This window comes from Pseudomonas sp. KUIN-1 (genome assembly GCF_009176725.1).
Lineage (GTDB): Bacteria > Pseudomonadota > Gammaproteobacteria > Pseudomonadales > Pseudomonadaceae > Aquipseudomonas > Aquipseudomonas fragariae.
Genome location: NZ_AP020337.1, coordinates 2,461,015 through 2,575,834 on the forward strand (window position 1 = coordinate 2,461,015; position 114,820 = coordinate 2,575,834).

Annotated in this window: 99 protein-coding genes and 8 pseudogenes (1 of these 107 cut by a window edge); 55 read left to right on the top strand and 52 right to left on the bottom strand. The window is 60.2% G+C overall.

Annotated elements, in window-relative coordinates; translation table 11 throughout:
* The 4 genes and pseudogenes from KUIN1_RS11415 to KUIN1_RS11430 form a co-directional block, all read right to left on the bottom strand.
* On the bottom strand, nt 1-348 hold the 5' portion of the coding sequence (locus tag KUIN1_RS11415) for a thiamine pyrophosphate-dependent enzyme (protein WP_011267478.1). It extends 249 nt beyond the left edge of the window; only the first 348 of its 597 coding nucleotides appear in the window; the start codon lies at nt 346-348; its stop codon lies beyond the left edge, outside the window.
* On the bottom strand, nt 336-875 hold the full coding sequence (locus KUIN1_RS11420) for a thiamine pyrophosphate-binding protein (RefSeq protein ID WP_011267479.1): 540 nt from the start codon (nt 873-875) through the stop codon (nt 336-338). The genes KUIN1_RS11415 and KUIN1_RS11420 overlap by 13 nt, the downstream gene beginning before the upstream one ends.
* A 171-nt stretch (nt 876-1,046) precedes the next feature.
* Nucleotides 1,047-1,228: pseudogene (locus KUIN1_RS27975) on the bottom strand (aminotransferase class I/II-fold pyridoxal phosphate-dependent enzyme); the annotation flags it as partial.
* Between the two features lie 201 nt (nt 1,229-1,429).
* A complete protein-coding gene (locus KUIN1_RS11430; protein WP_152091988.1) occupies nt 1,430-2,806 on the bottom strand; it encodes an MFS family transporter in 1,377 nt (458 codons plus the stop codon).
* A gap of 505 nt (nt 2,807-3,311) precedes the next feature.
* On the opposite strand from KUIN1_RS11430, the gene KUIN1_RS11435 reads away from it, so the two are divergent.
* From KUIN1_RS11435 to KUIN1_RS11475, 9 genes are all read left to right on the top strand, one after another.
* A complete protein-coding gene (locus KUIN1_RS11435; RefSeq protein WP_011267481.1) occupies nt 3,312-4,235 on the top strand; it encodes a LysR family transcriptional regulator in 924 nt (307 codons plus the stop codon).
* Between the two features lie 145 nt (nt 4,236-4,380).
* The gene (locus tag KUIN1_RS11440; RefSeq protein WP_011267482.1) at nt 4,381-5,490 is read left to right on the top strand and encodes an MFS transporter; all 1,110 of its coding nucleotides are present in this window, start codon (nt 4,381-4,383) and stop codon (nt 5,488-5,490) included.
* A gap of 688 nt (nt 5,491-6,178) precedes the next feature.
* On the top strand, nt 6,179-6,463 hold the full coding sequence (locus tag KUIN1_RS11445) for a hypothetical protein (protein ID WP_024652273.1): 285 nt from the start codon (nt 6,179-6,181) through the stop codon (nt 6,461-6,463).
* 177 nt (nt 6,464-6,640) lie between these two features.
* On the top strand, nt 6,641-7,363 hold the full coding sequence (locus KUIN1_RS11450; protein ID WP_024652274.1) for a GntR family transcriptional regulator: 723 nt from the start codon (nt 6,641-6,643) through the stop codon (nt 7,361-7,363).
* Nucleotides 7,360-8,148 (top strand): SDR family oxidoreductase, encoded by a 789-nt coding sequence (locus KUIN1_RS11455; protein ID WP_011267485.1) that lies wholly within the window; start codon nt 7,360-7,362, stop codon nt 8,146-8,148. Before KUIN1_RS11450 ends, KUIN1_RS11455 begins: the two co-directional genes overlap by 4 nt.
* A gap of 89 nt (nt 8,149-8,237) precedes the next feature.
* Nucleotides 8,238-9,170: a 3-keto-5-aminohexanoate cleavage protein gene (locus KUIN1_RS11460; RefSeq protein ID WP_003407360.1), complete on the top strand. Its 933-nt coding sequence runs from the start codon at nt 8,238-8,240 to the stop codon at nt 9,168-9,170.
* 48 nt (nt 9,171-9,218) lie between these two features.
* Nucleotides 9,219-10,097, top strand: a complete 879-nt coding sequence (locus KUIN1_RS11465; RefSeq protein WP_024652275.1) for an SMP-30/gluconolactonase/LRE family protein — start codon at nt 9,219-9,221, stop codon at nt 10,095-10,097.
* Between the two features lie 83 nt (nt 10,098-10,180).
* Nucleotides 10,181-11,503, top strand: a complete 1,323-nt coding sequence (locus tag KUIN1_RS11470) for an MFS transporter (protein WP_011267487.1) — start codon at nt 10,181-10,183, stop codon at nt 11,501-11,503.
* 591 nt (nt 11,504-12,094) lie between these two features.
* Nucleotides 12,095-13,717 (top strand): methyl-accepting chemotaxis protein, encoded by a 1,623-nt coding sequence (locus tag KUIN1_RS11475; protein ID WP_024638479.1) that lies wholly within the window; start codon nt 12,095-12,097, stop codon nt 13,715-13,717.
* Between the two features lie 199 nt (nt 13,718-13,916).
* On the opposite strand, the gene KUIN1_RS11480 is transcribed toward KUIN1_RS11475, so the two are convergent.
* Nucleotides 13,917-14,252 (bottom strand): ArsR/SmtB family transcription factor, encoded by a 336-nt coding sequence (locus KUIN1_RS11480; RefSeq protein WP_057457145.1) that lies wholly within the window; start codon nt 14,250-14,252, stop codon nt 13,917-13,919.
* A gap of 59 nt (nt 14,253-14,311) precedes the next feature.
* On the opposite strand from KUIN1_RS11480, the gene KUIN1_RS11485 reads away from it, so the two are divergent.
* Nucleotides 14,312-15,403, top strand: a complete 1,092-nt coding sequence (locus tag KUIN1_RS11485; RefSeq protein ID WP_003407349.1) for an NADH:flavin oxidoreductase/NADH oxidase — start codon at nt 14,312-14,314, stop codon at nt 15,401-15,403.
* A gap of 38 nt (nt 15,404-15,441) precedes the next feature.
* On the opposite strand, the gene KUIN1_RS11490 is transcribed toward KUIN1_RS11485, so the two are convergent.
* Nucleotides 15,442-16,914, bottom strand: coding sequence for an efflux transporter outer membrane subunit (locus tag KUIN1_RS11490; protein WP_024652278.1), 1,473 nt, complete (start codon nt 16,912-16,914; stop codon nt 15,442-15,444).
* An 87-nt stretch (nt 16,915-17,001) separates the two neighbouring features.
* On the opposite strand from KUIN1_RS11490, the gene KUIN1_RS11495 reads away from it, so the two are divergent.
* From KUIN1_RS11495 to KUIN1_RS11505, 3 genes are all read left to right on the top strand, one after another.
* Nucleotides 17,002-17,616, top strand: a complete 615-nt coding sequence (locus KUIN1_RS11495; RefSeq protein ID WP_003396139.1) for a TetR/AcrR family transcriptional regulator — start codon at nt 17,002-17,004, stop codon at nt 17,614-17,616.
* 77 nt (nt 17,617-17,693) lie between these two features.
* Complete coding sequence (locus tag KUIN1_RS11500) at nt 17,694-18,797, top strand: efflux RND transporter periplasmic adaptor subunit (RefSeq protein WP_011267493.1); 1,104 nt, start codon at nt 17,694-17,696, stop codon at nt 18,795-18,797.
* Nucleotides 18,794-21,913, top strand: a complete 3,120-nt coding sequence (locus tag KUIN1_RS11505; RefSeq protein ID WP_024652279.1) for an efflux RND transporter permease subunit — start codon at nt 18,794-18,796, stop codon at nt 21,911-21,913. The genes KUIN1_RS11500 and KUIN1_RS11505 overlap by 4 nt, the downstream gene beginning before the upstream one ends.
* A gap of 225 nt (nt 21,914-22,138) precedes the next feature.
* Here KUIN1_RS11505 and KUIN1_RS11510 read toward each other — a convergent pair whose 3' ends face one another.
* The 11 genes from KUIN1_RS11510 to urtA form a co-directional block, all read right to left on the bottom strand.
* Nucleotides 22,139-22,996, bottom strand: a complete 858-nt coding sequence (locus tag KUIN1_RS11510) for an urease accessory protein UreD (RefSeq protein WP_024652280.1) — start codon at nt 22,994-22,996, stop codon at nt 22,139-22,141.
* On the bottom strand, nt 22,993-23,655 hold the full coding sequence (gene ureG / locus KUIN1_RS11515; RefSeq protein ID WP_003407338.1) for an urease accessory protein UreG: 663 nt from the start codon (nt 23,653-23,655) through the stop codon (nt 22,993-22,995). Before ureG ends, KUIN1_RS11510 begins: the two co-directional genes overlap by 4 nt.
* Nucleotides 23,656-23,682: 27 nt before the next feature.
* The gene (gene ureC, locus KUIN1_RS11520) at nt 23,683-25,395 is read right to left on the bottom strand and encodes an urease subunit alpha (RefSeq protein ID WP_011267497.1); all 1,713 of its coding nucleotides are present in this window, start codon (nt 25,393-25,395) and stop codon (nt 23,683-23,685) included.
* 3 nt (nt 25,396-25,398) lie between these two features.
* Nucleotides 25,399-26,094 carry an urease subunit beta gene (locus KUIN1_RS11525; RefSeq protein WP_011267498.1) on the bottom strand — a complete coding sequence of 232 codons (696 nt, stop codon included), beginning with the start codon at nt 26,092-26,094 and terminating at the stop codon, nt 25,399-25,401.
* Nucleotides 26,095-26,127: 33 nt separating this feature from the next.
* Complete coding sequence (locus KUIN1_RS11530; RefSeq protein ID WP_024652281.1) at nt 26,128-26,859, bottom strand: urease accessory protein UreF; 732 nt, start codon at nt 26,857-26,859, stop codon at nt 26,128-26,130.
* Entirely contained in the window at nt 26,856-27,296 is a 441-nt protein-coding gene (gene ureE / locus KUIN1_RS11535; protein WP_024652282.1) for an urease accessory protein UreE, read from the bottom strand. The genes KUIN1_RS11530 and ureE overlap by 4 nt, the downstream gene beginning before the upstream one ends.
* Nucleotides 27,297-27,318: 22 nt before the next feature.
* Nucleotides 27,319-28,008: an urea ABC transporter ATP-binding subunit UrtE gene (gene urtE / locus KUIN1_RS11540; protein ID WP_011267501.1), complete on the bottom strand. Its 690-nt coding sequence runs from the start codon at nt 28,006-28,008 to the stop codon at nt 27,319-27,321.
* Between the two features lie 2 nt (nt 28,009-28,010).
* Nucleotides 28,011-28,748 (bottom strand): urea ABC transporter ATP-binding protein UrtD, encoded by a 738-nt coding sequence (gene urtD, locus KUIN1_RS11545; protein ID WP_024652283.1) that lies wholly within the window; start codon nt 28,746-28,748, stop codon nt 28,011-28,013.
* Nucleotides 28,745-29,887, bottom strand: coding sequence for an urea ABC transporter permease subunit UrtC (gene urtC / locus KUIN1_RS11550; RefSeq protein WP_024652284.1), 1,143 nt, complete (start codon nt 29,885-29,887; stop codon nt 28,745-28,747). The genes urtD and urtC overlap by 4 nt, the downstream gene beginning before the upstream one ends.
* A gap of 1 nt (nt 29,888) precedes the next feature.
* Entirely contained in the window at nt 29,889-30,791 is a 903-nt protein-coding gene (urtB, locus tag KUIN1_RS11555; protein ID WP_058399467.1) for an urea ABC transporter permease subunit UrtB, read from the bottom strand.
* Between the two features lie 66 nt (nt 30,792-30,857).
* Nucleotides 30,858-32,039: an urea ABC transporter substrate-binding protein gene (gene urtA / locus KUIN1_RS11560; RefSeq protein WP_011267505.1), complete on the bottom strand. Its 1,182-nt coding sequence runs from the start codon at nt 32,037-32,039 to the stop codon at nt 30,858-30,860.
* A 728-nt stretch (nt 32,040-32,767) separates the two neighbouring features.
* On the opposite strand from urtA, the gene KUIN1_RS11570 reads away from it, so the two are divergent.
* The 3 genes from KUIN1_RS11570 (at nt 32,768) to KUIN1_RS11580 (ending at nt 36,304) form a co-directional block, all read left to right on the top strand.
* Entirely contained in the window at nt 32,768-33,916 is a 1,149-nt protein-coding gene (locus KUIN1_RS11570; protein ID WP_011267506.1) for a transporter substrate-binding domain-containing protein, read from the top strand.
* Nucleotides 33,913-34,545: an ANTAR domain-containing response regulator gene (locus KUIN1_RS11575; protein WP_003407311.1), complete on the top strand. Its 633-nt coding sequence runs from the start codon at nt 33,913-33,915 to the stop codon at nt 34,543-34,545. The genes KUIN1_RS11570 and KUIN1_RS11575 overlap by 4 nt, the downstream gene beginning before the upstream one ends.
* 223 nt (nt 34,546-34,768) lie before the next feature.
* Entirely contained in the window at nt 34,769-36,304 is a 1,536-nt protein-coding gene (locus KUIN1_RS11580; RefSeq protein ID WP_032620828.1) for an amidase, read from the top strand.
* A 60-nt stretch (nt 36,305-36,364) separates the two neighbouring features.
* On the opposite strand, the gene KUIN1_RS11585 is transcribed toward KUIN1_RS11580, so the two are convergent.
* The 5 genes from KUIN1_RS11585 to KUIN1_RS11605 form a co-directional block, all read right to left on the bottom strand.
* Nucleotides 36,365-37,339, bottom strand: coding sequence for an aliphatic sulfonate ABC transporter substrate-binding protein (locus KUIN1_RS11585; protein WP_032653873.1), 975 nt, complete (start codon nt 37,337-37,339; stop codon nt 36,365-36,367).
* A 76-nt stretch (nt 37,340-37,415) separates the two neighbouring features.
* Nucleotides 37,416-38,375, bottom strand: coding sequence for a D-isomer specific 2-hydroxyacid dehydrogenase family protein (locus tag KUIN1_RS11590; protein WP_060405983.1), 960 nt, complete (start codon nt 38,373-38,375; stop codon nt 37,416-37,418).
* A complete protein-coding gene (locus KUIN1_RS11595) occupies nt 38,372-39,718 on the bottom strand; it encodes an LLM class flavin-dependent oxidoreductase (RefSeq protein WP_024642892.1) in 1,347 nt (448 codons plus the stop codon). The genes KUIN1_RS11590 and KUIN1_RS11595 overlap by 4 nt, the downstream gene beginning before the upstream one ends.
* A 196-nt stretch (nt 39,719-39,914) precedes the next feature.
* Nucleotides 39,915-40,805, bottom strand: a complete 891-nt coding sequence (locus KUIN1_RS11600; protein ID WP_116886831.1) for an arginase family protein — start codon at nt 40,803-40,805, stop codon at nt 39,915-39,917.
* A gap of 134 nt (nt 40,806-40,939) precedes the next feature.
* Nucleotides 40,940-41,869, bottom strand: coding sequence for a helix-turn-helix domain-containing protein (locus KUIN1_RS11605; protein ID WP_058399470.1), 930 nt, complete (start codon nt 41,867-41,869; stop codon nt 40,940-40,942).
* A gap of 716 nt (nt 41,870-42,585) precedes the next feature.
* Here KUIN1_RS11605 and KUIN1_RS28625 point away from each other — a divergent pair.
* The 4 genes and pseudogenes from KUIN1_RS28625 to KUIN1_RS28255 form a co-directional block, all read left to right on the top strand.
* Nucleotides 42,586-43,950, top strand: a pseudogene (locus KUIN1_RS28625) (PAS domain-containing protein); the annotation flags it as partial.
* A gap of 207 nt (nt 43,951-44,157) precedes the next feature.
* A pseudogene (locus KUIN1_RS28630) lies at nt 44,158-44,625 on the top strand (methyl-accepting chemotaxis protein); the annotation flags it as partial.
* On the top strand, nt 44,622-46,109 hold the full coding sequence (locus KUIN1_RS11615) for a chemotaxis protein CheW (RefSeq protein WP_116886830.1): 1,488 nt from the start codon (nt 44,622-44,624) through the stop codon (nt 46,107-46,109). The pseudogene KUIN1_RS28630 and the gene KUIN1_RS11615, both read left to right, overlap by 4 nt.
* Nucleotides 46,110-46,164: 55 nt before the next feature.
* On the top strand, nt 46,165-46,290 hold the full coding sequence (locus KUIN1_RS28255; protein ID WP_003315538.1) for a hypothetical protein: 126 nt from the start codon (nt 46,165-46,167) through the stop codon (nt 46,288-46,290).
* A gap of 87 nt (nt 46,291-46,377) precedes the next feature.
* On the opposite strand, the gene KUIN1_RS11625 is transcribed toward KUIN1_RS28255, so the two are convergent.
* Both KUIN1_RS11625 and KUIN1_RS11630 read right to left on the bottom strand, forming a co-directional pair.
* Nucleotides 46,378-46,776, bottom strand: coding sequence for a hypothetical protein (locus tag KUIN1_RS11625; RefSeq protein WP_024642887.1), 399 nt, complete (start codon nt 46,774-46,776; stop codon nt 46,378-46,380).
* Between the two features lie 123 nt (nt 46,777-46,899).
* Complete coding sequence (locus KUIN1_RS11630; protein ID WP_116886829.1) at nt 46,900-47,775, bottom strand: MBL fold metallo-hydrolase; 876 nt, start codon at nt 47,773-47,775, stop codon at nt 46,900-46,902.
* A 107-nt stretch (nt 47,776-47,882) separates the two neighbouring features.
* Between KUIN1_RS11630 and KUIN1_RS11635 the strand changes: the two genes are divergently transcribed.
* The gene (locus tag KUIN1_RS11635) at nt 47,883-48,773 is read left to right on the top strand and encodes a LysR family transcriptional regulator (RefSeq protein WP_232060023.1); all 891 of its coding nucleotides are present in this window, start codon (nt 47,883-47,885) and stop codon (nt 48,771-48,773) included.
* A gap of 90 nt (nt 48,774-48,863) precedes the next feature.
* On the opposite strand, the gene KUIN1_RS28635 is transcribed toward KUIN1_RS11635, so the two are convergent.
* The 12 genes and pseudogenes from KUIN1_RS28635 to KUIN1_RS11695 all read right to left on the bottom strand — a co-directional run bounded on the left by KUIN1_RS28635 (nt 48,864) and on the right by KUIN1_RS11695 (nt 63,338).
* Complete coding sequence (locus tag KUIN1_RS28635) at nt 48,864-49,631, bottom strand: methyl-accepting chemotaxis protein (protein ID WP_370661140.1); 768 nt, start codon at nt 49,629-49,631, stop codon at nt 48,864-48,866.
* A gap of 90 nt (nt 49,632-49,721) precedes the next feature.
* Nucleotides 49,722-50,804, bottom strand: a pseudogene (locus KUIN1_RS28640) (HAMP domain-containing protein); the annotation flags it as partial.
* A gap of 214 nt (nt 50,805-51,018) precedes the next feature.
* Nucleotides 51,019-51,591 carry a sarcosine oxidase subunit gamma gene (locus KUIN1_RS11645; RefSeq protein WP_003407283.1) on the bottom strand — a complete coding sequence of 191 codons (573 nt, stop codon included), beginning with the start codon at nt 51,589-51,591 and terminating at the stop codon, nt 51,019-51,021.
* Nucleotides 51,592-51,594: 3 nt separating this feature from the next.
* Nucleotides 51,595-54,501, bottom strand: coding sequence for a 2Fe-2S iron-sulfur cluster-binding protein (locus KUIN1_RS11650; RefSeq protein ID WP_116865887.1), 2,907 nt, complete (start codon nt 54,499-54,501; stop codon nt 51,595-51,597).
* Entirely contained in the window at nt 54,498-54,803 is a 306-nt protein-coding gene (locus KUIN1_RS11655) for a sarcosine oxidase subunit delta (RefSeq protein WP_024638459.1), read from the bottom strand. Before KUIN1_RS11655 ends, KUIN1_RS11650 begins: the two co-directional genes overlap by 4 nt.
* A gap of 13 nt (nt 54,804-54,816) precedes the next feature.
* On the bottom strand, nt 54,817-56,058 hold the full coding sequence (locus KUIN1_RS11660) for an FAD-dependent oxidoreductase (protein WP_057457805.1): 1,242 nt from the start codon (nt 56,056-56,058) through the stop codon (nt 54,817-54,819).
* Nucleotides 56,040-56,942: a bifunctional methylenetetrahydrofolate dehydrogenase/methenyltetrahydrofolate cyclohydrolase FolD gene (folD, locus tag KUIN1_RS11665; RefSeq protein ID WP_116886827.1), complete on the bottom strand. Its 903-nt coding sequence runs from the start codon at nt 56,940-56,942 to the stop codon at nt 56,040-56,042. The genes KUIN1_RS11660 and folD overlap by 19 nt, the downstream gene beginning before the upstream one ends.
* Nucleotides 56,939-57,805 carry a formyltetrahydrofolate deformylase gene (gene purU, locus KUIN1_RS11670; RefSeq protein WP_003407853.1) on the bottom strand — a complete coding sequence of 289 codons (867 nt, stop codon included), beginning with the start codon at nt 57,803-57,805 and terminating at the stop codon, nt 56,939-56,941. Before purU ends, folD begins: the two co-directional genes overlap by 4 nt.
* Nucleotides 57,806-58,100: 295 nt before the next feature.
* Nucleotides 58,101-58,556 (bottom strand): hypothetical protein, encoded by a 456-nt coding sequence (locus tag KUIN1_RS11675; protein ID WP_024640944.1) that lies wholly within the window; start codon nt 58,554-58,556, stop codon nt 58,101-58,103.
* Nucleotides 58,557-58,955: 399 nt separating this feature from the next.
* Nucleotides 58,956-59,684 (bottom strand): DUF4198 domain-containing protein, encoded by a 729-nt coding sequence (locus tag KUIN1_RS11685; RefSeq protein WP_116886826.1) that lies wholly within the window; start codon nt 59,682-59,684, stop codon nt 58,956-58,958.
* Between the two features lie 53 nt (nt 59,685-59,737).
* The gene (locus KUIN1_RS11690) at nt 59,738-61,849 is read right to left on the bottom strand and encodes a TonB-dependent siderophore receptor (protein ID WP_116886825.1); all 2,112 of its coding nucleotides are present in this window, start codon (nt 61,847-61,849) and stop codon (nt 59,738-59,740) included.
* A 187-nt stretch (nt 61,850-62,036) separates the two neighbouring features.
* Nucleotides 62,037-63,338: an Nramp family divalent metal transporter gene (locus tag KUIN1_RS11695; protein ID WP_003407872.1), complete on the bottom strand. Its 1,302-nt coding sequence runs from the start codon at nt 63,336-63,338 to the stop codon at nt 62,037-62,039.
* A gap of 160 nt (nt 63,339-63,498) precedes the next feature.
* Here KUIN1_RS11695 and KUIN1_RS11700 point away from each other — a divergent pair, with 160 nt between their 5' ends.
* Nucleotides 63,499-64,248 (top strand): carbon-nitrogen hydrolase family protein, encoded by a 750-nt coding sequence (locus KUIN1_RS11700; RefSeq protein WP_116886824.1) that lies wholly within the window; start codon nt 63,499-63,501, stop codon nt 64,246-64,248.
* Between the two features lie 6 nt (nt 64,249-64,254).
* Here the strand turns inward: KUIN1_RS11700 and KUIN1_RS11705 are convergent, their stop codons facing one another.
* The 3 genes and pseudogenes from KUIN1_RS11705 to KUIN1_RS11715 all read right to left on the bottom strand — a co-directional run bounded on the left by KUIN1_RS11705 (nt 64,255) and on the right by KUIN1_RS11715 (nt 66,170).
* Nucleotides 64,255-65,508 (bottom strand): MFS transporter, encoded by a 1,254-nt coding sequence (locus tag KUIN1_RS11705; RefSeq protein ID WP_024638453.1) that lies wholly within the window; start codon nt 65,506-65,508, stop codon nt 64,255-64,257.
* Nucleotides 65,509-65,613: 105 nt separating this feature from the next.
* The gene (locus tag KUIN1_RS11710; protein ID WP_116892752.1) at nt 65,614-65,796 is read right to left on the bottom strand and encodes a DUF1289 domain-containing protein; all 183 of its coding nucleotides are present in this window, start codon (nt 65,794-65,796) and stop codon (nt 65,614-65,616) included.
* Between the two features lie 2 nt (nt 65,797-65,798).
* Nucleotides 65,799-66,170 (bottom strand): annotated as a pseudogene (locus KUIN1_RS11715) (hypothetical protein).
* A gap of 427 nt (nt 66,171-66,597) precedes the next feature.
* Between KUIN1_RS11715 and KUIN1_RS11720 the strand changes: the two are divergent.
* The 5 genes from KUIN1_RS11720 to KUIN1_RS11740 all read left to right on the top strand — a co-directional run bounded on the left by KUIN1_RS11720 (nt 66,598) and on the right by KUIN1_RS11740 (nt 72,185).
* Nucleotides 66,598-66,897: a hypothetical protein gene (locus KUIN1_RS11720; RefSeq protein WP_024638451.1), complete on the top strand. Its 300-nt coding sequence runs from the start codon at nt 66,598-66,600 to the stop codon at nt 66,895-66,897.
* 110 nt (nt 66,898-67,007) lie between these two features.
* The gene (locus KUIN1_RS11725; protein ID WP_011267530.1) at nt 67,008-68,108 is read left to right on the top strand and encodes an SMP-30/gluconolactonase/LRE family protein; all 1,101 of its coding nucleotides are present in this window, start codon (nt 67,008-67,010) and stop codon (nt 68,106-68,108) included.
* Between the two features lie 108 nt (nt 68,109-68,216).
* A complete protein-coding gene (locus KUIN1_RS11730; RefSeq protein ID WP_152091989.1) occupies nt 68,217-69,053 on the top strand; it encodes a DUF1206 domain-containing protein in 837 nt (278 codons plus the stop codon).
* A 207-nt stretch (nt 69,054-69,260) separates the two neighbouring features.
* Nucleotides 69,261-71,246 carry a methyl-accepting chemotaxis protein gene (locus tag KUIN1_RS11735; RefSeq protein ID WP_152091990.1) on the top strand — a complete coding sequence of 662 codons (1,986 nt, stop codon included), beginning with the start codon at nt 69,261-69,263 and terminating at the stop codon, nt 71,244-71,246.
* An 18-nt stretch (nt 71,247-71,264) separates the two neighbouring features.
* Nucleotides 71,265-72,185, top strand: coding sequence for a substrate-binding domain-containing protein (locus KUIN1_RS11740; RefSeq protein ID WP_152091991.1), 921 nt, complete (start codon nt 71,265-71,267; stop codon nt 72,183-72,185).
* 97 nt (nt 72,186-72,282) lie between these two features.
* Here the strand turns inward: KUIN1_RS11740 and KUIN1_RS11745 are convergent, their stop codons facing one another.
* Complete coding sequence (locus tag KUIN1_RS11745) at nt 72,283-73,227, bottom strand: DNA/RNA non-specific endonuclease (protein ID WP_003407890.1); 945 nt, start codon at nt 73,225-73,227, stop codon at nt 72,283-72,285.
* Between the two features lie 205 nt (nt 73,228-73,432).
* On the opposite strand from KUIN1_RS11745, the pseudogene KUIN1_RS28645 reads away from it, so the two are divergent.
* The 4 genes and pseudogenes from KUIN1_RS28645 to KUIN1_RS11760 all read left to right on the top strand — a co-directional run.
* Nucleotides 73,433-74,188 (top strand): annotated as a pseudogene (locus KUIN1_RS28645) (MCP four helix bundle domain-containing protein); the annotation flags it as partial.
* A 132-nt stretch (nt 74,189-74,320) separates the two neighbouring features.
* Complete coding sequence (locus KUIN1_RS28650) at nt 74,321-75,046, top strand: methyl-accepting chemotaxis protein (protein WP_371834301.1); 726 nt, start codon at nt 74,321-74,323, stop codon at nt 75,044-75,046.
* Nucleotides 75,047-75,208: 162 nt separating this feature from the next.
* Nucleotides 75,209-77,005: a methyl-accepting chemotaxis protein gene (locus tag KUIN1_RS11755; protein ID WP_011267534.1), complete on the top strand. Its 1,797-nt coding sequence runs from the start codon at nt 75,209-75,211 to the stop codon at nt 77,003-77,005.
* A 179-nt stretch (nt 77,006-77,184) separates the two neighbouring features.
* The gene (locus KUIN1_RS11760; RefSeq protein WP_024638445.1) at nt 77,185-77,496 is read left to right on the top strand and encodes a DUF6482 family protein; all 312 of its coding nucleotides are present in this window, start codon (nt 77,185-77,187) and stop codon (nt 77,494-77,496) included.
* A gap of 7 nt (nt 77,497-77,503) precedes the next feature.
* On the opposite strand, the gene KUIN1_RS11765 is transcribed toward KUIN1_RS11760, so the two are convergent.
* The 3 genes from KUIN1_RS11765 to KUIN1_RS11775 form a co-directional block, all read right to left on the bottom strand.
* Nucleotides 77,504-77,905, bottom strand: a complete 402-nt coding sequence (locus KUIN1_RS11765; RefSeq protein WP_011267535.1) for a RidA family protein — start codon at nt 77,903-77,905, stop codon at nt 77,504-77,506.
* A 63-nt stretch (nt 77,906-77,968) separates the two neighbouring features.
* Nucleotides 77,969-79,939 (bottom strand): DNA topoisomerase III, encoded by a 1,971-nt coding sequence (locus tag KUIN1_RS11770; RefSeq protein WP_024642909.1) that lies wholly within the window; start codon nt 79,937-79,939, stop codon nt 77,969-77,971.
* A 170-nt stretch (nt 79,940-80,109) separates the two neighbouring features.
* Complete coding sequence (locus tag KUIN1_RS11775) at nt 80,110-80,937, bottom strand: HDOD domain-containing protein (protein ID WP_024638442.1); 828 nt, start codon at nt 80,935-80,937, stop codon at nt 80,110-80,112.
* Nucleotides 80,938-81,270: 333 nt separating this feature from the next.
* Between KUIN1_RS11775 and KUIN1_RS28655 the strand changes: the two are divergent.
* The 15 genes and pseudogenes from KUIN1_RS28655 to phnP form a co-directional block, all read left to right on the top strand.
* Nucleotides 81,271-82,302 (top strand): annotated as a pseudogene (locus KUIN1_RS28655) (HAMP domain-containing protein); the annotation flags it as partial.
* A gap of 93 nt (nt 82,303-82,395) precedes the next feature.
* Nucleotides 82,396-83,160: a methyl-accepting chemotaxis protein gene (locus tag KUIN1_RS28660; protein WP_370661143.1), complete on the top strand. Its 765-nt coding sequence runs from the start codon at nt 82,396-82,398 to the stop codon at nt 83,158-83,160.
* Nucleotides 83,161-83,387: 227 nt separating this feature from the next.
* Nucleotides 83,388-84,221, top strand: coding sequence for a phosphonate ABC transporter ATP-binding protein (gene phnC / locus KUIN1_RS11785; protein WP_011267538.1), 834 nt, complete (start codon nt 83,388-83,390; stop codon nt 84,219-84,221).
* Between the two features lie 44 nt (nt 84,222-84,265).
* Nucleotides 84,266-85,276 carry a phosphonate ABC transporter substrate-binding protein gene (gene phnD, locus KUIN1_RS11790; RefSeq protein ID WP_024652303.1) on the top strand — a complete coding sequence of 337 codons (1,011 nt, stop codon included), beginning with the start codon at nt 84,266-84,268 and terminating at the stop codon, nt 85,274-85,276.
* Between the two features lie 28 nt (nt 85,277-85,304).
* Nucleotides 85,305-86,093, top strand: coding sequence for a phosphonate ABC transporter, permease protein PhnE (gene phnE, locus KUIN1_RS11795; RefSeq protein WP_011267540.1), 789 nt, complete (start codon nt 85,305-85,307; stop codon nt 86,091-86,093).
* Between the two features lie 36 nt (nt 86,094-86,129).
* Complete coding sequence (gene phnF / locus KUIN1_RS11800; protein ID WP_011267541.1) at nt 86,130-86,849, top strand: phosphonate metabolism transcriptional regulator PhnF; 720 nt, start codon at nt 86,130-86,132, stop codon at nt 86,847-86,849.
* A gap of 14 nt (nt 86,850-86,863) precedes the next feature.
* Nucleotides 86,864-87,328: a phosphonate C-P lyase system protein PhnG gene (gene phnG, locus KUIN1_RS11805; RefSeq protein ID WP_011267542.1), complete on the top strand. Its 465-nt coding sequence runs from the start codon at nt 86,864-86,866 to the stop codon at nt 87,326-87,328.
* The gene (phnH, locus tag KUIN1_RS11810; RefSeq protein WP_011267543.1) at nt 87,328-87,924 is read left to right on the top strand and encodes a phosphonate C-P lyase system protein PhnH; all 597 of its coding nucleotides are present in this window, start codon (nt 87,328-87,330) and stop codon (nt 87,922-87,924) included. The genes phnG and phnH overlap by 1 nt, the downstream gene beginning before the upstream one ends.
* A complete protein-coding gene (locus tag KUIN1_RS11815; protein WP_103378197.1) occupies nt 87,924-89,003 on the top strand; it encodes a carbon-phosphorus lyase complex subunit PhnI in 1,080 nt (359 codons plus the stop codon). Before phnH ends, KUIN1_RS11815 begins: the two co-directional genes overlap by 1 nt.
* 11 nt (nt 89,004-89,014) lie before the next feature.
* Nucleotides 89,015-89,887, top strand: coding sequence for an alpha-D-ribose 1-methylphosphonate 5-phosphate C-P-lyase PhnJ (locus KUIN1_RS11820; RefSeq protein ID WP_170855885.1), 873 nt, complete (start codon nt 89,015-89,017; stop codon nt 89,885-89,887).
* Nucleotides 89,884-90,705: a phosphonate C-P lyase system protein PhnK gene (gene phnK, locus KUIN1_RS11825; RefSeq protein WP_003403603.1), complete on the top strand. Its 822-nt coding sequence runs from the start codon at nt 89,884-89,886 to the stop codon at nt 90,703-90,705. Before KUIN1_RS11820 ends, phnK begins: the two co-directional genes overlap by 4 nt.
* Before the next feature lie 41 nt (nt 90,706-90,746).
* A complete protein-coding gene (gene phnL, locus KUIN1_RS11830; RefSeq protein WP_024960089.1) occupies nt 90,747-91,463 on the top strand; it encodes a phosphonate C-P lyase system protein PhnL in 717 nt (238 codons plus the stop codon).
* Entirely contained in the window at nt 91,457-92,602 is a 1,146-nt protein-coding gene (locus KUIN1_RS11835) for an alpha-D-ribose 1-methylphosphonate 5-triphosphate diphosphatase (RefSeq protein WP_003403601.1), read from the top strand. Before phnL ends, KUIN1_RS11835 begins: the two co-directional genes overlap by 7 nt.
* The gene (gene phnN, locus KUIN1_RS11840) at nt 92,602-93,168 is read left to right on the top strand and encodes a phosphonate metabolism protein/1,5-bisphosphokinase (PRPP-forming) PhnN (RefSeq protein ID WP_003403600.1); all 567 of its coding nucleotides are present in this window, start codon (nt 92,602-92,604) and stop codon (nt 93,166-93,168) included. Before KUIN1_RS11835 ends, phnN begins: the two co-directional genes overlap by 1 nt.
* A complete protein-coding gene (gene phnP / locus KUIN1_RS11845; protein ID WP_024642918.1) occupies nt 93,159-93,911 on the top strand; it encodes a phosphonate metabolism protein PhnP in 753 nt (250 codons plus the stop codon). The genes phnN and phnP overlap by 10 nt, the downstream gene beginning before the upstream one ends.
* A 9-nt stretch (nt 93,912-93,920) precedes the next feature.
* Here the strand turns inward: phnP and KUIN1_RS11850 are convergent, their stop codons facing one another.
* From KUIN1_RS11850 to KUIN1_RS11885, 8 genes are all read right to left on the bottom strand, one after another.
* Entirely contained in the window at nt 93,921-95,444 is a 1,524-nt protein-coding gene (locus KUIN1_RS11850) for an amidase (RefSeq protein WP_032653818.1), read from the bottom strand.
* 118 nt (nt 95,445-95,562) lie between these two features.
* Nucleotides 95,563-96,714: a M20 family metallopeptidase gene (locus tag KUIN1_RS11855; RefSeq protein ID WP_096134881.1), complete on the bottom strand. Its 1,152-nt coding sequence runs from the start codon at nt 96,712-96,714 to the stop codon at nt 95,563-95,565.
* Nucleotides 96,711-98,138, bottom strand: coding sequence for a M20 family metallopeptidase (locus KUIN1_RS11860; protein ID WP_024638430.1), 1,428 nt, complete (start codon nt 98,136-98,138; stop codon nt 96,711-96,713). Before KUIN1_RS11860 ends, KUIN1_RS11855 begins: the two co-directional genes overlap by 4 nt.
* On the bottom strand, nt 98,135-99,157 hold the full coding sequence (locus KUIN1_RS11865) for an ABC transporter ATP-binding protein (protein WP_054092302.1): 1,023 nt from the start codon (nt 99,155-99,157) through the stop codon (nt 98,135-98,137). The genes KUIN1_RS11860 and KUIN1_RS11865 overlap by 4 nt, the downstream gene beginning before the upstream one ends.
* The gene (locus KUIN1_RS11870) at nt 99,154-100,155 is read right to left on the bottom strand and encodes an ABC transporter ATP-binding protein (protein ID WP_024652364.1); all 1,002 of its coding nucleotides are present in this window, start codon (nt 100,153-100,155) and stop codon (nt 99,154-99,156) included. The genes KUIN1_RS11865 and KUIN1_RS11870 overlap by 4 nt, the downstream gene beginning before the upstream one ends.
* A gap of 16 nt (nt 100,156-100,171) precedes the next feature.
* A complete protein-coding gene (locus KUIN1_RS11875) occupies nt 100,172-101,080 on the bottom strand; it encodes an ABC transporter permease (protein ID WP_003408073.1) in 909 nt (302 codons plus the stop codon).
* A gap of 8 nt (nt 101,081-101,088) precedes the next feature.
* Complete coding sequence (locus tag KUIN1_RS11880; protein ID WP_003348343.1) at nt 101,089-102,006, bottom strand: ABC transporter permease; 918 nt, start codon at nt 102,004-102,006, stop codon at nt 101,089-101,091.
* A gap of 102 nt (nt 102,007-102,108) precedes the next feature.
* A complete protein-coding gene (locus KUIN1_RS11885) occupies nt 102,109-103,629 on the bottom strand; it encodes an ABC transporter substrate-binding protein (protein WP_011267554.1) in 1,521 nt (506 codons plus the stop codon).
* Between the two features lie 206 nt (nt 103,630-103,835).
* Here KUIN1_RS11885 and KUIN1_RS11890 point away from each other — a divergent pair, with 206 nt between their 5' ends.
* The 4 genes and pseudogenes from KUIN1_RS11890 (at nt 103,836) to KUIN1_RS11905 (ending at nt 107,703) form a co-directional block, all read left to right on the top strand.
* Complete coding sequence (locus tag KUIN1_RS11890) at nt 103,836-104,744, top strand: LysR substrate-binding domain-containing protein (protein ID WP_003408081.1); 909 nt, start codon at nt 103,836-103,838, stop codon at nt 104,742-104,744.
* Nucleotides 104,745-104,918: 174 nt separating this feature from the next.
* Entirely contained in the window at nt 104,919-105,824 is a 906-nt protein-coding gene (folE2, locus tag KUIN1_RS11895) for a GTP cyclohydrolase FolE2 (RefSeq protein ID WP_152091992.1), read from the top strand.
* A gap of 11 nt (nt 105,825-105,835) precedes the next feature.
* Nucleotides 105,836-106,396 (top strand): gamma carbonic anhydrase family protein, encoded by a 561-nt coding sequence (locus tag KUIN1_RS11900; RefSeq protein ID WP_003408086.1) that lies wholly within the window; start codon nt 105,836-105,838, stop codon nt 106,394-106,396.
* Between the two features lie 141 nt (nt 106,397-106,537).
* Nucleotides 106,538-107,703, top strand: a pseudogene (locus KUIN1_RS11905) (DUF1624 domain-containing protein).
* 48 nt (nt 107,704-107,751) lie between these two features.
* Here the strand turns inward: KUIN1_RS11905 and KUIN1_RS11910 are convergent.
* Complete coding sequence (locus KUIN1_RS11910) at nt 107,752-108,357, bottom strand: helix-turn-helix domain-containing protein (RefSeq protein ID WP_003423969.1); 606 nt, start codon at nt 108,355-108,357, stop codon at nt 107,752-107,754.
* Between the two features lie 288 nt (nt 108,358-108,645).
* Here KUIN1_RS11910 and glnT point away from each other — a divergent pair, with 288 nt between their 5' ends.
* The 5 genes from glnT to KUIN1_RS11935 all read left to right on the top strand — a co-directional run bounded on the left by glnT (nt 108,646) and on the right by KUIN1_RS11935 (nt 114,820).
* Nucleotides 108,646-109,980, top strand: coding sequence for a type III glutamate--ammonia ligase (gene glnT, locus KUIN1_RS11915; RefSeq protein ID WP_011267555.1), 1,335 nt, complete (start codon nt 108,646-108,648; stop codon nt 109,978-109,980).
* A gap of 144 nt (nt 109,981-110,124) precedes the next feature.
* Nucleotides 110,125-111,045, top strand: a complete 921-nt coding sequence (locus KUIN1_RS11920; protein ID WP_116800111.1) for a class II glutamine amidotransferase — start codon at nt 110,125-110,127, stop codon at nt 111,043-111,045.
* Nucleotides 111,042-111,725, top strand: a complete 684-nt coding sequence (locus KUIN1_RS11925) for a protein glxC (protein ID WP_003367221.1) — start codon at nt 111,042-111,044, stop codon at nt 111,723-111,725. The genes KUIN1_RS11920 and KUIN1_RS11925 overlap by 4 nt, the downstream gene beginning before the upstream one ends.
* Nucleotides 111,726-111,740: 15 nt before the next feature.
* A complete protein-coding gene (locus tag KUIN1_RS11930) occupies nt 111,741-113,081 on the top strand; it encodes an FMN-binding glutamate synthase family protein (protein WP_104653200.1) in 1,341 nt (446 codons plus the stop codon).
* 413 nt (nt 113,082-113,494) lie between these two features.
* A complete protein-coding gene (locus KUIN1_RS11935; protein ID WP_116886819.1) occupies nt 113,495-114,820 on the top strand; it encodes an ammonium transporter in 1,326 nt (441 codons plus the stop codon).

Here is a 114,820-nt window from a genome sequence, read left to right on the forward strand (position 1 = left end):
CATGCCGGTTTCACCAAAGTGACCGTTATCCAGCACAGCGATGGTCAGGTTGGCAGGCTTCTGCAGTGCCACCGTGGCCAGTGCGCCGAATCCCATGAGCAACTCGCCGTCACCGGTGACCACCACCACCGACTTGTCTGGCTGCGCATTCGCCAGGCCCAGGCCCACAGTGATTGCGCTGCCCATGGCGGCCCAGAGGTAATAATTCAGATCGTTGTCACCGGCGGCCATCACGTCATAGGACGCGGAGCCCAGCCCCGTCACGACCAGCACGTCTTTGCGGTCGGCCAGTAAGGCCTTGACCACTTCGCGGCGGCACAGAGTGTGGTTTGCGCTTACTTGACCCATTTCTTTTCTCCAATCAGGCGCTGGCCGAGCAGCAGGGCAGTGGACGAATCACCGTTGAAGGCCATGGTCGCGGCACCGTGCAGCAACGGGGCGACGTCTTCCGGGACGTCCGCGCGCCAGGTCATCACTTTCATCAGATTCAGGGAGGCTTCTGTGGCCTGGCCCATCGGGTTCTGCCACGCGTTGAATTCGGCCCAGTCGCCGCGCATTGTGACCACCATCAACAGCGGAAAGCCTGCGCAGACTTGCAGAGCGAGAGTGTTGATGCAGTTACCGACTCCGCTGGATTGCATCAGGAGGGCACCACGCTCTCCACCAAGCCATGCGCCGGCGAGATAGCCGATGCCTTCTTCCTCGGTGGTGAGGACAACGGCCTTGATGTCCGGGTCCGCATACGACATGCGGATCGCCGCCGAGTGGCCTGCATCCGGTACGAAGACCACGTGTTTGACGTCGTGGGCCTTGAGCACGCGGAACACGTCCTCTTGCCAATTCTGTCCCACGGTGTGTTCAGCTTCTGTTGACATGCCAATCTCCCAAGCAGTGCTGCTTTTGTGTTTTCACCCATTCTGGGAGGGATGGAGGAGAAGGACGACTACCGTTTTTGTCTTTGAGATATGCCCATTTTGTATAGCTAGGGGGGAATGCGTGGCCTGTTGGGCAACGGCGATAGCCACGCATTATGGGAAGGGAAATGATTAACGCAGAGAGGGGCAGGACGTACGGAATCGCCTCGCGCTCCCTACGCAATGAAGCGTCATCCATAGCGTAGGCAATGCGAATGTAAGGGAAGGCCAAAAGCGCTTCCATGCACCACTGCCACATCCGCGTCGTCGAGCAGCGCCTGCGCGACATCTTTGTCGGTGTGCAGTACTCGGCCGGTATCAAGAGGCCCGTCTTTGACTCAAGTCAGTTCAAGGATCTTGATCTGGATTGCAGGCATGGCCAAACCGGGAAAGGTAACCAAGGTTCATCAAGAGCATTCATCACAAGTAGCATCGGTATCCGCTATCCAGTGATTTTAAAAGGGCCCATGGATCATCATGGGCCCTTTCAAAAAACCACGGTAATCGTCAGTGCCTCAGATCCTGGCAGCCTGCGATTTGATGCAGCCCCTCAGTCCGGTGCGTTCTTCGATCTCACCCGAGCCGCTGATGTAACCATAGCGGGACAGGTTGGGCATTAGCGTCGCTGCGATGAACGTGATGGTTACTACGGCCGCGACGTAGAAGAAGAAATACTCCTCAATACCCTGCGACCGAAGCGACAAGGCGACGTATTCGGCGGTGCCACCGAATGCCGCGTTGCCGACGGCATAAGGAAAGCCCACACCCAATGCACGTACCGCTGGCGGGAACAGTTCAGCTTTGACGATACCGGCAATCGGGGTGTAGAGCGACGCGATTGCCAGGCCGCCAAATACCAGCAGGAACGCTGTAAATGGACTGCTGACTGATTGCAGTGAATAGAGCAGGGGGATCACCAGTAGCATGGCCAACCCGGAAAACAACAACATATGGACCTTGATTCCGATTCGGTCGGCGAGCAGACCAAAGAGTGGCTGACAAAACATGAAACCGACCAGGGCGGCCGTCATGATGAAGCTCACCGTTTCCGGACTAAACCCCGCAGAGATCACCAGAAATTTCTGCATGTAGGTGGTGAAGGTGTAGAAGTAAAGTGAACCGCCAATGGTAAACGCGACCACCAGTGCCACTGCGCGTTTGTGTTTGAACATGCCACGTAGCGAGCCGGCATCTTTGCGGTTCATTTCTTTTTTTGTGGCGGTTTCATGCATCGCGCGACGCAAATGCACGACTACGATAGAACTAAAGGCGCCGATGAAAAAAGGAATTCTCCAGCCCCATTCCCGCAATTCCTCGCCGGTAAGGGTTTGTTGAAGTATGACCACGGTCATCAGGGCGAGGAGTTGGCCTGCGATGATGGTGAAGTACTGGAATGATCCATAGAAACAACGACGCCCAGGTGTCGCGATTTCACTGATGTAGGTGGCGCCGGTGCCGTACTCCGCGCCGACTGACAGACCCTGAATCAGCCTGGCAACGACAAGCAAAACTGGCGCCGCCACACCGATGGTTTCATAGGTCGGCATGACGGCAATCAACAAGGAACCGGCGCACATCATGAACACCGAGATAATCATCGATACCTTGCGGCCGCGGGTATCAGCAATCCAGCCAAAAATCCAACCGCCGAGCGGCCGCATGAAAAAGCCGACGGCGAAGACGCCGGCGGTTGCGAGCAACTGACTGGTGGTGTCGCCTTTGGGGAAAAACGAGCTCGCAAAATAGATGGCGGTATAGGCGTAAATGAAAAAGTCGTACCACTCCACCAGATTGCCCGAGCAGGCACCCATGATGGCTCTGACACGATTCGGACTTTTCATCTGATCGGACTTTTCAGTGTGGCGTGTTGAGTCGCTGGTTGATGCAGACATTTTGTTCACCCTTGTTTCAAGGCGAGACGATACGAGGCCCACGCTGATGCGTGTCCGACGTTGCTAGCTCGATGGGTTGATGTGCTTAACGCAAGTGCTGTGACCCTTCGACGACCAAGGCACATGAAGCGGGGGGGCGTATATGAGAGGTCAGCTGTTCGCTGACTGTATAAGGCGGGTCGGTCAGGTAACGGGAAAGGTAGTAAATCATGGCGGCAAGCCCTCGAATCTTATTCTTGTAGTCAGTCGATCGCTCTTGGCGTCGACGTTGATTGCACGCTACCGCAGAGTGACGAGGGTAATAAGCCGTCAGCCAGGTCTAACTGATATACCGAAATTCTATAGCTTGTCTTGCAGCCCCTGCGGGCTGGGGGATACAGCCGGCTATAAAGCCATTAGGTCCCATGCGACGCGGGCCCTTTGGCATTTCAGGAAACGCTAATGCGTTTACACTCATACTACTTCGACGCATTTCGCGCCGAGCCCGACTTTGACTGGCCTGGTAATGGATGTCGTTCAACTCAAAACCTTGATTCATGTGGCCGAGCTAGGCAGTCTCAGCAAGGCCTCAGACCGGCTTCACATCGCACAACCGGCACTCAGCCGACAAATTCGAATGCTAGAAAAAGAACTCGGCACCTACCTGTTTGATCGGCATGGACGAGGCATGGAGATTACCGATGCTGGTCGCGAGGTGCTGGCGCATGCCACTCGAATCATGGAAGAAATGGAATCCATTCGAAGTTCAGTGGTGGGCGGAAAGACCTCTTTTCGGGGAACGGTCGTCATCGGTACGACGCCGACGGTAGCGGAAATTGTCACCGTTCCTTTAGTGCGCAAAATCAAAGAGGCGCATCCGAATCTTGCCGTCAGGTTTTCCTCGGCCTTCAGCGGTTATCTGCTGGATTGGGTTCAGCGTGGCGAATTGGAACTGGCGATTTCTTACGATCCCCAACCCCTGCATACGCTGCGTATCGTGCCGGTGATGATGGAAAACTTGCTGCTGGTCGGACCTGCCAGTGCCAAGCTGCGCCTGGATGTGCCGGTGTCATTCGAGTCTTTGGCCGAGCAGCAGTTGGTGTTGCCAAGCGCCCGCCACAGTCTTCGCGTGATTCTGGATAATTGTGCGCGAGAAGTCGGCATCAAGCTCAAAACCAGCGTTGAAGCTGACTCCTTCGGCGCGATGATTGACCTGGTTCGTAATGGCTTCGGTTTGACAGCTTTGCCACTGGCATCAATTTACGCCCAAATCGAAGCTGGTGTGCTCAGTGCCGCCCCCTTGGTTGACCCTATTCCCATGCGCAAACTTGTTCAGGTTTTTCCTGCCGACAGGCGTGTCAGTCCGGCTGCCAAATTCGTCGGGGATGCCTTCATCGAAATTGCTGCCGACCTGGTCAATCGTAAGATTTGGGCTGGGCACATGCTTTGAGCCAACGGATTCGTTGGCCAGGTGAATCGTTCGTTTAAACGTAATTGCTCAGCTACTCACTCTATCCGCCTTTCTCACCACTGATGACATTGTCTTGAATCAACAAACACGACTGCCTGGCGTATTCGGCATTTTCATTTTGGGGATGCTGCAGGTTCTGGTCTGGGGAGGCTCGTTCTTCCTGATGGCCGTCATGGCCGACTCGATCATGAAAGAAACCGGCTGGGCCAGCCAATGGGTGTATGGCGCACTGTCTCTGAGCATTCTGGTTTCCGCGATGCTGGCGCCGTTGACCAGCCGGCTTATTGCCCAGTATGGCGGTCGCCCTATTCTGGCCAGTAGCGGTCTGGGCGTCGCCATCGGGTTGTTTCTGATGGCCAGTTCGACCTCGTTGCCGATGTTTTTTTTGTCTTGGGCTGTAATAGGTGTCGGTATGGCGCTGGGGTTGTATGAAGCGCTATTCGCCGCTTTAGGCTCTCTCTATGGGGAGCGAGCGGGCAGTGCGATTACGGGCATCACGCTTGTGTCCGGTTTTGCTACAACACTGTCATGGCCCGCGGTTGCGCTGGTCATCGAACACGTTGGTTGGCGCACGACGTGCGTGGCTTATGGAGTGTTATTGGTCATTGTCGTGGCGCCACTTTATCTCTGGGTTCTGGCGAGGGGCACGGGACCACTCATAAAAAGTCAGGTAGCGGGTGGCGAAAGTTTCTCAATCGACCGGCGGATCTACTTGTTGCTTACGCTGATTTTTGCTTTGGGTGCAGTGATCATGACGGCGATGTCGGTCCAGCTGATTTCATTGTTGCAGGGGCAGGGTTACTCGCTTGCAGCCGCCGTCGGACTGAGCGCATTGCTGGGGCCGAGCCAGGTAGGATCACGTGTTTTACAGGTGTTTTCGCGTACGCGACACCCGATCTGGACGACGTTGATCTCCGTGATATTCGTGGCAATTGGTCTGCTGATTGTGACCATCGCACCGGCAATGACTGCCCTGGGGCTGGTGATCTATGGCGCGGGTAATGGTTTGCGGGCGATCGTTCGAGGACTGCTGCCATTGGCCCTCATGTCGCCTACCCATTATGTTTTGCTGATGGGGCGCATGGCTCGGCCTTCGCTCATAGGACAAGCCTTGACCCCCCTTGCAGGCGGTTACCTGTTGCAGGCCTGGGGCGCTGGCGGTGTGCTTGCGGGACTGAGTGTGCTTGCCGTATTGAACGTGCTCTTGGTCTTGCTGCTCATTCGACTGGTATGAAAAAGAACGGCTCTGATTGCCATCCTTCCTGAGGATCCCGGCCGGCATCATTGGCGGTCAGCGACTCGAGTTCTTTATGATGATTTTGGCGATGAAACGGACTCCCCCTACTTTTCCCCCCACAAAAACGCCGGCTCTTGATGGACGTTACTGGACTCACTTAGAGCAGAACACCGCTGGAGCTCAAGTAAATACTCGCTTGGAAAAATCCAGAGTAAAATTTTGGAAGCTTTCAAGAAGTATGAAAAGGGAGATGGGGTGCTAGGGGTCGAGTGTTCGAATCACTCCGTCCCGACCATATTTTTCAATGAGTCAGCCCAATCTGAGAAGATTGGGCTTTTTCATGTGCGTGAGTTTTGAGTGACTCGCTGTCTCTCGATGGTTTTCAACTTTTCCAAAATGTCACAAACGGCCCGTGTGATCATTTTCTGACACCCTCTTTGCTGCCTACATCAGATATCCAGGTCCGAGCACTAGTCCCGTCCTAAACCATCTCATGGATCAATAGGTGATGCCGTCAGGCCCCAGTCAATCCTGTTTCCTTGCTGATCTGACGCTCCCACTTTTCACGCATTGGCGTGAGGTGGCCCCGCCGCTGAGGCTGAGTTAGAGAGGGCTATTGGAGCTTTGCGATTCGGTTCAGCTACTATCGCGTATCGCGCGAATCAATTTACGTATGGATGCACTGATGCTCAACGATTCCGATACCGTGGGAAGTGCTTTCAAGCGTGCCTTTTACCGGGTTGACGGTATAACGATGTATGCGTGTTGGGTGGTATGGGCGGGGATACTGATCTGGGACCTGCTTGGTTCGGGAAGCTCAGGTATCCACACGGTTGTCCTGATTCTGATAAGCCTTTTAAATCCTTTCCTGTTTCTACTGCTTGGTCTTTGGCGCTTACCCGGTTTGCTGACGGCGTTGATTATCATCGGTATCAATATCAGGTTTTTATTCGCTTGGCTTTGGGCCTGACGATCTATGTAAGACGCAGTATTGACGTCTGAAACCTTCTCCCGCACCAACGCTTTACCCGTAGGCCCGCGACACGAGCTCCCACTGGGCACCCACGGTCTCCAAAAAAACAATTTGACATATGTTATTTGTGATCACATATTTGCTTCATAAGAAAGCCAATATGAGTCACTCCCCATGACAGACCGTCCCATCCTCCTGCCGCCCATGCGCCAGGTCTCTCGCGATACCCTCCAGGACCAGGTCTACCGACAGATTCGTGAAGCACTGATGAGCGGGCGCTTTCAGCCGGGTCAGAAGCTGACGATCCGTGGTCTGGCCGAGGCGCTGGGTTCCAGTCCGATGCCGGTGCGCGAGGCGTTGAATCGTCTTAGCGCCGAGAACGCCTTCGAAGTCACCGAAACCGCCCGGCTGCGTGTGCCCATGATAACCCCGGAGCGGTTGCGCGAGATTCGCGACGCGCGGGTGGCGCTGGAAGGTCTGTTGGCCGAGAAAGCGGTGGTTCTGATCAACGACGCCGATCTTGCCGACATCAGCCAGCTTTGCGGGCAGATGCAGAAGGCTGCCGACAGCGTTGATGTCGCCCTCTATCTGTGGACCAACTTTGCCTTTCACCGACGCATTTATGCGGTGGCCAAGGCTGAGCTGATCGTTGCGGCGGTGGAGAATTTCTGGCTGCACATCGGCCCGTGTTTCGCGCTGGTTGCGCCTGACCGGGCGCACCTTCAACGCTCGATGGAAGCACACAACCGTATCGTCGAGGCTCTGGCGGCGCGTGACGGGGCGGCGGCTCGTGCAGCTGTCACCGACGACATCATGCAGGCTGCCGACTCTCTGACGCGCCTGATCGCAAAGAGCGACCGCTCCAGGTCGCGTGTCTCGGGAGTGAAAAAAGCATGAGTGTTCTCAATCGGCTGGTTCCCTATGCAGGGCTGCGCGTCCTGATTTCCGGCGGTGCAGCCGGGATTGGTGAGGTGTTGGCGGCGGCTTACCTGGAAGCGGGGGCAAAGGTACACGTGTGCGATGTCAGCGAGGCGGCCATTGCGGCATTCCTCGATCGCCATCCAGGCAGCGTCGCCACCCACGCAGACGTCGCTGATCCGGCGCAGATCGAAGCGGTATTCAGGGTGCAGCGGGCACGCTTCGATGGTCTTGATGTGCTGATCAACAACGCCGGGATCGCCGGTCCGACGGCAGGGATCGATGCCATTAGCGAAGAAGAGTGGCAGCGCACCATCGACATCAATCTCACCGGGCAGTACCGCTTCGCTCATCACGCTGTGCCGTTGCTCAAGGCCTCACCCAACGCTCACCTGATCCATATCGCCTCCGTCGCCGGTCGCCTGGGCTATGCCTGGCGCACCCCGTATGCCGCGACCAAGTGGGCGATTGTCGGGCTGATGAAGTCGCTGGCGTCCGAGTTGGGTGAAAGTGATATCCGCGTCAATGCCTTGCTGCCCGGTATCGTCGAAGGCCCGCGCATGGATGGAGTGATCCGGGCCCGTGCGCAACAAATGAACGTGCCGGAGGAGGAGATGCGCGAGGAGTACCTGAAAAAGATCTCGCTCAAGCGCATGGTCACCGCCGAAGACGTCGCCGCGATGGCGCTCTTTTTATGCTCGCCGGCCGCCCGCAACGTAACGGGGCAGGCCATCAGTGTGGATGGCAACGTCGAGTACCTCTGAGGATTCGCCCGATAGCAACGATGACCGGACCTCGTCCGAGTCATGTTCCACATCAGATTTCTCGCCAACAACAAGAATGGAGAATGCTCATGCCCAAAAAACGTCCGGTCATCATTACCTGCGCCGTAACGGGTGCAATTCACACGCCGTCGATGTCGCCTCATTTGCCGATCACGCCGCAGGAAATCGCCGATGCAGCCATCGGTGCCGCCGAGGCCGGGGCCTCGATCGTTCATTTGCACGCCCGCGACCCGCAGGACGGAAGGCCCAGTCAGGATGTCGACCTGTTTCGGCAGTTCCTGCCGCAGATCAAGGCCAAGAGCGACGTGGTGATCAATATCACCACGGGCGGCGCGCCGACCATGGGCGTGGAAGAGCGCTTGCAACCGGTGGCGCAGCTCAAGCCGGAACTGGCCTCGTTGAACATGGGGTCAATGAACTTCGGTCTGTATGAAATGCTGGATCGCTACAGCGAATTCAAGCACGACTGGGAGCGGCCCTATCTGGCCGAGAGCGACGACCGGATTTTCCGCAACACCTTCCGCGACATCGCGCACATTCTCAATACCTGTGCCGAGAACCGTACACGCTTTGAAATTGAATGCTATGACATCGGCCATCTGTATACCGCAGCACACTTCCTGCAGCGTGGGTTGCTCAAGGCGCCGATTTTCATCCAGTCTGTATTCGGTTTGCGCGGCGGGATCGGCGGGCACCCTGAAGACCTGGCGCACATGCGCCGTACGGCTGACCGCCTGTTTGGCGATGCCTATCAATGGTCGATCCTGGGGGCCGGTCGCAATCAGATTCCGCTGGGCACCATGGGCCTGTCGATGGGCAGCCATGTACGGGTCGGTCTGGAGGATTCGCTGTGGGACGGGCCGGGCAAACTGGCGGCGTCCAATGCCGATCAGGTCAAGCGTATCCGCACGGTGATCGAAGCGCTGGGCGGGCAGGTGGCAACGCCGGACGAAGCCCGTGAAATGCTCGATCTGAAGGGGCAGGACAAGGTTGATTTCTAGTCGCCGCAAAAATGTGTCATCTCAATAACAACAAGACAGAGGTGAAAAATGCGTATCGAAATCGTTGTCGACGTGAAGACTACGCTGGGCGAAGGCCCGGTCTGGGATGTCGAGCAACAGCGCCTGTACTGGATCGATAGCTTCGACGGCCGTGTCCTGCGCTGCACGGACGACGGGCGCGAACTGCGCGCTTGGGAGGTCGGCCAGAAAATCGGTTCCATGGCCTTGCGCAAGCACGGTGACGCGGCGCTTGTGGCGCTGCAGACGGGCATCTATAACCTCGACCTGCCGAGCGGCGATCTGGAGCTGATCGTCGACCCTGAGCCCGGTTTGCCGAACAATCGGCTCAATGATGGCAAGGTCGATCGGCAGGGCCGGTTCATTGTGGGGTCGATGGACACGCAGGAAGATCAGGCCAGCGCGAAGCTGTATCGCCTCGATCCTGACCTGAGCCTGCACACACTGGATGAAGGCATTATCGTGTCCAACGGTCCTTGCTGGAGTCCGGGCGGGGACACCTTTTATTTCGCCGACACCTGGTCCGGGGAGATCTGGACCTACGATTACGACAACGCCAGCGGCGCAGTCGCCAACAGACGCACCTTTGCCAAGGTCGATACCTCAACGGGAGGCGCGGCGGATGGCTGCACCGTGGACGCCGAAGGCTGTCTGTGGCAAGCGCTGGTGTATGCCGGAAAACTGGTGCGTTACACCCCCGACGGCCAGATGGATCGCATCATCGACATGCCCGTGAAAAAAGTGACCAGTCTGACCTTTGGCGGCCCGAATCTGGACACACTGTTTGTCACCTCCATGGCCAAGCCGCCGTTGCCGCGCTTTCCTGACGATGGCCAGCAGCGCGGTGCCTTGTTCGCCATCACCGGGCTGGGCGTGAAAGGCATCGCCGAGCGGCGCTTTGCCAGTTGACCCTTCTACAGACCGAACCTGAACGTTAAGGACGACTGGACCCTTTCTCGCTGGGGCGTGTGTGGCACGCCTGGAGATTTCCCATGCCAAATAACAAGAATGCATCGCTGGGCAAGATTCATCGTTTTTCGTGGGTGTCGTTGCTGGTCTGCTGGATGATCTGGATTTTGAACGCCTATGACCGCGAGATCGTCTTGCGCCTGGGGCCGACGATTTCCAAGCATTTCGACCTGTCTGCAGACCAGTGGGGCACGGTGGCCACGGTTGTCATGCTGGCGCTGGCCGTTCTCGATATTCCCGGCTCCATCTGGAGTGATCGCTACGGCGGAGGGTGGAAGAGGGCGCGCTTTCAGGTGCCGTTGGTACTGGGTTATACCGCGCTGTCCTTTCTGTCGGGCTTCAAGGCATTGAGTGGCAGCCTCGCCAGTTTCATCGCCCTGCGGGTCGGGGTGAATCTGGGCGCTGGCTGGGGCGAGCCGGTCGGCGTCAGCAACACGGCCGAGTGGTGGCCAGTAGAACGTCGTGGTTTTGCCTTGGGCGCGCACCATACCGGTTACCCCATCGGCGCGATGCTCAGCGGCATTGTCGCCAGTTTCGTAATCAGCACCTACGGAGAGGAGAACTGGCGTTATGTGTTCTTCTTCGCCTTCGTGGTAGCACTGCCACTGATGATCTTCTGGGCACGCTACTCGACGGCCGAGCGCATCACCCAACTGTACGTGGACATCGCTGCCAAAGGCATGACCCCACCGGACAGCACGCCGTCGACCAATGTAAAAGGCCAGGTCTGGAAGTCGGTGAAGGCGACGCTGAGTAACCGCAATATCGCCCTGACTGCCGGTAACACCCTGCTTACGCAAGTGGTGTACATGGGCGTCAACATTGTCCTGCCGGCCTACCTGTACAACATCCTCAACCTGTCGCTGGCCGAGTCTGCGGGAATGAGCGTGGTGTTCACACTGACCGGCATCCTCGGGCAACTGATCTGGCCTTCACTGTCGGACATCATCGGTCGGCGCATCACCCTGATCATCTGTGGCATATGGATGGCGGTCAGTGTCGGGGCCTTTTACTTCGCCAACACCATCCTGATCGTTATCGCCGTACAGTTGCTTTTCGGCCTGGTCGCCAATGCCGTCTGGCCCATCTACTACGCGGTCGCCTCCGACTCGGCACAACCTTCTGCGACCTCCACAGCCAACGGGATCATCACCACGGCGATGTTCATCGGCGGCGGCGTTGCCCCGGTGTTGATGGGGACGCTGATTTCCATGGGCGGCGGCTGGACCAGCCTCAGCGGTTATACCGTGTGCTTTTTCGTCATGGCCGGTTGCGCGTTGGGCGGGGCGTTCCTGCAGCTGTTTTCTCACCGTCCGGAGTTGCTGACGGTGCAGCGGAGCGTGTGAGGGTGGACAGGGGATGCCGCCCGGTTCTGACCTTCAACAGCGGGAAGCCACGATACAATAATGCTCGATGTCCGCACGGATGCATCAGCCTGCGGGGGCCGGGAAGGAAGCGTCAGCACTTCAATTCTGCCCCCGTTTGAACCAGAAATGTACCCGTCAAGAATGTCGGAGTGCATTGCAGAACACTTTGGAAAAGCCGTCCAGTCGGCTGGAAAAGGAAAGATAAAGTAATACTTTTTCAGCCTTACTTACTCTACCGCGACATCTGCCCCGTCGTAATCAGCACATCACCTGACTGGCAGGGTCGTAAAGTTGACGTCAAAAAATGCAGATTATCGACTTTTTCGGATGCTCGGTCTGGTTAAATGCTACGTGTAATAAAAATTTTTATCCTTTAGTTTCATTGGGTTAAGGATGGTTAGAGCTTTTATTCAGGTTCGGAGTAGTTGCAACCACTAAAGTTACCGAGCTGGCGGGCGACATGAGTAGTATCTCAATGACATCAATCATAAAAGTTGGTTCATCCCCATTTTTACGAGTGATAGCGCCCATCATGCAAGCCATGGAACGGCTATGTTCAGGATCGACATCATGTTCAGCAAACTCAGTATCTCGCAAAAGCTTTACTTCAGCTTTGCCGCGATCATCCTATTTATCGCCGTTCTGGTCGCGAGTGCTTACAGAGGCTTTGAGCAGGTCGAAGAGGCAACTAACAGCAATGTTCATACCTATCAGGTGCTGAGTGAAGCGCAACTTGCTCTTGAACAGCTGATCAATATCGAAACCGGGATGCGCGGCTTTGTCATTGCTTCAAAGGATGCGTTTCTGGAGCCATTGGTGGCGGGGGAGAAGCGCTTCATCGAAGAACTCGATTCGCTCAAGCGTCTGACAGCTGACAATGCGGAACAGCAGCGCCGCCTGGCTGCTCTGGGTGACACCCAGAAACGCTGGCTTGATGAAGATGTCAATCCGATCATCGCCCTGCGCCGCGATCTGACTGCACGCAATATGCCTGATGATGAACTGGATGCACGCATCACCTCGGGTGCCGACAAGGCCAAGATGGACAGCATGCGCGCTTTACTTGCCGAGATCAGCGGTGCCGAGCAGAAGTTGCTGGTTCAGCGTAGCCAGGACATGACGGACGCCAAGCATTTGGCGATCCTGATCCTGATGTGCGGCGGCCTGGCCGCGGCTGTTCTCGCGATGATCCTTGCCGCTGTATTGGGGCGCAGTACCACGGCGCGTTTGCAACTGGCTATTGATGCCGCAACGGCAATTGCCAATGGCAAGCTGGACACCGTGATCGATACCAGCAGCCACGACGAACTGCCGAAAGCCTTTGATCGTATGCAGAATCGCCTGCGCGAGATGATTCAACAGATCAGCCAGGCTGCCAATCAGCTGGTCGTTGCCGTACAACAGATTTCCGGTGCGTCCGAGCAACTGTCCGGTGCTATCCAGGAACAGTCGACGTCCGCCTCGGCGATGGCGGCCACGATCGAAGAGCTGACCGTCAGCATCCATCACGTTTCCGAAAACGCCGACGAGGCGCATGAACTCGCCAGTCGTTCAGGGCAACAGTCGAAGGACGGTGCGCAGGTCATCGAAAATACCCTGTCCAGCATGAATGGCATCGCCCGGACCGTGCAGCTTTCCTCTACTCAGGTCGCAGGCCTGGGTCAGCACTCCGAGCACATTTCATCGATCGTCAGCGTGATTCAGGGCATTGCCGACCAGACCAACCTGCTGGCCCTCAACGCTGCCATCGAAGCTGCTCGTGCCGGTGAACAAGGCCGTGGCTTCGCAGTGGTTGCCGACGAAGTGCGCCTGCTGGCGCAGAACACCGGCAAGTCCACCAAGGAAATCGCCGGGATGATCGAGAAAATTCAGGCGGGTGTACGGGAAACCGTCGAGAGCATGCGTAGCGGCGTTCAGGAAGTGAACGAAGGCGTCGAAATGGCGGGCACCGCCGGTCAAGCGATCATCGAGATTCGCGACAGTTCGGGCAAGGTTCTGCAAGTGGTCGACCAGATATCCTTCGCGCTGCGTGAGCAAACCGCAGCGAGCCAGGATGTCGCACGTAGCGTCGAGCGCTCCGCGCAAATGGCTGAACAGAACAACATATCGGTTCAGGAATTGCTCAAGACCAGCGGCGGCCTGAAGAACCTCGCTACCAGTCTGCAGACGGAAGTGGGCAAGTTTCGGCTTTAAGGTCTGAAGACGCATCTCGTCAGCAGGATCACCCTGCTGAAACCCCCGGTATTAGTCGAAGCGCTGATACCGGTTTTTTTTGCATATTCAAAAAACGCGCCTAACCTTTGATGCGCTGGATGACGATCCCGAGCAGCGCATCGAAATTCACGCAATGAAATGGCAGCGCGGATTCTCTCAGGGCTGACGATTTTTTACGTCAATGCTGAGCCAGAATACTGTCCAGCAGACCCGGGAAACGGCTATCAAGCATCTGTTTGCGAAGCGAGTTCATGTGCGTGGTGCCAACATTGCGCGTCTGTACAAGCCCGGCGTCGCGCAGCACGCGGAAGTGATGGGACATGCTGGATTTGGGGCGCCCGCCGTCCAGTTCGCCGCAGGTGGCCTCTGCAACGCCGGCCAGGCAGCGCACGATTCCCATGCGAACGGGATCACTCAAGGCATAGAGTAAGCGTTCGAGTGTGAGGTCTTCAGGATCGGGGTGTTGGAAGGTTCGCATGGTGGGGATGATATCAAGGCTTCCGTTTATTGCCATAGTTCGATTACCATCGAACAACTGAAATCAAAAGTCATCTGGCCTACGGGAGCTTTCCAATGTCTGCATTGTTCGAACCCTTCAAACTGAAAGACGTCACGCTGCGCAACCGAATCGCCATTCCTCCGATGTGCCAGTACTCGGCAACCGAAGGTGTTATCAACGACTGGCACCACGTGCATCTGGCCAGCATGGCACGTGGTGGTGCGGGTCTGTTGGTGGTCGAAGCTACCGCCGTTGCGCCGGAAGGGCGTATTACCCCCGGTTGCACCGGTATCTGGAACGACGAGCAGGCGCAGGCATTCGTGCCTGTCGTCAAAGCCATCAAGGCCGCAGGATGCGTGCCGGGTATTCAGATTGCTCACGCCGGTCGCAAGGCCAGCGCCAATCGTCCATGGGAAGGCGATGACCATATCGCGGCGTCCGATTCGCGCGGCTGGGACACCATCGCGCCGTCCGCCATTGCCTTCGGTTCCAACCTGCCGAAAGTCCCGCGCGCCATGACCCTGGACGACATCGCGCGTGTTCGCCAGAACTTCGTCGATGCTGCGCGTCGCGCCCGCGATGCCGGCTTTGAATGGATCGAGCTGCATTTTGCCCACGGTTATCTGGGGCAGAGCTTCTTCTCCGAGCATTCCAACCAGCGCACCGATGAGTACGGCGGCAGCTTCGATAACCGTAGCCGTTTCCTGCTGGAAACCCTGGCTGCAGTGCGTGAAGTCTGGCCTGAGAACCTGCCGCTCACCGCGCGTTTTGGCGTTATCGAATACGACGGTCGCGATGAGCAGACGCTTGCAGAATCGATCGAACTGGCGCGCCGCTTCAAGGCTGGCGGGCTGGATCTGTTGAGCGTCAGCGTCGGTTTCAGCACCCCGGATGCCAACATTCCATGGGGGCCTGCGTTCATGGGGCCGGTTGCCGAGCGTGTGCGCCGTGAAGCGGATATTCCAGTAACCAGCGCCTGGGGTTTTGGCGAGCCGAAGCTGGCTGAAGAGGCGGTCAAGTCAGGCCAGCTCGATCTGGTCTCGATTGGCCGTGCACATCTGGCCGATCCCCACTGGGCCTACTTCGCGGCGAAGGAGCTGGGCGTCGAAAAATCGGCCTGGACCTTGCCTGCACCTTACGCTCACTGGCTTGAACGTTATCGCTGAGTAAGCCTGATCTGAAAGGATGCATTCGTTGGTGGCGCCTACAGCGTATGCATCTTCTCGTCAGATGAAGTGGTGGGAGGCATTTGCCAACCACCACCCAGCGCTTTGAATACGGCGACCGCCGCCTGCGCGGATTCGACCTGGGCCTGCGCCTTGGCGTCAGCGACCTGCAGCATTTTCTCGTCGGCGCGCAGCACCTCGATCAAGCTGGCGGCACCTTTGCTATAGCTTGCGAATGACGATTGCCGGGCTGAAGCAAGTGCAGTTTCGCCTTTACCCAGCATTGCAGCTTGAATTTCGCGACTGGCCAACGAAGAAAAAGCGTTTTCAACGTCCTCAGTGGCGCGCAAAACTGACTGTCGATAAGCCGCCAGAGCCTCTGCCTCTTGTCCTTTGGCTTGACTGATCCGGGCGTTCACCCGGCCGAAATCAAAAAGCCTCCAGCGAAGCCCCAAAATACCTGCTGACTGACTGGCACCACCGGTAAACAGATTGCCGCTCGACACGGCTGTGGCGCTGCCCAGCAATGCGCTGAGTGAGAGTTTGGGATAATACTCGCTGATCGCCACGCCGATACGCGCGTTCGACGCGGCGAGGCGCCGCTCGGCCACGATCAGATCAGGTCTGCGACGGAGGAGATCGGCTGGCGTTCCTGTCGACGCCAGCTCGGGTGCGTGTGGGATTCGACCCCTTTCAGCCAGGGAGCCCCGATGAGTGCCAGGCGGTACGCCCAGCATCACGTCAAGCGCATTCATTGCAGCGTCGAGACCGGTTTGCAGAATCGGCACTGTTGCCTGCACCTGTAGAAGCTCAGCTTCGATCTGACGAACTTCATAGTCAGGGGACAGACCACGCTCATGGAGGAGCTGGACTTTTTCCAGAAGGTCTTGCCGGGTTTTAAGTTGTCGGTTCGTGATCGCCAGCCTGGCTTGCAGACCACGGATGTTAATGTAGGTATCGGCGGTCCGGGCTGCCACAGCGAGCCTGGCAGCCGCGACACCTGCCTGCGAAGCTTGATATTCAGCCAGCGCAGCCTGTCGACTGCGTTTCAAACCGCCAAAAACGTCCAGCTCCCAGCTTGCGGTCAGATTGGCTTCATAGGCATTGCCATAACGATCGTAGCCAGGTGCCGAGTTCAGCACCTGGCCGAGTGGAGTCTCTACCGATTGATGAGCCCGCGCCGTCTGTGCATCGATGTTGCCCGACGGGAGCAGGGCGGCGGTTGCCGCATCTGCTCCGGCGCGTGCCTGAGCCAGTTGCGCGCTGGCTTGAGCGAGATCGAGGTTCTGCGCCAGTGCGCGTGACACGAAGCTGCTCAGTAACGGATCATCAAAACCGTCCCACCACGCGGCACTGACAAGCGGATGCGCGGTAATATTCGCAGCGCCACGTGGTTGAGTCAGATAGCGGTCAGGCAGGGGCGCATCCGGGCGCTGGTAATCCGGACCCACGGCGCAGCCCGACAGCAGGCCGGTGCTCATGACCAGTACATAAGTACAAAGCGTGCGCATGGAAATTCCTTGAGATGATCAGGTCGTGACTATATTACGATTCGGTCACTTGTTGTCAATGAGTGTTCACATAGCTAAGCTGGAAACATGACTAATCAAATCAAGACATCGCCAACACGTGGTCCCTCCGACCACAGCGTTCGCGATCAGGTTGTCGAAGCGGCAACACAGCATTTCGGCCACTACGGCTATGAGAAAACCACGGTCTCCGATCTGGCCAAGGCCATTGGTTTTTCCAAGGCCTACATCTACAAGTTCTTTGACTCCAAGCAAGCTATCGGCGAAGTGATCTGCTCGAACCGGCTGGCGATGATCATGGCGCTGGTGAACTCGGCCATCAGCGACGCGCCAACAGCCTCCGAGAGGCTGCGGCGCCTGTTCCGCTCGCTTGTGGAGGCGGGTAGCGATCTGTTTTTTCACGACCGGAAGCTGTATGACATAGCCGCTGTCGCAGGCCGTGATCAGTGGCCTTCTGCTGCCGCGCACGACGAACGTATTCGCCAGCTCATCCAGCAAATCGTTCTTGAGGGCAGGGAGTCCGGAGAGTTCGAGCGCAAGACACCTCTGGATGAGGCCGTTCAGGCCATTCATCTGGTCATGCGTCCGTACATCAACCCGGTGCAATTGCAATACAACCTCGACATCGTGTCGACGGCCCCGGTCCATCTGTCGGCGTTGATACTGCGAAGTCTGGCACCCTGAATTTGTGACCATTGACTAATTTGGTCACTTTACGGAGAATCGTTTCCCTGCTCACTTGATTTCAAGTAAGGGATCCCATGCTCCTGTCCAGACCCAACACCACCGTCTTGTTGTTATTGCCTCTGTTCCTGGCTGCGTGCAGCGAGTCATCCGGCGTGCGCGATCCACGTACCCAGCCGCCTCTGGTGAGGGCGGCCACTGTTGCAAGTGCTGATCAAGCTTCCCGTTCGTTCACCGGGGTTGTGGTCGCTCGGGTTCAGAGCGAACTGGGGTTTCGGGTTTCCGGGAAGGTGCTCGAGCGCCTGGTTGATACCGGCCAGACCGTCAAGCGCGGTGAGCCGCTGATGCGCCTGGATCCCGTTGACCTTGGTCTTCAGGCTCAGGCCCAACAGCAGGCGGTTGCCGCTGCTGTGGCGCGCGCCAGGCAGACCGCCGATGACGAAGCGCGCAACCGTGACCTGGTCGTCGCTGGTGCGATATCCGCTTCCGCTTACGACAGGATCAAATCCCTGGCCGACACCGCCAAGGCAGAACTGAATGCTGCACAAGCGCAGGCCAGCGTGGCACGTAACGCAAGCGGGTACGCCGTCTTACTGGCGGACGCCGACGGCGTGGTGGTCGACACTTTGGTCGAGCCTGGGCAGGTCGTCAGCGCAGGCCAGCCCGTGGTCAGGCTGGCAAAGGCCGGGCCACGCGAAGCCATTGTCCATCTGCCTGAAACCTTGCGGCCGGCGATGGGTGATCGGGCTGAGGCCAGACTGTATGGCGACAGTGCGCGCGTCATACCGGCAAGGTTGCGGCTGCTCTCTGACGCCGCAGACCCGCTGACGCGTACGTTTGAAGCCAGGTATGTGCTTGAAGGCTCAAACGTCAGTGCGCCTCTGGGGTCAACGGTGTCCCTCGATATCGCCGCTGGCAAGCCTGCCCGGCAGTCGCTGGCGATACCCATTGCCGCTCTGCATGACCCCGGTCGAGGCCCAGGTGTCTGGGTCATTGCAGGTACGCCTGCACAAGTCACCTGGCGCGCCGTACAGCTGCTGGGTGTGAGTGACGATTCGGCAAACGTGAGTGGTGGTCTCGAGGCCGGTGAGCAGGTCGTGGCATTGGGCACGCATTTACTTCACGACGGTGAGCAAGTGCGCGTGCAGCAGGGTGGTATCACCGCTGAGGCGCAACCATGAATCCGGGACGCTTCAACCTTTCTGCACTGGCCGTTCGCGAACGCGCCATCACGCTGTTTCTGATTATTTTGATCGGCGTGGCCGGTACGCTTTCATTTTTCAAACTGGGGCGTGCGGAAGATCCGCCTTTCACCGTCAAGCAAATGACCGTTATTTCTGCGTGGCCTGGCGCAACCGCTCAGGAGATGCAGGATCAGGTCGCCGAGCCGCTTGAAAAACGTATGCAGGAATTGAAGTGGTACGACCGTAGCGAGACCTACACCCGGCCAGGTCTGGCATTCACTATGGTTTCATTCCAAGACAAGACGCCACCTTCTCAGGTGCAGGAAGAGTTTTATCAGGCGCGCAAGAAACTCAGTGATGCCGCGAAGTCCTTGCCCGCAGGGGTCATTGGTCCGATGGTCAATGATGAATTTTCGGATGTGACCTTTGCGCTGTTTGCGTTGAAAGCCAAAGGTGAGCCGCAGCGACTGCTGGTACGCGATGCCGAGTCACTGCGCCAGCGTCTGCTGCATGTGCCGGGCGTGAAGAAGATCAATATCATCGGCGAGCAAGCCGAACGAATTTTCGTGTCGTTCTCCCATGAGCGGCTGGCAACGTTGGGTATCGCTCCTCAGGACATTTTTTCGGCGCTCAACGACCAGAACGTCCTGACGCCTGCCGGTTCGATTGAAACCAGCGGACCGCAGGTGTTTCTGCGTCTTGACGGCGCCTTCGACACGCTTGAGAACATCCGCAACACGCCGATTGTGGCGCGGGGTAAAACGCTGAAGCTTCAGGATGTGGCGACAGTGGAGCGCGGCTATGAAGACCCCGCGACCTTTCTGGTCCGCAATCAGGGTGAGCCGGCCCTGTTGCTGGGCATCGTGATGCGCGACGGTTGGAACGGTCTGGACCTGGGCAAGGCGCTGGACGCAGAAACGGTCAGAATCAACCAAGGCATGCCCTTGGGAATGACGCTTTCAAAAGTCACTGACCAGTCGGTGAACATCGGTTCGGCCGTTGACGAGTTCATGATCAAATTCTTCGTCGCCTTGCTTGTCGTGATGCTGGTGTGCTTTCTCAGCATGGGCTGGCGAGTCGGTGTGGTGGTCGCTGCAGCCGTACCGCTGACGCTGGCCATTGTCTTCGTCGTGATGGAAGCGACGGGCAAGAACTTCGATCGTATTACCCTGGGATCACTGATCCTGGCGCTGGGCCTGTTGGTGGACGACGCAATCATTGCCATCGAAATGATGGTGGTGAAGATGGAGGAGGGCTACGACCGGATCAAGGCGTCAGCCTATGCCTGGAGCCACACAGCGGCGCCCATGCTTGCCGGTACCCTGGTGACCGCTGTCGGCTTCATGCCCAATGGCTTTGCGCAGTCGACTGCCGGCGAGTACACCAGCAACATGTTCTGGATTGTCGGCATCGCCTTGATTGCCTCATGGATAGTTGCAGTGGTCTTCACACCTTATCTGGGGGTGAAGATGCTGCCGGGAATCAAGCCGGTTGAAGGCGGACACGCTGCCATCTACGACACGGCGCATTACAATCGTTTCAGACGGGCTCTGGCCCATGTCATTGCCAGGAAGTGGTGGGTGGCGGGTGCGGTGATCGCTGCATTTGTGGTGGCGATTCTCGGAATGGGGGCAGTCAAGAAACAATTCTTCCCGACCTCCGATCGCCCGGAAGTACTGATCGAAGTGCAGATGCCCTATGGCACGTCCATCGAGCAGACCAGCGCCACCACCGCCAAGGTCGAGGCGTGGCTGCACAAGCAGGATGCCGCGAAGATCGTCACGTCCTACATCGGCCAGGGCTCGCCACGCTTTTATCTGGCAATGGCGCCGGAGCTGCCCGACCCGTCGTTTGCAAAGATCGTTGTACTGACTGAAAGCCAGGAAGCACGTGAGGCGCTCAAGCTGCGGATTCGTCAGGCTGTTGCTGACGGGCTTGCACCTGAAGCCCGGGTCCGGGTCACACAGCTCGTGTTCGGTCCTTACTCACCGTTTCCCGTGGCGTATCGCGTGAGCGGGCCAGCCCCTGACACATTGCGCGAGATCGCCACGCGGGTCGAAACCGTGATGGCGGCGAGTCCGATGATGCGTACCGTCAACAGCGATTGGGGAACACGGGTGCCCACGCTGCATTTCTCTCTGGATCAGGACCGTTTGCAGGCCGTCGGGCTGACCTCGAGCGCAGTTGCCCGGCAATTGCAGTTCCTGCTCTCAGGTATCCCTGTCACGTCTGTCCGCGAAGATATCCGTTCAGTGGACGTGATGGGCAGGGCGGCAGGTGACATCCGCCTGGACCCTGCGAAGATCGAGGGTTTTACGCTGGTGGGGGCTGCCGGTCAGCGTATTCCTTTGTCGCAGGCCGGAGTGGTCGAAGTGCGCATGGAAGACCCGATTCTGCGCCGTAGAGATCGTGTGCCGACCATCACCGTGCGCGGTGATATTGCGCAAGATCTGCAACCGCCGGATGTCTCCGCCGGGATCATGAAAGCACTGCAACCCATCATCGACAGCCTTCCGCAGGGCTATCGGATCGAGCAGGCCGGATCGATAGAGGAGTCGGCAAAGGCCACTGTGGCATTGGCGCCGCTGTTTCCGATCATGATTGCCGTCACCTTGCTGATCATCATCCTTCAAGTGCGTTCGATGTCGGCGATGATGATGGTGTTTTTCACCGCGCCGCTCGGGTTGATCGGTGTTGTACCGACACTGCTTCTGTTCAATCAGCCGTTCGGTATCAACGCCCTGGTCGGGCTGATCGCGCTGTCCGGCATTCTGATGCGCAATACCTTGATCCTGATCGGGCAAATCGACCATAACGAAAAGCAAGGGCTCGACCCGTTTCATGCGGTGGTTGAAGCGACCGTACAGCGCGCACGCCCGGTGCTGCTCACGGCACTGGCGGCGATCCTGGCGTTCATTCCTCTGACCCATTCGGTGTTCTGGGGCACGCTTGCCTACACGCTGATCGGAGGCACTCTCGGCGGGACTGTCATGACGCTGGTCTTCCTGCCAGCGATGTATTCGATCTGGTTCAAAATCCGTCCGGACAGAGGATCGCTACCCCGAAATTCCAGCAGTCATGCCTCAACTGGCACAGAGATGAAGGGGATCTGATCATGAATCGTTACGCTTAAAGGCGGAGTGGCTTTGCGATCAGTTCTACAAAATCGACTGCCGCACATTCGTTCAGTGCTGGCGTTGCAAGATCCGCTCGTCCTGCTGATAGTAATCTCGCCTTACCGGATTCGGCGGAGTCAATGCCAGCGTTCTCTTTCGGCGCTGGGAAGGCAAGCCGTAAGTCGTTTGAGCCTGGAAAGTGCTCTGCAAAGGCCTGACTGCTCACTTGCGCCGCACCCGCGGCGCAAGTCCTGTCAATTGCTGCCGAACGCACGCCCAGGCCAGATGCAGCGCATTACGCAACGCCACTGCATCGGCGCTCATCACGCGTACGGACACGCCGCAATCGTTCGGCAGTGCGCTGACGCCCTGGTAGCTATCGGCAACGTCGTGTAACGCTTCGCGCAACGTCCGTTTCAAATCCTCTATCGGCAAACCCTGACCCACCAGCATGAACGTTGCCAAGGCTTGCCGTTGTCCGCTCACGCCGGGCAGTCGGCGTTGCAGGTCTGCGCCGGTTATTGCCAGCCGGTCACCGGCCAGCAATTTTCCGGCCGGGCTGTAGACCTGCAGGTCGGCGCGGTAAAAGTCGGGCAGTCCCTCGCTGCCGTGAGGTGTATGCAGGCAGAATGCGTCGCACAGCAGCACTCTTGCACCGGGGTGCAACGTTACGTTTACCTGGCTATGCAGCCGCGTCTGTGGAAACAGAATAGTGGCCATCGGCAGGTACTCCAACAGCGCATCGGCTTCGGCGACCAGTGTCACGGTCTGCCGCGCCGACTGCTCGAGCATGCTGTGCGCGACCGTCGCAGCGCCGGTGCTGACGTGCACTTGGGTGCCTGGTCCTGCGTGCAGATGCAGGTGCAGTTGTTCCCCGGCGAACAAGCCTCCCGAACACGATTGCAGGTAGACCGCCGCCATGCCGGGCGGGTCTTGCGGCAGGGTCAGGGTACGTCCCAGATGGAAGGGGTAGCCGACTTCCTGACGAGACACATAACTGTCCCCGGAAGGCGCTTTGCTGAAGGCGATATGTGCCGTGCTTTTCGTCTGTGCGGGCAGTGACGATTGATGGGCGTTCATGTGCGGTCGAACAACACGGCACGGCTTATCGCGTCCACCACCGCGTCGACGCCTTCGCCGGTGTTGCAGTTGGTAAACAGCACCGGCTGGCCGTTGCGCGCTTGCGCTGACTCGCGCCGCATGCGCGGCAGGTCGACGCCCACATAGGGTGCCAGGTCGTATTTATTGACCACCAGCAGGTCGCAGCTCAAAACGCCGGGGCCGCGTTTGCGCGGGATATCGTCGCCGCCTGCGACATCGATGACGAAAATCCAGTAGTCCACCAGATCCAGCGAAAAGGTCGAGGCCAGGTTGTCGCCGCCCGATTCGATCAGCACCAGATCAAGATTACCGAAGCGCGCTTCCAGCTCATCGGCCATTTGCAGGTTGAGGGTCGGGTCTTCACGAATGGCGGTGTGCGGGCAGGCACCGGTTTCCACCGCACGAACCCGCTGCGGGTCGATCAGCCCGCTGCGCTGCACACGCTCGGCATCCTCACGGGTCGCAAGGTCATTGGTGATGATCGCCAGCTCGGTACCACGCGCGATGAAGCGCGGAATCAATTGTTCCAGCAGGCGGGTTTTGCCCGAGCCCACCGGGCCGCCGATGCCCACGCGAGCAGCGCCGGGATGGGGGTGGGCATCGGTGTGCGGGGCAGATGCGTTCAAGGGCAGGCTCATTGTCGGGTTTCCTCTGCGGGGTGGGTTTCAACGCAGCATGTAGCGCTGCGCAAGTGGCACTTCGCTGACCGGCTCGCAGTGCAGGCGCTCGCCGTCGGCGTACACATCGAAAGTCTGCGGATCGACGCGGATGTCCGGGCAGGCATCGTTGTGCAGCATGTCGGACTTGCGCAGGGTGCGAGTGCCGAACGCGGGCAGCAGTTGCTTTTTGAGCCCCAGCCGCGTGGCGGTGTCGGCCTCGACCGCAAGACGGTTGACGAAGTTGACCGACAGGGCCTGTTTCGCCTCGCCAAACGCGCCCCATTGCGGGCGCATCACCAAGGGTTCGCAGGTGTACAGCGAGGCGGCGGAATCACCCATTACGGCGTGCACGATGAAGCCACCCTTGACCACCAGTTCCGGCTTGATGCCGAAGAAGGCCGGCCGCCAGAGCACCAGATCGGCCAGCTTGCCGGGCTCCAGAGAGCCGATGTAGCTGTCGATGCCGAATACCCGCGCGGCATTGATGGTGTATTTGGCGATGTAGCGCTTGATCCGTTCGTTGTCGCCCAGTGCCGTGGTTTCTTCCGGCAGGCGACCGCGCTGGTCTTTCATTTTTGACGCCAGTTGCCAGGTCCGGCAGATCACCTCATTGATACGGCCCATGCCCTGACTGTCGGAGCCCAGGATCGAAATGGCGCCGGTGTCGTGCAGGATGTCCTCGGCGGCAATGGTCTGCGGGCGCACCCGCGATTCGGCGAACGCCACGTCTTCCGGCACATCCGGATTGAGGTGGTGACAGACCATGATCATGTCCAGGTGCTCGTCGAATGTATTCACGGTGTAGGGGTTGGTCGGGTTGGTCGAGGAGGGGATGCAGTTGCTTTTGCCGGCGACGCTGATGATATCCGGCGCATGCCCGCCACCTGCACCTTCGGTGTGGTACATGTGGATGGTGCGGTCGCCGATGGCCGCCAGCGTGTCTTCGAGAAACCCGGATTCATTGAGCGTGTCGGTGTGCAACTGCACCTGAAAGTCGTATTCGTCGGCGACTTTCAGGCAGGTATCAATCACCGCGGGCATGGCGCCCCAGTCCTCATGGATCTTCAGCCCCAGACAACCGCCACGCAGTTGCCCGAGTAGCGATTCGGGCTTGCTGGAATTGCCGCGTCCCAGAAAACCGAAGTTGATCGGCCAGGCCTCGGCGGCTTGCAGCATCTTGCCGACGTTCCATTCCCCGCCACAATCGATGCCGACCGTGATCGGCCCCAGCGAGCCGCCGATCAGTGTGGTCAGGCCTGCCGCCAGCGCGTGATCGCAGAGTTGCGCAGAGTCGAAATGCACGTGCACGTCGATGCCGCCGGGGGTGACGATCAGGCCCTCGGCATCGCGTACGGTCGTGGCGACGCCGCAGATCAGTTGCGGGTGTACGCCGTCCATGATCTGCGGGTTGCCGGCCTTGCCAATGGCCACGATCTTGCCGTCCTTGATACCGATGTCGCCTTTGACGATGCCGATCACCGGGTCGATGATCAGCGCGTTGCAGATCAGCATATCGAGGGCGCCGTCAACGCTGTCATGCCCGGGCATCAGGCCCATGCCGTCACGCAGCGTCTTGCCACCGCCGTGCAGGCACTCATCACCGGGTACCGAGTGGTCGAACTCGACTTCGGCCAGCAGCGAGGTGTCGCCCAGGCGCACGGCATCGCCAGTCGTGGGGCCGTACATGGCGGCGTATTCCTTGCGCGTCATCGTTGCCATGCCTCAGGCTCCTTTGAAGAATTGGGCGCGGGCACGCTCCAGCGCTGCGAGCTTGCAGGCCGGATCGTGCAGGTTGCCATTGGTCAGGCCACTGAAGCCGTGGATGTCGCCAGTTCCGCCAAACTGCACCAGTTGCACTTCGCGCAGCTCGCCGGGTTCGAAGCGCACGGCCGTGCCTGCGGGAATATCCAGGTGCATGCCGAAGGCACGTTCACGCGGGAAATCCAGCGCCTTGTTGACCTCGAAAAAGTGATAGTGACTGCCGATCTGCACTGGCCGGTCGCCGGTATTGATCGCGCGCAGGGTGGCGGTCGGTCGGTCGCCGTTCAGGTGGATATCGCCGTCAGGTGCAAGAATCTCCCCCGGTGTGGGCATGACTGCCAGCGGCAGTTGGCCCGGGCGGATTGGTTGATGCACAGTGACCAGTTTGGTGCCGTCCGGAAACGTGCCCTCGACCTGCAGCACCGGCAGCAGGTCGGCGACCCCTGGCATCACGTCATCGGTGTTGAGGATCGTTGAGCCGAAACCGATCAGCTCGGCGACGCTGCGACCTTCACGCGCGCCTTCGAGGATTTCGTCGGCGATCAGTGCTGAGGCCTCCGGGAAGTTCAGGCGCAGGCCCTTGCTGCGGCGTTTGCGTGACAGTTCGGCGGCGGTGTACAGCGTGAGTCGTTCAAGTTCGGTAGGGGTCAGCAACATGAGGGGGCTCCAGAGCTGTCAGTAGAAGGCCGGTCAATTGGCAAACAGGCGCAGGTCCTGGGTTTCGTGGCGCATCACGGCGATTTCTCCCATGGGTGTGAAGCCGCACGCGTCGTCCGGCTCAGGCGGCTCCTGCGCCAGCAGCTCGGTGATCAGCGGTTGAATATCGGTCAGCACCCGTTGCGCATCGATGTGGCCCATGACCCCGAGGCGCACCGCGGCGCTGACCAGTCCGGTACACAAAGCGTGCGCGGCAGCCAGTTGGCAGTGATCGCGGTGCATGCCCAGGTGGTTCCAGAGCAGGCCCTGCACCACGGGCAGATGGCCCGGTGTGTGACCTGCCAGAATCTGCTGCTGATAAGACGCCGCGCCCGATGTGCCCAGCGCGACATGCACGCCCAGCAATGCCTGGCCGACACGTCGTGAGCCCTGGCGCAGTTCCTCGGCCAGGGTCAGCGCTTCGATCCGGGCGTCCAGAGCCATCAACGTCGGCAGGTCATCAGCCGCGTGCCAGGCGGCGAGCAGAAACACTCGATCAAAACTGTTCCAGCGATGGCGCAACTGGCCCTCGACGAAGCCATGCACTTCGGCACTGCGGCTATGGCGAACAGTCCGTTGCCGGCGTCGTGGCGCGATGATTTCGCCGTGGCCGAGGTGCCCGTCAGCGACCAGCGTTTCCAGCCCCCACGACCACGCCACCGCGCCGCCGGGAAAGAAACTGTCGGCTTGCTGCAGGGCCAGCAACAGGCTGCTCGAAGCGTTCATGCGCGCTGCACCCGGCCGTCCGCGAGCATGGGCGCCAGACGCTCGAGGTAGTCAGCTTCCGGGCCGTTGAGCGGGATCTGCAAGGTGTCTCCGGCAAAGCGCACCGCCCAGTGCATGTTGCCGGCGAAATAACCCAGTTCCAGCGCGGCGGCCGCGTCGCGCGGCTGCAGGTCGAGGTATTGCTGATCCTGCATTTGCACGACGATGGCGCGTTGACTGTCGAGCATCAGCACCGAGCCGTTGCGCAGCTGTTGGTGACGTTCCAGGCGGATTGCGCAGTCGGTGCCGCGGTCGCTGGCCAGACGCAGGCGATGGCGCTGAATGTCATTGCCCGATAGGCTCAGGGTTTCCACCTGACCGGTGTGGCTCAGGTCATGTAGGCGGTCGGCGAGGGCAGGGTCGCTGGCCTGGCCCAGAATGCGGTCGAGTATCAGCATGACGATGGCTCCTGTGCGTTGCTCAGATTGTCAGGTAGCGCAGGATGCGCTCGCGGTCGACGGTTTCGCGGACTTCGCTGTGCACGAATTCGCCTTTTTCGATGATCAGGTAGCGGTCCGCCACCGCCATGGCGAACGACAGCACCTGCTCGGAAACAATCAGCGAAAACCCGCGTTCCTTTTTCAGCAGGTTGAGGGCTTTGGCGATGTCCTTGATGATCGAAGGCTGGATGCCTTCGGTGGGCTCATCGAGGATCAACACCTTGGGGTTGGAGACCAGCGCGCGGGCGATGGCCAACTGTTGCTGCTGGCCGCCTGACAGATTGCCGCCCTTGCGTCGGCGCATGTCGAACAGCACCGGGAAGTATTCGAAGATGTAGTCGGGAATCGGTGCAGCGGGCGCGCCCTGCATGCCGGTCAGAATGTTTTCCTCGACGCTCAGGTAGGGAAAGATCATCCGCCCCTGGGGCACGAAGCCAACTCCGGCGGCGACCCGCTCGTAGCTTTTGCTGCCGGTCAGTTCCTGCCCGGCCAGGGTGATGCTGCCGCTGCGCATCGGCAGCATGCCGACCAGGCTTCTGAGCAGCGTGGTCTTGCCCATGCCGTTGCGGCCCATGACCGCGAGTGACTCGCCTGCCGCCAGCTCCAGGCTGAGGTCACGCAACACGTGGCTGTCGCCGTAATACACATTGAGGTGAGAGACATTCAGCATGTTCAGTGCCCCAGGTAGACGTCGATGACGCGAGGATCGTTCTGCACCTGATCCATCGAGCCGTAGGCCAGGGTCTTGCCCTGATGCAGGACGGTGACCTTGTCGGCCACCGATTTCACGAACTCCATGTCGTGCTCGATGATGACCATCGCGCGACCCTTGGCGATGAGCTTGAGCAGGCCAGCGGTTTTCTCCCGCTCGCCGGCGCTCATGCCGGCGACGGGCTCGTCGAGCAGCAGCAGTTCCGGGCGCTGCATCAACAGCATGCCGATCTCCAGCCACTGCTTCTGGCCGTGGGACAACAGCCCCGCCTTGCGCTCCAGCTGATCCTTGAGAAAGATCATTTCGGCGGTCTGCTCGATTTCGGCGTTAAGCGCTGCGTTCTTTCCGGCGAACAGGCAGTTGAAGATGCCGCGCTTGTCCGGCGAGGAAATGTCGAGGTTTTCGCGCACGGTGAGGTCTTCGTAGACCGACGGGTTCTGAAACTTGCGGCCCACGCCAGCGCGGGTGATCTGGTACTCGATCATGTTGGCCAGTTGCAGGTCCTTGAAACGGATGCTGCCGGCACTCGGGCGGGTCTTGCCGCAAATCATGTCGAGCAGGGTGGTCTTGCCCGCACCGTTGGGGCCGATCACCACATGCACCTGGTTCTCCTCGACATAGAAATTGAGGTTGTCGACCGCCTTGAAACCGTCGAATGACACGGTCAGGTCTTCGACACTCAGTAACATTGCACTCATGACTGCGTCTCCTTGTTGCTCAGGCGCTGCAGCAGCCCGGCCAGCCCGGTGGGCAGGAACAGCACCACGGCCATGAACAGGAAACCGATGAAGTACTGCCAGAAACTGACGAAGTTTTCTGACAGCCAGGTTTTTGCCGTACCGATCAACAGCGTGCCGTACACCGCACCCACCAGCGACAGGCGCCCACCCAGTGCGGCATAGATGACGATTTCGGTGGACGGAATGATGCCCACCAGCGAGGGCGACGCCAGACCGACCTGCAAGGTGAACATCACCCCGCCCAGCGCGGAAATCAGCGCGGCCACGGCAAAAATGAAGGCCTTGAACAGCGCAGTGTTGTAGCCCGAGAAACGCACCCGGTCCTCACGATCACGGATCGCCACGATCACCTTGCCCAGACGGCTGCGCAGGATGAAGCCGCACATCGCGACGCTGGCCAGCAGCAACAGTGTGGTGATCAGGTAGAGAATCCAGGGTGTCTGGGGCGTCTGCAGGCTCAGGCCGAAGGCCGTCTTGAAATCGGTCAGGCCATTGACGCCGCCGGTGTAGCCCTGTTGGCCGATGATCATGATCGACATGATCGAGGCCAGTGACAGGGTAATGATCGAGAAGTACACGCCGCCCACGCGCTTTTTGAAGTAGGCATAACTGAACAGAAACGCCAGCAGTGCGGGCAGGATCAGGATCGCTGCCAGGGTAAAGGTTGCCGACTCGAACGGCTTCCACCACCAGGGCAGGGCTTCGACGCTGTTCCAGATCATGAAGTCCGGCAGTGCCGAGCCGTAGAAAGCGGCGAGGGCGCTGGCCGCTTCGTCCGTGGCGGTGGCTTCGAGTTTGAGGTTCATCGCCATCATGTAACTGCCCAGGCCGAAGAAGATCCCCTGGCCGAGGCTGAGGATGCCGCCGTAGCCCCAGATCATCACCATGCCCACTGCGCAGAACGCCAGGCTCAGGTATTTGCCGGCCAGACCGAGGCGAAAATCCCCCAGTATCAGCGGCAATGCCACCAGCAACAGCAGCGACAGCCAGATCAGGCTGTAGCGCTCGATCAGCGTCAACCAGCCACCCGCTGGCTTGCCGGCGCCGGACACGGAGGCCTGCGGCCGCAGCGTCGGCTTTTCAGTCATGTCATTCATCTCAACGTCTCACTTTCGTGGCGAACAGGCCGTTGGGGCGGAAGAACAGCAGCACGATGACCACCAGCAGGGTGATCGCCTTGGCCATGGAACCGGTGGTCAGGTATTCCAGCGAAACCTGGGTCTGGCCGATGGCGAACGCCGAAAGGAAGGTGCCCAGCAGGCTTTCCACGCCGCCGAACACGACGACGATAAAAGTGTCCACCAGGTACTGCTGACCGCTGACCGGGCCGGTGGACGCAAGCATGGTGAACGAACTGCCGGCAATGCCCGCAAGGCCACAGCCCAGCGCGAAGGTCACCGAGTCGACCCGCGCAGTGTTGATCCCGGCTGCACCGGCCATGGCGCGGTTCTGGGTCACGGCGCGAATGCGCAGGCCCCAGCGGCTGCGGTAGAGAAACAGGAACACCGCAGCGGCTATCACGAAGGTCAGACCGATGATGAAAATCCGGTTGAGGGGCAGCTCCAGCCCGTCGCTGATTTTCCATGCGCCCTGCAACCACTGTACGGTGGGCACGCTGACTTCCTTGGGGCCGAAGACCTGGCGGAACAGCTGCTGCAGGACCAGAGACAGCCCCCAGGTCGCCAGCAGGGTGTCGAGCGGCCGGTTGTACATGAAGCGGATGCAGCAGCGTTCCAGCAGTAGACCGAAGGCAAAGGTCACCACAAAGGCCATCCCGATGGCGATGATGAAATACCAGCCCATGAGCTCGGGAAAGTAGCGCTGAAACACCACGGAGGTGACGTAGGTCATGTATGAGCCCATCGCCATCAGTTCGCCGTGCGCCATGTTGATCACGCCCATCAGGCCGAACACGATGGTCAGCCCGAGTGCCATCAGCACCAGCACGGAAAACAGCGAGAACCCGCTGAAGACTTGCATTACCAGCGTATCGAGAGTCATGCCGTCGCTACCTGTTGCTGCACATTGACGAAAGCGGGCGCGAAGCGGATCGCGCCCGGGCCGGAATCAGAGTTTCGGAAAGGGGTTGGGCTCGATCGGTGCCGACTCGTAGATCACGTCGACCTGGCCCTGCGCATTGAGGGTGCCGATGCGCGCACGCTTCCACAGGTGGTGGTTGTCCTTGTGCACCTTGATCTCGCCTTCAGGCGCATCGAGGGTCATTTCCGAGGATGCGGCGATCACTTTCGGCACCTCGAAACTGCCTGCTTTCTCGACGGCCTTTTTCCACAGGTATACCGCGGTATACGCCGCTGCCATCGGGTCACCGACCACGCGCTGCTGCCCATAGCGTGTTTTGAAGGCCTGGACGAATTTCTCGTTGACCGGGTTTTTCAGGCTCTGGAAATAGCTCATGCAGGTCAGGAAGCCGACGAGGTTTTCCGCACCGATGCCGGTGACTTCCTCTTCGGTGATCGCCAGCCCCATCAGCGTCTGGTTACTGCTGTCGATACCCGCAGCCTTGAGCTGTTTGTAGAACGCTACGTTGGAGCCGCCGACGATGGTCGACAGCACGATGTCCGGCTTGGCCGCCTTGATCTTGTTGATCACCGAGGAAAACTCGATGGCGCCCAGCGGCAGATAGTCTTCGCCGACGATGGAGCCGCCCTGTTTGGTCACCGACGCCCGCGCCAGCTTGTTGGTGGTGCGTGGCCAGATGTAGTCGGAACCGACCAGATAGACGCTCTTGCCCTTGTTGGCCATCAGCCAGGTAACGGCCGCCAGGGTCTGCTGCGAGGCCTCGGCGCCGGTGTAGATAATGGCCGGGGATTTCTCCAGCCCTTCATAGAAGGTCGGGTAGTAGAGCAGGCCTTTGTTGCGCTCGAAGACCGGCAGCACCGCTTTGCGCGAGGCCGAGGTGAACGCGCCAAAGGTGACCGCGACGTGGTCGTTTTCCAGCAACTTGCGCGCCTTCTCGGCGAAGGTCGGCCAGTCGCTGGCACCGTCCTCGACGATCGGCTCGATGGTCTTGCCCATCACGCCGCCACTGGCGTTGATCTCTTCGATGGCGAGTTTTTCCGCGTCGACCACCGAGGCTTCACTGATGGCCATGGTGCCGGTCAGCGAGTGGATGATGCCGACCTTCACGGCCTCGTCCGCCTGCGCCTGACCGATCAGGGCAAACGGCAGCAGGCTGATCGCGCCCAGCAACAGAGCATGCTTGATCAAACGGCGTTTGTCGTTGTGCATTCACTTATCTCCCAGGAATGAAAAAAGCCCGACGTCCCGGCCAAATCAATGGGCGGGAGGTCAGGCTTTTGTGCCGAATCTGGCGGGACAACTGCGTCCGATCCAGTCGTACGCGAGGTGTCTCCCTACTTGCCAAGAGGGGCGTAGGGCAAACAGCTGGCGCGATGTCTCAGGGTGAACTTAGCAAGGGCAATGCCAACTGGCGAAACGGCTCTTGGCGCGCGTTTCAAAACCCTCAGGCAGAGCCCCCCTGCATTAATTGCACGCACAAACCGACATGCGCCGCTTTGGCGCGAACTGGGCTCCTACGCACCAAAAGCGTGATGCAGAAGACCCTTTTTTCTCGCGATATGTACTCATGCATAGACTGAGATATTGTGCTTTTGCAGGAGCGAACTTGTTCGCGAAGGCTATGTTCGAGGCGACCTGAACCTCACGAATGCACGGCCTTCTTCGCCAACGAATTCGCTTCTCCCCGACGCGCCTCGTCACGCATGGCCCGCTCCCTGCATGAGCCTGCCCGACACCCTCGCAGGGTCTCTTGCCACACGCCCATTCTCGGCAGGTGTGGAAGGCCCCTCGCACGACTGGTCCTGACACTGCCGTCACGCCAGCCCCAGGCACAACCGCCTGAGAGCCACCGTTGAATCCACGGTTATTCGCTCAGTCTTCTTTTCAGGCTCCCGGCCACCTGCGGGCGTCTCATCTCACGTGAAAGGTTTATAGGCATGACTGACCCGTCGATCCGCATAGGAGGTCTGTTTTCCAATACCGGCGTCACCGCTGCCGGTGAGTGTTCAACAATGCGCGGCGCACAGTTTGCAATTCATCAGATCAATGCCGCCGGGGGCGTGAATGGCCGTTCTCTGGAACTGATCACCCGCAATCCGGATTCCACGCCTGCGCTGTTTGCCATGCATGTCGAATCGCTGATTCGCGAAGAGAACCTGCGGTTTTTCTTCGGTTGCTACACCTCGGCGGCACGCAAGGCCGTATTGCCTGTCGTCGAACGTTACAACGCTTTGCTGCTCTATCCGGTGTACTACGAGGGCTTCGAGTATTCGCGCAACATCATCTACACCGGCGCCACGCCGAACCACAACGCGGTGCCACTGGGCAGCTACATGTTCGATCACTTCGGCAGTCGCGTGCTGATGATCGGCTCGGAGTACGTCTATCCCTACGAAACCAATCGGTTGATGAGCGACCTGCTTTACGAGCGGGGTGGCAGCAAGCTGGGTGAATACTACTTGCCACTGAAAAACGCCAGGGCAGAGGACTTCGCCAGGCTCATGGTCAAGGCCAGAGAGCTGAAACCCTCGTTCATCTTTTCGACAGTGGTCGGCGACACCATGGCGCACCTGTATCAGGCCTACGCCGATGCCGGTTTCGACCCAGCGGTCATGCCGATCGCCAGTGTTACCACCAGCGAAACCGATATTCAGCAGATGGGCGTCCATCTGGGCACCGGGCACATTTCGGCCGCGACCTATTTCCAGTCGATCGACACGCCGCTCAATCGCCAGTGCATCGCCCGGTACCGGGAAATGTTTGGCCAGCATCAGGTGACCGACCGCTGCTGGGAGGCCGCTTACTTTCAGGTCCATCTGCTGGCCAAGGCGATCGCCCGCGCAGGCAGTACCGACGTGGAGAGTGTTTTGCAGACCATGCGCGGTCTGGAATACGACGCGCCGCAGGGACGGGTGCGTATCGATGAACACAACCACCATACCTACCTGTACTCGCGGATCGGCCGTGCCAATGCCGATGGGCAGTTCGACATCCTTTACGAGAGTCAGAAAGCGCTGAAGCCCGACCCTTATGCGGTGGCGCCTGACTTCAATGGCTGGTCCAGCCTGACCGGGAGGCGTCCATGACCCTGCGTGCCGCCAAGAAACGTTTGCGCAACGACAGCGCAGGCGGCATCAAGGACCTGCGCGATATCAGCGTGCTGGTGATGCATCCCGATGACGAAGACGGTCGCAACCTGATCGCTCAGTTGCAGCGCATCGGGTGTCAGGTGCGGGTGCAGTGGCCGATCCCCGAGCGTCTGCACAGCGAGGCTGATGTGATCGTACTGGCGGTATCGCCGGAGAGCCTGTCGACCAATACGCCCTGGCTGCTGCACCACTCGACGCCACCGATCATTCCGGTGATCGCCTATGAAAACCCGATCATTGTCGAGGCGCTGGTGCAGCTCAACGCCTGCTCGGTGATTCCGTCGCCAGTCCGCTCGTTCGGCCTGCTGACCGCTCTGGCCATCACCCTCAGTCAGGCCCGCAAGACGCGGGAGCGGGAAAAGCACGTCAAGCGCCTGGAAGGGCGCATGGCGGTGATGCGCACCGTGCAGCAGGCCAAGATCATCCTGATGGAAACCAAGGGCCTGTCTGAAACGGATGCCTATAACGCGCTGCGTGATCAGGCCATGGCCAAGCGCGAACCGGTGGAAAAAATCGCCGAGGCGCTGGTCAAGGCCCATGAATTGTTTCAACAAGCCTGTTCCTGACAGGTTGCAGACAAGCTTCGAGTGTCGGGCGCCGCGCCTGATCCTCTTCTGCGCGGACGGTTGCCATACGCCCTGAACCGGCAGGTATGGAACACCGCGTGGCGACCGGCGTGGACAACGACGTCCTCCGGATCGAGCCCAGGCCTGTGCGCGCCCTGCGCAGGCGGCTCCAGTCAATGACTGCCTGAACCCGGGCTGTCCTTACCGTTATCTGGAGAACACCATGTCCGTAAAACGCCCCAGCAAAGCCGACTTTCTGATTGCCGCCCAGGACCATGGCTACGACCTGTCAGACAGTCAGATGGAGTCGTTCCTGAGTCTCGCAGACGAAACTCTGGGTTCCTACGAAGCCATCGATGCCTTATACGCTGCCCATGTCGCCCAGCCGGCGCCGTTGCGCGAACACAGCAAACCGGCTGCGGCCGAGAACCTGTACGGGGCCTGGTACGTCAAGACCCACATTGCCGGTGCTGCCAGTGGCCCGCTGGCAGGCAGAACGGTGGTCATCAAGGACAACGTATCGGTGGCCGGTGTGCCCATGGCCAATGGCTCGCTGAGCCTTGATGGTTACGTGCCGTCCGAAGACGCCACGGTGGTCAAGCGCCTGCTGGCCGCCGGTGCGACGGTGATTGGCAAGTCGGTGTGCGAAGACCTGTGCTTCTCCGGAGCCAGTTTTACCTCGGCCACCGGCGCGGTGAAAAACCCTTGGGACCTGACCCGCAACGCAGGCGGCTCATCCAGCGGCAGCGCCGTGCTGGTCGCCCTGCAGGAAGTGGACATGGCCATCGGTGGCGATCAGGGTGGGTCGATTCGCATGCCGTCGGCCTGGAGCGGCATCGTCGGACACAAACCCACCTACAGCCTGGTGCCTTACACCGGCGCCTTCCCGATTGAACGGACCATCGACCATGTCGGCCCGATGGCCAATAACGTGCGTGACTGCGCGATTATGCTCGATGTGATCGCTGGCGCCGACGGGCTCGATTCAAGACAGAAAAACCCGCCAGCCGTCAGCTGCGTCGCGACCCTCGATCAAGGCGTTGCAGGCCTGAAAATAGGCCTGCTGCGTGAAGGCTTCGCGATTCCCGGCATGTCCGAGCCGCAGGTCGACGCACTGGTTCGTGCTGCCGTGGCGCAACTGGAAAGTCTCGGTGCGACGGTCGGTGACGCCAGTGCGCCGTGGCACCGCGGAGTGGCGCTGGACATGTGGAATGTCATCGCCACCGATGGCGCGGCCTACCAGATGTTGCAAGGCAACGGTTATGGCATGAATGTCGACGGCTATTACGACCCCGAGATCATGAGTTACTTCGGCGCCAAGCGTCGCGAACACGCCGATGCGTTATCCAGCAGCGTGCGTGCCGTGGCGCTGACCGGGCATTACAGCCTGAAAAACCTGCACGGTGCGTACTACGCCAAGGCGCGGATGCTGGTGCCGGAACTCACCCGCCAATACGATGAAGCCTTCAAGCAATTCGACGTGCTGGTAATGCCGACCATGCCGTTCGTGGCCACCACACTGACCGCCGCCGACGCGCCGATTGAAGAGTACGTGCACAGCGCGTTGAACATGCTGGCCAACACCGCACCGTTCGACCTGACCGGCCACCCGGCCACGTCGATACCGGCTGGTCTGGCCGAGGGACTGCCAGTCGCCATGATGATCGTCGCGCCGCGCTTCAAGGATGCCCTGGCGTTGCGTGTCGCGCAGGCTTATGAAACCGCCCGCGGAGCGTTTCCCACGCCACCAGGGGTTTGAGTCCGGAGACTGATCGAGGGGCATGCTCGCTCCATGCGAGCGGGTGTGCCCCTTCATCCCTCAAGGCTTCCAGACCTCCACATCCTGCGCATCCACCGCCTTGGGCAGCAGCCCGGCAGCGAAGAAGGCGTCGGCGATATGCTGTTGTTCGTCCAGTTGATCGTGCGTGACTGGCTGGATCTGATAAGCCCGGTTGCTGTTGGCGATTTCAACCGTTTCGATATCCAGATTGCCCCACAAAGGACTCAGCACCTTTGCGGCGTCGCGGGGATTGGCCTTGAGCCAGATGCCTGCCTTGTGCAACTGCTCGTAAACCACGCTGAGCACTTGTGGGTGTTCCTTGGCATAGCCGGTGCCGGTCAGGTAATAGCGCTTGTAGCTGGCCAGCCCTTTGCCGTCAGCCAGAGTGCGCGTTGGCAATTGCCGTTGGGCGCTGGTCAGGAAGGGTTCCCAGGTGACCCAGGCGTCAACCTTGTTGTTCTCGAAGGCTGCGCGGCCGTCGGCGGGCGACAGATAGGCGGGCTGAATATCGGAAAATGCCAGACCGGCCTTTTTCAATGCCGCGATCAGCAGGTAGTGAGAACCCGCCGCCTTGGTGACCGCGACCTTTTTGCCTTTCAGATCCCATAGCTGCCGCACGGGCGAGTTTTTGTGGACGATGATTGCCTGCGCGGAAGGCGAGGCCGCTTCCTGGGCAAAGTAGGTCAGCCGGGCCTGTGCCGCCTGAGCGAAGATCGGTACGGTGTCCGCCACATCCGCGCTGATGTCCACGTTGCCGACATTCAAGGCCTCCAGCAGTGGCAGGCCACTCGGAAACTCATGCCAAGTCACCGCAACGTGCTGTGCGGCGAGGGCTTTTTCCAGAGTGCCCTGTGTTTTCAGCAGCGTGATCAGCGTCGACGACTTCTGGTAACCGATTCGCAGCGTTTCCTGTGCTTCGGCGGGAAGGGTGATGCACAGGGCCAACCCCGCGAGCAGACCTGCCAGCAGCGCACGGCGATAGCCGGTTTGTGTGTGTTTTATCGGTTTGGGCATGGCACGCTCGGTATTTGAAGGTGGCACTGAGTGTCAGGAGTGGTATCCCCACGCAGCGCAATGGCGATGATTTTCGTCAGTAGCCACGCTGGTGATCAGCCTGATTCTGCAAGGCCTGCCCGCTGAGGAAACGGTCAAGGTTGGCCAGAAAGCTGTCGGCTATTTCGTGGCGGCTGTTGCTGGAGATCGCCGAGGTGTGGGGGGACAGGCGTATTCTGGGGTGTGCATACAGGGGATGACCGTCCGGCAGGGGCTCGGGTTCGGTGACGTCCAGCGACGCGAGGCCAATGTTTCCCCGGTCCAGTGCATTGAGCAGCGCCTCATGATCAAGCAGCCCACCACGGGCGATGTTGATCAGGTGCAGGCCGGGTTTGGCGCTGTCCAGTACGTCAGCGTTGACGATGTGCCGTGTGGCAGGTGTCAACGGTGCGGCCAGCACCAGATGGTCGGCGCGGGAAAAAAGCTCGTGAATGTCGCGTGCACTTTCGACGCCATCAACCTCGAACGGTGTCTGGCTCTGCCGCAATGCCACAACGTTGATGCCCAGTGCCAGCGCTTTACCGGCCAGGCTGCTACCGATGGCGCCGAAGCCGAGAATTCCGAGCGTAGTGCCCTTGAGTGGCGTCAGTGCAGTGAAATTCCATTGCGAGTCATGCACCCAGATGTCCGGCAGGTGTTTGGCAGCAGCGAAAATGGCGGCCAACGAGAACTCGGCAATGTTTTCTGCCGCGCTGCCCCGCGAGGTGCTGACCGGCGGGCCGTCGAACAGCCAGCCAGGATAGAAGTCGATGCCCGAAGACACCACCTGAATCCATTTCAGGCCATAAGGCCAGCCCGGAGGCGGCGAGGCAGGGGCTTCATAACCATGCACATTGATAGGGCGCGCCAGCAGAATGCTGACCTCGGCAGGCAGGTCGCTCGGCACGCCGGCCGGTACGCCGATGACCCTGGCTTCTGGATGGGTCACTGCAAGCCGCTCGCGGATGACCTGATTGAAGTCATTATCCAGTTGGCTGGCTATCACGAGTCGGGTCATGCCACAGCCTCGTCCGATTGATGGGCGACAGCCTTTGCATAACGATTGGCCGGCACTTCAAGACCGAGATTGTCACGCAGCGTATTGCCAGTGTATTCGGTACGGAACAGCCCGCGCTGCTGCAGCACCGGCACCACCTGTTCAGTGAAGTACTGCAAACCATCGGGCAGAACGCTGTTGATGATGAAGCCATCGGCCGCCCCTGCTTCGAACCATGTCTGTATCGCGTCGGCAACCTGTTCCGGCGTGCCGACGAAGTCGCGGCGGGGCAGGGAGAAGCGCAGGGCGACTTGACGCAGGCTCAGGCCTTCATCTCTGGCCAGTTGCTTGATCCGGTCCGAACCGCCTTTCTGGCTGTTGGAGCCCAGATCGCCCAGTTCCGGGAAGGGTTCGTCCAGGGGGTACTGGCTGAAGTCATGATCATTGAACGGTCGGCCAAGGGCGACGATGGCATCTTCGATCGTCACCAGATCCACGGCCTGGCGATAGCGGCTCTCCACTTCGGCCTCATCACGCCCGACAATCGGGCGAATGCCCGGCAGAATCGACAGCGCGTGCGGATCGCGGCCAAAGCCGCCAGCCCGTTGTTTCAGGTCCTGATAATAGGCGCGTGCCTCATCGAAGCTCTCGGCGTGAACAAAGATCGCATCCGAGTTCTGAGCGGCGAAGTTACGCCCGGCCTCGGAAGTGCCTGCCTGAAAAATCACCGGCTGACCCTGCTTCGACCGGGCGATGTTGAGCGGGCCTTTCACCGAGAAAAATTCGCCCTTGTGGTTCAGCGCGTGCAGTTTGCCTGGCGTGAAGAACTCGCCTTTCTGCTTGTCGTAGGCGAAAGCGTCGTCTTCCCAGGAATCCCAAAGGCCCTTGACCACGTCGATATGCTCCTTGGCGATGCGGTAGCGCACCGCATGTGGCGGGTGTTCGCCCTTGCTGAAGTTATCGGCGGTGCCACTGAGCCACGACGTCACCACGTTCCAGCCAGCCCGGCCGCCGCTGATGTGATCCAGCGAGGCAAACTGGCGAGCGACCTGGAACGGCTCGGTGTAACTGACCGTGACCGTTGCTACCAGGCCGATGTGCCGGGTGGTGGCTGCGAGTGCGGACAGAATGGTCAAGGGTTCGAAGCGATTCAGGTAGTGCGGGCTGGATTTCTCGTGAATGTGCAGGCTGTCGGCAATAAACACAAAGTCGAAGCGGGCCGCTTCTGCCAGATGGGTCTGTTGCTGATAAAAACCTAAATCAACACTGGCATTGGCCAGCGCTTGCGGGTGGCGCCATTCGCCCCAGCCATGGCCGACCCCGTGGACCATGGCGCCAAGTTTAAGGTGTTGTCGTCTACTCATGGAGTGTGCCCCGGACGTGATGAAGAAGGTAGATTCACCTCCGCCTGGCGAAAGGGGTCGGTAATGGGGTCACGGTATGCCTATAAAAAACCGCCGTGAAATTCTTTTTTGTTATAGGTTTATTATTAAATTAAATAATTATTTATGTGATGAGTATGCATAAATTGAATTTTATCCGCTGATTCAGGAGTAAGACTCATGGGTTGGCAGCCCGGTCGCCGAGCAGCGGCAGTTTCATCAGCATGTTCTTCAACGCCAGAGCATCCCATGGCAGGTGTTCGGCAATGCCAAGTCCGACCACGTCCACGACGCTGGCGACGTCTGTCAGCAAGCGGACGACCTGCTCGATAGTCATCTTGCCCTGAGCAACGCCTTCAAAGTCACTGGCCGGGACACCGGGTTGGGCAAACAGCAGAGAACGAAACAGTGCCGGGTCCAGCACGTCCAGGTCCAGATGGATCGCCAGGTGCCTTGCCCCGATGTCCTCAAGCCACTGCAGCACCGGCTCGCTGGAGTGGGCCAGCGCCTGGGCACCGGCACTGCGCAGCCGGAGACGTTTGATGAACGCGGTTTCTCCCTCGAGGGTCTCCTGCAGGCCTGCATACATCACATTGGCCGGCTTGACAGGGCGTTTCACCGCGTCGACGAAATCCTTGTCACCTTCGCCCAGCAGATTGCCCATGACCATCGCATGCGCATGCTGGAAGTCTCTGGGTGTCATGACGTCCGGGTGAGCGTCGACCCACAGCACCGCAAGGTCACCGTCGTAACGTTCGTTCAGGTAGGCGAATGGCGCGAGGTCGACCAGACAGTCGCCACCCAGAACCACCAGCCGGTCCGGCTGATGCCGGTCGATCAGTTGCCGTGCAAGGTCGAGCTGCGCGAGCAACGCATGGCGGGCGATAATGCCGTTTTCCAGTTCAAGAGGTTGATCATCGGGTTCGGTTACGGCCACGTGCTCGACAGGCCCTGACGTGTCCGGTGCCAGCCACGCCAGCAGTTGTGCGCCAAAATGATAAGGTGCGTTGTTGCCGCCCTGCCACTGGGGAAAGATCAGGCGCAGCGTTTTATCGGGGTGGGTAGTCATCGAGGTTTGCCTTCATCACCGTTCATTGGCACGGCGCGCAGAAAGCGCCGTCAGTAGGGCGGTGATACTGATCGACTCGGATGCGGCGTGCTTTGCCTGAACGGTCAATCGCTGTGCCGAAGACGCCAGTCGTCTTATCGTGGCTCCAGCAACTGCTGGGGAGGAATGCCATAAGCGTTTTTGAAGGCTCGACTGAAATGCGAGAGGTTGGTGAAGCCGAAATTCAGCGCAGCGTCGCTGACCCGGCGAACGTGGCGTTTGAGCAGTGCGTCATGGCACGCCGAAAGCCTTTGCTGCCAGAGCCAGCGAATGGCCGTAGTGCCTTCCTGTGCGAACAGTCGATTGAGTGTGCGTGGGGAGACATGAGTCGCCAAGGCAATGTTTTCGGCCGTCAGCCCTGTGTCGGGCAGATTATTCAGCAGGAACTGCTTGATGCGCTGCAGTTGCTGCATTTGATGAGACTGACGTCGGATATCGGTGTCGCCAAACACCGAGTCGAAGGCGGTAGACAGTACGTCCAGCAGTGATGCATTGAGTCGTTCGCTCAGCGGGTCCGATAAACCCTCTGCGTTCCAGGCTTCGGTCAACACGACGGCGGCAACACGACCCAATGCCGAATGGCCATCCAGCGTCCGGCACACCAGTCGTTCGGCACTGGGGATGTGTTGCAGCAACAGCTTGCGGGGCACCGTCAGGACAATCTGATCGTCCCCTTCGGGGTAACGGCATGCGTAAGGCTGTGCGCTATCGTAAAGGACGATATCGCCAGCGCCTTGCCGGGACTCCCTGTCGTTCTGCACGACAAGCGCGTCGGGACACAAAGAGAGCGTGAGGAGGAAGTGATCGCTTTCCCTGTCTTGCTGCAAGCGCCGGTAATGCAGGGGGGATGACTGGATCCGGGTGAAAGTAACGCTACCCTGACCCCTGACGTTCAGTCTGCCGTCAAACGGCGCTTCGTTCAGGGGCTGGCTGGCGACCAGGCCATACGTCGAACTCACAACCTCCTGCCAGGCGTCGAAACGATCCTCGGGTCGTAGTGGTTCGACTGGGAAAATCATGGCCATGTCTGCCTCTGCGAAGAGCGTCTTTCACGAAGTGATAGGCTTCAAGGTTATCAGACGTTGATCCAGAGCAAGACCCCTGCGTCTACAGTGCTCCAGTGTGACGAAAATAATTGATATGTCAGTGATCCGGCCGATATAGGCCTACGTATGCTGCGCTCTGCTTATCCAAGCCTTCCAGAACAGGAGTTCCATGGATCCGCGTCTTGCTGGACTTTCCTTCTTGCTGACCCTGGGCTGGACTGGCGCAGTCATTCTTGTCATCTGGTTCTATTACTGATGACGGCGAGTTGTTCAAAGCAGGTAAAGGAATGGTGTACCAGGCGCGCTTAGCCGACTACCGGCCAGGCCAAGGGGTGTCTGTGTGTGTGGTGGCGAACCAGTTGCCCTAAAGCTGTTCCGTTTGATGCCGATGTTAATGCTACAGCTACCTGCCAAGTGGAGTCGGTCATTCCATCCGACGCTGATGAACTGCAGTTTGCGCTATGGACGGCATTGAGAAAGACGATTAACCGGCTTGATCGGCAGCCTCCATAGTCCACACATCGGTGTGTCTGACAGGGCTCGCGGAAACCGGCGCTTTATAACAATACTTCCATAGATGCTTACTCGCAGAGTATTTCCACATGTCGACCACAATTGAAACCACCCACAGGGACAAGGCCGGGCTGGAACTTGATCTTCACTCGCTGATGACGGCCATTGACCGCTCCCAGGCGATGATCGAGTTCGATCTTGATGGCAATATCCTGCGGGCCAATACCAATTTTCTGGATTGCGTCGGTTATCGGCTGGATGAGGTCCAAGGTCGGCATCACCGCATGTTCTGCACGCCGGAACATGCATCCAGCGTCGAATATGTGACGTTTTGGGAAAAACTCGGCAAGGGCGCTTTCGACGAAGGGCAGTACAAGCGCCTGGGCAAGAACGGGCGCGAGATCTGGTTGCAGGCGACTTATAACCCGGTGTTCGACGAGCAGGGCAACCCGTTCAAGGTGGTGAAGTTCGCCACAGACGTCACTGCGCAACGCAAGTCCAATGCCGAGTACGAAGGCAAGGTCGCGGCCATCGATCGCTCGCAGGGCATCATCGAGTTCGACCTGAACGGTCGCGTGCTCAACGCCAACGAAAACTTTCTCAAGGTCCTGGGCTATCGTCTGGATGAGATTCAAGGCCAGCACCATCGCATGTTTTGCGAAGACGACTACCTTAACAGCCCGGCCTACCGTGCCTTCTGGGCCAAGCTCGAACGTGGCGAGTATGACTCCGGGGAATACAAGCGCATCGGCAAGAATGGTCGCGAGCTGTGGATCAGCGCCACTTACAACCCGATATTCGACCCGGATGGTCGTCCTTACAAGGTCGTGAAGTTCGCCAACGATGTGACCGAGAGCCGCATTCGTCAGGCTGAGTCCGCAGGCAAGGTGACGGCCATCGAACGTTCTCAGGCGGTGATCGAATTCGATCTGACGGGCAAGGTGCTGCACGCCAACCGCAATTTTCTGGCGGTATTCGGCTACGAACTCGATGAAATCGTCGGTGAACACCACCGTATGTTCTGCTCCGAGGAATTCGTCAGCAGCCTGCAGTATCGTGAGCTCTGGGAGAAGCTGGGGCGCGGCGAGTACGACGCCAACGAATACAAGCGCAAGCGCAAGGACGGTAAGGAGATCTGGATTCAGGCCACCTACAACCCGATTTTCGATGCACAGGGCAAACCCTACAAGATCGTCAAGTTCGCGCTCGACGTGACTGTGGCCAAGGAAACCAGCGTCGAGGACCAGGGCAAGGTGAATGCCATCGACCGCGCCCAGGCCGTCATCGAATTCGACATGGCCGGCAACATCATCACCGCCAATGCCAACTTCCTCAAAGCGCTGGGTTATGGCCTGCTGGAAATCAAAGGCAAGCATCACCGTATCTTCTGTGAGGAAGAGTATGTGCGCGGCACCGAGTACCGTGAGTTCTGGCACGGGCTGGGGCAGGGCGAGTTCTACTCCGGGCGCTTCATGCGTGTCAGCAAGTACGGGCAGAAAATCTGGATTCAGGCGACGTACAGCCCGATTTTCGACCACGACGGCTTGCCGTTCAAAGTGGTGAAATTCGCCACTGATATTACCCGTCAAGTCGAGATGGAACAGGCGATAGAGGCCAAGACCCGCGCCATGGGCGAGTCGGTGAAAGCACTGATGAACGCCATTTCCTACGTCGCACAAAGCACCGAGACAGCCACCGATCTGGCCAGAATGACGCGTGAGCAGGCCAGTTCCGGTTCGCAGACGCTGGTCAAGGCGTCCGACGCGATGGGCATGATTGCCAAGTCCGCCGAGGGCATTCAGGACATCATTCAGGTGATCAGCGAGATCGCCAGTCAGACCAACATGCTGGCCTTCAACGCGGCCATCGAAGCGGCCAGGGCCGGTGAGCATGGCCTGGGCTTTTCGGTAGTCGCCGACGAGGTGCGCAAGCTGGCCGAGAAGTCCTCGCGTGCGACCAAGGAAATCAACAAGCTGATTCTGGAAACGGTCAGCCGGATCGAGTCGGGCAACGAGATTTCGCGCAGTGCCGGCGAAGCCTTCGAACACATCGTGGAAGGCGTGATGCAGACCACTCAGGCGATCGACGGGATCAACACGGCGACCGAGAAGCAACGCCTGTCGGCGCAGGAAGTCGAGACCCTGATTGTCGAGCTGCATAAAGCCAACCTGACTGGCTATACCGAAACGCTGAACAAGGTATCCATCGGACAACCTGCATGAGCAGCCTGAATGCCTATGGCGTCGTGCAGATCAATGGCGTGTATCTGGCGGTGGTTGCCGATGCGTTGATGGAGGCCGTGCACTGGCCCGCTGATCTGAATCCCCATCCGTTGACCCGGGGAGCGCTGCGCGGGGTGTTTACCTTGCGTGGCAAACCGGTGCCATTGGTCGACCTGCGGGCTCAACTGGCGGAGGGCGGCGATATGTCTTCGCCGACGCCACTGGTCGCGATTCTCAAGTATGGCGGCGGTTACCTCGGGCTGGCGATCGATGCGGTGTGCGACATTCTCAAGGCCCGTGATTCTCAGTTCAGCCCACTGGGGCCCGAGGGCAGCGCTGTCGGGCTGCTGCCCTCTCTGCTGCTCGGCTCTGAAGAGTCGCGGATGATCTACAAGCTTGATCTTGCCTTCATGAGTGGTTTGCCAGGCGTACTGTTCGCTGCCGATCCCAACGCGCAAGTGCTCAAGGACGAGGCGCTGGCCGCCAAGAACCGTTTGCTGCATTACCTGGTGTTCGAGTGCGACGGCCGTAACTTCTGTATCGATGCCAGCGTTGTGACCGAGTTGGTGGACGAACCCGAGATCACGGCGTCGGATTTTGCCAGTGACTGCTGCTTTGGCGTCACCTCGGTGCGTGGCACCAAGGTCCCGGCGCTCAACCTGTCCGAAGTGCTTGGCCTGGACCACCAGCGTCAGACGTCCAAGCCGCAGTTGCTGCTGTTGACTGCGCCGGACGGGCGGGTCTGCGGGTTCGGCTACGACCGCATGGTCGCCATTCAGCGTCAGGATCCGGACAGTCTGTTGGCGGCGCCGGGCTATGGCCTGCCGCATCCAGAGCTGCTCGCCGGGGTAATGAACCTGGAGGAGGGGCAGCAAGCCTTGTTGCTTGATCATCCGATGCTGTTGCAGCGTCCGGAAGTCAAAAGCTACACCCAGGTTTACCAACACGACGTCAAACCTGCCCAGGCCTCGCACGATGTGACCAAGGCCATGCTGCGCCACGCCTGCCTGCTGTTCGATGCGCCGACCCGCTTCGTCGCACCGTTGAGCCAGATCGTGGAAATCATGAGCATGCCGCAGCAACTGATCGGCCTGTCGCAGCCGGAAACGCATTTGCTGGGACAGTTCAATCTGCGCGGCGAACAGGTGCCGCTGATCTGCCTGAGCAGCCTGTTGGGCGAAGGGGCACAGGTCCAGGGCGAAGCGTCGCGTGTATTGATCGTGCGTGGCGAGCGGCTGTGCTTCGGTTTTGCCGTGAACCGCGTCGATGCGATCGACGCCTTCAATCAGTTCGATCCGGCCATGCTGGAACAAGGCTGGCAAGCCAGTACCGGCAAGGGCATTTCGGTCAATGACCGGGTCCGTTCGCTGGTCAGCGTCGGCAGTCAGGAGCGCAGCTGGCGCGCGACCCTGCTCGATCTGCAGGGCCTGGCCCGACAACTGGAATGCAACGTCAATCAGCGCCGCACTGTGCAATCAGTCTGAACCGAATGCGCCGCGCGTGGCCTTATTTGAGTGTCCACCAGCGGAGTCAACGACCATGACTGACAAGAAAGACGAGAAAAAACCGGAACCGCAAAGCGATGTGCCCGCGCACTCGACGCCCGAAGAAAAGGAACGCCTGAAAGACTTCAACAAGGACGGCATCCCGCCTGGGGTTTGCTGATCAGCCTGCGGTAGTGTTCACGTGACGCCCGGTCTGTTCAGGCCGGGCGTTGTCGTTTCTGAAAGCCTGACTGGGCTTTGTCTAGACTCACGCGTCGCGCAGCAGGTCGTTGGCGTTGAGCAACTGATAGGCGATCTGTGGACGTGCTTCCAGGGCGCGGCGGATGGCGGCAGGTATCGATTGGCGCGTCTTGCGACACAGCCCGACCTTTTCCTCGACGACAATGCTGATGCCGCGCATGGTGCGCACTTCATTGAAGCCCGGCGCGACGTCGACACGCACGCCCAGTTGCTGGAAAATCTTGCGCTGCATGTGCTCCAGGTCTTCCAGACTGTCGATACGCTCCAGGCGATCCAGCAGGCTTTTCTCTGCGTCGCGGGACAGCAGCAGAATCCGCAGGTCTGCATCTTCCGCGTCCAGCAGCTCGCGCTTGCAGTCGCAAGCGCCGGGCGGGCAAGGGTTACGGATTTTCAAAGGCGCGTTCATGGGCGCAGCATAGCGACTGATATGGGCGTCTGACCATAGCTGAGTGCATGTGCGCCGCGCAGTTAAAAAGCCTGGCCCCTGCCGATATTCGCAGCGCTCCGCCGGGGCCTTACAGGTGCCGGATCAATTCGGCCATTTCATCTCGCCCTTGATGACTTTTGCACTCATCTCCAGCGAAGCCGGTTCGGCCAGTTGCGGCCAGGCTTTGTGCATGGCGTCGATCAGGGTGGTGGAATCCTTGGCTTTGGCGGCCTGTTCTTCGAAGGACTTCAGGTAGTCGGCGGTGAATGTCACAGCCTGGGTGCCTGACGGAATCTTGCCCAGGTAATGACCCGGAATTACGGTGGCCGGTTTCAGCGCCTCGATGCCCTTGAGTGTCGCGAGCCAGTCCTGACGCGATTTCGTGCTTTGCGTGTCAGCGATCCAGACATGGATGCCGCTGGAGACCACGACACCACCGACTACCGCCTTGAGGGAGGGAATCCATACGTAGCTGCGCTCGGGGGCCGGGCCGTTCAGGCCTTTGATCTGCAACGGTTGGCCTTCAAGCGTCAGGTGGTCGCCCTTGAGTACTTCCGGCACAACCAGGCTGGCTGGCGCATTGTCCTTGAGAATCGGGCTCCAGTAGGCAAGTTTGCCCTGCATCGACGCCTTGATCGCCTTCACGGTAGGCGCGCTGGCAACGATCTTCGCTTTGGGGAACGCAGCTTTGATGACGTCCAGACCGAAGTAGTAGTCCGGGTCACTGTGGCTGATGTAGACCGTGGTGAGTTGCTTGCCGCTGGCCTTGATCTTCTGCACCAGGGCCTCGGCGTCGTTGCGCTGGAACTGCGCATCGATGAGCACCGCGTCATGCTTGCCGGTGATCAGTTCGGATGACACCGGGAAGACGGCTTTTTCAGCCGGGTTGTACACCTCGATGGCCAAGGGGGCGGCGGCCTGGGCTGCGAGAGGGAACAGAGCAGCGAAGGACAGGGCAAGCAGGGATTTACGCAACATGGGTACGACCTTCGTTCGGGCAGGACTGAGGTGGTTATCTTAGGTTGCCTCAGCTGAAACAAAAGCCTCAGTATTGGCAACTATTGATTGCTTATATCGGACGAATCGTGGATCGGATCATAGCGGCGCGGGTATTCATCGCCATCAACGACAGGGGCAGCCTCATTGCCGCCGCCGAGGCGCTGGATATGTCTCGGGCAATGGTCACGCGGTATCTGGCGCAGATGGAGCGCTGGGCCGGAGCACGATTGCTGCACCGGACCACGCGCAAGCTCGGCCTGACCGCCCCCGGGCAGGTGACGTTGTTGCGTTGTCAGCAATTGGTCGAGCTTGCCGACGCGGTGCCGCTGGCGGCCGATACGCAAGTCGACGAGCCGCGCGGCATGCTGCGCATCGCCTGTTCGCAGTCACTGGCCCTGGCCGTTCTGGCACCCGCGGTGACGGCTTACCTGCAACGCTATCCCGGCACCTCGGCAGACCTGCTTATCGGTAACGAGGCCGTGGATCTGGTCAGCGAGCGAATCGATCTGGCGATCCGCATCACTAATCAATTGGACCCCAATGTAATTGCCCGTCCACTGGGGCAGTGCGCTTCGGTGGTGTGCGCTGCTCCAGCCTATCTCGCCGTGCACGGCACGCCGTCCAGGCCGCAGGAACTGACTGCCCATAACTGCCTGACCTATTCGTACTTCGGCAAGAGCCTCTGGGAATTTACCCGCCAGCAGATGCCGCTCAGTGTGCCGGTCGGCGGCAACCTGAGTGCCAACGATTCAGTGGTGCTGCTGGAGGCCGCAGTGGCGGGCGCCGGTATCAGCCTGCAACCGGTGCATTCGGCAGCGCCGCTGATTGCGAGCGGCAAGCTGATCGCCCTGATGCCGGAGTACCAGCCACGGGCACTGGGGATACACGCGATCTACACTTCGCGGCACCACCAGTCGGCAACGCTGCGCACTTTTCTGGATTTTCTGACTGAATGGTTTGAGAGGGACGGAGATTAGATCACCTGCTGCGTCCAGAACGGCATGCCCGCGTGGAGCATGGGCACGATAGGGGATGCCCATCGTTCCTCACGCTCCGTGTGCGCGGTATCAGGTCTTGAACTTGCGTACCAGGCCGTCCAGTTCGCTGGACAGCATCTCCAGACTTCTGGAATCCGCGCGGGCCGAGTCCGAGAGTTGAGCGATCAACTGCGCATCACCATGGATCTGGCTGATGTGCCGGTTGATGTCTTCGGCCACCTGATGCTGTTCTTCGGCGGCAGTTGCGATCTGGGTGTTCATGTCGCGAATCACATCCACTGACTCACGGATTTGCCCGAAGCTGCTGCGTGCCTGTCCGATCTTGGTCACCGACTGCTGCGACACGTCGAGGCTGGCATGCATCTGTTGCGCCACCGAGGCAGTACGTTTGGCCAGGTTGCCCAGCAGGCTGTCGATTTCGGCGGTCGAGTCCGAGGTGCGTTTGGCCAGTGCGCGGACTTCGTCGGCTACGACGGCGAAGCCGCGGCCCTGTTCGCCCGCACGTGCTGCCTCGATGGCGGCGTTGAGCGCCAGCAGGTTGGTCTGCTCGGCAATCGAGCGGATGGTGTTGAGGATCGACTGAATGCCTGCGCTGTCTTTTTCCAGTTGCGTCATGTCCTTGGCCGAGCGGGTGAGTTCTTCGCTGAGCTGGTCGACGCTGCGCACCGCATCGTCGATCTGCCGCTGACCTTCACGCGCCTGTTGCTGACCGTTGTCTGCCGAGTCGGCGGCCTGGCTGCAGGAGCGGGCGACTTCATTGGAGGTGGCGACCATTTCATGAAACGCCGTGGAGACCATATCCACCGCTTCGCGCTGCCGGCCAGCAGCTTCGGCCATGTCGTTGGAGACACGTGTCGAGCTGTGTGAGGCTTCGAGAATCTTCCCGGCGGCCTGACCGATGTGCTGGATCAGGCTGCGAATCGCGGTCAGGAACTTGTTGAACCAGCCCGCCAGTTGCGCGGTTTCATCCTTGCCGCGCACGGCGAGGTTCTGAGTCAGATCGCCTTCACCGCCCGCGATGCCTTCCAGGCCGCTGGAAACGCTGTGGATCGGACGCACGATAACGCGGGCAAAACTGGCACCGACAATCGCAAAGACCACCGCCAGCACCGCCGCGATGATGCCGATCAACCAGGTCAGGCGGGTGGCCGAGGCCATCACTTCGTCCTGTTTGATCAGGCCGATGAAGTTCCAGCCCAGTTGTTCGGACGAGTAAACGTTGGCCATGTAACGTTCGCCGTTGAGTGTCACCTCGACCAGACCACTGGCGGTTTTCGCCAGCTCGCTGAAGCCGTCGCCCAGTTCACCCAGTTTCTTGAAATTGTGCTCGGGCTGTTTGGGATCGACCAGCACCGTGCCGTTCTTTTCCATCAGCATCAGATAGCCGCTTTCGCCCAGTTTGATCTGCTTGACGATGTTGGTCAGCTGCTTGAGCGATACGTCGATATTGACCACGCCGCCAGGGTTGCCCAGTTTGTTGGGAATCGCCCGGATGGTGCTGACCAGTACAGCATCGTCGTTGGCCCAGTAATAGGCATCGCTGCGCACAGTCTTGCCGGCATTGGCCATTGCAGTCTTGTACCACGGCCGCACACGCGGGTCGTAGTTGCTCATTTTCGGGTCTTCCGGCGTCATGATGTAGCTGCCGTTGATCAGACCATAAGAGACGTAGGAGTAGGCCGGGTGAGCCTTGGCGATACTGGCGAACAGCTCGGTCGCCTGCCTGTCATTCTCGGACTGCGGAGGAGGCGTTGCGCCCATGTAGTTGCGGAAATCGTCGCTCGCCCCGGCGATCAGCGGGTGCGCCGCGATGTAATTGACGTTCTGCGTAATGCCGTCGAAAAACAGCTGCATGGCGTTGTCGACCTGGCGAATTTCACGCGCGCTGCTGTCCACGAAATCACTGGTCGCCTTGTCACGCAGGTTCACGACCACGATGGCGGCGACGACTAATATGGGCAAGCACGCAATGACTGCGAACGCCCACGTCAATTTTTGTTTGATATTCATTCGAGCTCCGGGATGTCCGTTACTGCCGCAAGTGTTGGGCGCTGCATGGGTGCAGTCTGCGCCCCGAGGCGTTGGCCTGAAGGGCGCTCTTATGGTCTACCAAGAGTTCAACGGCTTTATGCCAGCATTCTTTAGGTGGCGTGGCGGTAACAGACACTTGTTGTCGTTCATGAGCACGAAACGACCTTTACTCACTGATGCAGTAACCTGTTGTTCATAGGTAGCGCCCTCCAAACTCGGTCATGGCATCCAGCATTGCGTCCTTAAAGTAAGCCAGTGAAGCCCGGTCAAAGAGGATCTGGAAACAGGGTTCGGCCTGCGCGCCGAGGTTGATGACGATCACATTGATGCGCGCTGCCGAGGTCTGCGCCACCGAACCGGGAGCAAAAGCCCCCGGGCGCAGATCCACGCCACACAGTTTGGCCATCACCTCGGCGATGCACGGGCCACTCAGTTGCAGCCAGGCATGGCTGTCTTCGCGCGGCAGCAGGTAGTTGGCGCTGTGGTCCAGCTCCCAGCGAGCTTCTTCATCAGCGATGCGCTGCCCGTCATCCAGCGGGCTGCCCAGCAGCAGGTATTCGGTCTGCGAAAGGCGTGCGACATGGCTGCCGTCCGCCTGTGTGATGGCGCGGTTCGGTGCCTCGGGCAGGCTGAAACCGCGTGCCGTCAGGTAGTCAGCGCTTTGCGTGCCGCGAAATCCCACGCGTGGCCGATCGGTCAGGTCTTGCAGTGTGCACAAGGCCCGCGGGTTGGCGCCGACAGGACTGTTCTGGATAAGGCTGGTCATGGGTCAGAGCTCCTGGCGCTGGTTTTCAGGGTCGAAGAACGGCAGTTTGACGACGGTTGCCTGAACCACCACACCGTCTTCGACGCGGATCGGAATCTGCTGGCCGGGTGTGCTCTGGTCGAACGCGGCATAGGCCATGCCGATGATCATGCCCAGGGTCGAGGAGTACTCGCAGGACGTCACGTTGCCACTGATGTCCGGGCCTTTGAGCACCAGATGCCCCTCAAGCGGCAGCGGGCTGGCTTTGGGCAAGGTGAAGCCAACCAGCTTGCGCTTCTGCGGCTGGGCTTCGAGGATGTCCACCGAGCGGCGGCCGACGAAGAAAGGCTTGCTGCGGCTGACCGCCCAACCCATGTCGATCTCGGCCGGATGGGTCATGCCATCGGTGTCCTGACTGATGATGACGTGGCCTTTTTCCAGACGTAACAGCCGTTGCGTCTCGACGCCGAACGGACGCATGTCGAAGGCCTTGCCAGCCTCGACAAGTGCATCCCAGAGCCTCAGCGCGTGACGAGCGGGGACGTGGATCTCGTAGCCCAGTTCGCCGACGAAACCGACCCGCAACAGCCGCGCCTTGATGCCGGCGACCGTGCCCAGGCGCACGCCAAGATAAGGGAAGCCTGCGGCAGACAGATCAAGGTCGGTACAGACCTGCTCCAGCACCTTGCGCGAATCCGGGCCCGCCACGTTGACCGCAGCAATGGCCGCCGTGACGTTGGTGATGTCCACGTTCAGACGCCACTGGGCATTCCACTTGAGCATCTGCTGATAAATGCGATCCACACCGCTGGTGGTGGCGGTGACGTAGAAATGCTGGTCGGCAAAGCGCGCGCAAACGCCGTCGTCGATGACCACGCCTTGCTCGTTGGTCATCAGCGCATAACGCGAACGCCCGACCGGCTGTTTGAGAAAGGCGAAGGTATACAGGCGGTTGAGCAGCTCGGCGGCGTCGGGGCCGCGTACGTCCAGGCCGCCGAGTGTCGACACGTCGATGATGCCGACCTTGTTGCGCACGTGCAGCGCTTCCTGCTGCATGCAGGCATCGCGTTGCGAGGGTTTGCCATAGAACGCCGGACGCTGCCAGATCCCGGCAGGCATCATTTTCGCGCCTGCCTGCACATGACGCGGGTGCATGGGTGTCTGCCGATACGGATCAAAGGCACGGCCTGCAACGTGTGCCAGTTTCTCGGCCTCGAAGGGCGGCCGGGCTGTGGTCACGCCGGTTTCACTGATACTGCGCTGGGTCGAAGCGGCCACCAGTCTTGCAGTCGGCAGTGCCGAGTGACGACCTTGCGACGGGCCCATGCCCACCGTGGAATAGCGTTTTACCAACTGGATGTCGCGATAGCCGATGCGCGTGGCATTGACGATATCGCGTACCTGAAGGTCTTCGTCGAAGTCGACAAAATCCTTGCCGTCAGGGTGCGGGAAGATCGGCCAGGCGAAGTTGACCTGCGCTTCGCTGCGCAGCGCGGCTGGGGTGTCAGCCGAGGTCAGGCCCAGTGCCGAGACCACGCTGGCGGCGGCATGCGCCGCATCGGCCAGCACGTTGTCCAGCGCGTGGTAACCGTTGACCGAGCCCGCGATGCTCAGGTTCTGCGGCAGGCTGCTGATCGTGAATTCGGCCTGTTCATCGTCATAGGCCAGCTTGCCGCCGGCCTGACACAACAACTGGTAGACCGGCATATAGCCGCCGGACATGCACAGCAAGTCGCAGTCGACACGCGAACCGCTGTTCGCCACCTGCCCCTGGCCGGTGATCTTGCGCAGCTCGGCGCCGCTCACATGGCGCATGCCTTTCTCATGCAGCGCTTCATAGACCGTTGTGTTCACGTGGCAGACGATGCCGCGCTTCTCCAGCGCAAGCCGCAGCGTCCGGTCCGACGGGCTGCTGCGCATGTCGGCCACTGCAACCACGTCGACGCCCTGATCGTGCAAATCCAGTGCGGCGAGGTAACCGTCATCATTGCCGGTCAGCACCACCGCGCGTTTGCCGGGCTTGACGGCGTACAACTTGATCAGACGCTGTGCAGCACTGGTCAGCATCACGCCGGGGAGGTCGTTGTTGCGGAAAATCACTGGCTGATCGAATGAGCCGCTGCACACCAGACAGTGTGTGGCGCGCACCTTGTACAAACGCTTGCCCTGAATCACCGGCAGGTAGTTGTCGGTGAACCAGGCATTGCAGGTCGCCTGTTTGAGCACCTGGATATTGTCATGTGCTTCTACCGCAGCGACCAGTTCACGCCGCAGTTGCTCGGCGCGCAGGCCGTCGACATCGAAGCGGGCATACGCCAGTGAACCGCCGAGGATGGGCTGCTGTTCGATCAGCAACACCTTGGCGCCGGCATTGGCAGCGCTCAGTGCCGCCTGCAAGCCGGCAGGTCCTGCGCCAATCACCGCCAGATCAGTGAACAGGTAGGCCTTGTCGTAGTACTCGGGCTGGAAGGTCAGGTCCAGCACGCCAAGGCCGGCCTTCTTGCGAATGATCGGCTCCCAGACCTTCCACATGCCCTTGGGCTTGTAGAACGAGCGATAGTAGAAACCCACCGGCATGAACTTCGAGAACTTGCCCAGGTACGCGTCCCGATCGTTGTCCAGCGAGCCGTTGAAGTTCTGGCCGGAGGCCTGCAAGCCTTCCTGCAGGGCAACGGTGTCGGCCATTACGTTGGGCTCGTGAGGCAACTGGATCAGGCTGTTGGCATCCTGCCCGGCCATGGTCAGCGGGCCGCGCGGGCGGTGGTACTTGAACGATCGCGAAAGCAGGAAGCGACCGTTGGCCAGCAGGGCACTGGCAATACTGTCGCCCTGCAGGCCCTGATAGGTTTTGCCATCGAAGCTGAACGTGAGCGGCCGGGTGCGATCGATCAGCAGGCCCATGGGCGCGGGCAGGCGGGCGGGGGTGGTCATCCTGCGATCTCCTTGGAGGCGAGAGGGGCGAAGTCGATACGTACGGTAAATAGTTCGCGTGGGTCGAAGGTGCGGATGATCTCGTCGCTGCCAGTGTGGCGCTCGGCCAGGAACCAGTAGCTGGAGGGGGTGTGCATCCACCACTCGCGCACCACGCCCAGCGTGTCCTCACTGTTGAACACGTAATCGGCCCACTCGCTGTCGCTGCAGGTTTGCGGGTCGGGCATGTGTTTGAATTCCCCGCCGTAGGTGAACTCGCTGATGTTGCGCGGCCCGTTGAGCGGGCAGGTCATGATTTTCATGTGTCGCTCTCCGTCAGTGGCTGGCCGCTGTTGCGCCCATTTCGTTGACTTGCTGAAAGGTCGAGAAGCGGTCGAGCGCGAACGGCCTGATCAACTCGGGCACCTTGCCGCCGCTGGCCACCAGTTCGGCCATGGTCTTGCCGCAGATAGGCGTGGCCTTGAAGCCCCAGGTGCCCCAGCCCGCATCCAGGTAGTAATTCCTGACCGGCGAAAGGCCCATGATCGGGCTGTAATCCGGGGTCATGTCGGTGATCCCGGCCCATTGGCGCATCAGTTTGGCGTTGGCCAGAAACGGAAACATCTCGATGGCGTGGGCCAGCAGGCTTTCCTTGAGTTCCAGCGTCGAGCGGCTGTTGAACAATGGGTAGGGATCAGAGCCACCGCCAAACACCACTTCGCCACGGCTGGTCTGCTGCACATAACAATGCAGGGCGGACGAGCTCACCAGCGGGTCGAGGAACGGCTTGAAGGGTTGCGTGACCATCGCTTGCAGCGGGAAAGTCTGGATCGGCGAACGAATCCCGGCCTTCTTCATCATCTGCGAACTCATGCCCGCCACCGCCTGCACGGCGCAACCGCACTGGATGGTGCCGCGATTGGTCTTCACCGCCTTAATGGTGCCGTTCTCGATCACCAGTTCCTGCACTTCGGTCAGTTGATGAATCTCCACACCACGCTTGGCCGCCTGCTTGGCGTAACCCCAGGCGACCGCGTCATGCCGGGCGGTGCCGCCGTCGATGTGCCACAGGCCGGCGAGCACCGGCAGATGGCCGGGGTCCAGATTGAGGCTCGGCACCAGTTCGCGGATCTGCTGGCGGTCGATCATCTCGGTGCGGCCGCCGAAATGCTTGTTGACCTCGGCGCGCTGGCGGAACGAACGGACCGTGGCATCGGTATGCGCGAGGGTCAGTTGGCCGCGCTCGGAGTACATAATGTTGAAGTCGAACTCGTTGGACAGGCCCTGAAACATCTTCACCGACTCGGTATAGAACTTCACGCCTTCGCTGGTCAGGTAATTGGAGCGGATCACCGCCGTGTTGCGCGCTGTGTTGCCGCCGCCCAGGTAACCTTTTTCCAGCACGGCAATATTAGTGATGCCGTGGTATTTCGACAGGTAGTAAGCGGTGGCCAGGCCATGCCCGCCGCCGCCGATGATCACCACGTCGTAGGAGGACTTCAGTTCCTTGGGCGCAGGCAGATCCACCTCGACCGGGTACTGCGAGCTGAGCCCGTATTTCAACAGGTTGAAAGGCATACGGCCTCCGGTTGGCTGCGTTGCGCGTGGGCCTGCTGCAGGGCAGCAGTCACGGTGTTTTTCATCAGAAAGGCGATAGTCATCGGGCCGACCCCGCCGGGGACCGGGGTGATGGCAGAGGCGACTTCGGTGGCGCTGGCGAAATCGACATCGCCCACCAGGCGGCTGCGGCCATGGTCCTCGATGCGGTTGATGCCGACGTCGATCACCACCGCGCCGCGCTTGAGCCAGCTGGCATCGATCAGGCGCGGACGGCCAACCGCCGCCACGACGATGTCGGCCAACTGGCACAAGGCCCTGGCGTCGGTACTGCGCGAATGCACCACCGTCACCGAGCAATGCGCTTGCAGCAGCAGAGCCGCCATGGGTTTGCCGACGATGTTGGAGCGACCGATCACCACCGCATGCTTGCCGCTCAGATCGCCGCAGGTTTCTTCCAGCAAGTGCAGGCAACCGCTGGGGGTGCAGGGCGTCAGTACGTTGCGCCCCTGGCTCAGGCCACCGACGTTTTCACTGTGAAAACCGTCAACGTCCTTGTCCGGGTCGATAGCCTGCAGGACGCGGTTTTCATCGATGTGAGCGGGCAAGGGCAGTTGCAGGAGAATGCCGTTTACCGTGTTGTCGGCGTTCAATTCGACAATCAACGCCAGTAAGCGTGCCTGGCTGCTGTCGGCCGGCAGGCGGTGCTCCAGCGAGCGAATGCCGGCTTCCCCGGCGCGCAGGATCTTGTTGCGTACGTAGACCTCACTGGCCGCGTCATTACCGACCAGAATGACCGCCAGCGCCGGTTCGATGCCTTCGGCCTTCAGGGTTTCTACATCGTGTCTGACCTGTTGCAGAACGCGAGCGGCGGCGGCCTTGCCGTCGATGATGTGTGCGCTCATCGGAACACCACCGTTCGATCCGTGTTGAGAAACACGCGGTGCTCCAGGTGATATTTGACGGCCCGCGACAGCGCGATGGTTTCGTTATTGCGTCCCGCCGCGACCAGGTCGGCCGGCAGGTAGACGTGATCGACGCGCTGCACTTCCTGCTCGATGATCGGACCTTCGTCCAGGTCGCTGGTGACGTAATGCGCGGTGGCGCCGATCAGCTTCACGCCGCGCTCGTAAGCCTGGTGGTAGGGCTTGGCACCCTTGAAACCCGGCAGAAACGAGTGATGGATATTGATCGCCCGACCCGCCAGTTGCTGGCACAGGTCGTCGGAGAGAATCTGCATGTAGCGGGCCAGCACCACCAGCTCGGTGCCGGTTTCATCGACCACCTTCATCAGCGCGGCTTCCTGCGCAGCCTTGGTTTCCCTGGTCACGGGCAGGTAAATGAAACGAATGCCCTCGCGTTCGGCCATCGGTCGCAAATCCAGGTGATTGGAGACGATGGCGGTGATGGTCATGTCCATTTCGCCCTTGTGGTAGCGGTACAGCAGGTCGGTCAGGCAGTGATCGAACTTGCTGACCATCAGCAGCACACGCATCGGCCGGCGCGTGTCATGCAGCTCCCACTGCATGGCAAAGTCGCTGGCCACGGCATCGAAGCCAGCTTTCAACTGCTGGATGTCGCCCTCATGACCATCGTTGAAACGAAACACGGCGCGCATGAAAAAGGTGCCGCTGTACTCATCGTCGAACTGGGCCATTTCACCGATGTAGCAGCTGTTGCCAGCCAGGTAGGAAGTCACCGCCGCGACAATGCCGGAGGTCGCCGGGCAGCTGATCTTCAGGATGAAATGGTTCTTCTCGTGTTGCATGGCGTGTCCTCTGAAGGGTGGCGGCAGTTCGGCGCAGGGCGAAAAAGGTCAGATGCAGAGGTTTTTCGTCGACGAATAAAATTCTCTACAGGAATTTAATATTCTTGAAGGCTGTTTTATAGGCGAAAGGAAATCCAGCGTCCAGAGGTTTCTGGAAACTTTGTTTACTAAAGGGAATATTGCGGGTTTCTGGGGGGCGCGCGGCGTTGCCAGATTTTACTGTGCTGGCAAGCTGCTATTCCGGCGGAGCATTGCGCCCGCTGGAAATATTCAGGGCCCGGTCGATGCGTGACGCCTATTTCATCCCGATCAGGCCCTTGGCCTGGCTACGGCTGTCGGAGTCCATATTATTGGACGACATCGCGTTATTCAGCGCGCTCGTGGCTTGGGACAACGCTGATTGCATGCTTCTGATGGTGGAGGTCAAAAGCTCTCTCTGCCGTTTCCTCTCATCTTCCGACAGGGTCTTGTCGTTCAGCAGTTCCATCAATTCCTGGTTCTTTTCAGCGATCTGATCCTGAAGCTTGCGGATGTTTTTCAAGACTTCCTTGACGTCCTCAGGCAGGCCGGACTGATCGATGTCTGCGTTCTTTTCACTTTCGAGTTTTTCCTGGCCTTCATTCGAGATCTGAACCTTAACAGCTGAAGGTGTGACACTTGACACTGCGGAGCTTTCTGTCACCGAAGCTGGCGTTGAGGTCACGACCTGAATATTCATGATCGGGGTGGTGTCGAAAGGCGTGATTTTCATTGAGGTTCCGGTCCCGGAGCATTTGTGGAGTCTTGTTTAATACGCCTATCGGCCCGCAACAGCGGGGCCTTTAGCTTGATGTATCTATTTTGTACAAAATTGTATATTCGCGCACGCATCCCATGGTCAGGCTCTTGGGGAATGGTCTGTACACCTCGACTGGACGGGTTCGTTGATTGAGCCCGACTGCCTGACCAAGGCGTCGACCTTGTTTGCTATGACTTGACCGAACTCGGCCACTCATTGAAACCGCAGCTGGAAATGCTGTCCGCATGGGCAAGCAATAACAGACAGGCAATCGAGCAGGCACGCGCAAGGTTCGATCAGCAAAGTTCTCCGGCAACGTCGGCCGAAGATACTTTGCGTACCTGAATAGAAGCAATTTGCTACTGCGCGTCATCAGTCATGATGCGCCTCACCGACAAACGTCAGCGAGGTAAACAAGCCGCGTTCGGCGATGTCGGCGTTGTCCTTGACTGGCAGCGTGACTTCGGCGGCGATGATGTTCAGCCCCTCGTTACGCACGATGACGCTGGCCAGACCCTGTGCATCGGTTTCAGCGCTGACGACGTCCGGTACGCTGCGGTAATCGCCGATCAGTTTGATACCGGCGGCGGGTTTGCCGTCGATCAGTACGCGCACCGGCAGTGGTTTGCCTGCGCCGACTTTCAAGGGATCGGTCTGCGGCACGATCACGAAATTCAGTTTGTTGAACGCTGGCAGGTGCGCGCCTTCGGCGTAAATCGCCACGCTGTATTTGAAGGTGTGGATGGAGTCGGTGCCATTGGGTACTTTGCTGCGGCCCTCATTGATCCATTTCTTTTCGGCGTCGCGCGTCCACATGCCGTTATCCAGCGCAACGCTCATGACCGCAGGCGGCTTGAGCGGCACCAGACGCGCGTGGTCGTCAAGGCGTTGTACCGTCACCGGGATCATTTTGCCCTGCAGGTCGTAGGCCCACGCGCCGCTGACTTTCTGCGCCTTGAAGGCGTTGTCTTCGGCGCCATGACCGTAGACCACTTCGATATTGCCGCGACGCTGTTCGGTCCACAGACCGTGCGCATTGACGTGACTGGTGAACAGAGCGCCGAGCAGGCTCAGGGCCAGGAAAGGTTTGCTTGAAAGCATGATGCGTCCTTGTTGTTGTGAGCGGAGGTGTATTGGACCGGGTCTCATGGGCGTCAGAGGCTGAGGGTCAGGCTGACCGTAACGTTGCGCGGTTCGCCAGGCGCGACCCAGTAGTTGCTGTAGGAGCGCTCGTAGTATTTTTCATCGAAAATGTTGTTCAGGTTCAAACCCACCGTGACGTTGTCGCTGGCTTTGTAATGCGCCAGCAGGTCTACGGTCTGGTAGGCCGGCAACTCGAAGTCAGCGCCCGACTGCCCCGAGCGGTCGCCGACGTAGGTGTACGCCGCGCCCACGTCCGAGCCGCGCAACGCGCCTTCCTGGAACTCATAGACGCCCAGCAGGCTGCCGCTGTGTTTGGCGACACCGAGGATGCGACTGCCCGTGGGGATGCTCTGGTCGCCCTTGGTCACTTCGGCGTCGATGTAGGCGAAGGCACCGATGAGCCGAACGGCTTCGCTGACCTGCCCGGTAAATTGCACGTCGAAGCCCTGGCTGCGAGCCTTGCCCACCGCGCGATTGGTGTCGGTGCCGGGGTCCAGGGCCAGAACGTTTTCCTTTTCGATATGAAAGGCGGCGAGGGTCGTGCTCAGGCGATGGTCGAACAGTTCGCTTTTGATTCCGACTTCGTAGCCGACGCCTTCTTCCGGGTCGAAGGTTTTGCCGGCGGCGTCCAGGCCATTGTTGGGCTTGAACGAGGTGGAGGCATTGGCGAACAGGCCGACCTGCGGTGTGAGTTGATAAAGCAACCCGGCGCGTTGAGTGAAAGCGTCCTGGCGCTGCCCGGAAGTGGCGTTGGTGGTGAAGTCATCGACCTGCTGATCGAAGTGCTCGTAGCGTGCCCCGATCATGCCGCGCAGCTTGTCGGTAAAGACAATCTGGTCCTGCAGGTTCAGCGCGCGGCTTTCGACATGCTCGTAAAAATCAGTACCGGAGCGTGCGCCAGCGGGTTTCGGCTGGCCGTAGACCGGGTTGTAGATGTCGATGGCGTAGGGGCTGCCGGCGATGGTCGTGACGCGTTCGTTCTTGCGATAGTTCTCGTACTCGGTGCCGATCAGCACCTCGTGCTCGACGCCCAGGCCGTCGAAACGGCCGCGCAACTCCAACTGGGTGATGCTGTCATGCCAGTTGTTGTCGCGCTCACGGTAACGGCGATTGACCGTGTGCCCGTCGGCATTCAGCGGACGCGCCTCGCTGGCAAAACCCGACATCTCGCCCTGTTTGTAATGGCTGGCCAGACGCAGCGACCACACATCGTTGAGCTGGTGGTCCAGGGCGAACTGCACCATGTTGTTGTCATTATCGATGTCATCGTCCGGCTCGCCGAGGAAGGTCGAACGCGACACGCCACTCCACTTGTTGTTGGGGGCGACCACGCCTCGGTCGAACGTCGATGTGTGGCGCACGAACTCGGTTTCCAGCAGCAGACGGGTGTCAGGGTTCAATTGCCAGCTGAAGGACGGGGCGACAAACACCCGTTTGCTCTCTACATGGTCACGAAAGCTGTTGTTGTCTTCGACGGCCAGATTGACCCGCGAAAGCAGATTGCCTTCTTCATCCAGCGGCGTGTTGACGTCCAGCGCGGTGCGATAACGATCCCAGCTGCCTGCGCTGGTCTGCAAGGTGGTAAAGGCTTCGGGCTGGGGTTTTTTGCTGACGATGTTGACCGTGCCGCCCGGATCGCCACGCCCGTACAGGCTGGCGGCGGGGCCTTTGAGCACTTCGATACGTTCGATATTTGCGGCATCCGGCGTGGCTGGGTAACCGCGGTTGGCGCTGAAGCCGTCCTTGTAGAACTCGGACGTGGTGAAGCCGCGGATGCTGTACTCGTAAAGTGTCAGGCCACCGAAGTTATTCTGCTTGGATACGCCGCCGGCAAAATCCAGCGCGCGCTCGACATTGTTGCTGCCAAGGTCCTTGAGCACTGAGGCAGGTACCACGCTGATCGACTGCGGGATATCCGCGATGGCGGTGTCGGTCTTGGTGGCCGTGGCCGAGCGGGTGGCGCGATAGCCCTGGGCCGGGCTGGTCGCCGTCTCGTACTGATAGTCGGAAGTGACGTTGACGCTTTCCAGTTCAATGGTCTGCGGCTGTTCCTGCCCATAGCTGTTGCTGCCCAATACCCCGATTGCCAAGCCTGCCAGAGACGCGATTCTACGAGACGACATGTGAGACTTCCTGATAGTAATGGATACAATATAACATCTCCGTTGAGAATTATTGCTGTTTGTTGAGGGGAGATGTAACCGTCGCATCTATCAGCAGGCGTCCCGGGCTTGAGGACCAGGATTCAAGTGGTGGGAATAGGGATAACGCGTGAGGTCCATCTCCGTTGAGGAAATGGACCTTGCTCACTCACGCCAGCAACTCCGTCCCTAGCTGAAACGCCACCCACAACGCCAGTCCTGTGGCGAAGGTCAGCGCGATGTTTTCGAACCAGTTGTTGCGGTATTCCTTGCTCAACAGTGACTTCTGATTGGACATGATCAGCAGCCCCAGCGAGATGACGGGCAATCCGATGATATTCAGCGCGTTGACGCCCAGCGTCAGGGTCACGAAGTCCGGCATGCCGGGCAGCGACCAGATCAGCGGGGTGACCAGAATGAACAGCATGAACCACCGGTGCATCGGGTCGTTGTGGAACACTTTGCCGTAGCGTTCGCGGCGCTTGGGCTGGATGTGCTGGAAAGCATCGGTGATCAGCATCGGAAAGGCTGTGGTCTTGCCGGAAATACTGGCAAACAGCGTAGCGAACACGCCGATGAAGAAGATGTACCAACCCAGCGGGCCGAAAAAGATTTCCAGGGCCTTGCCCAGGTCCGCCAGGGTGTTGACCTGAATACCGTTGGGCCGCAGGATTTCGACGCCCACCACCCAGATGGCCAGGTTGATGACGATGCCGACGATCACCGCGAACAGCAGATCGTTGCGCTGGATGCGCTTGTGCTCCGGGCCGGTCCAGCCTTTTTCACGCATCACGTAAGGGTGGACGAAGTTAGCGATCGACCCGGCTACGGCACCGATCACCGAGACCGCCACCAGCAGTGCGCCGTGCACGCCCTCATCAGGCGGAATGCTGAAGCCGATGGTGCCCTTGATGATGCCGGTGACGTCGGGCCCGGACATGATCGCCAGGGTCAGAAACGCCAGGGTCATGATCGCCAGCAGCACCTTCATCACGCCTTCGATCATTGCGTAGATATTGCGGCCCACCAACAGCCACACGGCAATTACCACTGCGACGGAGCAGAGCAGTGGCTGGTCGATGTGCAGCAGCATGGCAAGTGCCTCGCCGGCGCCCTTGATCATGTAGGCGTTGATCAAATGCCCCATGAGCAATGCGTAGCCAAGCATGAACCAGGCGAACAGCGGGTGCAGTTGCGCGTAACCCTGGAGGATGGTCATGCCCTGGTTATTGCAGAGCTGGAAGCGGGCGATGATGTTGACGATCAGAAACCTGAGCAACAGCGAAATCGCCAGTACCCACATCATGGCGTAGCCGTAACTGGCGCCTGCCACCGATGAGGTGATCAGATCGCCCGCGCCCAGCCAGGACAGCACGGCGATGATGCCGGGCCCCAATAATTTTGCAAATTTCTTGAGACGAGGTTCGGCTACTGGCGTGGCCGTTTCTTTGAGAGACGGGGTAAGCGGCATGCGGTGAATCTCCGTTTTTTATTGTAATGAGATGTCAGTCACTGCCAGACAAGATAAGACGTCGTACAACATGGGTCGTTGGTAAAAATGTAACTATGTGTGAACCGGCTGTGATGCAGGCTAAGCTCGCGTCTGCCAACCCCGTTTATCTGGAGAGCTCATGACGTTTCCAATACTCGCCGCTGCTCAATTCTGTTCTGCACGGGGAGATATCGAAAGCAATCTCTCCGGGCATCTGGCGTTTATGCAGCGGGCAGCTGAACTGGGCGCCCGTTATCTGCTGTTTCCCGAGTTGTCACTCACAGGCTACGAGCCGGATCTGGCTCGCGAGTTGGCTTTGCTTCCAGGCGATGCGCGTCTGGCGCCGCTCGTGGCACTGGCTAAAAAATGGCGACTGACGACCACCCTTGGCGTGCCGCTCAGGGGGCCGGACGACAGCGTGCTGATTGGCGCACTGACCTTCACCGCTCGGGGCGATGTCATCGCCTACGCCAAGCAATATCTGCATCCCGGCGAAGACGTCGTGTTCAGCGCCGGCAACGAGGACTGCTATCTGCCAGTTGACCAGCAGCGAATCGGTCTGTGCGTGTGTGCCGACTTCGCCCACGCCGAACACGCGCAGCGCATGGCGCAAGGCGCAGCCTGGGTGTACGCAGCCAGTGTGCTGATCTCGCCGGGAGGCTATGAATACGATGCCGGACTGCTTTCGGGGCATGCCCGCCGTCACTCGCTGCCGGTGTTGATAGCCAATCATGGCGGGCCGACCGGCGGCTGGCAGTCGGCGGGGCGCAGTGGTCTGTGGGACGAGGCAGGGCGCTGGGTTGGCGGGATGCAAGGTGAAGGAGGTGGTCTGGTAATCGCAACCCGCCAGCGCGAGGGCTGGCGGGTGAGGGCGGTTACGGTGGACTAAGGGTGGTCACGCGCCCACGGCATTGTCCGCTTTGAGCTCGGGCTCATTATGCGAGCGCGAAAGGGTCTCCGGCACGGCCAGCCACAACAGGCAGAACGCGACCGCTGCCACGCCGGCGAGGGTCAGAAATGCCGCGCTGTAACCTGCTGCATGCACAACAAAGCCCGCCAGGCTGTTGCTCAGCGCTGCACCCAGCCCGAATAGCGTGGACAGCGCACCCAGACTCACGTTGAAACGCCCGCTGCCTTGAGTGAGGTCCTTGACCATCAAGGGGAACAAGGCACCGAACAGGCCCGCGCCGATGCCGTCAAGCATCTGCACCGCCACCAGCCAATAGGGATCATCGGAGAGGGTGTAGAGCACACCGCGAATCGGCAAGAACAGAAAGCCGGCCAGCAACAGTGGCTTGCGCCCCCAGACATCCGCTTTCATGCCGACCAGCAGCGCGGCCGGCACCATCACCAGTTGGGCCGCGACGATGCACGCCGAGGTCAGCGGTGTGGCCATCTGCATATTGATTTGCGACAGCTTCTGACTCACCAGCGGCAGCATCGCCGCATTGGCCAAATGGAACAGCGCGCAGCAGATACCGAACATCAGCAGCGGTTTATTGCTCAACAGCGCAGAAAGGCCTGACGGTTGATGACCACTGACGTCGTGGCTGGCATCGAAACCCCGCGCCACGTCGTGATCGATGGCGTCTGCGGAAACGAAGCTGACCGCGACAATACTCGCCAGCGCCATGGCGGCCATCAGGTAGAACACCGCAATAGGTCCGAAGAGGTAGGCGAAGCCGCCAGCCAGCAGGGCTGCGCAGGCATTACCGGCGTGGTTGAACGTTTCGTTGCGCCCGGTACGGCGGGTAAACGCTTTGGGCCCGGTGATGCCCAGGGAAATGGCCGCGATGGCCGGTGCAAATACCGAGGCCGCAATGCTGCTCAACGCCTGGGTCAGGGCGACAACGGAAAAAGACGAGGTGAAGGGCAGAATCAGGCAACTCAGCGTCACCAACAAGGCCGCCACACCGATCATGGCGCGCTTGTAGGGCGTGCGGTCGATCAGCGCCCCTGCAGGTGTCTGGGTCAGCAGCCCGGCAATGCCGGCAATGGTCATCACCACGCCGATGCTGGCCGGGTCCCATTTGTGCACCGCCAGCAGATAGATCGCCAGATACGGGCCCAGGCCATCGCGGACATCGGCAAGGAAGAAATTCAGGCTATCCAGTGAAAGGGTGTTGCGGCGATCTGCATGACTGACCAAGAGTGAAGCTCCTGTAATTCGTCCGACTCCAGGCAACCGAGTCACGGGTAATACTGACCCGGACCATTTTAAAGAAGTTTCTGCACCCAAGATGAAATTTAGGCTTCAAATGCTCTTTTTCTGCAGGCTTTTCAGTCGCTGGGTCGCGCGTTGCACGGCAGCCATTTTTTCGGGCCGTTTCATGCGCTTCCACTTGCGAATATCGTCTTTGGTACGCCCGCAGCTCACGCACAGATCGCCGCTGAGCTGGCACACGGAAACGCACGGGTTTTCGATGTCCTTGGCCATGCTCAACCTCGGCTGGCGTATTTGCGTTTGATGCGCTGCTGCCAGTTGCCCGCGTTCTCGCGCAGGCACTGCTCTTCGCAGTCGACATGCACATGCGCCGCTGCATTCGACAGGCTGACCTGGGCATCGTCAAGTGCCTCTACCGTGAGACCGATCATGCGCTCGTCCAACCCGCGCTGCAGCGCAGCGTTCTTGTCGGCCAGCGTATCAAACACCCACACCACCTGCAGGCTGGCCGGGAATGCTGCGTAATCGACTTCATGAGTCAGCCAGCAGAAACCGGGCATCTAGGCCTTGGCGGTCTCGCAGGCGTGCGTCAATGCGCTCACCAGACGCCGATCTGTCTGGGCCTGTTCGCGTTTGCTGGAGGGCATGGTGGACCTTGGAGTGTAGAGGGAAAGATGGTAACGATACCTGATGCCAGTATTGCTCGCAGTACTGATCAACCACATACAACGGGGAATGGTGCCTGGCGTCGGTACCCGCCACGTGACGCGCCACAAACAAATGAATGTTTATTGTTAAACACAAATTTGCGATGAGTCCCTCATGATCTTCTGACCGGGATGATGGAGTGTATGATCGCCGTTCAGGTAGTCTGGTATTCAGTAAATCAATGTAGTTTCAGCTGGGCTAAAGAGCGTTACAGGATTAAAAAGCCAGGCGGTTGAGCTGTTTTTAATGTATGGACAAGGAGCGTGACATGGCATTTGATACCTATAGGTACATCGAAGGTATTCCGGGCGAATCGTTTGATGAAGTGTTCAAAAACTGTATTGAGCTTTCCGATTTTGATGTGAAATGAAACTCATCCTTCACAGTGTGCTGATTCTGGCGCTTTCTGTACTGCTTACCAAATGGCTTGTCGCTTTGGACCTGCTGGCCTCGCTACTTCAAACTGAAACAGGCCTCGATCTGTATGCTTCAGCTACAAATACCCTGGGCATAATCGGTGGCGAGGATGGAGAGTTCATGCTTCTTGCCTTGACGGTATTCGTCATGCTGGTTCCATCGGCGTTTCTTGTGGGCGTTGCAGCTAAAAGGCTTCATACGTTCAGAGCAAAACGGCAGTCAGCAGCAAATAAGAGAGCCGGCAGATAATACGCAGTGCTGTCTGATTGCACGCGGCCATTATTCAAGCCGCCCAGCGGTATCTTGTAGGATGACGTGCGGCCGCAAGACGCGCGCCTTTCCGATAATAAAGATAATGGATGCTCATCATGGAACTCTCATCATCAGGCAGCACACCCGATCAAAGCCGCAGGGGCTTTCTCAAGCAGTCGCTGGCCGTTTCGGCAACCGTTGCCGCCATTGGCGCATTGCCGCGTCTTTCCAGCGCTCAGCCGCTGACCCAGCGTTATCCCGACCCTTTGGTCAGTGTGCTGGACGACAGCTTTACCCACATACGAATATTCAATGCCAGCGTCGAGAAACTGGCCAGCGGCATGCGCTGGGCCGAAGGGCCGGTGTGGATCGGTGACGGTCGCTACCTGCTGGTCAGCGATATTGCCAACAATCGCATCATGCGCTGGGACGAGGTGACGGGTGAGCTGTCGGTGTACCGCGAGCACTCGAACTTTTCCAATGGCATGTGTCGCGACCGTCAGGGCCGGCTGCTGGTTTGTGAGGGCTCCAGCACTACCACCGAGGGGCGGCGCGTGACGCGTACCGAGTACAACGGGCGCATCACCGTGCTGGCCGACAGATTCGAGGGCAAACCTTTCAATTCGCCCAATGACATCGCCTGCAAACGTGATGGGTCTATCTGGTTCACCGATCCCACCTTCCAGGCCGAAAGCAACTACGAAGGTCAAAAGGTCAAGCAGGAGCAACCCTTCGGCGTCTATCGCATAGACCCCGCGAACGGCAAAGTCTCCAGGGTGATCGATGATCTGGCCGGTCCGAATGGCTTGTGCTTTTCGCCGGATGAAAAAACCTTGTATGTGGTCGAGGGGCGCGCCAAACCCCACGGCCTCATCTGGGCGATAGCGGTCAACGAAGACGGCACGCTGGGCGAGCGGGGCAAGCTCATCGAAGGCCTGGACTACGCGGCGATCGACGGCATCAAGTGCGACGAGAGCGGCAATCTGTGGTGCGGCTGGGGCGGTAACGGTGATCCCAAGGCGGATATGGAGAAACTCGACGGTGTACGAGTGTTCAACCCTCAAGGCAAGGCCATCGGCCATATCAGCCTGCCCGAGCGCTGCGCCAACGTCTGCTTCGGCGGGAGAGAGGGCAATCGGCTGTTCATGGCCAGCAGCCATTCGCTTTATTCGGTGTTCGTGAACGCGCGCGGTGCCACGTTTGCCTGACAGCGCGTGACCCGATGACGGCGTATGACACGACGCGTCGTCAATCGGGTCGAACCCCTCGGACTATGCCCGGTCTGTTCCTGTAATTACTTTCAGGGATAGTTATTTATGTCGGCGCAACGCGGCCTTGTTCTACTTGCACGAGGCGGTTATGCCGCCCGTGGGGTTGTTTATCTGATTATCGGTCTGTTCGCGGTACTGGCGGCGCAGGGCTCCTCGCAGCCGGCCGACAGCCACAGCAGTCTTGAAGCGCTATTGAGCCAGCCCTTCGGCGGCGTTCTGGTCGGAGTGGTGATCGTCGGTCTGCTGGCGTTTGCGGCATGGCGTGTCTTGCAGGCTACCCAGGACGTTGACCATCATGGCCGCGAATTCAAAGGGCTGGTGATTCGCGGCGGTCTGTTGGTGGGCGGCTTTACTTACGGCGCACTGGCGTTCTTTGCCTTGGGCCTGCTGGTCAGTGGGCTGAAGAGCTCCGGAGGCTCATCGGGTGGTGGTCAGGCCAAGGACCTGCTGGCAGCCATTCTGTCCTGGGATCACTCCAATCTGCTGGTCTACGTGGTCGCCCTGGTGCCCCTGGGGTTGGGCATTGTGCACATCATCAAGGGCTACAAGGCGTCCTTCGAGAAGTATTTCGAGGCCGATGAAGACGTCATGAAGTACGTCCGTCCGGTATCGCGCTTCGGCCTGATCGCCCGCGGCGTGGCGTTCATCGAAATTGCCGTGCTACTGGCAGTGAGCGGTTCAAGTTATCAGGCCATGCACCCGCCGGGCATGAAAGATGCGCTCAACGGTTTGCAGGATCTGCCCGCAGGCGGCCTGGTATTGCTGATCGTGGCACTTGGGCTGATCGCGTTTTCGGTGTACAGCTTCGCCCAGGCGGCCTGGCGCCGGATCAATATGGACGTGCCTGACGCGCCGGAGTCTGTAGCACGTCATTTCCGCTGATCAACCGTATTCTGGCAAAGGACTGCGTGACGTCTCAGGTCAGGCAGTCCTTTAGTGGCGCCTGCCAGTAAGAATAATGTGATCTACGTCTCAAGTCGTTCTTGGCGAGGCCGACATTCTCTTTAGTGTTGCGATCATTTTCCGGACTGACGTTCTCCACGCGGGCCCGGATCAGATTCAGCGCAATAAAAATAAAAGAGGATAGCCATGACCATTCTTCAGCGAGTGATCGGTGGGTTTGCTGTGCTGGTGTTACTGCTGCTCGCCATGGCAGGTATCAGCTATCAAAGCACCCATTCCATAAGCGATCGGATCAGCGTCATCACAGGGCAGTCCGCACCCTTGAGCAGGGCGGCGAGCGAGCTTTACGTGCATGTGCTGCGCGCCAACCAGGCACTGCTCGGGATTCTGGTCAGCACTGATCCCAAACAGATCGACGATGGCAAGCAGCCCTTCAACGACAGCATGACCCGGTTCAATCAGTTGCTGGACAGCACGCCTGCCTACATTGGCGATCGTGCCGAACTGCGCGACAACCTGAACCAGCAACGCCAACTGAGTGCGGCTTATGCCGAGCAGGCGCAGACGCTGATTGCCAGCCATCGACAGCACGTTCTGCAGGCACTTCAGAGCCGAGTGTTGCAGGGCTACAGCAGCACTCAGGGCGCGCAACTGACCGGTTATCTTCGTGACTATATTGCCCGCGAGCGCAACGCCGGCTCCGCCGAGACGGTGGCGGCGGGGGAAAAGCTGTTACTGGACGTCGGCAAATCCTACGAAGGTCTGGCTGCCCATGCCGCCACACCGAATATTCAGACCTTGCAGCGCGTACTCAACTTGCAGGATGAGGTGATCAGTACCCGCACACGGGAGCTCATCGCAGCCGACCCGCGCGCTGGCCGGATTGCCGCGGTGATGGTCAACCGCCTGCTTAACGATCTGACTGGCAGCGACGGCGTTTATCAGGCCTACAGGCAGGAAGCGGCACTCGCCGAGCAGGTCGACAAACAGCGCCAGGCAGCGGAGACCCGTCTTCAGGCAACGCTGGGCAAGATTGGCGAGTTCGGCGATCAGTCACTGGCGGTGGCCAACGAGGCCAAGGCCGGGGCTGATTCGACCATCGCCACCAGCCTCAGCCTGTTGCTGATCGCCTGCCTGCTGGCCGTCATGGCGGCAGCAATCATCGGTACATGGGTCGCCTTCAGCCTGCGTCGCCCTCTGGCGGCGTTCCGCGAGGTTTTGAAGACGCTCACCAGTGGCGACATGCGGGTACGTTTCGACGTCAGCCGCCGCGATGAGTTTGGTGAGTTGGGTGGTTATCTCAATGAATTCACCCAGTCGTTGCAACAGACGTTTCGTCAGTTGATCGGCTCGGCCGACACCCTGGCGCTGACCGCCAGCCAGAACGCGCAGATCAGTGAGCAGACTACCCGCGTGGTCGACGAGCAGAAGGATCGGCTCAACTCTGCCGCGTCAGCCATGAATGAAATGGAAAGCACGGTCGAGGAAGTCGCCCGTCGGGCTCAGGACACCCGTGGCGCGGTGGACAGCACCAGTGAGCTGACCGGGAAAGTGCAAAAGCGTGTGGCTGACACCATCGTCAACATTCGCCAGCAGGCTGAGCAGGTCAACAAGGCGTCTGCGGTGACCGACGAGTTGCAGAAATACGGGCAGAACATCGACGGCATCGTCGACGCCATTCGCACCATTGCCGAACAGACTAACCTGCTGGCGCTCAACGCAGCCATCGAAGCGGCGCGGGCTGGTGAGCAGGGCAGGGGCTTTGCGGTGGTGGCCGATGAGGTGCGCTCGCTGGCCAGTCGCACTCAGACCTCCACCAGCGAGATCCAGGAAATGATCGGGCAGATGCAGAGCAAGATCCATTCGGCGGTAGAGGTGATGAACGAAAGCCAGATCCAGTCCGACCATTGCGTGACACTGGCCTCCGGCGCTGATCAATTGCTGGTGGAAATGGGCGAGGCGGTGGATGTGATTCGCGACATGAACATTCAGATCGCTGCGGCCACCGAACAGCAAAGCGCGACCGTGCAGGAGACCAGTCGCATGGTCACGCACATCAACGATTCCGCCCAGCAGGCCGCCGACGGTGCCGAGCAATCGGCAATCAGCAGTCAGGACCTGTCGAAAATGGCCAGGGATCAGCGCGAGCTGCTCCATCATTTCAGCGTTTAACGCCCCGGGAGTCAGAACATGAAACAGTGGTTATCGATTTCCCTGAGTGCGAGCCTGCTGTTCGCTGGCCTGGCGCAGGCGGCCACGCCGCTGATCGGTGTAGGCATGGCCAAATATAACGACAACTTCCAGACCATCCTGCGCCACGGCGTGGAAAAACAGGTAGCCCTGCTGGACGCCGACATTTTCATGGAAAACGGCCAGGACGACGTGGAGCTGCAGATGCGGCAGTTTCGCAATCTGGTGAACTCGAAAGTCGATGCCATCGTTGTCGCGATGGTGAGTGGCAAAAGTGCACCGGAAATGATGCGTCTGGCCAACGAGGCCAAGGTTCCGCTGGTATTCGTCAATCGCAATCCTGAGCCTGCCACGTGGCCTGCACTGACGGCGTTCGTCGGCTCCGACGAACTGGAATCCGGCACATTGCAGATGGAAGAGCTGGCTCGCCGTGCCAATTACAAGGGCAATGTGGTGATTCTGGTCGGCGACCCGAGCAACAAATCATCGGTCATGCGCACCGAGGACGTGGAGAAGGTGGTCGCCAAGTACCCGGACATGAAGGTTGTGCAGAAGAAAATCGGCAACTGGGAGCGCAGTCAGGCTGCGACCATCGTGATTGAATGGGTCAAACAGGGCGTTGACTTCTCCATCATCGCCGCCAACAACGACGAAATGGCCATTGGGGCAATCATGGGGCTGGAAAAAACCGGTAAAAAGGCGGGTGATTACCTGGTGGGCGGGATCGACGGCACCCCGGACGGTTTGAAGCTGATGGCCGAAGGCAAGATGGCGGTGAGCGTGTTCCAGGATGCGCTCGGGCAGGCTAACGGCGCAGTGGATGCCGCGATGCGCATGGCGCGCGGCGAAACCCTGGCGTCCCCGGTCATCTGGGTGCCGTTCAAGCTCATTACTCCGGAAAATCGTCGGCAGTTCGAGTAGTGCTCAGGTTACAAACGTGTGGCGCTGGGCGTCACACGTTTGTGTCCTTGCTGCACACTCGGGGTCGAACATGGAGCAGGGCGCGCTTACCGGCAAGTCAGACTCGAATATCCTGCGGTCCGCGGATCTGGGCTTCGATGCGTGTGCCGGTCAGGCGTTCTTCGTTGGAGAAGCCGTCGTAGCTGGACAGGTCGCCAAAGCGAATGCCGGTGAGTTGTTCGATCTGCGCGACGCTGCGTTGCCAGGTTTTGAGTGGGCCGAACATGATGTCCAGCTTACCCAGCTCGCGGGTCTGGTCGATCATGTAGGCGCTGGCCGAAGGCTTGCCGTCATCACCGAGAAACGCCACGACCTTCCAGAATGCAGAAGGGATTTTGACGTTGCGGTAGCTGCGGTCGTCGTCGCGCAGCACAGGGCCGGTGAACACCGTTACCCGTGATTTCCAGCGTCGTGTGTTGTCGAGAATGTAGTCCTCGAGTTCCAGCCAGGTCTTCTGGTTGAACGCGCCCATCTGCGGCGAGCAGTTGGTGAAGTGGAAGGTGTCGCTGTTGGCAACTTCGGCTTCCTTGCCCCAGTTAGGGTCCTGACGCCGAACCAGATGGCCGCGATCCAGCAGGTTGTCGGCATACACGCTCTCGCCAATCTGCGCCTCGGCGGGCAGACGGCCGTCAAATGCCCAGGAATCCTTGCTGCGCTTGACCTCTACACTGTTGGCACCGTCAATGTTGACGCCGACATACAGCGCCAGACGCCGACTGCGCGACATGGTGATGGAAAAGTGCGTGTAATCGAGGCGATCGCCGGCGTTCTTCAAAGGATAGACGTCAGGCGCAAGCTCCTCGTCGGCAGTCGGCCAGGGCACGATAAAATCGCCGAGGAAGTTCTCTGCATAGCCGGTGCGTTTTTTCAAGTCGCTTGCTGGTGTGGTGCGTCCTGCGGCAAGCGCCTGTGGTTCGAGCAATGGGGTCGTCGACGTCAGCGGTTTGAGGTCGGCAAGGCGGGGACGGTAGGCGAGATCGATGGCGAACTTCTTGTCAGGCACAGTGCTTGCTCCTGTGGGGGATTGAATGTGTTTAGTTCACCATAGACGCGTTACAGAGTGGCGTCAGGCCGGACGTTCGACATGATCGACTGCCGATTCGGCAAATTCCGTTAAATAGGCTTAAGTATCTGGCAACGTGCGTCGATAAGCTGGTGATAAGAGCAATCCGCAGCTCGCGTTATTTCATTGACCGGAGGGCTACAGGATGTCGATAAAGCTACGTCTGTTCTTGCTGATAGGCACCAGTGTACTGACCGTCATGATCATCAGCCTGGTCAACTACCTGGGTAACACGCGCATGGAGGCGGCGATGCTCGACAGTGAAGTCAGCATGGCTGCGCTGGGCAATCACCTGGAAGCCGACATGATGCATGACGCGCTGCGTGCCGATGTGCTGTCGGCGATGCTGTTTGGTCTGGGCAGGAGCAACAGCACGCGTGACGAAGTGCAGACATCCCTGAAAGAGCATGCCGCACTGTTTCGCAAGGTCGTGAGCGATAACCTGCAACTGCCGCTCACCGATGCCATCAAGGCGGAGCTGAGCAGGATAAAGCCAAGCCTCGACGCTTATATCAGCGCAGGCGAGCGGATTGTCGGGCTGGCCATCGACAGCCCGGACCGTGCGCAGCAAGAACTGGGTACGTTCTCCAGCGCCTTCACGCAACTGGAGGGGCAGATGTCGACCTTGAGTGACCTGATCGAGGACAACTCCAAAGCCAGCGGCGAACGCACCCGTCAGACCACCCGCAGTGCCAATCTCACCTTGGCGGTCGTGCTTTCGATCAGTATTTTGCTGCTGCTGGTCCAGGGGCATTGGGTGACGCGCAGCATCATGATCCCGCTTGCGTCCGCCAGTCGTATTGCCGACAGCATTGCTCATGGCAACCTCAGCGAACCCATTGCCGAGTCCCGTGGCCGTGACGAAGCCAGCATGCTGATTCGCAGCCTGGCGATCATGCAGCGTGACCTGCGCAGCATGATCGAAGTGGTGCGCAGCAATGCCAATGACGTCAGCGGCATGAGCCGTCAGCTCAGCAGTGGTTGCCATGAGGTGGCCGACAGCAGCCGGCAACAGAGTTCGGCAGCCGGCACCATGTCGGCGGCGACCAGCGAGATGACCGCAAGTATCGAAGAAATCACCCGGCATGCCGGGCAGGCACTGGAAATGGCCAGTCAGGCCGAATCCCTGGCCAAGAACGGCGGTCGGGTGATTCATCAGGTGGTCAGTGACATGGACAGCATTGCCCGTTCGGCACAGCAGTCGGCTCAGGTGATCCGCACGCTGGACAAGGACTCGGAAGGCATCTTCAATATTATTCAGGTCATCAAGGGGATTGCCGACCAGACCAACCTGCTGGCGCTCAACGCGGCCATCGAGGCTGCCCGTGCCGGCGAGCAGGGCCGTGGTTTTGCCGTGGTGGCCGATGAGGTGCGCAGCCTGGCCGGACGCACCAGTGCGTCTACCCAGGAAATCACCGCCATGGTTGCGCGCATCCAGCAGAGCACCCGCGAAGCGGTTACCAGCATGGAAGCCGGTGTCGCTCAGGTCGACAAGGGCATGGCGGTCACCGCCGAAGTGGAACGTGCGATCAGCGACATCCTGGATGCTACGTTGAGCACTACGCAGTTGGTCAACGACATCACCCGTACCATTGGCGAGCAAAGTCTGGCCAGTAATGAAATCGCCCATCAGGTGGAAATGATTGCCAGCATGTCCGAGGGCAATAGCCGGGTCATCGGCCAGACCGCCAGTACCACCGACGAACTGTCGGTAATGGCCGGGCAGCTTTCACAATCGGTCGATCGCTTTCAGCTGTGATATCAAATTGCCCAGGTCTGCAGTACTCTGCGGCGCGAAAAGCGCCGTGAACTGCGTGGCTGAAGTTTTTCCGCCTGCGCTGAAGGCGAACGCATTAAAGCTTTGGTAGCGACAGACGTTAACCATCGCACCGGAATCACCCTTGTACCCAGGAGCAGCAAAATGCAGACGTTAAAGGCTTTGTACGAGTCAGTTGAAAAGCAGTTTTTCAACACGCTGACCAAGAAGCTATCAAGCCTTTTCCTGCTGGTCCTGGTCAGCGCCTTGCTGTATTGGGTGGCGCTGAATATTCGTTCCGACATCATGCTGCAATTGCGCGGCACACAAACGGACCCGGCCGCGCTGGGCGTGATCCAGAGTCAGCTCGATCTGCTGAGCAATGCGATTTTGCTGAGCACGCTGTTCACGCTGGTCATGGTCAGCTTCATGGTCTGGTATTTCCGCCACCTGATCGTGCGCCCGGTGATGTCCATGACCCGTGCGCTCGAAGAGGTCGCCAGCGGTGAAGGTGATCTGTCGAGGGATCTGCCGTTGCTCACTCACGATGAAATTCGCGGGCTGGCCAGTACCTGCAATCTCTTTCTGGCCAAACAGCGTGAGATCATCAGCAGCATTCAGGGGCTGACGGTACAGATTGCCGTCGAGTCGGCGCGTTCGCTGAAGAACATCAGTGATTCCAGCGACAGCGCGACCGATCAGGCCCGCTTCGCCAGAGAAGTGATGGACCAGAGCAACATGGCAGTGGGCAGCATCGAGGATGTCTCGCAGCAGACTCAGGGCATTTCCAGCACCACCGCGCAGAACCTGAGCATGGCGCGCGACTCTTACGCCGAATTGCTGGAAGTGACCGGAAACATCAGCCAGATATCCAGCAGCCTGAATGAGTTCGGCGGGTTGGTCTCCGGCTTGAATGAGCGTTCATCAAGCATCAAGTCGATTGTCGGGCTTATTCAGCAGATTTCTTCGCAAACCAACCTGCTGGCGCTCAATGCGGCCATCGAAGCGGCGCGGGCGGGGGAGAGTGGTCGAGGTTTCGCGGTGGTGGCCGACGAAGTACGCACGCTGGCGCAAAACGTCAGCAAAGCCACTGACGACATCTCGCGCAACATCGACGCCATGCTTCAGGAAGTCAGCTCCACACACGAACAGACCATTCAGATCAGCCAAAGCGCCCGCGAAACCCAGCTGGTGGTGGAGCGTGCGTCCGGCCATTTCGAAAGCATGATCGGCGATTTCGAGTCGACCAACGACAAGCTCGCCGACATCGCGGCGCACATTCAGCAGTTTGCCTCTACAAACACGGGGATCAATGAACGGGTAACGCGGATTTATTCCGATAGCCAGGCCATCGACCAGCGCATGCAGCACTCCGCGACGGCCACCCGGGATCTGTCCAGTGTGGCCGAGCAGGTGCAGGCGTTGCTGGGGCGATTTGTGCTTGGGCATGGCGAACTGGATGCGGCGATTACTCGCGCCAGTCAGTGCCGTGACATTCTGCAAGTCCGTCTGGCCGAGCTGCACAAGCAGGGTGTCAATCTGTTCGATCAGAGTTACAAGCTGATTCCGGGCACAGACCCCAAACAATACACGACCGGTTACACCGAGCGTTTTGCGCAAATCTGCCAGGAAGAATGCGACAAGCTGACCAAGGGCACACGCGGCGGCAAGGTCACCTTCATTGTCGACAGCAAAGGCTATTGCCCGGTCAATAACAGCTGGGTATCGCAAAAACCTACCGGCAATCGCGAAGTCGACCTGCCGGTGTGCCGCAACAAACGCATGTTCTCCGACCCGATCGGCCTGCGTGCTGCAGGCAACAAGCAGCGTTTTCTGTTGCAGACTTACTTGCGCGATACCGGCGAGATCATGACCGAAATCGATGTGCCGTTCTTTTTCGAGGGGCGCCACTGGGGCAACTTGCGGATGGGCTTCGATGCCGCGCTGCTGCTGGGGAAATAAGCGGGGGCGCGACGTGCGCGCCCGATGCTCGATGCCGACCCACAGTAACATCGCCTAACCCGTTTCATGTACCCATGGCAGAACGCATGCAGGCTGGCCTGATCCGAAACGACTGAACGTTTGTGCCAATAAAAGCTCCATTTTCAAGCGGCGCTGATTTCCAGAACGCCACCGGAGGTGTGACTTTGAACATTCAAGACCTGACCAAGCATGTAAAGGATCAAACGGTTCGTGAACTCGATCTGATCTCCATGGAAGGCGGTTCCTACGTGCTCCACGCGAAGATCGACGGCAAGTCCGTGCCGGTGGAGGACTCGAGTGGAAAAACCCTGCACGTTGCCTCGGTGGAAGAAGCGCGCAAGGTGCTGTCTTCGGTGTCTGACGTGAAGCTGTTCATGACCCAAGCCGTGGCGCATGACGAGATGGTCGGTCTGGATGACGTTCGGGCACAGGCTTCGCGGCACGAGATACCCTTGCGCTCGAGCCTGTAACTGCCGATCAGGCGTTGTTGCGCCTGACCGCAATGCACTTGATCTCCAGAAGCAGCCCTGGATGTGCCAGCTCAGCCACGCCGATGCAGGTCCAGGCGCACTGGCCACGCGGGAAGATGCGGTTTTTCACCTCGCGAAACACCGCCATGTGTTCGCTCATGGCGACGTGATAAGTGGTCATGTCGACGATATCGTCGAAGGTGCAGCCGCCCTCGGCGAGTACCGTGCGCAGATTCTCCCAGCAGGCGATGAATTGCGCCTCGGGGTTGAGAATGACCTCCATATCCCGTGTACGTCCCACCTGGCCCGCGCAGTACAGGGTATCGCCAACCCTGACCGCAGGCGCATAGCCTGCACGGTCCATGATCGACTGCATGGTGGGCGGGATGATGAGCTCTCGGTCTGACATGTTGTAACACCTGTTCGTAACGCTTGAATGTGCAATGGCTGGTCTGGCTATCGCTGTTGCGGCCTACGCCTTGGCGGCCGGTCTGGCAGCACGCCGCGGCTTTTTCGCCGCAGTGTCCGTTGTGGCGGTCTTGGCGACGCGCGTTGTGGTCTTGCGTTTTTTCTTCCAGGGCGGTTTAACGCCCGCCGGGCTGGCCGGTCCGCTGATGCTCATACCCATGCCGACGCAACGGCTGATCTGTTTGCTCATCCACGCCGCCTGTTTGGCGACGAACTCTTCAAGGCTCATTTCGCCGCTCTGGACCATGTCCAGCGCCTGTTCCCAGATGGCGGTGGTGCCCGGATCGGCGATGGCACGGGGCACGGCGTCGATCAGGCTGAAGGCTGCCGGAGCTGCGCACAGCGACTTGCCCTGCTTGGTCAGGTAGCCACGGTCCAGCAGGCCTTGAATGATCCCGGCGCGGGTGGCTTCGGTGCCGATGCCGGTGGTGTCCTTGAGCTTCTGTTTGAGCAGCGGGTCTTCCACCAGTTTGGCGACGTTCTTCATCGCCTTGATCAGGTCTCCCTCGGTGAACGGCTTGGGCGGCTGGGTCCAGAGGTCCTTGAGGATGACCTCGGCGACTGCACACTCGCAGCCCTGAAACAATGCCGGCAACGGCTGCGGGGCAGGCGCTTCGCGACCCTTGGCCGGGGCCAGCGCTTCGGGCATTGCACGCTTCCAGCCCGGCTCGACAATCTGCTTGCCCACCGCACGCAGCGCGTGGCCTGCACAGTCGAAGTCAGCTTGGGTGCGGTCGTATTCATGGTTGGGCAGAAACTGGGCCAGATAACGCGCCCTGATCAGGGTGTACACCGCTCGCGGTTTGCCGCTCAGACGTTCTACGCCGCGTACAGCTGCGGTGGGAATGATGCCGTGGTGGGCCGTCACTTTGCTGTCATTCCAGGCCCGTGACCGACGTTGTGGGTCGAGGTGCGGCGACAGGTTTGCCAGCGCAGGGTCGGCCTTGCACAGCGCCGCGATGATGCCTGCGGCTTCAGCGTGCTGACTGTTCGGCAGGTATCCGCAATCGCTGCGCGGGTAGGTGATGACCTTGTGGGTTTCATACAGGGACTGGGCGATGTCCAGGGTTTCCTGCGCGCCGAGGCCGAGCTTTTTCGAGCAGATTTCCTGCAGGGTGCCCAGGTCGAACGGCAAGGGCGCCGCTTCGCGAATGCGCTCGGTGCGCAGCTTGACCAGCCGTGCGCTGGCAGCGCCGCGCATCGCTTGCGCAGCCTGTTGCGCCAGCGCCTGATTCAGGCAGCGGTCCTGATCGTCGCAGGCATCCGAGGGTGCGCGCCACTGGGCAATGAACGCCTGATTGTCATGCAGCAGCCTGACGTCGATAGCCCAATAGGGCGCCGGGACAAAGTTGGCGATACTGCGATCACGGTCCACCACCAGTCGCAGGGTCGGGGTTTGTACCCGGCCGACCGGAAGGACGCCCTGATAACCGGATTGCCGACCCAGCAGGGTGAACAGGCGGCTCATGTTCATGCCGATCAGCCAGTCGGCGCGTGATCGGCCCAGTGCCGAGTGATACAGGCTGAACGTATCGGCACCGGGCTTGAGCGCCGCCAGTGCCTTGCGGATCGAGGCGTCATCCAGTGCCGACAGCCACAAACGCTGAATCGGCCCGCGATAGCGACAGTGCTCGATCAGTTCGCGGGCGATCATTTCGCCCTCACGGTCGGCGTCGGTGGCAATCACCAGCTCCGTCGCTTCACCCAGCAGCCGCTTGACTGCCTTGAACTGGCTGGCGGTTCTGGGCTTGACCAGCATCTTCCATTTTTCCGGCACGATGGGCAGGTCTTCCAGCACCCAGCGTTTGTAACGTGCATCGTAGGCATCGGGCGGGGCGGTTTCCAGCAGGTGGCCGATGCACCAGGTTATCGTCGCATTGGCACCCACCCAGCAGCCGTCGCCACGCCGGGTTGCGCCGAGCGCAGCCGCAATATCTTTGGCCTGGGAGGGTTTTTCGCAGAGAAACAGCCGCATGACTACCGTCGTCGATTACCGGTGCAAGGGCTGCAAGGATGAACGTTGAATGCGCGGCGGGCAAGTTTTATCTGTATGGATATACAGATAAACGCGCTGTGCGGCCGCTGCAATCGACCGCCTGACGCCATGCCCGCTTGCGCGGTTCAGCCTCTAGAGTTGCCGGTGGCTCAGCTCAACAATTCGGAAAATGCCTTGTCGGCTTCCAGCACCGCCGGCAGCCCGGCAAACAGCGCGTCCAGATCGATGCCTTCCATCAGCGGCCCGCCTGACGCCTGCTGCGCCTGAGGTGTCGCGCCGCCGTGAGCTTCCAGGGCATCCGAAATGGTGATGGCCTGGGCGACGATCCTCGGCAGCGATGCGTCAGCCGGTGCTTTCATCGGCGTTGCCTGATAGGCGATAGCCTGTTGAATGACCTTGGGCAGATGCCAGCGACTGGCCAGTTCTGCACCGACCTCCGGGTAGCTGAAACCCAGTTGCAGGGTTTCGCTGGCCGCACGCCCTGGCGTTCCGGCTTTGGCGGCGTTGTTCAGACGCTCGGCAACATCGGGTGCGCCAGTCTGGATCAGTAACTCACCGATGTTATGCATGACCCCGCAGGTAAAGGCGATTTCAGGGTCGACGCCGGTCTGTTTCGCCAGCATCCGGCAGATTCCTGCCACCTGAAAGCTTTTTAGCCAGAACCCCTTGAGATCAAAACTCGGCCCGGCCTTGAATGCACCGGTCACTGCCGAGGCCATGACCAGCGTACGCAGCGTATTGAAACCCAGGCGCATGGCCGCGTCTTCGATACTTGAGGATTCCCTCGAGCCGCGAAAGCGTGCCGAGTTGGCCAGGCGCAGTACCTTGGCGGCAATCACCGGGTCCTTCTCGATGTTGCGGGCGATGCTTTCCAGGTTCGAAGAGGGATTGTCAAATTGCAGCATCAAGTCCTGAGCCACTTTGGGAATACTCGGGAGGCTGTGCAAACCGTCAAAAAGTTGCTCGATACTTGGCATGGCGGGGCCATCCTGTGCAGGGCGGGGGATGATTTCAACCATAGCCAGTTTTTCCTGTTCTGCACGCTTGAGTGTCAATTGTGGGAGGGATGTCTCGACGCACGATGAAAAAAATAATCAAGGACTCGTGGATCGCGCCGATATGGCGATACAAGCGTCTCTGTAAGGTTTCGATACTCGCACCTGCCTGGTGATTGACGCCGCGGCAGGTGTATCGGCTCCGGTTGCTGAACGGCCTGTGGGTTGTAACGTGAAATAGACGGCACTGTTGTGAAGTTTGATTGGCGATCCAGAGATCGTCCTTATTGGTTTTTTGCCGTGGAAGTAACCGCTATGAAAAGTCTGGGTTTCAGCAAAAAGATCCTTCTCGCCGCCGCATTGATTGTGGTCGTGGCGTTCAGTGTGTTCATTGTCGTCAATGACTATCGACAACGTCAGTCGCTCAAATCCAGCGTCAAGTCCGAGTTGCAACAACTGGGTACGCTCACCACACAAAACATTCAGACCTGGCTGGAAAGCCGCATGCAATTGCTGCAGTCGATGTCGCAGCAAATCGCCGCGGATGGCAAGGAGCTGCCCCAGTTGCAGCGCGCCATCGGCCTGCCTGCCTACAGCGAAAGCTTTCAACTGAGCTACTTTGGCAGCACCGAAGGCGTAATGTTCTCGGTGCCGTCGGCCAATCGCCCGGCTGACTACGATCCGCGTGCGCGTGGCTGGTACAAGGCGGCACAGAATGCGCCGGGCACCATTGTGACCGAACCCTACATCGCGGCATCCTCCGGCAAGCTGGTCATGACCATGGCCACCCCGGTCAAGTTTCAGAATCAGTTCGTGGGCGTGGCCGGTGCTGATATCGCTCTGGACAACGTCACCAAGATCATCAACTCGCTGAACTTCGATGGCCATGGCTATGCATTCCTGGTCAGTGCCGACGGCAAGATTCTGGTGCATCCGGACAGCAAACTGGTGCTCAAGAACATCAGTGAAGCCTACCCGACCAATACTCCGAAAATTACCACCGGCGTGACTGAAATCGACTCCGGTAAAAAGCCGGAGATCATTTCCTTCACGCCTGTTCAAGGTGTTTCGACGGCCAACTGGTACGTGGCACTGGTCCTCGAGCAGGATTCCGCCTATGCCATGTTGGCCGAGTTCCGTGCCTCGGCCATCACGGCCATGGTGGTAGTGGTGGTGGTGATCATCCTGCTGCTGGGCCTGTTGATTCGCGTGCTGATGCAACCCTTGCATCAGATGGGTCGGGCGATGCGTGACATCGCTGACGGCGAGGGCGATCTGACCAAGCGTCTGGCAATCACCTCGCAGGATGAGTTCGGCGAACTGGCCGAGTCGTTCAACCGTTTCGTCGAGCGTATTCACACCTCGATCCGTGAAGTGGCTTCGACTGCCGCGCAATTGGGTGAGGTTGCCACCCGGGTGGTCAAGGTCTCCAACGCCTCGATGGGCAACTCCGACCAGCAGGCCAACCGTACCGAAAGCGTGGCGGCGGCGATCAACGAACTGGGCGCAGCAGCCCAGGAAATCGCCCAGAATGCGGCACGCACCTCGCAGCAGTCGAGCGATGCGAGCGGCCTGGCCAGCGACGGCCAGAACGTCGTGCAGCAGACCATCAAGGCGATGAACGAGCTGTCCGGGAAGATCAGCGAGTCGTGCGTGAACATCGAAAGCCTGAATGGCAAGACTGCCAACATCGGGCAGATTCTCGAGGTGATCACCAGCATTTCCCAGCAGACCAACCTGCTGGCGCTCAACGCAGCCATCGAAGCAGCGCGTGCCGGTGAAGCAGGGCGCGGGTTCGCGGTAGTGGCCGACGAAGTACGCAACCTTGCGCATCGCACTCAGGATTCTGCCCAGCAAGTGCAGACCATGATCGAAGAGCTGCAGGTCGGCGCTCGCGACGCAGTGACCAACATGACCGAGAGCCAGCGTCAGAGCGAGGACAGCGTCGGCATCGCCAACCTGGCCGGCGAGCGTCTGGGCAGCGTGACCCGCCGTATCGAAGAGATCAACGGCATGAACCAGTCGGTCGCGGCGGCAACCGAGGAACAGACCTCGGTGGTCGAGTCGATCAATGTCGACATCACTCACATCAACACCCTCAACCAGCTGGGTGTCGACAACCTGCGCCAGACCCTGGAAGCCTGCAACTCGCTGGAAGAGCAGGCTGCCCGTCTGCAGCAACTGGTAGGCAGCTTCCGGATCTGATCCGGCCACTCTCTGCGCCGTTGCTCATACCCGGGCGGCGCAGACAGAGCATCTGGAATCGCATCCCGACGCCCTGCATCGCTGACCATGTGCGCATCGCAACAACATCTGCGACAAACTGTTATGACCCCGTCATTCGAGCTTCATGAGGCTGCAACAACACAGGTTCAGTTTGGTTGACAACCGAATGCGACCTGTCCCGGGTTGTGTGCAGACCGAGAAGCCTCATGAACGAAGCCATTCATGTACAAGGCCTGAACAAGACCTTTTCCCACAAAAGCGCGCTCATTGACCTTGCGTTGTCTATACAACCCGGCGAGATGGTTGCGCTGATTGGCGCTTCCGGTTCGGGCAAGTCAACGCTGCTTCGGCATCTCGCCGGCCTGGCGTGCTGTGATCGCAGCAATGGCGGTCAGGTTCAGGTACTGGGGCGCGAGGTTCAGTCCTCCGGTCGCCTCAACAGCCAGGTGCGACGTTTGCGCGCCGATATCGGCTATATCTTTCAGCAATTCAATCTGGTCAACCGCCTCAGCGTGCTCGACAACGTCCTGCTCGGTTGCCTGGGGCGCATGCCGCGCTGGCGCGGCAGTCTGGCGCTGTTCAATAACGAGGAAAAACAGCGTGCGATGGTCGCGCTGGAAAGGGTCGGGCTGGCAGACCTTGCTGCGCAACGGGCTTCGACCCTGTCCGGCGGACAGCAGCAGCGGGTGGCGATTGCCCGTGCCTTGACCCAGCGCGCCGAAGTGATCCTCGCCGACGAACCGATTGCCTCGCTGGACCCGGAATCGGCCCGACGTGTCATGGAAATTCTCGCCGACATCAACCGCCGCGACGGCAAGACGGTCGTGGTGACCCTGCATCAGGTCGATTATGCCGTGCGCTATTGCCCGCGTGCTGTGGCCCTCAAGTCCGGGCGCATCCATTTTGATGGCCAGGCGCAGGACCTCAGCAAACAGTTCCTCAACGACCTCTACGGTGCTGACGCGGATGCGAGTCTGATGATCACCGAGCGAAGCCAGCGCGTGCGGCAAAAAGCCCGCCTCACGCTGGCCAAGGTCTGACGTCGCTTCAACATCCCCCACCTGACATTTTCCGGAGAGCCTGCATGTTCAAGCGTATCGGTCGTCTTCTCGCCTCTGCCGCCTTGCTGACTGCCTGCGCGTTGGGCACGGTCCAGGCCGCAGAAGAAAAAGCCATCAATTTCGGCATCATGTCCACCGAGTCTTCGCAAAACCTGAAAAGTATCTGGCAGCCGTTTCTCGATGACATGAGCCGCAAGACCGGTCTTAAGGTCAACGCCACCTTCGCCTCGGACTACGCCGGCCTGATTCAGGGCATGCGCTTCAACAAGGTGGACGTGGCCTGGCTGGGCAACAAGGCGGCGATGGAAGCGGTGGACCGCTCCAACGGCGAGATCTTTGCCCAGACCTCGGCCGCCAACGGTGACGCGGGCTACTGGAGCCTGCTGATCGTGCGCAAGGACAGCCCGATCAATAGCGTCGAAGACATGCTCAAGAACGCCAGGAGCCTGACCTTCGGCAACGGTGACCCGAACTCCACTTCGGGCTATCTGGTGCCAGGTTATTACGTGTTTGCGAAAAACCACGTCGATGCGTCCACCGCCTTCAAGCGCACCTTGAACTCCAGTCATGAAGTCAACGCCCTGAGTGTTGCCAAGGGGCAGCTGGACGTTGCGACCTTCAACACCGAAAGCTGGGATCGCCTGGCCGTGACCCAGCCCGACAAGGTCGAGCAACTCAAGGTTATCTGGAAATCGCCGCTGATCCCGGCCGACCCGATTGTCTGGAGCAAGGCGCTGTCGGACCAGGACAAGGCCAGGATTCGTGAATTCTTCACCAGTTACGGCAATACCGATGAAGAGAAAACCGTCCTGAAGAACATGCAGATGGGCAAGTTCCTCAAGTCCAGCGACGACCAGTTGTTGCCCATTCGCCAGCTCGAACTGTTCAAGCAGCGCACCGAAGTGGTGGCCAGCACCACGCTGGATGAGCAGGAGAAAGCCACCCGTCTCAAGGAGATCGATGCCAGCCTGAGCAAGTTGCAGGAGCGTATCACCGAGCTGAACCAGAAAACCGCAGGCAGCTCCGCAGGTTGAGCCAGCCGTTCACGATCAGGAGTTCGTCATGACCACTCACGTTGCCTATACCCAGGTTGCGGGCAAACCCAACAGGTCCCGTTATCTGGGCTGGGGCCTGTTGCTCGCTGCACTGGCCTGGGCCTGGCACGGCGCAGAAATGAACCCGATGGCACTGGTTCGCGACTCGTCGAACATGGCCACATTCGCCGCCGATTTCTTTCCGCCGGACTTCCGTGAGTGGCGCAGTTACCTCAAGGAAATGCTGGTGACTATCCAGATCGCCCTGTGGGGCACGGCACTGGCGATTGTCTGCTCGATACCGCTGGGCATTCTGTGCGCCGAGAACATCACGCCGTGGTGGATTCATCTGCCGCTGCGGCGCTGCATGGACGCGTTTCGTTCGATCAACGAGATGGTCTTCGCGATGCTGTTCGTGGTCGCCGTCGGGCTGGGGCCGTTCGCCGGGGTGCTGGCGCTGTGGATCAGCACCACCGGGGTCCTCGCCAAACTGTTCGCCGAAGCTGTCGAAGCCATCGAGCCCGGACCGGTCGAAGGCGTGCGCGCCACCGGTGCCAGCGCCTTGCAGGAAGTCATCTACGGGGTCATTCCGCAGGTCATGCCGCTGTGGATCTCCTATGCTCTATACCGGTTCGAATCCAATGTGCGCTCGGCAACCGTGGTAGGAATGGTCGGCGCAGGCGGCATCGGGGTTATTCTCTGGGAAAACATTCGCGCCTTTGCGTTCGTCCAGACCAGCGCCGTGCTGCTGGTGATCATCGTTGTGGTAAGCGTCATCGACATCATGTCGCAGCGCCTGCGCAAGCAATTCATCTGACAGAAGAGGGGTGTTCAATGAACACTTTTTTTAACCATGCAGTTGTCTAGACAAGTTAGCCCGATGTACCACGAGCTCGCCAACATCTTGCGTGAAGAGCTGACCACCTATCAGCCCGGCGATTTCCTGCCCGCCGAATTTCAGCTGGCCGAGCGCTTCAGCGTCAACCGCCACACCATTCGCCGCGCGGTCGATGAACTGGTGCGTGAGGGCAGCGTGTTGCGACGTCAGGGCAAAGGCACTCAAGTGCTGGAGCGTCCGCTGATTTATCCGATGCAGGCTGATAGCGCCTATAGCAAATCCTGGTCGGCGCAGGGCCTGGGCGTGGAAGCGATCCTGCTGCGTCGTCAGGAATGTCAGGCCAGCCGTGAAGATGCCCAGCATCTGGGAGTGGACGAGCACGCGCCGCTGATCGAACTGCAGACACTGCGCAAACTGGACGGCCAGGCGGTCAGCCTGATCTTCCACCGCTACAGCGCCCGTTACAGCGATTTGCTGGCCGATTACCGCGGCGGCTCGGTGCGCCAGTACCTGGCTGAGCGCGAGTTGCCGTTGAGCCGTGCGCAGAGCCTGATCGGCGCACGCCTGCCGTCCCGTGAAGAGGCCGCGTGGTTGCTGATGCCCAGACACATGCCGGCGCTGACCGTACTGACGGTTTCCTGCGACGCGGCGGGGCTGCCGGTGGAGCTTTCCCGCTCGGTCAGCCGCGCCGATCGTTTCCAGTATCAAGTGGCGACTCCTTTCAAGACGACCTGACACCGAGGTGTTCCATGCAAGCAACTCCCGAAACAACGGCGCGTCAGCACTGGATGGGCGTACTGGCCCGCGCTCATGCCGATCAGCCGAGCCGCGAGCAGTTGAACCGCCACGAAGCGGCGCTACGCGACACCGATTACCAGATGATCCGCGCCCCGGAAATCGGCATGACCCTGGTGCGCGGCCGTATGGGCGGCACTGGTTCCGCTTTCAACCTCGGCGAAATGAGCGTGACGCGCTGTGTGGTGCGTCTGGCCGATGGGCGCACCGGCTACAGCTATCTGGCGGGACGCGACAAGCGCCACGCTGAACTGGCGGCGCTGGCCGACGCGCATTTGCAAGGCGCGCAGCAGGCCTGGTGGCTGTGCGAACTGATCGAGCCGCTGGCGCGTGCGCAAGCCGAGCGTCGGGCGCGCAAGGACGCCGAGGCCGCGGCAACCAAAGTCGAATTCTTTACCCTGGTCCGAGGAGAAGACTGATGAACGCCGTTCTTTTGCAACCTGCCTTCAGCGATCCGGTACTGGATGCCCAGCGCAGTTTTCGTGTCGCCCTCAAGGCGTTGTCCGGGCCGGGCGTGATCCAGACCTTGCCCACCGCGCATCAGCCGCCGGCCTTGCAGGGCCTGGACAGTGCAACCCACGCCTTGTGCCTGGCGTTGCTGGATCTGGACACGCCAGTGTGGCTGGCACCGGCATTCGATACCCCGGCGATTCGCGCGAACATTGCCTTTCATTGCGGCAGCCCGATTGTCACTGAGCGGCACGCAGCGCGCTTCGCGTTGCTCGATGCGGCGACGGCCCTGCAACTGCACGATTTCGATACCGGCAATGACCGCTACCCGGATCAGTCCTGCACCTTGCTGATCCAGCTACCTGACCTGCAAGGCGGGCGGATGCTTGCCTGGAGCGGTCCGGGCATCGAGCGACACCATTCGGTGGCGCTGCCGCTGGATCAAGGTTTCTGGGCCGCACGTGAAGCGCGTAATGTTTTTCCTTGCGGGCTGGATGTGTTCTTTGTCTCGGGCAATCGACTGCTCGGCTTGCCACGCAGCACTCGCGTGCAGGAGTGTGCCTGATGTACGTCGCGGTCAAGGGTGGCGAACAGGCCATCGATAACGCTCACCGCCTGCTGGCCAGCAGGCGTCGTGGCGACACCGGCATCGCTGAACTCGACGTCGAGCAGATCCGTCAGCAACTGCCGCTGGCGGTAGCACGGGTCATGAGCGAAGGGTCGCTGTACGACCCGCAGCTGGCTGCGCTGGCGATCAAGCAATCGGCGGGCGATCTGATCGAAGCGATCTTCCTGCTGCGCGCCTATCGCACCACGTTGACGCGCTTCTGCGCCAGCCTGCCCATCGACACCTCGGACATGCAGCTCAACCGTCGCTTGTCGGCCACGTTCAAGGACCTCCCCGGCGGTCAATTGCTGGGGCCGACCTTCGACTACACCCACCGCTTGCTGGATTTCACCTTGCTGGCCGAAGGTGAGCACCCGGGCCCGGAAGTCACCCCGCACGCCACGCTGGAGCCCTGTCCGCGAGTGCTCGGGTTGCTGGCCAAAGAAGGGCTGATGAAGCCCGAAGTCGACGATGGCGAGCGCGTAGCGGACATCACCCGCGAGCCCCTGGAGTATCCGTCCAGCCGTGCCCAGCGCCTGCAGGCACTGGCGCGTGGCGATGAGGGGTTCCTGCTGGCGCTGGGTTATTCGACCCAGCGCGGTTATGGCCGTAATCACCCGTTCGCCGGAGAAATCCGTATCGGCGAAGTGGAAGTCTGGATCGAACCTGAAGAACTGGGTTTCCCGATTGTGATTGGCGACATCGAAGTCACCGAATGCGAGATGGTCAATCAGTTCGTCGGCTCGGCCAGCGAACCCGCGCAGTTTACCCGCGGTTACGGTCTGGCGTTCGGCAACGCGGAGCGCAAGGCGATGGGCATGGCACTGGTGGACCGTTCGCTGCGCGCCGAGGAATTCAATGAAGAGATCGTCTCACCAGCCCAGCAGGAAGAGTTCGTCCTGGCGCACTGCGACAACGTTGAAGCGGCGGGTTTCGTCTCGCACCTCAAGCTGCCGCATTACGTGGACTTTCAGTCCGAACTGGAGCTGATTCGCAAGCTGCGCACGTCTGCACCGAAACCGGGGAGCGACCAATGACTCATGCACCGATGAACACCGCACAGCAAAGGCCTGCACGGGACGAGGCCTACAACTTCGCTTATCTGGACGAGCAGACCAAACGCATGATTCGCCGCGCCTTGCTCAAGGCGGTGGCGATCCCCGGTTATCAGGTGCCGTTCGGCGGCCGCGAAATGCCGCTGCCGTATGGCTGGGGCACCGGCGGGATGCAACTGACCGCGGCGATCCTGGGCGCCGATGATGTGCTCAAGGTCATCGACCAGGGCGCTGACGACACCACCAACGCGGTCTCGATCAGGCGTTTCTTTGCCCGCACGGCCGGCATCGCCACCACCGAACGCACGCCCGAGGCGACGGTTATCCAGACCCGTCACCGGATCCCGGAAACACCGCTGCACGCCGATCAGATCATGGTCTATCAGGTGCCGATTCCCGAGCCGCTGCGTTTCATCGAGCCCTCGGAAACCGAGACCCGGACCATGCACGCGCTGGATGATTACGGCGTCATGCACGTCAAACTCTACGAGGACATCGCCACTTTCGGCCATATCGCCACCAGTTACGCCTACCCGGTGATGGTCGATGAACGCTATGTGATGGACCCGTCGCCGATTCCCAAATTCGATAACCCCAAGCTGCACATGAGCCCGGCATTGATGCTGTTCGGTGCGGGGCGCGAAAAGCGTCTGTACGCCGTGCCGCCGTATACGCAGGTGGTGAGTCTGGACTTTGAAGATCACCCGTTCGAGGTGCAACGCTGGGAGCAGTGCTGTGCTATTTGCGGCAGCCATGATTCCTTTCTCGACGAGCTGATTCTCGACGATGCCGGGACGCAGAGCTTTGTCTGTTCCGACACCGATTACTGCGCCCAGCGCGTCAAACAGCAGGAGAACGACCGATGATCAGTGCACGTTCACTGGACCCGGCGGGCGAGCGCCTTCCCGAGGCTGTGCAGCCGCTGCTCAAGGTACGCGGTCTGACCCGTCTGTACGGTGTGCAGAAGGGCTGTCAGGACGTCAGTTTCGATCTGTATCCCGGTGAAGTGCTGGGCATCGTTGGCGAGTCCGGCTCGGGGAAATCCACGCTGCTCTCGCTGTTGAGCGGACGTTGCCCGCCGGACCGCGGCAGCATCGACTATCGCAGCAAGGAGGGCGACTGGTTCGACCTGTACAGCGCCAGTGAGGCGCAGCGGCGCACGTTGCTGCGCACCGAGTGGGGCTTTGTCGAACAGAATCCGCGCGATGGTCTGCGCATGGGCGTGTCGGCCGGCGCCAATATCGGCGAGCGTCTGATGGCGCAGGGGGTACGCAATTATCAGCAGTTGCGCGGTGCCGCGCTGGACTGGCTGACCCAGGTGGAGATCGATCCGCAGCGCATCGACGACTTGCCGCGGACTTTTTCCGGCGGCATGCAGCAGCGCCTGCAAATCGCCCGCAATCTGGTCTCCAGCCCCAGACTGGTGTTCATGGACGAACCCACCGGCGGGCTCGACGTATCGGTGCAGGCCCGCTTGCTCGATCTGTTGCGCGGGCTGGTGCGCGAACTGGATCTGGCCGTGGTCATCGTCACCCATGATCTGGCGGTCGCGCGGCTGCTGGCTGACCGGCTGATGGTCATGCGTCGCTCGGAAGTGGTCGAAAGCGGCCTGACCGACCAGATTCTCGATGACCCGCAGCACCCGTATTCGCAACTGCTGGTGTCCTCGGTATTGCAGCCATGAGCCGCACTGTCCGAACAGCCTGTACAGAAGAGGTGAGCCCGATGACAACGTTGATCGAGGTCCGTGACCTGTCGAAAACCTTCACCCTGCATCAGCACAACGGTGTAGTCCTCAATGTACTGCGCGGCCTGAATTTCTCGGTGCGCGCCGGCGAATGCCTGGTGCTCAGCGGGCAATCCGGCGCGGGCAAAAGCACGCTGCTGCGCACCCTGTACGGCAATTACCTGCCTGCCGCCGGCAGCATTCGCGTGCAGCATGAAGGCGAGTGGACCGAACTGGTCGGCGCAACCCCGCGCCAGGTGCTTGAGGTGCGACGCAAGACGCTCGGCTACGTCAGCCAGTTCCTGCGCGTGATCCCGCGTGTGTCCAGCCTGGACGTGGTCATGGAACCGGCCCTGGCGCGCGGCTGGTCCCGTGAGCAGGCGCAGGAGCGTGCGCAACTGCTGCTGGGGCGGCTGAACATTCCGCAGCGTTTGTGGCCGCTGGCGCCCAGTACGTTTTCCGGTGGCGAACAGCAGCGCATCAACATCGCGCGCGCATTCATGGTGCCATGGCCGGTGCTGCTGCTCGACGAACCGACTGCGTCGCTGGACGACGCCAACCGCCGGGTGGTGCTGGAGCTGGTCGATGAGGCCAAACGGGCCGGTGCAGCCCTGATCGGTATCTTCCATGACCGCGACGCCCGCGAGGCAGTCGCCAATCGTCAACTCGACATGACCCCGGTGGACCTCACCGCCAAGGAGTTGCTGCAATGCTGAACGAACAGGTTTTCAGTAACGCCCGCGTGGTGACGGCCGAGCAGGTATTCACCGGCACTGTGGTGGTCCGTGACGGCCTGATTGCCGAGGTCGAGAGTGGATGCAGCCAGTTGAGTCAGGCTCAGGACATGCAGGGCGATTACCTGCTGCCGGGGTTGGTGGAATTGCACACCGACAACCTCGAAAAGCACCTGTCGCCGCGTCCGGGCGTTGATTGGCCGTCGATGTCCGCGGTGATCAGCCACGATGCGCAAATCGTCGCAGCGGGCATCACCACGGTGTTCGACGCGCTGTCGATCGGCGACATCAACCCCAAAGGCAAGCGCATGCAACAATTGCCCGCCATGCTGCAGGCGATTGCCGACGCCAACGCGGCAGGCCTGACTCGTGCCGAGCACCTGCTGCACCTGCGCTGCGAGGTCAGCCACCCGGATACCTTGAGCGTGTTTCGCGATCTGGTGGACCAGCCACTGGTGCAACTGGTCTCGGTGATGGACCACGCGCCCGGCCAGCGTCAGTTTGCCCTGGAGTCCAAGTACCGCGAGTACTACATGGGCAAGTACCACATGAACAACGAGGAAATGGACCGTTTCATCGTTGAACAGGTGGCCAACTCCAACGAGTACGCCGACCGTTACCGGCGTGCGATCGTCGAACTGTGCCTGGCGCGCGGCCTGTCGATTGCCAGCCACGACGATGCAACCATGGCGCATGTCGAGGAGTCGGCGGGTTTCGGCATGAACATCGCCGAGTTCCCGACCACACTCGAAGCGGCCCGTGGCTGTCGGCAACTGGGCATGAGCGTGTTGATGGGCGCACCGAACATCGTGCGCGGCGGCTCGCACTCCGGTAACGTGGCGGCAGCATCGCTGGCCACGGACGGGCTGCTGGATATTCTGTCCAGCGATTACTACCCGGCCAGCTTGTTGCAGGCTGCATTCATGCTCGCCGCTCAGGACAACGCATGTGACCTGCCGCAGGCGATCAACATGGTCAGCCACACGCCGGCCGTGGCTGCCGGGTTGGCGGATCGTGGTGAAATACGTGTCGGGCTGCGCGCAGATCTGATCCAGGCACGTGATCATGCCGGCCTGCCGGTTATCGACAAGGTCTGGCGACAAGGCAAGAGGGTGTTTTGATGGTTGGCAGGTTGATCTATCTCATCGGGCCGTCCGGATCAGGCAAGGACAGCCTGCTGGACGCGGCCCGGGATACCCTGGCGCAACGTGATTGCCGGATCGTTCGGCGGGTCATCACCCGTTCCGCCGAAGCGGTGGGCGAGGCGGCGCAGGCGGTGACTGTCGAGCAGTTCGAGCAGATGCGCGAGCGAGGCGCGTTCGCCCTGAGCTGGCAGGCCAATGGTCTGCACTACGGCATTCCCGTCGAGATCGATCAGTGGCTGCTGGAAGGCCATGACGTCCTGATCAACGGCTCCCGGGCGCATCTGCAAAAGGCGCAGGCGCGCTATCCCACGCTGCTGGCGGTGTTGCTGACGGTCAATCAGGAGGTGTTGCGCAAGCGCCTGCTGGCACGCAACCGGGAAAGCCTCGCGGAAATCGAGGAGCGCCTTGCGCGCAACTCGCGCTTTGCCGGAGATTTGCTGGCGAGCAACCCGCAGGTCTTCCCGCTGGATAATTCCGCTGACCTGCAACACACCGTTGCCACGCTGCTCGGCCTGCTCGACAAGCGTCACGCATGCGCCTGACCCTGTTGGGCACCGGTGACGCCCGGCAGGTGCCGGTCTACGGTTGTCAGTGTGTGGCGTGTGCTGCCGCGCGGACCAATCATGATCTGCGCCGCTTGCCGTGCAGCGCGCTGATCGAGTGCGCCGACCAGCGCTGGTTGATCGACAGTGGCCTGACCGACCTCACCGAGCGTTTCCCGCCGCGCAGCCTGAGCGGGATTCTGCAGACGCATTACCACGCCGACCATGCGCAGGGGCTGTTGCACCTGCGCTGGGGCCAGGGGCTGGTGATTCCGGTGCACGGCCCGGCGGATCCGGAAGGCCTGGCCGACCTCTACAAGCACCCTGGCATTCTGGATTTCAGCCAGCCATTCGCGGCCTTCGAACGCCGTGCACTGGGCGCGTTGCAGGTCACAGCGCTGCCACTGACGCACTCAAAGCCTACGTTCGGCTACCTGTTCGAAGGTGACGGGCAACGTTTTGCCTACCTGACCGACACCGTCGGCCTGCCCGACGACACCCGCGAGTACCTACAACGTGCACCGCTGGATCTGCTGGTGCTCGACTGCTCGATGCCTCCACAGCCTCAGCCGCCGCGTAATCACAACGACCTGACCCTGGCGCTGCAAACCATCGAGTGGCTGCGACCGGGCAGGGCGGTGCTGACGCACGTCGGCCATACGCTGGATGCGTGGTTGATGAGGCACTCCAAACAGTTGCCGGGCAATGTAGTGGTGGGGCGGGATGGTATGACGGTGGTCTGAGCGACGTCTTCACATCGCACCGATCTCCGGCTTGCCCGTTCTCGACCCGCCATAAATCGGCGGATGCGTGACGATGTGGGTCAGGTCGACCGCCGAGGCCAGCAGTTTCTGCAGGTCGGGACGCGGACGTGACAGGCGTGGATCATTCAGTGTTGCCTGCTCGATCGCTGCAGCGCAGGCCAGCAGTTTCGCATCGCCACGAAATCCGCCGATCACCTGCAGCCCGAACGGCATGCCGTTGTGGTCGGTGCCGCAGGGCAGGGACAGCGCCGGGTTGGTGGTCAGGGTGATGGTGTAGCACAGCGCCAGCCAGCGATAGTAATTGTCCAGCGGCACGCCGTTGACTTCGCGCAGGTACAGCTCGCTCCAGGGGAAGGGCGAGACTGGCGTGGTGGGCGCGAGGATCAGGTCGTAGTGTTCGAATTGTTTCTGAAAGCCGCGAAAGATCCGGCTTTGCTCGCCATGCGCCTTGACGCAGTCCTGCAGCGACATCGCGGCACCCATGTCGAAATTGGCGCGGGTGTTGGGCCCCAGTGCATCAGGATCGCGGTCGTGAGCGTCCTGCAGCCCGGCGACGAAGGCTTCGGCACGCAGGACGTCGAAGGTGCGATGGGCGCTGGTCAGGTTCAGGTCGATGGCTTCGCAGGACTTGAACAGCGATTTCAGGGCGCTGATCTTTTCCCGAAACACGGCACGGATTCTGTCATCCACAGCACACGCGCCGAAGTCTTCGCTGTAGCCGACGCGCAACTGGCTGAGGTCGATCGGGCGCGGTGCGAACTCGTCGGCGGCGATGGCATAACTCAACGGGTCGGACTGCCCCAACCCGGCGCTGGCGCGCAGTTGCAGCAGGGTATCGGCAACATTGCGGCCCATCGGGCCTACCACTGAAATCGGTGTCCAGCCGAGCTTTTTGCGCTCACTCGGCACCAGCCCGGGCGAAGGACGCAGGCCGACGATACCGCACAGCGCCGCGGGAATGCGCAGCGAACCGCCGGTGTCCGAGCCGCTGCACAACGGCACCATGTCCACGGCCAGTGCGGCGGCTGATCCGCCCGAGGAACCGCCGGCATTCAGCTCGGGATTGAACGGGTTACCGGTCGCGCCCCACACCACATTGCGGGTATTGGCGCCTGCGCCCAGTTCCGGAACATTGGTCTTGCCGACCATGATTGCCCCGGCCGCACGCAGGCGGGCGACGAACAGGTTGTCCTGCGCGGGAATGTTGTCGCGAAACAGTTGCGAGCCGTAGGTGGTGAGGACCCCGGCGGTTTCTTCCAGGTCCTTGATGCCGATTGGCAGGCCATGCAGCAGCCCCAGCGGCTTGCCTTGCGTGACGGCCTGTTCGGCCAGCAGTGCCTCGTCGCGGGCGCGCTCGAAACAGGTCGCGGCGAAGGCATTGATCTTCGGGTTCAGGCTTTCAATCCGCTCGATACAGGCCTCCAGCAATTCCACCGGAGAGAGCTGTTTGTTGCCGATCAGCGCACGCAGTTCGGTGGCGGATTTACCGAGCAGCTCGGACGAGTTTTGCATGGAGTGTTCCTCGCTGGACTTAGGTATAACGCTGGGTGCGGAGCATGGGTACGGTACTGGCCCGAATGTTCATCGTTCCGCACGCTCCGCGTGGGAATGCAGTTCGTGACGCTCTGCGTCACACATCCCCCAGCGCCAGAATCGTCGCGACCAGTGCCTGGCCTCTGGGCACCAGGGTGTTCAGTTCCAGGTACTCGCGGTCGGTGTGGACCTTGCCGCCCACCGGGCCAAGGCCGCACAGGGTCGGGATCCCCAGGCTGGCGGTGAAGCCCGAGTCGGCGCAGCCTCCGGTGAATTCGCCCTCAACGCTAAAACCCAGCTCCTGCGCGAGGCCCTGATAAATACTCAGCAACTCGGTACTGTGCCGGGCTTCCATCGGCAGGAAGGTGGTGGCTTCCAGCAGTCTGGCCGACGTGCCGGACAGTTCCTCTTCGGCGACGATAGCCTGCACGGCTGCAAGTATTTCCGCCCATTGGCGAAGCTCGACAAAACGCACATCGAGCTTCGCCGTGGCGCTGGGCGCTACCGTATTGCTGGAGGTACCGCCGGAGATCAGCCCGACATTGGTGGTGATGCCCGCCGCGTAATCAGTCAACGCATGCAACTTGATTATCTTGTGCGCCAGCGCCTGAATGGCGCTGGCGCCGTCGGCATGATTGACCCCTGAATGCGCCGCGCGGCCGCTGACTTCGATGATCAGCGTGGCACCGCCTTTGCGCGCGCTGACCACATTGCCACTGGCGCGTCCCGGCTCGGGGTTGAGCACCGCGCGCGCCTGGCGGGCGTAGTGTTCGATGTGATTGCGAGCGCTGGCGGAGCCGATTTCCTCGTCGCCGGTATACAGAATCTGCACCGGGAACGGCAGCGGGCCTGCGCGCTTCAACGCCTTCAGCGCAAAGCAGTTGAGCACCAGTCCGCCTTTCATGTCGGCCACGCCAGGGCCGTAGGCCAGCTCGGCGTCCCTGGTATAGCCGCGGGTGGACGTGGTGCCTTTCGGAAACACCGTGTCGCGGTGCCCAAGCAACAGCACCGGCTTGCCGGGTCCACCGGGCAGTTCAGCTAGCAGCACATCGCCGAAACCCTCGACCGGGATACGCTGGACGCTGATTCCGTCAGCCTGCAATTGCGCGCAGAGCAGCTCACCGACTGCGTCGACGCCGACCTTGTCATAACTGTTGGAATCGGTATCGACCAGGCGCTGCAGCAGCGCTTCCATCGCCTCATATTGCTCAGCCAGCCACGCAGTGGCGTGCAGTTGTGCTTCATTCATTCACTCAGCTCCTGTGCCCGTTGTTCCCGGGTCAGTCGTGCGCCGTCCGTGCCCAGGTCCCAGAACAGTCCGGCCATGATTTGCAGGCTCTCCTTGACCACCGGAGCCAGCAAGTGCTCGTCAGGTGCATGCTGCGAGCACGCCGGGTATGAGTGTGGCACCCAGACCGTCGGCAGGCCCAGCACTTCAGCGAACACGTCATTGGGCAGCGAACCGCCCAGATTGGGCAGCAGCGCAGGTTTCTTGCCCGTGGTGGCGGCCAGCGAATCCAGCGCCCAGCCGACCCACGGGCTGTCCGGCGACAGGCGCGTGGCGTGCATCACGTCCATGCGGGTCTGCCTGACCTCGACGCGATCGAAGCCATGGGCATCCAGGTGCGCGCGCACCGCGGGGATGAAGGCGTTGTAATCGCTGTCGACCACAAAGCGAATGTGACACAACGCGTGAGCCTTGCCGGGAATGGCGTGTACCGGGGCGTCCGGGTTGCCGGTCTTGAAAGCGAGCACGTCGAGGGTGTTCCAGCCGAAGACTTTTTCGCTGAGCGACAGCGCCGGGTTGCCCCAGTCGGCGTCGATGTCCGGGTCGCCGGGGCCGCCGCCGACCTCGATATCCGCCAACGCGGCCTTCACTGCGTCAGGGATGGCTTTGGGCATCAGCCCTGCAACTTTCACCCGGCCATGCTCATCGACCATGCTGGCGATGGCATTGGCCAGAATGATGCCCGGGTTAGCCAGCAGGCCGCCCCAATTGCCGGAATGGTGCGCGCCTTCGCGCAGGTTCACCGTCAGCTCGAAGTTGAACACCCCGCGCGAGCCGAGAAACAGGGTAGGGCGTGCCGCTGCGAGGCGCGGGCCATCGGAGGCGATAAAGATGTCGGCGGCGAGCTCTTCAGAATGGGCCTGGCAGAACGCGCTCAGGCCGGGAGAGCCATCTTCTTCGCCCATTTCCAGAAGCAGTTTGACGTTGAAGCCCAGCTTGCCATCGCGAGCCTTGAGGGTCTGCTCCAGTGCCGTCAGGTTGATCAGGTGCTGGCCCTTGTTGTCGGCGGTGCCGCGCCCGTACCAGCGCTCGCCACGTTCGATCACCTGCCATGGCGACAGGCCGGTCTGCCACTGTGCGTCATAGCCGCGAACCACGTCGCCGTGGCCGTAACTGAGCAGCGTCGGCAGTTCAGCGGCTTCGATGCGCGTGGCGATCATCAGCGGGCCACGCCCGGCGACCGGGTTGTCATGCACGGTAACGCTGAAACCCAGGCGCTCGACATGCGGGGTGATGAACTCATGAAGATAACGATACAGCTCGGGCAGGCTCTCGGCCTCCTGGCTCTGGGTCGGGTAGGCAACGCTTTTGCCGAGCAGGGCGAAAAACGCGCCGTTGTCGAACTGTTCAGTGACGTTTTCGATGGCGTGCGAACGGCTACTCATGAGGGTATCTGCTCCAGAGGTTTCGAGGTGTCGTGCAGGTGGCAGCGAACGGTTCCGCCTTCCATGCGGCCAATGGCCGGGGCTTTTTCCTTGCACACCGGCATGCACGCCGGGCAGCGCGGATGAAAGGCGCAGCCGGACGGCGGCGACATGGGATTGGGAAAGGTCCCGTGCAAACCCAGGTCGGGAATGCCCAGGTGCGGGTCCGGGGTCAGCACCGAGTCCAGTAACGCCTGGGTGTAGGGATGGCCGGGCCGGGCGAACAAGGATTCGCGGCTGCGCTCTTCAACGATCCGCCCCAGGTACATGACCGCCACGCGGTCGGCCAGATGTTCGATGACGGCCAGGTTGTGGCTGATCAGCAGGTAAGTCAGGCCGAACTCCTGCTTGAGGTCCTGCAACAGATTGAGGATCTGCGCCTGCACCGAAACGTCCAGCGCCGAAGTCGGCTCGTCGCAGATCAACACATCCGGACGCATCACCAGCGCCCGGGCAATCGCCACACGCTGGCGCTGGCCACCGGAAAGCTGGCTCGGGTAACTGTCGATCACGCGTTTGGGCAAGCCGACCACGTCCATCATCGCTTCGGCGCGCTGGCGACGTTCTGCCGGGGTGCCGATGCCATGCACGATCAGCGGCAGCGTGACGATCTCGCGCAGGGTCTTGCGCGGGTTGAGTGACGAGTAGGGGTCCTGAAAGATCGGCTGAATGCGCCGCGCCATCTCCTTGCGGTCGGTGCCGGCGAGGTGCTTGCCGTTGACCAGTACGTCGCCGCTGCTGGGCGCAAGCAGCCCCAGCAGCATCTTCGCCAGGGTACTTTTACCGCAACCCGATTCGCCGACCAGCCCGAGTGTTTCGCCGCGCATCAGGCGCAACGACACACCATCGACGGCTTTGAGCGTGGCATCGGGTTTGAAAAAACCACGACTGATGCTGAATTCGCGGCGTATATCGCACAGCTCCAGCGCAATGTCTTTCTTGACGCTGGCAGTCGGAACCTGTTTCACGGCGGTATTCATGACGGTGCGCCCTCACGGTGAAACACAGGTTCGGCGCCCGCTGCGGCAAACAGGCAGCGAGTCATGTGGTTGTGGCTATTGATCGGCGGGACGTCGTCGGCACAGGCCGGGATCGCTTGCGGGCAGCGATTGCGAAATGCGCAGCCGTGTTGCTCGCCCACCAGACTGGGCACCAGCCCTGGAATCGACCCCAGCGGCTGGCCCGGCTGAGTGCGTCCGGGGATCGGAATGCTCGCCAGCAAACCGCGGGTATAGGGATGTTGCGGGTTCTCGAACAACTCGATGGCCGGGGCGGTCTCGACGATCTGTCCGGCGTACATCACCGCAACCCGGTCGGCGATACGTGCCACCAGACCCAGGTCGTGGGTGATGAAGATCACGGCCAGACCCAGCTCCTTCTGAATGTCGCGGATCAGGCGCAGGATCTGCGCCTGAATGGTCACGTCCAGCGCGGTGGTCGGTTCGTCGGCGATGATCACGTCCGGTTCGCACATCAGGGCCATGGCGATGATCACCCGCTGGCGCAGGCCGCCGGACAATTGGTGCGGATACTGGCGCAAGCGCTCGCCCGCGTTGCTGATTCCGACTTTATCGAGCATCTGCGCGGCGCGCTGCAGTGCCTCCTTGCGCGACACCTTGCGGTGTCGGGTGAGCACTTCGCTGAGCTGATCGCCAATGCTGTAGGCCGGGTTCAGCGAGGTCATGGGCTCCTGAAAGATCATCGCCAGACGGTTGCCGCGCAGGTCGCACATCTGCCGCTCGCTCTGGGTCAGCATGTCGATGCCGTCCAGGCTCAGTGTCGTTGCGGTACGCCGGGCCTTGCGCGGCAGCAGGTCCATGAGCGCCAGCGACGTCAGGGATTTGCCGCAGCCGGACTCGCCGACGATGCACAGCATTTCGCCGCGCTCGACCTGAAAGTCCAGGCCGCGCACTGCGTGAAGCGTGTCTTGCCCGAGAGGAATCTCGACACGCAGGTTTTCAACATGTAACAGCGCCATGTGCGTCTCTCCTCTGTCAGTTGCGCCCGTCGGGCAGGATCAGGTCGCGCAGGCCGTCACCGACCAGGTTGATGCCCAGCACCAGCACCATCAGGGCGACGCCGGGAATGGCGATGACCCAAGGGGAAAAGAACATGTACGGTTTGCCCTCGGCGATCATCAGCCCCCATGAAGGAATGGGCGGCTGCACGCCGACCCCGAGAAACGAAAGCGCCGACTCGAGGAGGATCGCGTGAGCCATTTCCAGCGTAGCGACGACGATCAGCGCACCGACCAGATTGGGCAGGATCTCGCTGGCCAGAATGCGCAGCGTCGAGCAACCCAGGGCCTGGGCCGAGGCGACGTATTCAGCGTCGCGAATCTGCTGCACGGCGGCGCGGACCACCACGGCAAAGCGGTCCCAGAGCAGGCAGCCAAGCAGCACGATCACCACTTTCAGCGAGCCACCGATCAGCGATGCGGAGGCCAGCGCGATCATCACCACCGGCATCGCCAGGCGGGTGGTGATCAGATAGCTGATCAGCGCATCGGTCTTGCCGCCGAAGTAGCCGGCCAGCAGGCCCATGATGGTGCCGATGATTCCGGAGATCAGCGCGGCCGAGAAGCCGATGAACAGCGAGATGCGTGCGCCGTAGAGCAGGCGTGACAGGTAATCGCGGCCCAGTTTGTCGGTGCCCAGCACGTAGTCCCAGGTGCCGTTGGCCATCCACACCGGCGGTTTCATGCGCAGCATCACGTCCTGCGCATAAGGGTCGTAGGGTGCCAGCCAGGGCGCGAACAGCGCGCCGAGCAGGATGACCAGCAGCAGTACCGCGCCGATGGCGAAGCCGCGATGCGCAAAGCTGCTGCGTAACGTGCGCCAGACGCTGCGCGCCGGAGGCTGGTAATCGTTGATCAGCAGCGGCGATGAGGTGGTTGTGCTCATGGGGCCTCCTATTTCACGCGGATGCGCGGGTCGAGCAGTGCGTTGAGCACGTCGGCCAGCAGGGTGAGGACGATGTAGATCACCGCGATCAACAGCACGACCGCCTGCACCACCGGGAAGTCGTCACGGGCAATCGCGTCCCAGGCCAGCTGGCCAATGCCCTGCAGCGAGAAAACCGTCTCGATGACCACCGAACCGCCGAGCATGAAACCGAATTCCACGGCGGCGAGGGCCACCACCGGAATCAGCGCGTTGCGCAGCGCATGCTTGAACAGCACGGTGGCAGGGCGCAGGCCCTTGGCTCGTGCGGTGCGGATGTAATCGGAGTTGAGCACGTCGAGCATGCCCGCACGGGTCAGGCGCATGATCGCCGGCGTGGCGTAATAACCGAGGGCGATGGCCGGCATCACGAAGTGCGCCCAGGTCGAATTGCCGGATACCGGCAGCCATTTCAGGGTGACCGAAAACACCACGATCAGCATCAGTGCGAACCAGAAACTCGGCATGGCCTGACCCAGTACTGCGATGCTCAGTGCCAGGCGATCAATCCACGTGTCACGTTTCACCGCGGCCAGCACGCCCAGCGGAATGGCGATCAGCAGCGCAATACTCAGGGCCATCGCACCCAGCCCGAGGGTGATCGACAGCCGTGAGGCGATCAGGTTGTAGACCGACTCCTGAAAGAAGAACGAGTCGCCCAGATCAAGACGCACCACGTCGGCCAGCCATTCGAAATACTGCGTAACCAACGGCTTGTTGAGGCCGTACTGCACGCGGATCTGTTCGATCTGCTCGCTGCTGGCTTCCGGCCCGCCGATGGCAGTGGCCAGATCGCCGGACAGGTGCAGCAGGGAAAAGCTGATCACCGACACGGTAATCGCTACGCACAGGGCAATACCCAGGCGGCGCAAGAGAAATCCGAACATGGCAAGTGACCTTGTGTTCAGGGAATGACGGGGTGGCTGACCCTGCTGCAAGGCGCGGCATGCGCCTTACAGCCAGGCTGGCCGACTGGCCTGGGCAAGTGCTTATTTCCAGCTCGACAGTACGAAGCGCGGCAGCTCGTCCGGGTAAGGCTTGAAGTTCAGGTCCGAGACGTAGGCGTAGTTCATCGAGTAGTTGAACAGCGGCGCCCAGTAGGCCTGCTCGCTGATGCGCTGCAACGCCTTGCGGTAGTTATCCTTGCGCACCTGCGGGTCCAGCGCGTTGTCGGCGGTCTGCAGCCAGCCCTGGACTTGCGGGTCCTTGATGTTGTCGTCGGGGTTGCCCTTGAACCAGGTACCGGCCGACGCCGAGGTGTCGAGGATCGAGAACGATCCCCACGCCTGGAACGACATCGGTACCTTGCCGCCGCGCTGCTGATCACGCAGGGCGGCGTATTTCAGGTAGCGCAGCTTGGCGTTGATGCCCACGGCGCGCAGGTTGCCGATGATGGCTTCAACGTAGTCGCGGTCGCGGTAAGCGAAGATTTCGGTTTCAAAGCCGTTCGGGTAGCCGGCTTCGGCGAGCAGCGCCTTGGCCTTTGCCGGGTCGTAGTTGTAGACCGTGGCGGCGGTGGTGTCACAACCGAACTGGCCAGGGTAGCAGGCGACTTGCAACGGCTTGCTTTCGCCGCCGACCAGTTGCGAAGCCAGCCCGTCCCGATTGATCGCGTAGTTGATCGCCTGACGTACTTTCAGGTGCTTCATCGGCGAATCGGCGCTGGAGGTGCCGCGCGCGTCGAGAATCAGAAAGCCGATGCGCATGGTCGCACCGCTGGTGACCACCAGATTGGGCATGGCCTTGAGGTTTTCCGCCTGATCCGGCGCCACCCGCCAGGTCCAGTCGACGCCACCGGTCATCAGCTCGGCCAGACGCGTTTCGGCATCGGCGATCACCCGAAAGTTGATGTGCCCGATCTTTGGCTGACCTTGCGGGCTGTCCTTGAAGTAGTCCGGGTTCTTGTCCATTTTCACGCCTTCGCCGGTGGCGATGGCCGTCACCTTGTAAGGCCCGGTGCCGATCGGTTTACGGCTGAAGCCTGCCAGCCCGACTTCTTCGAAATATTTTTTCGGAAACATCGGTACGGCGTTGGAGAGGTATTCCAGCGCAGGCGGGAAGGGCTTTTTCAGGTGCAGACGAACACTGTAATCGCCCAGTTTTTCGGCGCTCTTGATCCAGTCGACGTTTTGGACGGTGACCACCTTGGACTCGGGAGACACCACATAATTGAGGGTGAACACCACGTCATCTGCAGTGAACGGGTCGCCGTTGTGAAACTTCACGCCTTGGCGCAGCTGGAAATCGATGGTGGTGTCGTCGACCTGTTTCCAGCTGGTGGCGAGCATCGGTTGGTACTCGCCATTGTCCGGGTTGCGATAGACCAGGTTGTCCCAGATCAGGCGACCGAGGATCACGCCTTCGCGCAAGTCGTTGTGATAGGGGCTGATGTTTTCCGGTTCGCTGTCGGAGGCGTAGACCAGTGTGTCGTCAGCCTTGCCGGCCAGGACGGAGAAACTGCTGAACAGGCTCAATAGCGCGATGCTGCGAGCGAAACCCTTGATTCCCATGCCGTCGTCTCCAAAAGGCAAAGTGGATGTATCAAAGGGCAGTGGGTCGCAAATGCGAGAAGGAGGAAGCAACAAGGCCGCAGTGTTCTTTTGATTGGGTTGTTTTGATGAGTTGCGCCTCGACACGACTCTAGGCAAAGCGTATCAATGCCACAAGCACAATATTTCGAACCTTTCATTGCTGAAAAGGCAACGCAGGAGCATTGATGCAACTCTACGGCGTACAGTCCACGGCCTTGCGCTACTTCCTCGAAGTGGCGCGGTGCGGATCGATCAGCGAAGCCTCGATCCGCCTCAATGTCGCGTCTTCGGCGGTCAGTCGACAGATCAGCAAACTGGAGCGGGAACTGGATGCGGTGCTTTTCGAGCGTCAGGCGCGCGGCATGATGCTCAGCGAGGCGGGCGTCCGCCTGGCGGCCTATGCGCGCAAATCACAGCTTGAGGCCGAGCAGGTGGTGCTGGAAATCACCGAGCTGCAAGGCCTGCAGCGTGGGCATGTGCGCATCGCCTGCTCGGAGGGCTTTGCCCTGGATTTTCTGCCGCAGTGCATTGCGCGCTTTCGGCGACAGTATCAGGGCATCCATTTCTCGATGGAGGTCTGTGCCCCGGCGCAGGCCACCGAACGGGTGCGCTCGGGTGATGCAGACCTGTGCCTGACCTTCAGCCTGACGCCGCAGAACGAAATCAAGGTCGAGCACATCCACAGCGGCGCGATCTGCGCAGTGGTCAGTCATAACCATCCGCTGGCCGCACGCAAGGAGGTCACGCTGGCCGAATTGCAACCTTATGCCATCGCCCTGACCAATACCGACACGACCTTGCGCCAGTTGTTTGATATCTGTTGCGGTGTGCAGGGTCTGCTGTTCGATCCGGTGCTGACCAGCAATTACATCGGCGCCTTGTTGCGGTTTGTTCGGGAGGAGGGCGGAATCAGCTTGTCCAGCGAGATGACGCTGGACAAACGCGCCCATGAAAAACAGCTCAAATCGCTGCCGATCAGTGACGATGGCATGAAGGCACGGCGTATCGAGTTGCAAAGCATGGCCGGGCGCAACCTGCCGGCGGCAGTCGCGGCCTTTCGCGATTTTCTGATCGAGGAGCTGGCAAAGACCTGAGCCGCTGGTGGTAGTGCGGGAGCGCTGTGTGGAGTAAGTAACCTTTGGTTGATGAAGCTGGCGAGCTTAATGTTATAGTGTAACGAATTTATGGCCGTGCACTGTACGGCTGTGAACCGCCAACTTCAGGCTTCGCCCGCGTGGTGAAGTTCGCCAACGAGACGAACGACGCACATGAACAAACCTCTCCCGGATGTTGTCCTGACGGAAATTTCCCCGGCGCTGGTGTCACTCGACTGGGTCGGCATGCAAGGTGTGGAAGTGCCGATCAGACTGGCCGAAGCGAGCATTCGTCATCCTGTTCACGCGCACGTCGATCTGCAGGTCGATCTGGCCGACCCGAGCGTCAAGGGCATCCATATGTCGCGACTCTATCGGCTGCTCGACGGCTATGCCGAGCGCCAGATCGTCAGCCCCGATACGCTGGCTGCCTTGCTGGAAGCCATGGTCGAGAGTCACCTCGACTGCCACTCCAGTCACGCCCGGTTGACGCTGAGCTTCAATCTGCTGTGCCGTCGACCGGCGTTGATTACCGAAGGGCTCAGCGGCTGGAAATCCTACCCCGTGAAGCTCGATGCCACCTGGCATGCCGGTCGGCTGTGCCTCGACAGTTCGGTGGATATCACCTACTCGTCCACCTGCCCGTGCTCGGCCGCACTGTCTCGCCAATTGCTGGAAGAGGCATTTGCGGCGCGCTTCGGCAGGCAGTCGTTTGTCGATCCGATGCAGGTCGCGACCTGGCTGCGCGAGAACGCATCGTTCGCCACGCCGCACAGCCAGCGCAGCGTTGCGACGGTGCAGGTACGGGTGGCAGAGCAGGCGGCCGAACTGGGCTTGATGACGCTGATCGACCTGGTAGAGCAGGCGCTGGGCACCCCGGTGCAAACCGCCGTCAAGCGTGCCGACGAACAGGCCTTTGCGCGGCTCAACGGCCAGAACCTGATGTACGTCGAAGACGCCGCACGCAAGGTCCAGCAAGCACTCGAAGGCCGCTATGCAGCTTCTAGCGTCAGTGTCCGTCACTTTGAAAGCCTGCATCCGCACGATGCAGCCGCCCAGACTTCCAACTACCTGTCCTGAGGTTTCATTCCGTGATCCGTAAAAATCCTTCCGGCCATCTGCCGGTCATTGCCGAGTCCGCCTACATCGATAAAACCGCGATCATCTGCGGCAAGGTGATCATCAAGGACAACGTGTTTGTCGGCCCCTACGCCGTGATCCGCGCCGACGAAGTCGATGCCACCGGGGACATGGAACCGATCGTCATCGGTGCCAATTCCAACATCCAGGATGGCGTGGTGATCCATTCGAAATCAGGTGCTGCAGTCACCATCGGCGAGTTCACCTCGATTGCCCACCGCTCTATCGTGCACGGACCTTGCATAGTCGGAGATCGCGTGTTCATCGGTTTCAATAGCGTGCTGTTCAATTGCCAGGTCGGCAAGGGCAGCGTGGTCAGGCACAATTCGGTGGTCGACGGTCGCGATTTGCCGGAGCACTTCTATGTGCCGTCCACCACCCGGATCGGGTCGGGCACTGACCTTTCGCAATTTCCGCCGGTGAGCATTTCGGCTTCGGAATTTTCCGAAGATGTGGCGCGCACCAACATTGATCTGGTACGCGGCTACAAGGCGCTTCAGAACGAGTTTTGAAGCGCTGCGCGCCAGCGGCAAGCGGCAAGTTATAAGCTGCAAGCTAGAGGCTAAAAGCTTGAAGCTTTCCACTTGCAGCTTGCAGCTTGCAGCTTGCAGCTACAAGCCATTAGCCCCCCCATCACGGACCTTGGACTTTTCATGACAACAGCTGTTCACCCCCCTCGAGCGCCGGCATCCCGGCTTCGCTCAATCGATGCTCTGCGCGGGCTGATTATTCTTTTCATGTTGCTGGACCATGTGCGGGAAACCTTCTTTCTGCACCGTCAGGTGCTGGACCCTATGGACATCACGGCCACCGAGCCTGAGCTGTTCTTCAGCCGCACGCTGGCGCATTTGTGTGCGCCATTGTTCGTGCTGCTTACCGGGCTTTCCGCGTACCTCTACGGCGAGAAATACCAGGGCAGAAGCGACGTGTCGGCGTTCCTGCTCAAGCGCGGGCTGTTTCTGATCGCGCTGGAATTCACCTTGGTGAGCTTCGCCTGGACCTTCGAGTTCCCGCCAACCGTCATCTACCTGCAAGTGATCTGGGCCATCGGCCTGAGCATGGTGGCGCTGTCGCTAATGGTGTTCCTGCCGCGCTGGGCGCTGGTGGTCATCGGTGTGGTGATCATTGCCGGACACAACCTGCTGGACACGCTGCATTTCGGCGTCGAGTCGGCCATGCACATCCCATGGGCGATTCTGCATGATCGCGGCTGGATCGAGGTGTCGGACAACCTGCGTTTCCGTACCTCATACCCGCTTTTGCCGTGGATCGGCATCATTGCGCTGGGCTACGCTGCCGGGCCATGGTTTGTCTCCGGTTTCGATGCCGCAACGCGTCAGGCGAAACTCTGGACCTGGGGCCTGGGTGCGCTGGCGGGTTTCGTGATTCTGCGCATGATCAACGGCTACGGCGAAAAGCAGTGGAGTGTTGGCGAGACCGGCCTGCAAACCGTCATGAGCTTTTTCAACATCACCAAATACCCGCCATCGTTGCTGTTCATCAGCCTGACGCTGGGGATCGGCATGCTGATCCTGATCGGGTTCGAGCGCAGTCAGGAGAAAAGCTGGTTGCGGCCGTTGGTAGTACTCGGTTCAGCACCGATGTTTTTCTACCTGCTGCACCTGTACGTGCTGAAGATTCTGTACCTGATCGCTCTGGCCATCTGGGGCGCGAATCAGGGCAAATACTTCGGCTTTGACCACATGTGGGGCGTCTGGCTGACCTCGGTGGTACTGGCTGTTCTGCTGTTCCCGGCGGTGCGCTGGTTCGCCGCGCTCAAGGCCCGGCGTCGGATATCAGCTGGCTGAAGTACTTCTAGTCCCCGCAACAGCGGTGCGCCTGCTGGCGTACCGCTTCTCGCCTGGCGTCAGTCTCCGTGCGCCCCGTAATTCATGATCGACAGCAGTTTGATCGGCACCTGCACCAGTTGCTCGGGGCCATGGGGGATGTCGCCGTCGAAGGTCAGGCTGTCACCGGCCTGCATCGGATACAGCTGGTTGCCGTGGCGGTAGATCAGTTCGCCTTCCAGCAGGTGCAGAAACTCCGTGCCGGGGTGTGAAAAGGTCGGAAACTCTTCGCTGGCATCGTCCATCGTCACCATGTACGCCTCGAAACTCTTCTTCGGCCCACGGGTATGGTTGAGCAGGTGATAGGTGTGGCCTTTCTCGGTGCCGCGCCTCACCACTTCGAGTCCTTCATCGGCCTTGACCAGCAGGGCGCTGCTGCCTTGCTGGTCGTACTGGCTGAACAGTTTGGACATGGGCATGCCCAGCACGTCGCACAGGCGGCTGAGGTTGTCGAGGCTGGTCGAGACCTGCGCGTTCTCGATCTTGCTCAGCATGCCCTGGCTGATACCAGCGATGCGCGCCACATCGGCGAGCTTCAGTTCCTGAGCCTGGCGCTGACGCTTGATCTGAATGCCCAGGTACTGCTCGAGCTTCAATTTCGGATGAGGGTCGGTCGGCATGTTCATCGGCTTTGCACGGTTTCCGTTCAATAATTTTTATTTCGCACTGGGAATGTGCGTTCCGCCAGGCCATGGTGTGGCCGGGTTGCAGATTATTCCCACAGGGAAAACGAGTTTCCCATATAAACAGCCGAATTACCCCTCCCGAGTCACTTCGTTTAACTGGCATACCAAACTGGCAAGCGCCTTGCATTCCTAAAGGGAAAGTAACTTTCCTGTTCGGAATATATCCCGAAAGGCAGTGAACAGCGGCCCTTCCCTGAAACTTTTTGCTTTTGCCAGGAGACACGTCCCATGTTGCCACCCGAAACACAGCGTCTGATCGAACAGCACGGCATCAAGTACGTACTGGCTCAGTTCGTCGACATTCATGGTTCGGCCAAGACCAAATCGGTTCCTGTGACAGGTCTGGAAATGGTTGCAGAGGACGGTGCCGGCTTTGCCGGTTTCGCGATCTGCGGGATGGGCATGGAGCCTCATGGGCCGGACTTCATGGCCAGGGGTGATCTGTCGTCGCTGACCCCGGTGCCATGGCAGCCGGGCTATGGACGGGTGGTGTGCATCGGCCATGTGGATGGCAAACCCTGGCCCTATGACAGCCGCTATGTGCTGCAGCAGCAGGTCGAACGCCTCAGTCAGCGTGGCTGGAGCCTCAATACCGGCCTGGAGCCCGAGTTCAGCCTGTTCAAGCGCGATGTCACCGGCAGCCTGCAGATGGTCGATGCCAGCGATAACCTCGACAAGCCTTGCTACGACTACAAGGGGCTGTCGCGCTCTCGCGAGTTTCTCGAGCGCCTGACCGAGGCATTGCAGCCGGTGGGTTTCGACATCTATCAGATCGATCATGAAGACGCCAACGGCCAGTTCGAGATCAATTACACCTACAGCGAGGCCATGGAATCGGCTGACCGTTTCACCTTCTTCCGCATGGCTGCCGGTGAGATCGCCAATGACATGGGCATGATCTGCTCGTTCATGCCCAAGCCCGACCCCAAACGGGCCGGCAATGGCATGCACTTCCACTTGTCGATCGCCAGTGCCAGTAACAAGAACCTGTTCCACGATGCCAGCGATCCGAGCGGCATGGGGTTGTCGACGCTGGCCTATCACTTCGCTGCGGGCCTCCTGGCTCACGGGCCTGCGCTGTGCGCCTTTGCGGCACCCACGGTCAACTCCTACAAACGCCTGGTGGTCGGCAATTCACTGTCGGGGGCCACCTGGGCCCCGGCGTTTATTGCCTTTGGTGCCAACAACCGCTCGGCGATGGTGCGCGTGCCCTATGGCCGCCTGGAGTTTCGTCTGCCCGACGCCGGTTGCAATCCGTATCTGGTCAGCGCCGCAATCATTGCCGCAGGGCTGGACGGTATCGACCGGCAACTGGAAATCGATCACGTCTGCAACGAGAACCTTTACAAATTGAGCCTCGAAGAGATTGCCGCACGGGGCATCAAGACCCTGCCGCAGTCGCTCAACGAAGCCTGCGACGCGCTGCAAGCCGACCCGTTGTTTGGCGAAGTGCTGGGCAGCGAGATTGTCGATGAATTCATCCGCCTCAAGCGCATGGAGTGGGTGGAATACAGCCGCCACGTGAGCGATTGGGAAGTGAAGCGCTATATCGAATTTTTCTAGCGGCAAGTTTCAGAGAGCAGCTGCAAGTTTCAAGCGGCAAGCTGCAAGAAGAGGCTGGATTGCGGCGTGTTTGATTTCTCTGTCTACGCGGTTGGTTTTTAGCTTGCAGCTAAAAGCTTGCCGCTCCCGAACAAGGTGAGGCGTATGTGCGGAATCGTTGGTTTGTATCTGAAAAACCCGGCGCTGGAGTCGCAACTCGGCAAGTTGTTCGAGCCGATGCTCGAAGCCATGACCGACCGCGGACCGGACAGTGCCGGGTTCGCCATCTATGGCGATGAAGTGGCGCAGGGCTGGGTCAAGCTGACCTTGCAGGCCACCAGCGAACAGTATGATTTCACGGCGCTGATTGCGGCGCTGCAAGGCAGGTTGAGCGCACCGCTGGACTGGTTTCAGAACGCCAGCGCCGTGGTGTTGAAGATTCACGCAGATGAAGCCCCGGTGCGCGCTGCGCTGGCGGAACTGGCACCGAGCGTGCGCATCATGAGTGCCGGGCAGAGCATCGAGATCCTCAAGGGCATGGGCCTGCCGCGGGAGATTTCCGAACGCTTCGGTCTGGCGTCCATGAAGGGCAGTCACATCATCGGCCACACACGCATGGCCACCGAAAGCGCCGTGACCATGGAAGGCAGTCACCCATTCTCGACGGGCTCCGACCTGTGCCTGGTGCACAACGGCTCGCTGTCCAATCACTTTCGTCTGCGCCAGAACCTGCGCCGCGAAGGCATTCACTTCGAGACCGACAACGACACTGAAGTGGCCGCCGGTTATCTGGCCTGGCGTCTGCAACAGGGCGACAGCCTGCAACAGGCGCTCGACAAGTCGCTTGAAGACCTCGATGGCTTCTTTACCTTCGCCATCGGCACACGCAATGGCTTTGCGGTGATTCGCGACCCGATCGCCTGCAAACCGGCGATCCTTGCCGAAACCGATGACTACGTCGCCATGGCCTCGGAATACCAGGCGCTGTCCAGCCTGCCGGGGATCGAAAACGCCAGGGTCTGGGAACCGGTCCCGGCCACCATGTACATCTGGGAACGCGAGCCAGCCGAGGGAGCACGCCCATGAAAACCGTCGATCTTTCCAGCGCCACCGTGCGTGATCTCAATCAGGCCCTGCACGATCAGGTCAAGGAACTGCAGGACCGCGAATGGCTGGTCACGCATCCCGATGGCGCGCACAACCTGGCGGTCGGCGTCAACGAAGCCATCTCCATCGATATCCAGGGCCACGCGGGTTACTACTGCGCGGGGATGAACCAGAAAGCGTCGATCACCGTGCACGGCAACGTCGGTGTCGGCTGCGCGGAAAACATGATGTCCGGCGCTGTGCGGGTCAAGGGCAGCGCCTCGCAGGCAGCCGGCGCAACGGCACACGGTGGCTTGCTGGTGATTGAAGGCGATGCCGGGGCGCGCTGCGGGATTTCCATGAAAGGCATCGACATCGTGGTCGGCGGCAGCATCGGCCACATGAGCTGCTTTATGGGCCAGGCCGGTCGGCTGGTGGTCTGCGGCGACGCCGGCGATGCGCTGGGCGACTCGCTGTATGAAACGCGGATCTACGTCAAAGGCAAGGTCGAGTCACTGGGCTCCGACTGCATCGCCAAGGAGATGCGTGAAGAGCATCTGCAGGAGCTGCAGGAGTTGCTCAATCGCGCGGGCTTCAACGAGAAGGCAGCGGATTTCAAACGCTACGGCTCGGCCCGTCAGCTGTACAACTTCAAAGTCGATAACGCCTCCGCGTACTGATCCAGGAGCATTACCATGAGCGACCCTATCAGCCACAAACCTGCTCCAGTCCTGCGCGAGTCGGCCACCTTCGATCGCCTGACCATTCAGGAAATCCAGCGCGCTGCGGAAACCGGCATCTACGACATTCGCGGTGGCGGCACCAAGCGCAAGCTGCCGCACTTCGACGACCTGTTGCTGCTCGGCGCCAGCGTGTCGCGCTACCCGCTGGAAGGCTATCGCGAGAAATGCGGCACTGACGTGGTGCTCGGCAATCGTTTTGCCAAAAAGCCGTTGTACCTGAAAATCCCCGTGACCATTGCCGGCATGAGCTTCGGCGCGTTGTCGGCCAACGCCAAGGAAGCACTGGGCCGTGGCGCGACCATCGCGGGGACCAGCACCACCACCGGCGACGGCGGCATGACCCCGGAAGAGCGTGGCCAGTCGCAGCATCTGGTCTATCAATACCTGCCATCGCGTTATGGCATGAACCCGGACGACCTGCGCAAGGCCGATGCCATCGAGATCGTGCTGGGGCAGGGCGCCAAACCGGGCGGCGGTGGCATGTTGCTGGGCATGAAAGTCACCGAACGGGTGGCTGGCATGCGTACCTTGCCGGTCGGCGTCGATCAGCGTTCGGCATGCCGTCACCCGGACTGGACCGGCCCTGACGATCTGGCGATCAAGATTGCCGAGATTCGCGAGATCACCGACTGGGAAAAGCCGATCTACGTGAAGATCGGTGCCAGCCGTCCCTACTACGACGTGAAACTGGCCGTGAAAGCCGGCGCCGACGTGATCGTGCTCGACGGCATGCAGGGCGGTACGGCGGCGACTCAGGAAGTGTTCATCGAACACGTCGGCATCCCGATTCTGCCTGCCATCCCCCAGGCCGTGCAGGCGTTGCAGGAAATGGGCATGCACCGCAAGGTGCAGTTGATCGTCTCCGGCGGCATCCGCAACGGCGCCGACGTGGCCAAGGCCATGGCGCTGGGTGCCGATGCGGTAGCGATTGGTACGGCAGCGTTGATTGCACTCGGCGACAACCATCCGCGTCTGGACGAAGAACTGAAAAAGCTCGGCTCGGCAGCGGGTTACTACGACGACTGGCAAAACGGCCGCGACCCGGCGGGCATCACCACCCAGGACCCGGAACTGTCCAAACGTCTCGACCCGGTCGAAGGCGGCCGGCGCCTGGCCAACTACCTGCGCGTACTCGTCCTCGAAGCCCAGACCATGGCCCGCGCATGCGGTAAATCACACCTGCACAACCTCGACCCGGAAGACCTGGTGGCACTGACCGTCGAGTCAGCAGCCATGGCCCGCGTGCCCCTGGCCGGGACATCGTGGATTCCCGGGTCTGGTTCTGGTTACTGACGCCATACCGGGCTTTTCGATCACGATGGCACTGACGACGCGGAGTGCGACGTCAGTGACGGGGCGAAGGAACCCGATGAAGTCGGGCCGGAAACCGGAGCGGGGATTTTGCTCACTTTGGTCCCTCAACGTGAGTCGCCGAGGGGCGAAAAGGTGACCTGAGCCAAACACCAATCCACCTGACATCACAGAACCGCTGTGTGACGCAGAGCGTCACAAAAGGCATTACCACGCGGAGCGTGGGAACGAGCGTCGCAATGTGATTTTTGATTCTGGCCGAAGGGCAGAAGCCTGGAAGCCTTTTATTTGTAGCCTCCAGGACGATGAACCCTCAAGAGGCCAAAGAGCCTCGCCTTTCTGAATAACCCCCTTTGCTGCCAGACACTTTCCATTCATTTGCGGGAGCTTTGAACATGGTCAATCGTCTACACGGCAAATCCTTTAAAGCCTTACTCGCGCTCGGCGCCTTTGCCCCGATTGCGCAGGCAGCTGACGCCCCCGTTCTGAACACCGGCAGCACGGCCTGGATGGTCACCGCAGCCGTGCTGGTGCTGTTCATGTGCCTTCCGGGGCTGGCACTGTTTTACGGCGGTCTGGTACGGGCCAAGAACATGCTCTCGCTGTTCACCCAGTGTTTCGGCATTGCCGGAGTCGTGGGCGTGCTGTGGGTCATCTATGGCTACAGTATGGTGGTCGACACCAGCAACATGGTCGAAGGACAAGTGAGTTTCAATAGTTTCGTGGGCGGTCTGAGTCGTGCGTTTCTGGCCGGCATGACCCCCGACAGCCTGGTCGGCGATATCCCTGAAGGGGTATTCGTAACCTTCCAGATGACCTTCGCCATCATCACCCCGGCGCTGATTGCCGGGGCCTTCGCCGAACGCATGAAGTTCTCTGCGGCGCTGCTGTTCATGGCGCTGTGGTTCACCCTGGTGTATGCGCCGGTCGCGCACATGGTCTGGGGGGGCGCCGGCGCCTTGATGCACAACTGGGGCGTGCTGGACTTCGCTGGCGGCACCGCGGTGCACATCAATGCCGGTGTCGCGGCACTGGCGGCATGTCTGGTACTGGGCAAGCGCAAGGGTTATCAGAACACCCCGATGCCGGCGCACAACCTGAGCCTGACCATGGCCGGCGCAGCGATGCTCTGGGTCGGCTGGTTCGGTTTCAATATCGGTTCCGGTGGTGGCCTGAACGGCACGTCCGGCATCGTCATGCTCAACACGCAAGTGGGGGCGTGCGCCGGGATACTCGGCTGGATGTTCACCGAGTGGTTCAAGGTCGGCAAACCCAGCGCGCTGGGTCTGGCCAGCGGCGCATTGTCGGGTCTGGTCGGCATCACCCCGGCGTGTGCCTACGTCGGAGTCGGCGGGGCACTGGCCATCGGCGTGCTGTGTGGAGTGTTCTGCTACCTGAGCGTAACCGTGCTGAAAAAACGCCTGGGCTATGACGACAGCCTCGACGTCTTCGGCCTGCACGGCATCGGCGGCATGATCGGTGCAATACTGACCGGCGTGTTCTGCGTACCCGCACTGGGCGGTCTGGTGCCCGATGTCAGCATGGGCGCCCAAGTGATTGCCCAGATCAAAGGCGTGCTGTTCACCACCGCCTACTGCTTCGCGGTCAGCTGGATCATCCTCAAAGCCGTGCAGGCACTGATCGGCCTGCGCGCGCATGAGTCAGTCGAAGAAATGGGCCTGGACCTGGCCGAGCACAACGAACGGGCCTACAACCATTGA

Bases quoted from the DNA above. Each gene is read 5' to 3' on its own strand.
- KUIN1_RS11655 (WP_024638459.1), bottom strand. From the start codon at position 54,803: ATGAAAATCATGACCTGCCCGCTCAACGGGCCGCGCAACATCAGCGAG.
- KUIN1_RS11870 (WP_024652364.1), bottom strand. From the start codon at position 100,155: ATGGCGCTGTTACATGTTGAAAACCTGCGTGTCGAGATTCCTCTCGGG.
- KUIN1_RS11445 (WP_024652273.1), top strand. From the start codon at position 6,179: ATGCTCAACGATTCCGATACCGTGGGAAGTGCTTTCAAGCGTGCCTTT.
- KUIN1_RS11570 (WP_011267506.1), top strand. From the start codon at position 32,768: ATGACTGACCCGTCGATCCGCATAGGAGGTCTGTTTTCCAATACCGGC.
- urtB (WP_058399467.1), bottom strand. From the start codon at position 30,791: ATGACTCTCGATACGCTGGTAATGCAAGTCTTCAGCGGGTTCTCGCTG.
- phnK (WP_003403603.1), top strand. From the start codon at position 89,884: ATGATCAGTGCACGTTCACTGGACCCGGCGGGCGAGCGCCTTCCCGAG.
- KUIN1_RS11475 (WP_024638479.1), top strand. From the start codon at position 12,095: ATGTTCAGCAAACTCAGTATCTCGCAAAAGCTTTACTTCAGCTTTGCC.
- ureC (WP_011267497.1), bottom strand. From the start codon at position 25,395: ATGGCAACGATGACGCGCAAGGAATACGCCGCCATGTACGGCCCCACG.
- phnL (WP_024960089.1), top strand. From the start codon at position 90,747: ATGACAACGTTGATCGAGGTCCGTGACCTGTCGAAAACCTTCACCCTG.
- KUIN1_RS11420 (WP_011267479.1), bottom strand. From the start codon at position 875: ATGTCAACAGAAGCTGAACACACCGTGGGACAGAATTGGCAAGAGGAC.
- KUIN1_RS11440 (WP_011267482.1), top strand. From the start codon at position 4,381: ATGCTGCAGGTTCTGGTCTGGGGAGGCTCGTTCTTCCTGATGGCCGTC.
- KUIN1_RS11590 (WP_060405983.1), bottom strand. From the start codon at position 38,375: ATGACCCGACTCGTGATAGCCAGCCAACTGGATAATGACTTCAATCAG.
- phnH (WP_011267543.1), top strand. From the start codon at position 87,328: ATGAACGCCGTTCTTTTGCAACCTGCCTTCAGCGATCCGGTACTGGAT.
- KUIN1_RS11890 (WP_003408081.1), top strand. From the start codon at position 103,836: ATGCAACTCTACGGCGTACAGTCCACGGCCTTGCGCTACTTCCTCGAA.
- KUIN1_RS11815 (WP_103378197.1), top strand. From the start codon at position 87,924: ATGTACGTCGCGGTCAAGGGTGGCGAACAGGCCATCGATAACGCTCAC.
- KUIN1_RS11710 (WP_116892752.1), bottom strand. From the start codon at position 65,796: ATGGCCAAGGACATCGAAAACCCGTGCGTTTCCGTGTGCCAGCTCAGC.
- KUIN1_RS28255 (WP_003315538.1), top strand. From the start codon at position 46,165: ATGACTGACAAGAAAGACGAGAAAAAACCGGAACCGCAAAGCGATGTG.
- KUIN1_RS11595 (WP_024642892.1), bottom strand. From the start codon at position 39,718: ATGAGTAGACGACAACACCTTAAACTTGGCGCCATGGTCCACGGGGTC.
- KUIN1_RS11725 (WP_011267530.1), top strand. From the start codon at position 67,008: ATGCTCATCATGGAACTCTCATCATCAGGCAGCACACCCGATCAAAGC.
- KUIN1_RS11645 (WP_003407283.1), bottom strand. From the start codon at position 51,591: ATGACCAGCCTTATCCAGAACAGTCCTGTCGGCGCCAACCCGCGGGCC.
- KUIN1_RS28650 (WP_371834301.1), top strand. From the start codon at position 74,321: ATGTCGGCGGCGACCAGCGAGATGACCGCAAGTATCGAAGAAATCACC.
- folE2 (WP_152091992.1), top strand. From the start codon at position 104,919: ATGAACAAACCTCTCCCGGATGTTGTCCTGACGGAAATTTCCCCGGCG.
- KUIN1_RS11450 (WP_024652274.1), top strand. From the start codon at position 6,641: ATGACAGACCGTCCCATCCTCCTGCCGCCCATGCGCCAGGTCTCTCGC.
- KUIN1_RS11835 (WP_003403601.1), top strand. From the start codon at position 91,457: ATGCTGAACGAACAGGTTTTCAGTAACGCCCGCGTGGTGACGGCCGAG.
- KUIN1_RS11930 (WP_104653200.1), top strand. From the start codon at position 111,741: ATGAGCGACCCTATCAGCCACAAACCTGCTCCAGTCCTGCGCGAGTCG.
- KUIN1_RS11775 (WP_024638442.1), bottom strand. From the start codon at position 80,937: ATGCCAAGTATCGAGCAACTTTTTGACGGTTTGCACAGCCTCCCGAGT.
- KUIN1_RS11525 (WP_011267498.1), bottom strand. From the start codon at position 26,094: ATGTTGCTGACCCCTACCGAACTTGAACGACTCACGCTGTACACCGCC.
- KUIN1_RS11530 (WP_024652281.1), bottom strand. From the start codon at position 26,859: ATGAACGCTTCGAGCAGCCTGTTGCTGGCCCTGCAGCAAGCCGACAGT.
- KUIN1_RS11765 (WP_011267535.1), bottom strand. From the start codon at position 77,905: ATGTCAGACCGAGAGCTCATCATCCCGCCCACCATGCAGTCGATCATG.
- KUIN1_RS11510 (WP_024652280.1), bottom strand. From the start codon at position 22,996: ATGAACGCCCATCAATCGTCACTGCCCGCACAGACGAAAAGCACGGCA.
- phnP (WP_024642918.1), top strand. From the start codon at position 93,159: ATGCGCCTGACCCTGTTGGGCACCGGTGACGCCCGGCAGGTGCCGGTC.
- KUIN1_RS11855 (WP_096134881.1), bottom strand. From the start codon at position 96,714: ATGAATGAAGCACAACTGCACGCCACTGCGTGGCTGGCTGAGCAATAT.
- KUIN1_RS11685 (WP_116886826.1), bottom strand. From the start codon at position 59,684: ATGCTTTCAAGCAAACCTTTCCTGGCCCTGAGCCTGCTCGGCGCTCTG.
- KUIN1_RS11875 (WP_003408073.1), bottom strand. From the start codon at position 101,080: ATGAGCACAACCACCTCATCGCCGCTGCTGATCAACGATTACCAGCCT.
- KUIN1_RS11625 (WP_024642887.1), bottom strand. From the start codon at position 46,776: ATGAACGCGCCTTTGAAAATCCGTAACCCTTGCCCGCCCGGCGCTTGC.
- KUIN1_RS11460 (WP_003407360.1), top strand. From the start codon at position 8,238: ATGCCCAAAAAACGTCCGGTCATCATTACCTGCGCCGTAACGGGTGCA.
- purU (WP_003407853.1), bottom strand. From the start codon at position 57,805: ATGCAACACGAGAAGAACCATTTCATCCTGAAGATCAGCTGCCCGGCG.
- KUIN1_RS11920 (WP_116800111.1), top strand. From the start codon at position 110,125: ATGTGCGGAATCGTTGGTTTGTATCTGAAAAACCCGGCGCTGGAGTCG.
- urtA (WP_011267505.1), bottom strand. From the start codon at position 32,039: ATGCACAACGACAAACGCCGTTTGATCAAGCATGCTCTGTTGCTGGGC.
- KUIN1_RS11485 (WP_003407349.1), top strand. From the start codon at position 14,312: ATGTCTGCATTGTTCGAACCCTTCAAACTGAAAGACGTCACGCTGCGC.
- KUIN1_RS11860 (WP_024638430.1), bottom strand. From the start codon at position 98,138: ATGAGTAGCCGTTCGCACGCCATCGAAAACGTCACTGAACAGTTCGAC.
- KUIN1_RS11575 (WP_003407311.1), top strand. From the start codon at position 33,913: ATGACCCTGCGTGCCGCCAAGAAACGTTTGCGCAACGACAGCGCAGGC.
- KUIN1_RS11700 (WP_116886824.1), top strand. From the start codon at position 63,499: ATGACGTTTCCAATACTCGCCGCTGCTCAATTCTGTTCTGCACGGGGA.
- KUIN1_RS11770 (WP_024642909.1), bottom strand. From the start codon at position 79,939: ATGCGGCTGTTTCTCTGCGAAAAACCCTCCCAGGCCAAAGATATTGCG.
- urtC (WP_024652284.1), bottom strand. From the start codon at position 29,887: ATGAATGACATGACTGAAAAGCCGACGCTGCGGCCGCAGGCCTCCGTG.
- KUIN1_RS11480 (WP_057457145.1), bottom strand. From the start codon at position 14,252: ATGGCAATAAACGGAAGCCTTGATATCATCCCCACCATGCGAACCTTC.
- ureG (WP_003407338.1), bottom strand. From the start codon at position 23,655: ATGAGCCTGCCCTTGAACGCATCTGCCCCGCACACCGATGCCCACCCC.
- KUIN1_RS11850 (WP_032653818.1), bottom strand. From the start codon at position 95,444: ATGCAAAACTCGTCCGAGCTGCTCGGTAAATCCGCCACCGAACTGCGT.
- KUIN1_RS11430 (WP_152091988.1), bottom strand. From the start codon at position 2,806: ATGTCTGCATCAACCAGCGACTCAACACGCCACACTGAAAAGTCCGAT.
- KUIN1_RS11880 (WP_003348343.1), bottom strand. From the start codon at position 102,006: ATGTTCGGATTTCTCTTGCGCCGCCTGGGTATTGCCCTGTGCGTAGCG.
- KUIN1_RS11630 (WP_116886829.1), bottom strand. From the start codon at position 47,775: ATGTTGCGTAAATCCCTGCTTGCCCTGTCCTTCGCTGCTCTGTTCCCT.
- KUIN1_RS11660 (WP_057457805.1), bottom strand. From the start codon at position 56,058: ATGCCTTTCAACCTGTTGAAATACGGGCTCAGCTCGCAGTACCCGGTC.
- KUIN1_RS11605 (WP_058399470.1), bottom strand. From the start codon at position 41,869: ATGGCCATGATTTTCCCAGTCGAACCACTACGACCCGAGGATCGTTTC.
- ureE (WP_024652282.1), bottom strand. From the start codon at position 27,296: ATGCTGATACTCGACCGCATTCTGGGCCAGGCCAGCGACCCTGCCCTC.
- phnG (WP_011267542.1), top strand. From the start codon at position 86,864: ATGCAAGCAACTCCCGAAACAACGGCGCGTCAGCACTGGATGGGCGTA.
- KUIN1_RS11730 (WP_152091989.1), top strand. From the start codon at position 68,217: ATGTCGGCGCAACGCGGCCTTGTTCTACTTGCACGAGGCGGTTATGCC.
- urtE (WP_011267501.1), bottom strand. From the start codon at position 28,008: ATGCTGAATGTCTCTCACCTCAATGTGTATTACGGCGACAGCCACGTG.
- KUIN1_RS11465 (WP_024652275.1), top strand. From the start codon at position 9,219: ATGCGTATCGAAATCGTTGTCGACGTGAAGACTACGCTGGGCGAAGGC.
- KUIN1_RS28660 (WP_370661143.1), top strand. From the start codon at position 82,396: ATGGGCAACTCCGACCAGCAGGCCAACCGTACCGAAAGCGTGGCGGCG.
- phnN (WP_003403600.1), top strand. From the start codon at position 92,602: ATGGTTGGCAGGTTGATCTATCTCATCGGGCCGTCCGGATCAGGCAAG.
- KUIN1_RS11435 (WP_011267481.1), top strand. From the start codon at position 3,312: ATGGATGTCGTTCAACTCAAAACCTTGATTCATGTGGCCGAGCTAGGC.
- phnF (WP_011267541.1), top strand. From the start codon at position 86,130: ATGCAGTTGTCTAGACAAGTTAGCCCGATGTACCACGAGCTCGCCAAC.
- KUIN1_RS11470 (WP_011267487.1), top strand. From the start codon at position 10,181: ATGCCAAATAACAAGAATGCATCGCTGGGCAAGATTCATCGTTTTTCG.
- KUIN1_RS11925 (WP_003367221.1), top strand. From the start codon at position 111,042: ATGAAAACCGTCGATCTTTCCAGCGCCACCGTGCGTGATCTCAATCAG.
- KUIN1_RS11740 (WP_152091991.1), top strand. From the start codon at position 71,265: ATGAAACAGTGGTTATCGATTTCCCTGAGTGCGAGCCTGCTGTTCGCT.
- KUIN1_RS11580 (WP_032620828.1), top strand. From the start codon at position 34,769: ATGTCCGTAAAACGCCCCAGCAAAGCCGACTTTCTGATTGCCGCCCAG.
- phnE (WP_011267540.1), top strand. From the start codon at position 85,305: ATGACCACTCACGTTGCCTATACCCAGGTTGCGGGCAAACCCAACAGG.
- KUIN1_RS11755 (WP_011267534.1), top strand. From the start codon at position 75,209: ATGCAGACGTTAAAGGCTTTGTACGAGTCAGTTGAAAAGCAGTTTTTC.
- phnD (WP_024652303.1), top strand. From the start codon at position 84,266: ATGTTCAAGCGTATCGGTCGTCTTCTCGCCTCTGCCGCCTTGCTGACT.
- KUIN1_RS11675 (WP_024640944.1), bottom strand. From the start codon at position 58,556: ATGAAAATCACGCCTTTCGACACCACCCCGATCATGAATATTCAGGTC.
- KUIN1_RS11650 (WP_116865887.1), bottom strand. From the start codon at position 54,501: ATGACCACCCCCGCCCGCCTGCCCGCGCCCATGGGCCTGCTGATCGAT.
- KUIN1_RS11505 (WP_024652279.1), top strand. From the start codon at position 18,794: ATGAATCCGGGACGCTTCAACCTTTCTGCACTGGCCGTTCGCGAACGC.
- KUIN1_RS11495 (WP_003396139.1), top strand. From the start codon at position 17,002: ATGACTAATCAAATCAAGACATCGCCAACACGTGGTCCCTCCGACCAC.
- phnC (WP_011267538.1), top strand. From the start codon at position 83,388: ATGAACGAAGCCATTCATGTACAAGGCCTGAACAAGACCTTTTCCCAC.
- KUIN1_RS11600 (WP_116886831.1), bottom strand. From the start codon at position 40,805: ATGACTACCCACCCCGATAAAACGCTGCGCCTGATCTTTCCCCAGTGG.
- KUIN1_RS28635 (WP_370661140.1), bottom strand. From the start codon at position 49,631: ATGGCCGAAGCTGCTGGCCGGCAGCGCGAAGCGGTGGATATGGTCTCC.
- KUIN1_RS11690 (WP_116886825.1), bottom strand. From the start codon at position 61,849: ATGTCGTCTCGTAGAATCGCGTCTCTGGCAGGCTTGGCAATCGGGGTA.
- KUIN1_RS11695 (WP_003407872.1), bottom strand. From the start codon at position 63,338: ATGCCGCTTACCCCGTCTCTCAAAGAAACGGCCACGCCAGTAGCCGAA.
- KUIN1_RS11865 (WP_054092302.1), bottom strand. From the start codon at position 99,157: ATGAATACCGCCGTGAAACAGGTTCCGACTGCCAGCGTCAAGAAAGAC.
- KUIN1_RS11615 (WP_116886830.1), top strand. From the start codon at position 44,622: ATGAGCAGCCTGAATGCCTATGGCGTCGTGCAGATCAATGGCGTGTAT.
- KUIN1_RS11735 (WP_152091990.1), top strand. From the start codon at position 69,261: ATGACCATTCTTCAGCGAGTGATCGGTGGGTTTGCTGTGCTGGTGTTA.
- glnT (WP_011267555.1), top strand. From the start codon at position 108,646: ATGTTGCCACCCGAAACACAGCGTCTGATCGAACAGCACGGCATCAAG.
- KUIN1_RS11885 (WP_011267554.1), bottom strand. From the start codon at position 103,629: ATGGGAATCAAGGGTTTCGCTCGCAGCATCGCGCTATTGAGCCTGTTC.
- KUIN1_RS11820 (WP_170855885.1), top strand. From the start codon at position 89,015: ATGAACACCGCACAGCAAAGGCCTGCACGGGACGAGGCCTACAACTTC.
- KUIN1_RS11490 (WP_024652278.1), bottom strand. From the start codon at position 16,914: ATGCGCACGCTTTGTACTTATGTACTGGTCATGAGCACCGGCCTGCTG.
- KUIN1_RS11720 (WP_024638451.1), top strand. From the start codon at position 66,598: ATGAAACTCATCCTTCACAGTGTGCTGATTCTGGCGCTTTCTGTACTG.
- KUIN1_RS11500 (WP_011267493.1), top strand. From the start codon at position 17,694: ATGCTCCTGTCCAGACCCAACACCACCGTCTTGTTGTTATTGCCTCTG.
- KUIN1_RS11455 (WP_011267485.1), top strand. From the start codon at position 7,360: ATGAGTGTTCTCAATCGGCTGGTTCCCTATGCAGGGCTGCGCGTCCTG.
- KUIN1_RS11585 (WP_032653873.1), bottom strand. From the start codon at position 37,339: ATGCCCAAACCGATAAAACACACACAAACCGGCTATCGCCGTGCGCTG.
- urtD (WP_024652283.1), bottom strand. From the start codon at position 28,748: ATGAGTGCAATGTTACTGAGTGTCGAAGACCTGACCGTGTCATTCGAC.
- KUIN1_RS11935 (WP_116886819.1), top strand. From the start codon at position 113,495: ATGGTCAATCGTCTACACGGCAAATCCTTTAAAGCCTTACTCGCGCTC.
- folD (WP_116886827.1), bottom strand. From the start codon at position 56,942: ATGAGCGCACACATCATCGACGGCAAGGCCGCCGCCGCTCGCGTTCTG.
- KUIN1_RS11910 (WP_003423969.1), bottom strand. From the start codon at position 108,357: ATGAACATGCCGACCGACCCTCATCCGAAATTGAAGCTCGAGCAGTAC.